106 protein-coding genes and 2 riboswitches (1 of these 108 only partly in view) are annotated in these 114,080 nt (G+C 61.2%); of the genes, 52 read left to right on the top strand and 54 right to left on the bottom strand.

Annotated features, from left to right (window positions below):
* The 5 genes from HX899_RS22660 to HX899_RS22640 all read right to left on the bottom strand — a co-directional run.
* Nucleotides 1-778: the 5' portion of a sensor domain-containing diguanylate cyclase gene (locus HX899_RS22660; RefSeq protein ID WP_181293447.1), read on the bottom strand. The gene continues 476 nt to the left of window position 1, outside the view; the window shows 778 of its 1,254 coding nt (coding positions 1-778); the start codon lies at nt 776-778; the stop codon falls past the left edge of the window.
* Between the two features lie 147 nt (nt 779-925).
* Nucleotides 926-1,537 (bottom strand): ABC-type transport auxiliary lipoprotein family protein, encoded by a 612-nt coding sequence (locus tag HX899_RS22655; RefSeq protein WP_181293446.1) that lies wholly within the window; start codon nt 1,535-1,537, stop codon nt 926-928.
* Between the two features lie 24 nt (nt 1,538-1,561).
* A complete protein-coding gene (locus HX899_RS22650) occupies nt 1,562-2,932 on the bottom strand; it encodes an MlaD family protein (protein WP_029875480.1) in 1,371 nt (456 codons plus the stop codon).
* 9 nt (nt 2,933-2,941) lie between these two features.
* Complete coding sequence (locus HX899_RS22645) at nt 2,942-3,787, bottom strand: ABC transporter ATP-binding protein (protein WP_018445167.1); 846 nt, start codon at nt 3,785-3,787, stop codon at nt 2,942-2,944.
* A gap of 1 nt (nt 3,788) precedes the next feature.
* Complete coding sequence (locus HX899_RS22640) at nt 3,789-4,958, bottom strand: ABC transporter permease (protein ID WP_171598709.1); 1,170 nt, start codon at nt 4,956-4,958, stop codon at nt 3,789-3,791.
* Nucleotides 4,959-5,057: 99 nt separating this feature from the next.
* On the opposite strand from HX899_RS22640, the gene dgcA reads away from it, so the two are divergent.
* Nucleotides 5,058-6,041, top strand: a complete 984-nt coding sequence (gene dgcA / locus HX899_RS22635) for an N-acetyl-D-Glu racemase DgcA (RefSeq protein ID WP_138389048.1) — start codon at nt 5,058-5,060, stop codon at nt 6,039-6,041.
* Here the strand turns inward: dgcA and HX899_RS22630 are convergent.
* Nucleotides 5,993-7,213 (bottom strand): MFS transporter, encoded by a 1,221-nt coding sequence (locus tag HX899_RS22630; protein WP_138389047.1) that lies wholly within the window; start codon nt 7,211-7,213, stop codon nt 5,993-5,995. The two genes, dgcA and HX899_RS22630, sit on opposite strands and share 49 nt — an antisense overlap.
* Before the next feature lie 211 nt (nt 7,214-7,424).
* Nucleotides 7,425-8,267, bottom strand: a complete 843-nt coding sequence (locus HX899_RS22625; RefSeq protein ID WP_024321852.1) for a UDP-2,3-diacylglucosamine diphosphatase — start codon at nt 8,265-8,267, stop codon at nt 7,425-7,427.
* Nucleotides 8,268-8,500: 233 nt separating this feature from the next.
* On the opposite strand from HX899_RS22625, the gene HX899_RS22620 reads away from it, so the two are divergent.
* Nucleotides 8,501-9,250: a histidine phosphatase family protein gene (locus HX899_RS22620; RefSeq protein ID WP_181293445.1), complete on the top strand. Its 750-nt coding sequence runs from the start codon at nt 8,501-8,503 to the stop codon at nt 9,248-9,250.
* Nucleotides 9,251-9,317: 67 nt separating this feature from the next.
* Here the strand turns inward: HX899_RS22620 and HX899_RS22615 are convergent, their stop codons facing one another.
* Both HX899_RS22615 and HX899_RS22610 read right to left on the bottom strand, forming a co-directional pair.
* Complete coding sequence (locus HX899_RS22615) at nt 9,318-12,470, bottom strand: efflux RND transporter permease subunit (RefSeq protein ID WP_181293444.1); 3,153 nt, start codon at nt 12,468-12,470, stop codon at nt 9,318-9,320.
* Between the two features lie 5 nt (nt 12,471-12,475).
* Nucleotides 12,476-13,654, bottom strand: a complete 1,179-nt coding sequence (locus HX899_RS22610; RefSeq protein ID WP_171598708.1) for an efflux RND transporter periplasmic adaptor subunit — start codon at nt 13,652-13,654, stop codon at nt 12,476-12,478.
* Nucleotides 13,655-13,886: 232 nt separating this feature from the next.
* On the opposite strand from HX899_RS22610, the gene HX899_RS22605 reads away from it, so the two are divergent.
* Nucleotides 13,887-14,447, top strand: a complete 561-nt coding sequence (locus HX899_RS22605) for a TetR/AcrR family transcriptional regulator (protein WP_138329274.1) — start codon at nt 13,887-13,889, stop codon at nt 14,445-14,447.
* 60 nt (nt 14,448-14,507) lie between these two features.
* Here HX899_RS22605 and HX899_RS22600 read toward each other — a convergent pair whose 3' ends face one another.
* Entirely contained in the window at nt 14,508-15,947 is a 1,440-nt protein-coding gene (locus tag HX899_RS22600; protein WP_181293443.1) for an FAD-binding oxidoreductase, read from the bottom strand.
* Between the two features lie 428 nt (nt 15,948-16,375).
* On the opposite strand from HX899_RS22600, the gene HX899_RS22595 reads away from it, so the two are divergent.
* The gene (locus HX899_RS22595) at nt 16,376-18,688 is read left to right on the top strand and encodes an NADP-dependent malic enzyme (RefSeq protein ID WP_181293442.1); all 2,313 of its coding nucleotides are present in this window, start codon (nt 16,376-16,378) and stop codon (nt 18,686-18,688) included.
* 143 nt (nt 18,689-18,831) lie between these two features.
* Here HX899_RS22595 and HX899_RS22590 read toward each other — a convergent pair whose 3' ends face one another.
* Complete coding sequence (locus HX899_RS22590) at nt 18,832-19,365, bottom strand: ribonuclease H (RefSeq protein WP_138329270.1); 534 nt, start codon at nt 19,363-19,365, stop codon at nt 18,832-18,834.
* Nucleotides 19,366-19,615: 250 nt separating this feature from the next.
* On the opposite strand from HX899_RS22590, the gene HX899_RS22585 reads away from it, so the two are divergent.
* Nucleotides 19,616-20,710 carry a DUF2865 domain-containing protein gene (locus tag HX899_RS22585; protein ID WP_138389042.1) on the top strand — a complete coding sequence of 365 codons (1,095 nt, stop codon included), beginning with the start codon at nt 19,616-19,618 and terminating at the stop codon, nt 20,708-20,710.
* A 117-nt stretch (nt 20,711-20,827) separates the two neighbouring features.
* On the opposite strand, the gene HX899_RS22580 is transcribed toward HX899_RS22585, so the two are convergent.
* Together HX899_RS22580 and bluB are read right to left on the bottom strand one after the other, a co-directional pair.
* Nucleotides 20,828-21,574 (bottom strand): SDR family NAD(P)-dependent oxidoreductase, encoded by a 747-nt coding sequence (locus HX899_RS22580; RefSeq protein ID WP_138389041.1) that lies wholly within the window; start codon nt 21,572-21,574, stop codon nt 20,828-20,830.
* A 148-nt stretch (nt 21,575-21,722) separates the two neighbouring features.
* On the bottom strand, nt 21,723-22,409 hold the full coding sequence (gene bluB / locus HX899_RS22575) for a 5,6-dimethylbenzimidazole synthase (protein WP_181293441.1): 687 nt from the start codon (nt 22,407-22,409) through the stop codon (nt 21,723-21,725).
* A gap of 41 nt (nt 22,410-22,450) precedes the next feature.
* Nucleotides 22,451-22,639, bottom strand: a riboswitch (cobalamin riboswitch).
* A 488-nt stretch (nt 22,640-23,127) separates the two neighbouring features.
* Between bluB and HX899_RS22570 the strand changes: the two genes are divergently transcribed.
* The 4 genes from HX899_RS22570 (at nt 23,128) to HX899_RS22555 (ending at nt 28,705) form a co-directional block, all read left to right on the top strand.
* Nucleotides 23,128-24,531 (top strand): MFS transporter, encoded by a 1,404-nt coding sequence (locus HX899_RS22570; RefSeq protein WP_181293440.1) that lies wholly within the window; start codon nt 23,128-23,130, stop codon nt 24,529-24,531.
* A gap of 267 nt (nt 24,532-24,798) precedes the next feature.
* On the top strand, nt 24,799-26,673 hold the full coding sequence (locus tag HX899_RS22565; RefSeq protein WP_181293439.1) for a HAMP domain-containing methyl-accepting chemotaxis protein: 1,875 nt from the start codon (nt 24,799-24,801) through the stop codon (nt 26,671-26,673).
* 60 nt (nt 26,674-26,733) lie between these two features.
* Nucleotides 26,734-27,315 carry a hypothetical protein gene (locus tag HX899_RS22560; protein ID WP_181293438.1) on the top strand — a complete coding sequence of 194 codons (582 nt, stop codon included), beginning with the start codon at nt 26,734-26,736 and terminating at the stop codon, nt 27,313-27,315.
* Nucleotides 27,316-27,643: 328 nt separating this feature from the next.
* Nucleotides 27,644-28,705, top strand: a complete 1,062-nt coding sequence (locus tag HX899_RS22555) for a 3-deoxy-7-phosphoheptulonate synthase (RefSeq protein ID WP_181293437.1) — start codon at nt 27,644-27,646, stop codon at nt 28,703-28,705.
* Here HX899_RS22555 and HX899_RS22550 read toward each other — a convergent pair.
* Both HX899_RS22550 and HX899_RS22545 read right to left on the bottom strand, forming a co-directional pair.
* The gene (locus tag HX899_RS22550; protein ID WP_181293436.1) at nt 28,702-29,529 is read right to left on the bottom strand and encodes a PD40 domain-containing protein; all 828 of its coding nucleotides are present in this window, start codon (nt 29,527-29,529) and stop codon (nt 28,702-28,704) included. The two genes, HX899_RS22555 and HX899_RS22550, sit on opposite strands and share 4 nt — an antisense overlap.
* An 80-nt stretch (nt 29,530-29,609) precedes the next feature.
* A complete protein-coding gene (locus HX899_RS22545; RefSeq protein ID WP_181293435.1) occupies nt 29,610-31,289 on the bottom strand; it encodes an NAD+ synthase in 1,680 nt (559 codons plus the stop codon).
* Between the two features lie 192 nt (nt 31,290-31,481).
* Between HX899_RS22545 and HX899_RS22540 the strand changes: the two genes are divergently transcribed.
* Entirely contained in the window at nt 31,482-32,012 is a 531-nt protein-coding gene (locus HX899_RS22540) for a DUF1003 domain-containing protein (RefSeq protein WP_017988514.1), read from the top strand.
* Here HX899_RS22540 and HX899_RS22535 read toward each other — a convergent pair.
* Complete coding sequence (locus HX899_RS22535; RefSeq protein ID WP_181293434.1) at nt 32,009-32,407, bottom strand: GFA family protein; 399 nt, start codon at nt 32,405-32,407, stop codon at nt 32,009-32,011. The two genes, HX899_RS22540 and HX899_RS22535, sit on opposite strands and share 4 nt — an antisense overlap.
* Before the next feature lie 295 nt (nt 32,408-32,702).
* Between HX899_RS22535 and HX899_RS22530 the strand changes: the two genes are divergently transcribed.
* Nucleotides 32,703-34,541 carry an ABC transporter ATP-binding protein gene (locus tag HX899_RS22530; RefSeq protein ID WP_181293433.1) on the top strand — a complete coding sequence of 613 codons (1,839 nt, stop codon included), beginning with the start codon at nt 32,703-32,705 and terminating at the stop codon, nt 34,539-34,541.
* A gap of 212 nt (nt 34,542-34,753) precedes the next feature.
* On the opposite strand, the gene HX899_RS22525 is transcribed toward HX899_RS22530, so the two are convergent.
* Nucleotides 34,754-36,127, bottom strand: a complete 1,374-nt coding sequence (locus HX899_RS22525) for a class II 3-deoxy-7-phosphoheptulonate synthase (protein ID WP_029875504.1) — start codon at nt 36,125-36,127, stop codon at nt 34,754-34,756.
* Between the two features lie 218 nt (nt 36,128-36,345).
* Here HX899_RS22525 and HX899_RS22520 point away from each other — a divergent pair, with 218 nt between their 5' ends.
* Nucleotides 36,346-37,629 carry a pilus assembly protein TadG-related protein gene (locus HX899_RS22520; protein ID WP_181293432.1) on the top strand — a complete coding sequence of 428 codons (1,284 nt, stop codon included), beginning with the start codon at nt 36,346-36,348 and terminating at the stop codon, nt 37,627-37,629.
* Nucleotides 37,630-37,798: 169 nt separating this feature from the next.
* On the opposite strand, the gene gor is transcribed toward HX899_RS22520, so the two are convergent.
* Nucleotides 37,799-39,184 (bottom strand): glutathione-disulfide reductase, encoded by a 1,386-nt coding sequence (gene gor / locus HX899_RS22515; RefSeq protein ID WP_181293431.1) that lies wholly within the window; start codon nt 39,182-39,184, stop codon nt 37,799-37,801.
* A 226-nt stretch (nt 39,185-39,410) separates the two neighbouring features.
* Between gor and HX899_RS22510 the strand changes: the two genes are divergently transcribed.
* Nucleotides 39,411-39,623, top strand: coding sequence for a hypothetical protein (locus HX899_RS22510; RefSeq protein ID WP_064648318.1), 213 nt, complete (start codon nt 39,411-39,413; stop codon nt 39,621-39,623).
* Between the two features lie 89 nt (nt 39,624-39,712).
* Here the strand turns inward: HX899_RS22510 and HX899_RS22505 are convergent, their stop codons facing one another.
* The 3 genes from HX899_RS22505 to rpiA all read right to left on the bottom strand — a co-directional run bounded on the left by HX899_RS22505 (nt 39,713) and on the right by rpiA (nt 41,372).
* The gene (locus HX899_RS22505) at nt 39,713-39,997 is read right to left on the bottom strand and encodes an acylphosphatase (RefSeq protein ID WP_181293430.1); all 285 of its coding nucleotides are present in this window, start codon (nt 39,995-39,997) and stop codon (nt 39,713-39,715) included.
* A 97-nt stretch (nt 39,998-40,094) separates the two neighbouring features.
* A complete protein-coding gene (locus HX899_RS22500) occupies nt 40,095-40,658 on the bottom strand; it encodes a DUF2059 domain-containing protein (RefSeq protein ID WP_181293429.1) in 564 nt (187 codons plus the stop codon).
* 15 nt (nt 40,659-40,673) lie between these two features.
* The gene (gene rpiA / locus HX899_RS22495) at nt 40,674-41,372 is read right to left on the bottom strand and encodes a ribose-5-phosphate isomerase RpiA (RefSeq protein WP_003540249.1); all 699 of its coding nucleotides are present in this window, start codon (nt 41,370-41,372) and stop codon (nt 40,674-40,676) included.
* Between the two features lie 225 nt (nt 41,373-41,597).
* On the opposite strand from rpiA, the gene HX899_RS22490 reads away from it, so the two are divergent.
* Nucleotides 41,598-42,314 (top strand): HAD family hydrolase, encoded by a 717-nt coding sequence (locus HX899_RS22490; RefSeq protein WP_171598701.1) that lies wholly within the window; start codon nt 41,598-41,600, stop codon nt 42,312-42,314.
* 134 nt (nt 42,315-42,448) lie between these two features.
* Here the strand turns inward: HX899_RS22490 and HX899_RS22485 are convergent, their stop codons facing one another.
* Together HX899_RS22485 and HX899_RS22480 are read right to left on the bottom strand one after the other, a co-directional pair.
* Complete coding sequence (locus HX899_RS22485; protein WP_181293428.1) at nt 42,449-44,362, bottom strand: murein L,D-transpeptidase; 1,914 nt, start codon at nt 44,360-44,362, stop codon at nt 42,449-42,451.
* Between the two features lie 94 nt (nt 44,363-44,456).
* Nucleotides 44,457-44,723 carry a hypothetical protein gene (locus HX899_RS22480; protein WP_180193653.1) on the bottom strand — a complete coding sequence of 89 codons (267 nt, stop codon included), beginning with the start codon at nt 44,721-44,723 and terminating at the stop codon, nt 44,457-44,459.
* Between the two features lie 61 nt (nt 44,724-44,784).
* Here HX899_RS22480 and fumC point away from each other — a divergent pair, with 61 nt between their 5' ends.
* Nucleotides 44,785-46,176: a class II fumarate hydratase gene (gene fumC / locus HX899_RS22475; RefSeq protein WP_180194067.1), complete on the top strand. Its 1,392-nt coding sequence runs from the start codon at nt 44,785-44,787 to the stop codon at nt 46,174-46,176.
* Between the two features lie 135 nt (nt 46,177-46,311).
* Here fumC and HX899_RS22470 read toward each other — a convergent pair whose 3' ends face one another.
* Nucleotides 46,312-47,145 (bottom strand): Ig-like domain-containing protein, encoded by an 834-nt coding sequence (locus HX899_RS22470; RefSeq protein WP_138329244.1) that lies wholly within the window; start codon nt 47,143-47,145, stop codon nt 46,312-46,314.
* Nucleotides 47,146-47,401: 256 nt separating this feature from the next.
* Here HX899_RS22470 and HX899_RS22465 point away from each other — a divergent pair, with 256 nt between their 5' ends.
* Nucleotides 47,402-49,009 (top strand): fumarate hydratase, encoded by a 1,608-nt coding sequence (locus HX899_RS22465; protein ID WP_181293427.1) that lies wholly within the window; start codon nt 47,402-47,404, stop codon nt 49,007-49,009.
* A gap of 26 nt (nt 49,010-49,035) precedes the next feature.
* Here the strand turns inward: HX899_RS22465 and HX899_RS22460 are convergent, their stop codons facing one another.
* Nucleotides 49,036-49,242, bottom strand: a complete 207-nt coding sequence (locus HX899_RS22460; protein WP_181293426.1) for a hypothetical protein — start codon at nt 49,240-49,242, stop codon at nt 49,036-49,038.
* A gap of 347 nt (nt 49,243-49,589) precedes the next feature.
* Here HX899_RS22460 and HX899_RS22455 point away from each other — a divergent pair, with 347 nt between their 5' ends.
* The gene (locus tag HX899_RS22455) at nt 49,590-50,657 is read left to right on the top strand and encodes a GGDEF domain-containing protein (RefSeq protein WP_027684452.1); all 1,068 of its coding nucleotides are present in this window, start codon (nt 49,590-49,592) and stop codon (nt 50,655-50,657) included.
* A 297-nt stretch (nt 50,658-50,954) separates the two neighbouring features.
* Here HX899_RS22455 and HX899_RS22450 read toward each other — a convergent pair whose 3' ends face one another.
* The gene (locus tag HX899_RS22450; protein ID WP_181293425.1) at nt 50,955-51,566 is read right to left on the bottom strand and encodes a pyridoxamine 5'-phosphate oxidase family protein; all 612 of its coding nucleotides are present in this window, start codon (nt 51,564-51,566) and stop codon (nt 50,955-50,957) included.
* Between the two features lie 37 nt (nt 51,567-51,603).
* Entirely contained in the window at nt 51,604-52,584 is a 981-nt protein-coding gene (locus HX899_RS22445; protein ID WP_180194064.1) for an alpha/beta hydrolase, read from the bottom strand.
* 47 nt (nt 52,585-52,631) lie between these two features.
* On the opposite strand from HX899_RS22445, the gene HX899_RS22440 reads away from it, so the two are divergent.
* Entirely contained in the window at nt 52,632-53,099 is a 468-nt protein-coding gene (locus HX899_RS22440) for a MarR family winged helix-turn-helix transcriptional regulator (protein WP_138329240.1), read from the top strand.
* A 3-nt stretch (nt 53,100-53,102) separates the two neighbouring features.
* On the opposite strand, the gene HX899_RS22435 is transcribed toward HX899_RS22440, so the two are convergent.
* Nucleotides 53,103-54,293 (bottom strand): low temperature requirement protein A, encoded by a 1,191-nt coding sequence (locus HX899_RS22435; RefSeq protein WP_181293424.1) that lies wholly within the window; start codon nt 54,291-54,293, stop codon nt 53,103-53,105.
* 62 nt (nt 54,294-54,355) lie between these two features.
* Nucleotides 54,356-54,730 carry a gamma-butyrobetaine hydroxylase-like domain-containing protein gene (locus HX899_RS22430; protein WP_043294718.1) on the bottom strand — a complete coding sequence of 125 codons (375 nt, stop codon included), beginning with the start codon at nt 54,728-54,730 and terminating at the stop codon, nt 54,356-54,358.
* A gap of 135 nt (nt 54,731-54,865) precedes the next feature.
* Here HX899_RS22430 and moaA point away from each other — a divergent pair, with 135 nt between their 5' ends.
* Nucleotides 54,866-55,912, top strand: a complete 1,047-nt coding sequence (gene moaA / locus HX899_RS22425) for a GTP 3',8-cyclase MoaA (protein ID WP_181293423.1) — start codon at nt 54,866-54,868, stop codon at nt 55,910-55,912.
* Between the two features lie 416 nt (nt 55,913-56,328).
* Here moaA and HX899_RS22420 read toward each other — a convergent pair whose 3' ends face one another.
* Nucleotides 56,329-57,114 carry a methyltransferase domain-containing protein gene (locus tag HX899_RS22420; protein ID WP_181293422.1) on the bottom strand — a complete coding sequence of 262 codons (786 nt, stop codon included), beginning with the start codon at nt 57,112-57,114 and terminating at the stop codon, nt 56,329-56,331.
* A gap of 115 nt (nt 57,115-57,229) precedes the next feature.
* Between HX899_RS22420 and HX899_RS22415 the strand changes: the two genes are divergently transcribed.
* Genes HX899_RS22415 through HX899_RS22405 form a run of 3 tightly spaced genes read left to right on the top strand, consistent with a single transcriptional unit; the run spans nt 57,230 to nt 60,189 of the window.
* Entirely contained in the window at nt 57,230-58,366 is a 1,137-nt protein-coding gene (locus HX899_RS22415; protein WP_181293421.1) for an ABC transporter substrate-binding protein, read from the top strand.
* Between the two features lie 6 nt (nt 58,367-58,372).
* A complete protein-coding gene (locus tag HX899_RS22410; protein WP_181293420.1) occupies nt 58,373-59,443 on the top strand; it encodes an iron ABC transporter permease in 1,071 nt (356 codons plus the stop codon).
* Entirely contained in the window at nt 59,437-60,189 is a 753-nt protein-coding gene (locus HX899_RS22405) for an ABC transporter ATP-binding protein (RefSeq protein WP_138329233.1), read from the top strand. Before HX899_RS22410 ends, HX899_RS22405 begins: the two co-directional genes overlap by 7 nt.
* A 24-nt stretch (nt 60,190-60,213) precedes the next feature.
* Here the strand turns inward: HX899_RS22405 and HX899_RS22400 are convergent, their stop codons facing one another.
* The 4 genes from HX899_RS22400 to HX899_RS22385 form a co-directional block, all read right to left on the bottom strand.
* Nucleotides 60,214-61,164: a sugar-binding transcriptional regulator gene (locus HX899_RS22400; protein WP_003540269.1), complete on the bottom strand. Its 951-nt coding sequence runs from the start codon at nt 61,162-61,164 to the stop codon at nt 60,214-60,216.
* Nucleotides 61,165-61,185: 21 nt separating this feature from the next.
* Entirely contained in the window at nt 61,186-62,652 is a 1,467-nt protein-coding gene (locus tag HX899_RS22395; RefSeq protein WP_171598691.1) for an FGGY family carbohydrate kinase, read from the bottom strand.
* Between the two features lie 68 nt (nt 62,653-62,720).
* On the bottom strand, nt 62,721-63,677 hold the full coding sequence (locus HX899_RS22390; RefSeq protein ID WP_171598690.1) for a transketolase family protein: 957 nt from the start codon (nt 63,675-63,677) through the stop codon (nt 62,721-62,723).
* Nucleotides 63,677-64,486, bottom strand: coding sequence for a transketolase (locus HX899_RS22385; protein WP_181293419.1), 810 nt, complete (start codon nt 64,484-64,486; stop codon nt 63,677-63,679). Before HX899_RS22385 ends, HX899_RS22390 begins: the two co-directional genes overlap by 1 nt.
* 206 nt (nt 64,487-64,692) lie before the next feature.
* On the opposite strand from HX899_RS22385, the gene HX899_RS22380 reads away from it, so the two are divergent.
* From HX899_RS22380 to ribB, 6 genes are all read left to right on the top strand, one after another.
* A complete protein-coding gene (locus HX899_RS22380) occupies nt 64,693-65,673 on the top strand; it encodes an ABC transporter permease (RefSeq protein WP_180194056.1) in 981 nt (326 codons plus the stop codon).
* Between the two features lie 118 nt (nt 65,674-65,791).
* Nucleotides 65,792-66,721: a sugar ABC transporter substrate-binding protein gene (locus HX899_RS22375; protein ID WP_181293418.1), complete on the top strand. Its 930-nt coding sequence runs from the start codon at nt 65,792-65,794 to the stop codon at nt 66,719-66,721.
* A 28-nt stretch (nt 66,722-66,749) separates the two neighbouring features.
* A complete protein-coding gene (locus HX899_RS22370) occupies nt 66,750-68,228 on the top strand; it encodes a sugar ABC transporter ATP-binding protein (protein ID WP_180194055.1) in 1,479 nt (492 codons plus the stop codon).
* Between the two features lie 22 nt (nt 68,229-68,250).
* On the top strand, nt 68,251-69,039 hold the full coding sequence (locus HX899_RS22365) for an SDR family oxidoreductase (RefSeq protein WP_138389016.1): 789 nt from the start codon (nt 68,251-68,253) through the stop codon (nt 69,037-69,039).
* Between the two features lie 284 nt (nt 69,040-69,323).
* Nucleotides 69,324-70,106 carry a glucose 1-dehydrogenase gene (locus HX899_RS22360; RefSeq protein WP_138389015.1) on the top strand — a complete coding sequence of 261 codons (783 nt, stop codon included), beginning with the start codon at nt 69,324-69,326 and terminating at the stop codon, nt 70,104-70,106.
* Nucleotides 70,107-70,300: 194 nt separating this feature from the next.
* Nucleotides 70,301-70,451, top strand: a riboswitch (FMN riboswitch).
* Nucleotides 70,452-70,577: 126 nt separating this feature from the next.
* The gene (ribB, locus tag HX899_RS22355) at nt 70,578-71,213 is read left to right on the top strand and encodes a 3,4-dihydroxy-2-butanone-4-phosphate synthase (protein ID WP_138329224.1); all 636 of its coding nucleotides are present in this window, start codon (nt 70,578-70,580) and stop codon (nt 71,211-71,213) included.
* A gap of 86 nt (nt 71,214-71,299) precedes the next feature.
* Here ribB and HX899_RS22350 read toward each other — a convergent pair whose 3' ends face one another.
* A complete protein-coding gene (locus HX899_RS22350; protein ID WP_180194054.1) occupies nt 71,300-72,067 on the bottom strand; it encodes an SDR family oxidoreductase in 768 nt (255 codons plus the stop codon).
* A gap of 327 nt (nt 72,068-72,394) precedes the next feature.
* On the opposite strand from HX899_RS22350, the gene HX899_RS22345 reads away from it, so the two are divergent.
* From HX899_RS22345 to mobB, 3 genes are read left to right on the top strand one after another with little or no spacing between them, the layout of a single operon-like run.
* Nucleotides 72,395-73,303, top strand: coding sequence for a DMT family transporter (locus HX899_RS22345; protein WP_138389012.1), 909 nt, complete (start codon nt 72,395-72,397; stop codon nt 73,301-73,303).
* Between the two features lie 9 nt (nt 73,304-73,312).
* A complete protein-coding gene (gene mobA, locus HX899_RS22340; protein ID WP_138389011.1) occupies nt 73,313-73,942 on the top strand; it encodes a molybdenum cofactor guanylyltransferase MobA in 630 nt (209 codons plus the stop codon).
* Nucleotides 73,939-74,448, top strand: coding sequence for a molybdopterin-guanine dinucleotide biosynthesis protein B (mobB, locus tag HX899_RS22335; protein ID WP_180194053.1), 510 nt, complete (start codon nt 73,939-73,941; stop codon nt 74,446-74,448). Before mobA ends, mobB begins: the two co-directional genes overlap by 4 nt.
* On the opposite strand, the gene HX899_RS22330 is transcribed toward mobB, so the two are convergent.
* The 3 genes from HX899_RS22330 to HX899_RS22320 form a co-directional block, all read right to left on the bottom strand.
* Complete coding sequence (locus HX899_RS22330) at nt 74,392-76,554, bottom strand: response regulator (RefSeq protein WP_348647917.1); 2,163 nt, start codon at nt 76,552-76,554, stop codon at nt 74,392-74,394. The genes mobB and HX899_RS22330 overlap by 57 nt on opposite strands.
* On the bottom strand, nt 76,532-78,043 hold the full coding sequence (locus tag HX899_RS22325) for an ATPase domain-containing protein (protein ID WP_180194052.1): 1,512 nt from the start codon (nt 78,041-78,043) through the stop codon (nt 76,532-76,534). The genes HX899_RS22330 and HX899_RS22325 overlap by 23 nt, the downstream gene beginning before the upstream one ends.
* Before the next feature lie 151 nt (nt 78,044-78,194).
* Nucleotides 78,195-79,088: a LysR family transcriptional regulator gene (locus HX899_RS22320; protein ID WP_138329218.1), complete on the bottom strand. Its 894-nt coding sequence runs from the start codon at nt 79,086-79,088 to the stop codon at nt 78,195-78,197.
* 134 nt (nt 79,089-79,222) lie between these two features.
* Between HX899_RS22320 and HX899_RS22315 the strand changes: the two genes are divergently transcribed.
* Nucleotides 79,223-79,618 (top strand): cupin domain-containing protein, encoded by a 396-nt coding sequence (locus HX899_RS22315; RefSeq protein ID WP_138329217.1) that lies wholly within the window; start codon nt 79,223-79,225, stop codon nt 79,616-79,618.
* A 14-nt stretch (nt 79,619-79,632) separates the two neighbouring features.
* Nucleotides 79,633-80,622, top strand: a complete 990-nt coding sequence (locus HX899_RS22310; protein WP_181293417.1) for an aldo/keto reductase — start codon at nt 79,633-79,635, stop codon at nt 80,620-80,622.
* 48 nt (nt 80,623-80,670) lie between these two features.
* Here HX899_RS22310 and maiA read toward each other — a convergent pair whose 3' ends face one another.
* From maiA to HX899_RS22280, 6 genes are all read right to left on the bottom strand, one after another.
* On the bottom strand, nt 80,671-81,306 hold the full coding sequence (gene maiA, locus HX899_RS22305) for a maleylacetoacetate isomerase (RefSeq protein ID WP_181293416.1): 636 nt from the start codon (nt 81,304-81,306) through the stop codon (nt 80,671-80,673).
* On the bottom strand, nt 81,287-81,490 hold the full coding sequence (locus HX899_RS22300; RefSeq protein WP_138329214.1) for a hypothetical protein: 204 nt from the start codon (nt 81,488-81,490) through the stop codon (nt 81,287-81,289). Before HX899_RS22300 ends, maiA begins: the two co-directional genes overlap by 20 nt.
* A 102-nt stretch (nt 81,491-81,592) precedes the next feature.
* On the bottom strand, nt 81,593-82,009 hold the full coding sequence (locus tag HX899_RS22295) for an organic hydroperoxide resistance protein (protein ID WP_138329213.1): 417 nt from the start codon (nt 82,007-82,009) through the stop codon (nt 81,593-81,595).
* A gap of 191 nt (nt 82,010-82,200) precedes the next feature.
* Nucleotides 82,201-83,523: a HAMP domain-containing sensor histidine kinase gene (locus HX899_RS22290; RefSeq protein ID WP_181293415.1), complete on the bottom strand. Its 1,323-nt coding sequence runs from the start codon at nt 83,521-83,523 to the stop codon at nt 82,201-82,203.
* Nucleotides 83,520-84,260 carry a response regulator gene (locus tag HX899_RS22285; protein WP_181293414.1) on the bottom strand — a complete coding sequence of 247 codons (741 nt, stop codon included), beginning with the start codon at nt 84,258-84,260 and terminating at the stop codon, nt 83,520-83,522. Before HX899_RS22285 ends, HX899_RS22290 begins: the two co-directional genes overlap by 4 nt.
* Before the next feature lie 121 nt (nt 84,261-84,381).
* Nucleotides 84,382-85,431 carry an alpha/beta fold hydrolase gene (locus HX899_RS22280; RefSeq protein ID WP_181293413.1) on the bottom strand — a complete coding sequence of 350 codons (1,050 nt, stop codon included), beginning with the start codon at nt 85,429-85,431 and terminating at the stop codon, nt 84,382-84,384.
* A 350-nt stretch (nt 85,432-85,781) separates the two neighbouring features.
* Between HX899_RS22280 and HX899_RS22275 the strand changes: the two genes are divergently transcribed.
* From HX899_RS22275 to HX899_RS22225, 11 genes are all read left to right on the top strand, one after another.
* A complete protein-coding gene (locus HX899_RS22275; RefSeq protein ID WP_181293412.1) occupies nt 85,782-87,557 on the top strand; it encodes a cytochrome c biogenesis protein DipZ in 1,776 nt (591 codons plus the stop codon).
* A gap of 54 nt (nt 87,558-87,611) precedes the next feature.
* Nucleotides 87,612-88,370, top strand: coding sequence for an alpha/beta fold hydrolase (locus tag HX899_RS22270; protein ID WP_181293411.1), 759 nt, complete (start codon nt 87,612-87,614; stop codon nt 88,368-88,370).
* Between the two features lie 390 nt (nt 88,371-88,760).
* Nucleotides 88,761-89,483, top strand: a complete 723-nt coding sequence (locus HX899_RS22265) for a DeoR family transcriptional regulator (RefSeq protein ID WP_130668602.1) — start codon at nt 88,761-88,763, stop codon at nt 89,481-89,483.
* 177 nt (nt 89,484-89,660) lie between these two features.
* Entirely contained in the window at nt 89,661-90,689 is a 1,029-nt protein-coding gene (gene deoC / locus HX899_RS22260) for a deoxyribose-phosphate aldolase (protein WP_246697160.1), read from the top strand.
* 5 nt (nt 90,690-90,694) lie between these two features.
* The gene (locus HX899_RS22255) at nt 90,695-93,082 is read left to right on the top strand and encodes an aldehyde dehydrogenase family protein (RefSeq protein WP_181293410.1); all 2,388 of its coding nucleotides are present in this window, start codon (nt 90,695-90,697) and stop codon (nt 93,080-93,082) included.
* A gap of 160 nt (nt 93,083-93,242) precedes the next feature.
* The gene (locus HX899_RS22250) at nt 93,243-93,698 is read left to right on the top strand and encodes an RbsD/FucU family protein (protein ID WP_171598676.1); all 456 of its coding nucleotides are present in this window, start codon (nt 93,243-93,245) and stop codon (nt 93,696-93,698) included.
* A 12-nt stretch (nt 93,699-93,710) separates the two neighbouring features.
* A complete protein-coding gene (rbsK, locus tag HX899_RS22245) occupies nt 93,711-94,643 on the top strand; it encodes a ribokinase (protein WP_138329206.1) in 933 nt (310 codons plus the stop codon).
* Nucleotides 94,640-95,515, top strand: coding sequence for a carbohydrate ABC transporter permease (locus HX899_RS22240; RefSeq protein WP_138329205.1), 876 nt, complete (start codon nt 94,640-94,642; stop codon nt 95,513-95,515). The genes rbsK and HX899_RS22240 overlap by 4 nt, the downstream gene beginning before the upstream one ends.
* The gene (locus HX899_RS22235; RefSeq protein ID WP_112846370.1) at nt 95,512-96,540 is read left to right on the top strand and encodes a carbohydrate ABC transporter permease; all 1,029 of its coding nucleotides are present in this window, start codon (nt 95,512-95,514) and stop codon (nt 96,538-96,540) included. Before HX899_RS22240 ends, HX899_RS22235 begins: the two co-directional genes overlap by 4 nt.
* A 44-nt stretch (nt 96,541-96,584) precedes the next feature.
* On the top strand, nt 96,585-98,039 hold the full coding sequence (locus tag HX899_RS22230; protein WP_181293409.1) for an extracellular solute-binding protein: 1,455 nt from the start codon (nt 96,585-96,587) through the stop codon (nt 98,037-98,039).
* A gap of 212 nt (nt 98,040-98,251) precedes the next feature.
* Nucleotides 98,252-99,340 (top strand): ABC transporter ATP-binding protein, encoded by a 1,089-nt coding sequence (locus HX899_RS22225; protein ID WP_171598673.1) that lies wholly within the window; start codon nt 98,252-98,254, stop codon nt 99,338-99,340.
* A 275-nt stretch (nt 99,341-99,615) separates the two neighbouring features.
* On the opposite strand, the gene HX899_RS22220 is transcribed toward HX899_RS22225, so the two are convergent.
* Complete coding sequence (locus HX899_RS22220; RefSeq protein WP_138329201.1) at nt 99,616-101,820, bottom strand: OmpA family protein; 2,205 nt, start codon at nt 101,818-101,820, stop codon at nt 99,616-99,618.
* A gap of 331 nt (nt 101,821-102,151) precedes the next feature.
* Between HX899_RS22220 and HX899_RS22215 the strand changes: the two genes are divergently transcribed.
* The 4 genes from HX899_RS22215 (at nt 102,152) to HX899_RS22200 (ending at nt 105,101) form a co-directional block, all read left to right on the top strand.
* On the top strand, nt 102,152-102,925 hold the full coding sequence (locus HX899_RS22215) for a transporter substrate-binding domain-containing protein (RefSeq protein ID WP_003560025.1): 774 nt from the start codon (nt 102,152-102,154) through the stop codon (nt 102,923-102,925).
* Between the two features lie 113 nt (nt 102,926-103,038).
* On the top strand, nt 103,039-103,845 hold the full coding sequence (locus tag HX899_RS22210) for an ABC transporter permease (RefSeq protein WP_138329200.1): 807 nt from the start codon (nt 103,039-103,041) through the stop codon (nt 103,843-103,845).
* The gene (locus HX899_RS22205; RefSeq protein WP_138329199.1) at nt 103,842-104,672 is read left to right on the top strand and encodes an ABC transporter permease; all 831 of its coding nucleotides are present in this window, start codon (nt 103,842-103,844) and stop codon (nt 104,670-104,672) included. Before HX899_RS22210 ends, HX899_RS22205 begins: the two co-directional genes overlap by 4 nt.
* A gap of 162 nt (nt 104,673-104,834) precedes the next feature.
* Entirely contained in the window at nt 104,835-105,101 is a 267-nt protein-coding gene (locus HX899_RS22200; RefSeq protein ID WP_062942183.1) for an usg protein, read from the top strand.
* 64 nt (nt 105,102-105,165) lie between these two features.
* Here the strand turns inward: HX899_RS22200 and HX899_RS22195 are convergent, their stop codons facing one another.
* Nucleotides 105,166-105,891 (bottom strand): DUF2270 domain-containing protein, encoded by a 726-nt coding sequence (locus tag HX899_RS22195; RefSeq protein WP_181293408.1) that lies wholly within the window; start codon nt 105,889-105,891, stop codon nt 105,166-105,168.
* A gap of 114 nt (nt 105,892-106,005) precedes the next feature.
* On the opposite strand from HX899_RS22195, the gene HX899_RS22190 reads away from it, so the two are divergent.
* The 4 genes from HX899_RS22190 to HX899_RS22175 all read left to right on the top strand — a co-directional run bounded on the left by HX899_RS22190 (nt 106,006) and on the right by HX899_RS22175 (nt 108,450).
* Complete coding sequence (locus tag HX899_RS22190; RefSeq protein WP_171598672.1) at nt 106,006-106,824, top strand: class I SAM-dependent methyltransferase; 819 nt, start codon at nt 106,006-106,008, stop codon at nt 106,822-106,824.
* A 128-nt stretch (nt 106,825-106,952) separates the two neighbouring features.
* Complete coding sequence (locus HX899_RS22185; protein WP_181293407.1) at nt 106,953-107,639, top strand: glutathione S-transferase family protein; 687 nt, start codon at nt 106,953-106,955, stop codon at nt 107,637-107,639.
* The gene (locus tag HX899_RS22180; RefSeq protein WP_138329195.1) at nt 107,636-107,977 is read left to right on the top strand and encodes a helix-turn-helix transcriptional regulator; all 342 of its coding nucleotides are present in this window, start codon (nt 107,636-107,638) and stop codon (nt 107,975-107,977) included. The genes HX899_RS22185 and HX899_RS22180 overlap by 4 nt, the downstream gene beginning before the upstream one ends.
* Nucleotides 107,974-108,450 (top strand): SRPBCC family protein, encoded by a 477-nt coding sequence (locus HX899_RS22175; RefSeq protein WP_181293406.1) that lies wholly within the window; start codon nt 107,974-107,976, stop codon nt 108,448-108,450. Before HX899_RS22180 ends, HX899_RS22175 begins: the two co-directional genes overlap by 4 nt.
* A gap of 78 nt (nt 108,451-108,528) precedes the next feature.
* Here the strand turns inward: HX899_RS22175 and HX899_RS22170 are convergent, their stop codons facing one another.
* The 8 genes from HX899_RS22170 to ssuD form a co-directional block, all read right to left on the bottom strand.
* Entirely contained in the window at nt 108,529-108,996 is a 468-nt protein-coding gene (locus HX899_RS22170) for a DUF1801 domain-containing protein (RefSeq protein ID WP_181293405.1), read from the bottom strand.
* Nucleotides 108,997-109,097: 101 nt separating this feature from the next.
* Complete coding sequence (locus HX899_RS22165; protein WP_181293404.1) at nt 109,098-109,568, bottom strand: DUF1801 domain-containing protein; 471 nt, start codon at nt 109,566-109,568, stop codon at nt 109,098-109,100.
* Nucleotides 109,569-109,579: 11 nt separating this feature from the next.
* A complete protein-coding gene (locus HX899_RS22160) occupies nt 109,580-109,801 on the bottom strand; it encodes a hypothetical protein (protein WP_138329191.1) in 222 nt (73 codons plus the stop codon).
* A gap of 57 nt (nt 109,802-109,858) precedes the next feature.
* Nucleotides 109,859-110,269 carry an SRPBCC domain-containing protein gene (locus HX899_RS22155; protein ID WP_003540362.1) on the bottom strand — a complete coding sequence of 137 codons (411 nt, stop codon included), beginning with the start codon at nt 110,267-110,269 and terminating at the stop codon, nt 109,859-109,861.
* Nucleotides 110,266-110,589 (bottom strand): helix-turn-helix transcriptional regulator, encoded by a 324-nt coding sequence (locus tag HX899_RS22150; protein ID WP_181293403.1) that lies wholly within the window; start codon nt 110,587-110,589, stop codon nt 110,266-110,268. Before HX899_RS22150 ends, HX899_RS22155 begins: the two co-directional genes overlap by 4 nt.
* 247 nt (nt 110,590-110,836) lie before the next feature.
* The gene (locus HX899_RS22145; protein WP_181293402.1) at nt 110,837-111,664 is read right to left on the bottom strand and encodes an ATP-binding cassette domain-containing protein; all 828 of its coding nucleotides are present in this window, start codon (nt 111,662-111,664) and stop codon (nt 110,837-110,839) included.
* A gap of 10 nt (nt 111,665-111,674) precedes the next feature.
* Complete coding sequence (ssuC, locus tag HX899_RS22140) at nt 111,675-112,511, bottom strand: aliphatic sulfonate ABC transporter permease SsuC (protein WP_138391000.1); 837 nt, start codon at nt 112,509-112,511, stop codon at nt 111,675-111,677.
* A gap of 78 nt (nt 112,512-112,589) precedes the next feature.
* Nucleotides 112,590-113,780, bottom strand: a complete 1,191-nt coding sequence (gene ssuD, locus HX899_RS22135; protein WP_168349466.1) for an FMNH2-dependent alkanesulfonate monooxygenase — start codon at nt 113,778-113,780, stop codon at nt 112,590-112,592.
* Nucleotides 113,781-114,080 lie beyond the last annotated feature (300 nt).

Genomic DNA, 114,080 nt, shown 5'->3' with positions numbered 1-114,080 from the left:
GCAGGATGACGGCAAATTCCTCGCCGCCAAGGCGGCCGAACAGATCACCGGCTCGAAGGGTCGTCTTGCAGGTCGATGCCACCGCCTTGAGGACCTCGTCTCCGGCGGCATGTCCATGGGTATCATTCACCTTTTTGAAATGGTCGATATCGAAGACGATGCATGAGAGGTCGTGCTTGTGCCGCAGAGCGAGCGAAATGAGCTGATCGGCCTCCTGCTTGAAGGCACGCCGTGTCATCGCCTCGGTCAGGCTGTCGATCGCGGCCGACTGCATCAGCTCGATGCGGTCCATCGCGACCCCTGCCAGTTCCTCGAGAATGCCGAGATCTCTGTTGCCGAACGATCTTGGCCTGCGGTCGATTGCGCATACCGTTCCGATCATGTGCCCGGCTTTTGTTCTCAACGGCACACCGGCATAAAAACGAATATTGTCCTCGCCCGTCACCGAAGGATGCTGTGAAAACCGCGAGTCCTTGGTGGCGTCCTGCACGACAACAGGCCTTTCACAGTCCACGACGTAGCGGCAGAACGTGTCTTCGCGCGACACCTCGTCGGCCGAAAGGCCGGAGCAAGCCTTGTACCATTGCCGATGCGCATCGATCAGTGAGACGATGCCGATGTCGATGGAAAAGATCTCCTTTATCAGGCGTACGATCCGCTCGAAGCCCTCGTCTCTCGGCGTGTCGAGCAGATCGAGCTGTTGCAGCGCAGCCAGGCGATCATTTTCGCGCTGGATCGCCTCCGATGACGATTTCCCGAATACTCGCGCAACCACCATGCAGCATTCCTCCTGAAAGGGACTACATGATGCGTTCCATAAATTCGTGAAGAAATTGAATACGATGACGACCCCTATGCCATGGGATCAAATATTTTTCACAATCGACAACCCCCGATATTCACGGGGCGGCATCGAAATTCAAATTCAAATTGAGCGCAGCGTCCAGCTGACGATCTCGGAGGCGACGTTGGAGAAGGCGCGGTCGAGGCCTTTGACGAAGCCGTCATTGTCGCCGCCGGCCGGCGCCATGGCGCGGAACACCTGCTGGGCGCGCACCGAGCCGTTGCGATCATTGAGGATCTTGGCGGAAATTTCGACCACCGCCTGGTTGCCGTGCGAAGCGTCGATCTCGAAGGCGCGGATATCGGTGACAATCTGGTAGTCGATCGCCAGCCCCTGCCCCGGCATGCCGACGCCGCCGAGCTTGCCCGAGTTCTCGAAGGCTTCCACCAGCTTCGACTGCACTATGCGCGGCAGCTTGTCGCCCCACTGCGCCTTTGAGAGATACTGGATTTCCGAAGGCGAAACACGGATGACGATCTGCTCGCTGTCGAGCGACCTTAGCGCCGTCGGGCTGGCGATCAGGATCTGGCGGGATTTGGCCGCGGGTCCACTGCCGTCGACGGCAGCGGGCAGGTCATAGGTGTCGTTCTTGGCCGCGGTGCCGCACCCCGAAAGGATCAGCGCCGTCAGCGGCAGCGCGATCACCGTTCCCCTGATCCGTGAACGGCGCGACAACAAATGCGATGCGACCATATTAGGCTACCCCTGATTTCCCAGTTAACGCCGCGTCCGGCCGTCATATTGCTTCACCGTGTCCCCGCCGAAGATCAGGCGTTGCGGATTGCGGTCGAAGTTGGTGATCGTATCGTTCAGATTGCTGACGGTTCCGCGCATGTCGTTGACGAGAGTCTGCACGTCGCGCAAGCCGCCGCTCGAGAATTTCTGCAGATTGTCGGCAATCGGTCCAATGCGCGAATTCAGGTTGTCGGCGACCTTCTTGAAGGATTCCAGCGTATTGCGCGCCTCGGTGAACAGCGATTGCGTATTGTCGGTGCCAAGCAGCGCATCGACCTTGATGAGAATGCCGTCGATGCGGGTCGAGGCCGAATTCAGCTTGTTGGAAAGCTGCGATACGTCCTGGATCGTCTGGTCAATATCTTTCTGACGCGCCGAAACCGTGTTGGCGACCTCGCGGATCGAGGCGACGGCGGCGCGCGCATCCTTGGTCGCCTGCGCGATGTCGTCCACGGAACCCTTTACCTTCGCCGGGTCGATCTGGGCAACGAGCGTATCGACGCGGTCGAGTGTCGCCTGCGCCTGCTTGCCGAAATCGTTGAAGGTTGTGGCCGTCTGGTCGAACTTCTGGATCGCGCCCTTGAGGTCGCCGGAGGCATCGGCGACATTAGCGGTAATCTTCTCGGCATTGGAGACGATGTTATCGATCTTTTGCGCATCGACCGCCTTGACCAGCGACTCGACGGCTTGAAGCGTCGAATCGACACGGCCGGAGACCGCCTTCACCGTATTGGAGAGCTCACCCACGCTCTGCAGGAAGGCGTCGATATTGCCGGAATTCTTGGCAAGCGCATCCGAAAACGTCTCGGCATTCTTGAAAGTCTCGGTCAACGGCCCGCGCGAATCTTCGATGAAACCCTGAAGCTCGCCGACCGCGTCGTTGGCGCGATCGAGGATCTTGTCGGCGGTCGCCAGAAGATTGGTGACGCTCGATTGGTCGGCAACGATGACGGCGCGTTTGCCGTTATCGATCGCATGCTGGAGGATGCTTTCCTCGCCCTTGCGGCCGCCCGAGAGTTCGATATAGGCAGCCCCGGTCAAACCCTGGATTTCAAGGGCGGCCTTGGTGGAGGGGTAGATCGGCGCATCGGTGCGCACCTGGGTGAAGGCCAGCGAATATTGCGGATCGTCGGCATCGATCGACAGCGTCTGCACCGAGCCGATCTGGATGCCGTTGAAGCGCACCGGCGAGCCGACGCTGAGACCGTTGGCCGAGCCCGGAATACGAACGATCAGTTCCGTCATCGGGCCGCCGCGGCCATATTCGGCCATCCAGTAGACGAAGCCAAAGGCAGCCGCGATCACCAGCACCGTGAAAAAACCGACAATCGTGTAATTGGCTTTGGTTTCCATCTTATCCGGTCACTTTCCGCTGCTGTCGTGCCGCGCGGCAGCATCGTTCTGCGGCACAATCGACCGCGCGCGTTTGCCCTTGAAATAGGCCTGCACCCACGGATCGTCATAGGCCAGCATGTCGTCGATCGTGCCTTCCACCATTACTCGCTTCTTTCCGAGCACGGCAATACGGTCGCAGACCGAAAACAGGCTGTCGAGGTCGTGCGTCACCATATACACGGTCAATCCCAGACTATCGCGCAGGTTGGCGATCAGTTCGTCGAATTCGGCCGCACCGATCGGGTCGAGGCCGGAGGTCGGCTCGTCCAGGAAGACGAGTTCCGGATCGAGTGACAGTGCGCGGGCAAGGGCTGCGCGCTTGATCATGCCGCCGGACAGTTCGGATGGATATTTGTCGGCGGCATCGGCTGCAAGCCCGACCATACGGATCTTCAAATGCGCCAATTCGTCCATCAGCGAGGTCGGCAGGTCGAGATATTCGCGCATCGGCACCTGGATGTTTTCCTTGACCGTCAGCGACGAGAACAGCGCTCCCTGCTGGAACAGCACGCCGAGCCGCATGTCGAGGGCGTTGCGCTGCGGTTCATCGAGCTCGTCGAAATCCTGGCCGAGGATCTTGATCGTGCCGGAGCGGCGCGGCAGCAGCCGGAGCACCGTGCGCATCAGCACCGATTTACCCGTGCCCGACGCGCCGACGAAGCCGAGGATCTCGCCGCGGTAGATATTGAGGTTCAGATTGTCGAGCACGACCTTGGAGCCGAAGCCGACGGTGACGTCGCGCGCCGACAGCACGATGTCCCTTTCGTCCTTGTCTTCCGTATCGATCGGTTTCTCGTCCACGCGGTCCGCCATCCTAGAAATCGATCGCTGCATAGAACATCGCAAAAAGCCCGTCCATCAGGATGACGACGAAAATCGCCTTCACCACCGCGGCCGTCACGTGCTGGCCGAGCGATTCCGCGCTGCCGCCGACCTTCAGCCCCTCGACGGCGGCGACGATGCCGATGACCAATGCCATGAACGGCGCCTTGATCATGCCTGAGAGCACCGTCGACAGTGTGACCGCCTCGTGCAGGCGCGACAGGAAGTTGGCGAAGGTGATGCCGGAATAGCCCCAGGCGACGGCGGCAGCACCGCCCAGCGAGGCGAAATTTGCCAGCACCGTCAAAAGCGGCAGCGCTATGGTCAGCGCCACTAGCCGCGGAAAGATCAACACGCCGATCGGGTTCAGCCCCATCACCTTCAGCGCGTCGATCTCCTCGCGCATCTTCATCGAACCGATTTCGGCGGTGATCGCGCTGCCCGAGCGGCCGGCAATCATGATCGAGGTCAAGAGCACGCCGATTTCGCGCAATTGCAGGATGCCGACGAGATCGACGACGAAGACCTCAGCACCGAAGTAGCGCAGCTGGAAGGCGCCTTGCTGGGCGATGATCGCCCCGATCAGGAAAGACATCAGCAAGATGATCGGAACGGCGCGAACGCCCATATGGTCGATCTGGTTGACGATCGAGGCAGGCGAAACGCCGCTGCCGCGGCCGAACTTCATCTGCGCGCCGCGCACAGCCGAGCCGAGGATATACATGGCAGCGGCGAAATTGTCCCAGACCTCATAGGTCATTTTGCCGATCGGCGCGAAGATGCGCGTGGCAAGCGAGACTTTCTCCACCTGCTCCGGCTCGGGCTTAGCCGGCTCCTCGGAAAACATCTCCAGCATTTCGTCGATATGCGAGTTGGTGCCTTCGAAGCGAACCGTCCGCCCGCCCGCCTCTTCTTGCTTCTTCAGCCGGCACAGCAGCCAGATGCCGGCGGTGTCAATCTCCGAAATCTCCGAGAGGTCTACCGTCAGATCGCCATTCTTCTTTTGCAGGAGCTTTTCGAAATCGCGCAGCACCAGATGGATGTAAGCGCTGCGCCAATTGCCCTGAAGACGCACACGCTGTCCCGAGCCATCAGCCTGGTCGTCCACTTGCAGTGAGGCGGCGTTGCGATTCTCGGCGTTCAAGATACTTGTGTCTTTCAAGGCTTACAGCGACATTGCCGAATCGCGAAGCAGATCGTTCGCCCGGCGCGTCAATATACAGAAGCACCGTGCAATTTCCATGCTTGCAGGAGAGCAATAATGCCGCGCACCCTCGATATCCAGATGAATTCCTTTCCGATTGCCGGGACCTTCACCATCTCGCGCGGGGCAAAGACCGAGGCCGACGTCATCACCTGCACGCTTATCGAAGAGGGTAAGCAGGGGCTTGGCGAATGCGTGCCCTACCGCCGCTACGGCGAGACCATGGAGAGTGTTTTCGCCCAGATCGAGGCGGCGCGACCGCTGATCGAGGCCGGCATCTCGCGCCGCGACCTGCTGTCGGCGATGCCGCCGGGTGCGGCCCGCAACGCCGTCGATTGCGCCCTCTGGGACCTGGAGGCGAAACAAACCGGTGAAAGCGTCGCGGCCCGTCTCGGCCTTTCCGCTCCGCAGCCGCTCACCACAGCCTACACCATCTCGCTCGGTGAGCCGGAGGTGATGGCCGCCCAGGCCCGCGAACATGCCGGCCGTGCACTGCTCAAGGTCAAGGTCGGAACCGGGGACGATGAAAGCCGCATCCGCGCCGTCCGCGCGGCCGCGCCCGATACCGCCATCATCCTTGATGCCAATGAGGGCTGGCCGGAAGCGGTGTTGGAACACCACCTCAATATCGCGGCGCAAGCGGGTGTGGCCCTCGTCGAACAACCGCTGCCGGCCGGTCGCGACGCGTTGCTCGCCGAAATCCGCCGCCCGCTCCTCGTCTGCGCCGACGAGAGCGTCCACCACACCGGCGATCTCGCAAGCCTTGCCGACCGCTACGACGCGATCAACATCAAGCTCGACAAGACCGGCGGCCTGACGGAGGCGCTGTCGATGAAGGCCGAGGCCGAACGGCTTGGATTCAGCATCATGATCGGCTGCATGGTCGGCACCTCGCTTGCCATGGCGCCCGCCGTTCTGCTCGCCCAGAATGCCGATTTCGTCGATCTCGATGGTCCGCTGCTGCTTGCCCGCGACCGCGAACCCGGCCTGCGTTACGCCGCTTCCCTGGTCTTTCCGCCCGAAACTAACCTTTGGGGCTGAAGATAATAGGCGAAGATCACGAGGCCGAGGCCGGAGAACGCGACTACGGCCATGAGGTAATAGCTGACGACGCCGAGCCAGGCATAGAGATAACCCGACGCCAGGGTCATCAGCGCCATCGCCATGCCGACATAGAAGAAATAGGCGCCCTGCGCCGAGGATTCCTGCGTCTCCTGCACCGTAGCCACGATCCGCCGCTGCACGCCGGTATGCACGAAGGCGTAGGTGAAGCCGTGGAAACACTGCAGCAGGAAGAAACCGGCAAAGCCCGTATTCATCGGAAACAGGATCCAGCGGCAGACGCTGATGGCGCAGCCGAAGCGGATCAGCGTCCAGGCGTCGAAGCGACGGCTGAGGCGCTTCGACAGGAAGAACACCGTCACTTCCGAAGCGACGCCGGCGCTCCAGAGCAGGCCGACCTCGGTGCCGGAAAAGCCGAGGTGATGCCAGTAGATCGAGGAGAAGGCGTTGAGCACCGCATGGCTCGATTGCTGGATGGCGACGCCAATCAAGAGCAGCAGCAGGTGCGGCTTACGCAGGCCGCTGCCGGTGGCGGCCGGAAGATCGATCGGCTGGCCGCGGCGCCGCGTCGGCCCGATGCGCGGACAGAAGATCGCCATGACCACGGTCATGATAAAGCCGAACGCCATGACATCAAGCACCATCCCGCCGCCCCACCGGTTGATCAACTGGCCACCGACCAGCGTCGAGACGATGAAAGCAATCGAGCCCCAGACCCGCATCGATCCGTAATCGAGACCCCAGCGGCGCACGCCCGATATGACGATCGATTCGACGACCGGCACATAGGGCGCGAAGGTGGCGCCCTGCAGCGTAAAGACGATGAAGACAGGCCAGAAAGTCGTCGTCCAGTAGAGTGCCACCGCCGTCAGCAGCGAGAGGCCGCCTGACCAGAGCAGCACGTCGGCGCGCTCCTTCATCCGGTCGGCAATCATGGCGACAACAGGCGCCACCAGCACGCGCACCACCATCGGAACGGCCAGGATCACACCGATTTCGTGGTCGCTGAAGCTGTGGCCCGCAAGCCAGACGGGGAAGAACGGCAGGACGATGCCGTTGACGAGCAGCGGCGCGCAATAGGAAAGCGCGCTGAGCAATCGGAAGCGCGGCGGCGCTCCCTCACCCGTCGGGGAAATTTGAGCGGGAATCATGGATGGACCTGAAGGAAACTCGTCGTTGTCCTAACACACCACCCTGGAAGCGACTATTGCGAGAAATAGCCCTTCTGAAACGTTTTAGAAAATAAATAGGGCCTGTCGCCTGACGGTAACGGCTAAATTCCTACTGCAAAATTTCAAAATGCTACGGTATCCTTTGCGCGTCTCAAAAGACGCGCGGCGCTGTAAAGCGCGGGCGCCAAAATCAGGCGGCCTGCGGGGCCAACTCACCCTCGTCATGCATTTCGATGGCGGCAAGCGCCGGCACACTGCTGGCGAGCGCCCGCCAGGTGATCAGTTCGAACGTGCCATCCTCGTGCTCGGCGACCGCCGTGCAGCTTTCCACCCAATCGCCGGTGTTGATGTAGCGGATGCCGTCCATATCCTGGATGATGGCATGATGGATATGTCCGCAGATCACGCCGTCGGCGCCGTTTTTGCGGGCTTCCTCGGCCACGACGCGCTCGAATTCGCCGATAAAATTGACGGCATGCTTGACCTGCAGCTTCGCCCAGGCCGAGAACGACCAGTAGGGCATGCCCAGCCGGCGGCGCACTGCCGCCAGGATGATGTTGATGCGGATCGCCGTGTCATAGGCCCAGTCGCCGAGATAGGCGAGCAGCCGGGCGTTGCGGACCACGACGTCGAACTCGTCGCCGTGCAGGATCAGGTATTTCTTGCCGTCGGCGCCGTCATGCATCATGCGCTCGACAACCTCGATGCCGCCGAAATGCATGCCCGGGAAGGCGCGCAGGAATTCGTCGTGATTGCCTGGAATATAGACAACGCGCGTGCCCTTGCGCGCCTTGCGCAACAGTTTCTGGACGACGTCGTTGCAGACCTGCGGCCAGTACCAGCTGCGCTTCAGGCGCCAGCCGTCGACGATGTCGCCGACGAGCACGATCGTATCGGCCTCGTGGTGGCGCAGGAAATCCAGCAGGAAGTCAGCCTTCGCGGCCTTCGAGCCGAGATGGACATCGGAAATGAAGAGCGTGCGGAAATGTCTGGGTTCCATCATGTCTTTCACGAGCTGCCGCTCATGTCCCATCTTTCATCTAACCTTCCAAAACCAGACTCGTGTTTCAGGAAGATGACAAGCTGGGGAAAAGCCCTGCAAACCTGTTCATCCCACGTGGGCGGTATGCCCGTCGCCGCGTGGCCGCATGGCCGTCGCCGCGTGGGCAGTATGCCCGTCGCCGCCAGGTCCGCGGACAAGGTTGCCCTGTGCATTCAGGGCGTTCATGATGACGGCGATTCATATCCGACAATGCGGGATGGCTGATGCGTCTCTTTCTCGTTCGCCACGGCGAATCCCTCGGCAACATCAACGAACAGGCCTACCGCCAATTCGGCGATCACAACGTGCCGTTGACGCGATGGGGCCATCGGCAGGCTCTCGAAGCAGGCGGCGTGATCGCGTCCTATCTCAAGGCATTGCCGAGCGCGGATTTCGGCAAGCTGCAGATCTGGTATTCGCCCTTTCTCAGGACCCGGCAGAGCAAGGATGCGCTGCTCGAAGCCCTGCCGGAAAGCGTCGTCGGCGATATCAGGGAGGATTATCTGCTGCGCGAGCAGGATTTCGGTCTCTTCACCGAAATCTATGACCACGCCGAACAGAAGCAGAAGTTTCCCGAGGAGTTCGAAAAATGGGCGAGGCTGCGCAGTAACAGCGGCAAGTTCTACGCCCGGCCGCCGGATGGCGAAAGCCGGGCGGATGTGGCCCAGCGGGTGCGTCTGTTCCTGCAGACAGTTATGCACGACGCCGAAAATAGCGACCACACCGTCGTGATCGTCGGCCATGGCGTCACCAACCGGGCGGTCGAGATGAATTTCCTGCACCGCCCTGTCGAGTGGTTCGAGCGCTCCGACAATCCCGGAAATGCCGATATCACGCTGATCGAGGGGACGCGCTCGCAAGGATACGAGTCGATCCTGCTGCATCAGGCCGCCGACCGGCAGCCGGGACAGGAAGGCGAATTGCGCGATGCCTATGGCGCCGACGTGACGATCACGCCGAAGCCGACTGCATAATTCCTGAAATCGGACCGCCGCAAAGGTCTGCGGCGGGTTGCGCAAGGCAACCCGCCAACTCTTCACCTCAGCTCGGCGACGTGACGGTTGCCGGCTCCTGTCCGGTCGGCGCCTCCTCGTTTACAGTCTCTGGCCGCTTCGTCCTCAAGAGACGCAGCACGAAGACGAAGAAGACGGGAACGAAGAAGATCGCCAGCACCGTCGCCGAGATCATGCCGCCGAGCACGCCCGTGCCGATGGCATTCTGGCTCGCCGCACTTGGCCCCGTGGCGATCGCCAGGGGCACCACGCCCAAAGTGAAGGCGAGCGAGGTCATGATGATCGGCCGGAAGCGCAGACGGGCACCTTCGATCGCGGCATCCATCAGCGATTTCCCCTCGGCAAAACCGTCCTTGGCGAATTCGACGATCAGAATGGCATTCTTCGCCGATAGTCCGATGATCGCGATCAGGCCGACCTTGAAGTAGATGTCGTTGGACATGTCGCGGCTCATCACCGCGAGCACGCAGCCGATGACGCCAAGCGGCACGACCAGCATCACCGACAACGGGATGGACCAACTCTCGTAAAGCCCCGACAGCAGCAGGAAGACGAAAAGGATGCTGAGGCCGAACAGGAACGGCGCCTGCGATCCCGATCTCAGCTCCTCCAGCGACTGGCCGGTCCATTCGAAGCCGAAGCCGTCGGGAAGTTCCGAGGCCAGCCGCTCCATTTCGGCAATCGCCGCCCCCGACGAATATCCAGGCGCCGGAGCGCCAGAGATACGTACGGAAGGGTAACCGTTATAGCCGACGATCTGCGCCGGTCCCTTCTGCCATTCGGCGACGGCGAAGGACGATAGCGGCACCATGCCGCCGCTCGCATTGCGGACATTGAGCTTCATCAGGTCTTCCGCCTGAAGTCTGCTCTTGTCCTGTGCCTGCACGATGACGCGCTGCATGCGGCCCGAATTCGGGAAGTCGTTGACATAGCTCGAGCCGAGATTGGCGGTGATCGTGCTGTTGATGTCGGCGAAGGCGACGCCGAAGGTATTTGCCTTCTCGCGATCGATAACGAGCACGAGCTGGGCTGAGTCAGGCATGCCCTCCGGTCGGATGCCTGATATGATGGGGTTCTGCGATGCCTTGCCGATCAGCATTCCCGCCGCCTCGGTCAGTGCCGCCTGGCCTTTCGCCCCGCGATCCTGAAGGCGGAAGGTGAAGCCGTTGGTCGTGCCGAACCCTTCGATCGGCGGCGGCGACAGCGCGAAGGATGTGGCGTCCTTCAGCCCAAACAGCTGCATATTGGCGCGGTTGGAGATCTCCTGTACCGAATTGCCGGCGCCGCGTTCGGCCCAGTCCTTGAGCGTAACGAACACCAGGGCGGCGTTCGGTCCCTGCCCCGAGAAGCTGAAGCCCTGGATCGCGACGACGTTGGCAACGGCCGGCTCTTTCTTGAAAATCGCCTCGATGCTTTCGAGCGAGGCCACCGTGCGGTTGCGGCTCGCCTCCGGCGGTCCCTGCACGTCGACGATCAGGAAGCCCTGATCCTCATCCGGCACGAAGCTGCTCGGCAGGTTGACGAAGAGGTAGCCAAGGCCGATGAGCAGCGCGACATAGACGGCCATCACCCGCCAGGAGCGCTTGGCCAGTCCCTCGACGGTTCGGGCATAACGGCCGGTCAGCCGGTCGAAGTTGCGGTTGAACCAGCCGGCGATACCCTTCTTCTCGTGATGACCTTTGATCGGCTTCAGGAAGGTGGCGCAAAGCGCCGGGGTCAGCGACAGCGCCAGGAAGGCCGAAAACAGGATGGATACGACCATGGTCAGGCTGAACTGACGGTAGATGATGCCGGTGGAACCCGGGAAGAACGCCATCGGCACGAAGACGCAGGAGAGAACCAGCGTAATCCCGAGGATCGCGCCGGTGATCTGCCGCATCGCCTTCTTGGTCGCTTCCTTCGGTGACAGCCCTTCCACCGCCATCAACCGCTCGACGTTTTCCACCACCACGATGGCGTCGTCGACCAGAATGCCGATGGCAAGCACCATCGCGAACATCGTCAGCACGTTGATCGAGAAGCCGGCGGCAAACATGACAGCAAGCGTCCCGAGCAGCGCGACGGGCACGACGAGCGTCGGAATGATGGTGTAGCGGAAGCTCTGCAGGAAGATGAGCATGACGACGAAGACGAGCGCGACGGCTTCTGCGAGTGTATGCGCCACCTCCTCGATCGATGCCGAGACGAACGGGCTGGTATCATAGGGAACGGAATATTCAACGCCATCAGGGAAGAAGCGTGACAGCTCCTCCATCTTCGCCTTGACCAGGTTGGAGGTATTGACGGCATTGCCCGTCGACGACAGCTGGATGGCGATGGCGGCACTCGGCTGCCCGTTCAAGCGGGTCGAGAAACTGTAGCTCTCGCTGCCCTCTTCGATGCGCGCGACATCGCGCAGCCTGACGTTCGATCCGTCGGCATTGGCGCGCAGCACGATGTCTCCGAACTCCTTGATGTCAGTCAGTTGCCCCTTCACCAGCACCGTCGCCGTCAGGTCCTGCGAGATCGGATTGGGCGCTGCGCCGATCTGGCCAGCTGCGACCTGGGCGTTCTGCGCCGATATCGCCGCGCTGATGTCGGATGCTGTCAGGTTCAGGCCGACCATCTTGTCGGGATCGATCCAGATGCGCATCGCCCGCTGCGACGCAAACAGCTGGGCGCGGCCGACGCCTTCGAGACGGCGCAGCTCGCCGATGACGTTTCGGTTGAGATAGTCGCCGAGCGCCACCTCGTCGGTCTTCCCGTCCGTCGAGGTCAGCGAGATGAACATCAGGAAGCCTGAGGACGCCTCCTCAACGGTGATGCCCTGATCCTTGACGGATTGCGGCAGCCGCGGTTCGACGCGGCGGATGGCGTTCTGAACGTCGACCGAGGCCTGGTCGATATCGGTGCCGGCCGCAAAGGTCGCGGTGATCGTCATTGCGCCTGAGGTATCGGAGGTCGACTCGAAATAGGAAAGGTGCTCGACGCCGTTCAGCTCTTCTTCGATCTGGCGAGTAACGCCCTGATAAATGTCCTGCGGCGACGCGCCGGGATAGCTGGTGGTGATGCTGAGCTGCGGCGGCGCGACCTTTGGATATTGCGCAACCGGCAGGAACGGTAGAGCGATCAGGCCGGCGAGAGAGATGAAGATCGCAAAGACCCAGGCAAGGATCGGGCGATCGATAAAGAAACGTGCCATCGATCTTACTCCGGCTTCTTGGCGTCACCGGACGCGAGCTGGCCATTCCGCCACTCTTCCGGGGCGACCTTTGCGCCCGGCTGCAGCTTCTGGCCGCCGTCGACAACGAGACGCTCACCTGGTGACAGGCCGCTTTCGACCACCCATTCATTGCCGAAGGATTGACCGAGCTCCACGTCACGCGGCTGTGCTACGTCTCCCTCCTGGACGACATAGACCTGCGCCTTGCCGTCGGCCGTGCGGATGACGGCGCGCTGCGGGATAAGGATCGCCTTCTCACGGACGGCCTGTTCGATGCGGACCCTGATGTAAAGACCCGGCAGCAGGTCGCCCTTCGGATTGGGAAATTCACCGCGAAGGGTGACCTGCCCGGTCGTCGCATCGACGCTGGCACTGCTGAAGAGCAGCTTACCGGCTTCGCCATAGACCGTGCCGTCATCAAAGACGAGCTTGATGTCGGCCTTGCCTGGTTCGGTCGACGTGAGGCTGCCGTTCTCGACCGCCCGCTTCAGCGCCAGCAGGTCTCCGGAGGATTGCATGAAGTCGGCATAAACTGGGTCGATCTGCTGGATCATCGCCAGCGCGTCGCCGGCGTCGGCCGTCACCAGCGCGCCTTCCGTCACCAGCGCGCCACCGATGATGCCTGATATAGGCGCGCGAACTTCGGTATAGCCGAGATTAATCTTCGCTTCGTCGAGCGCCGCCTGCGCCAGCGCGATATCGGCATCGGCCTGCGCAAGGGCGACGGCGGCCGCATCATATTCGATACCGCTTGCAACATCGCGGTCGCGCAGCGACTTCTGCCGGTCTAGCTGCTGGCGGGCATTCAGCTGCGTCGCCCTGGCGCGATCGAGGCTTGCTTCCGCACTGGCCACGCGGACCCGGAAAAGCGCCGGATCGATCCGGTAGAGCACATCGCCCTGATGAACGAGGCTGCCCTGCTCGAAGATCCGTTCCTGCAGGATGCCGGAAACCCTGGCCCGCACTTCGGAAACGCGCGTCGCGGCAATGCGGCCGGGCAATTCGCTGATAACGGGAACCGGACGCGCGTTGAGCGTCAGGACGCCGACGGCTGCTGGCGGCATCGCGCCGCCTTCCTGGGCGTAAGCCGGCAGGCCGGCACCGAATATCAGCGCCAGGACAAACGTATAACGCAATGATTTCGTTCGAAAAAGCATGTTCATTAGCCTTCCTGCTGGTCCCGCTGGGGTCCAAAAAAGCACAGCCCGCCGAAATGACGTTCGGCGGGCCTCCTCGGCCGACAGATAGTCGATCTTTTTTTGCTTTGCAAGATACCTACCGGTTGGTATGATAGCATTATCATGATCGGAACTCCCATGGCCCGGCGATCCCAGGAGTGATACTGATCTTCTCAGGCGCCTCGGCGCGTAGCTTATCTCGAACACAGGTCATGCATTGGTAGATAGCCCCCGCAACAGAAAGAAACAGCCGGATGTCGTGCGGCAGGCTCTTCTCGATTGCGCCAGGAAGCTGGCGCTCGAGCATGGCCTGGCCGCCGTCAGCCTGCAGGCAGTCGCCAGCGCAGCCGGCGTGACCAAGGGAGGGCTGTTTCATCACTTCCCCAATAAGCAGGCTCTTATAGAGGCCGTGTTCGACGGCATGATGGAAAGCCTCGACCGCGAGATCGACGAGGAGCTTGAAAAGGATAAGGGCGGCCATGGCACATTCACCCGCGCCTATGTCCGCACCCTGTTTGCCGACCGAGCCCTTGCCAACAGCCCGTGGTCGGCGCAGACGATGACGGTGCTCGCCGACCCCTACTCCAAGAGCCTCTGGCACAGATGGATGAATGACCGGCTGGTCAGGCACGCCGAAACCGACATGGGAATGCGGCTGGAGATCGTTCGCCTGGCGGCGGACGGCGCATGGCTTGCCCATGTTTTACGGCCTGACGACCATGCCGCGTCCGACGACGCGGTTCTACTGCGTGAATTGATCGAACTCACCGAGGGGTGACAAGCAATTGGCGTCTCATCCCGCGCCCGGCTATATCACCCGAGCGCGGGGATGGTCGGGCTAGGCAGCTCGCACTGCCGCCATCGGTTTAACATTCTGGTTCATCCGGAACAGATTGTTCGGATCGTAGCGCCGCTTGATCTCGGCAAGGCGAGCGTAGTTGGCGCCGTAGGCAGTCTCGACGCGATCACCTTCGTCTTCGGGCATGAAGTTGATGTAGGCGGTGCCGACCGAATGCGGCTTGGTAGCCTCGAACAGATCCCGTGCCCAGCCTATGCAGCTTCCATCCATCCCGGTCTCCCGCCAGCGCGCATGCACATTCATGACGAAATGCGAACTGCGTTGCGGAAATGCGGTGGCCTCGGTGGCCACGCGGCCAGCCGCACCGCCGACATGACCGATGAAGATCTCGCATTCCGGGCCGGGCAGCCTGCGCACGGCATTAAGCAGAACCTCGATCGCGACATCGGGGAGAGATGCAAAATCCTGGCTCTTCCAGTAATTGCGTGCGCCGGGCGTGAGCAACGGGTCGAATGCCTGCTGCCAGCCGGTGAACGGCACCGGGCCGACGACGTCGGCAATGGGATTTCCGATCGCGCGCAATCGAGACGTTGCCTTTTCGCCCGCCGCGATGTCTCCGCAATAGCACATGGCGAGCACCACGATCTCCTTGCCGTGCCATTCGGCCGGAAGGAACGGCAGCGGCGGTGCCTGGCGCATCACCACCCAGCAGGTCAGCTCATCGGGTGCAGCATCCAGCGCCTGCCGGTATCCCCTCAGCACCTTTTCCGCATCGGCGAAGGGATGCACGACGAGCCCAGCGAGAACCTCTGTGTTGAGAGGGTTGAGCTGGAATTCGAAAGAAGTGACGACGCCGAAATTGCCGCCGCCGCCGCGCAGCGCCCAGAAGAGGTCCGGCATTTCCTTTTCGCTCGCCTTGACCAGTTCGCCGTCGGCCGTCACTACATCAACCGAAAGCAGATTATCCAGCGTCAGCCCGAATTTGCGGGTCAGCCAGCCGAAGCCGCCGCCGAGCGTCAGGCCGGCAATGCCGGTCGTCGAATTGATGCCGGTCGGCAGCACCAGCCCGAAGGCCAGCGTTTCCTGGTCGACATCGGCAAGCGTGGCGCCCGGCTCGATCCTGGCGCGCCGCGTCTGCGGATCGACCCGCACCGATTTCATCGCCGACAGGTCGATGACCACACCGCCCTCGCAGACCGCATTGCCGGCGATGCCGTGCCCGCCGCCACGCACCGAAACGAGCAGATTGTTGTCGCGTGCAAACCGCACCGCCCGCACGACATCGGCGGCACCCGCGCATCGCGCAATAAGCCCGGGCCGCCGGTCGATCATCGCATTCCAGATCGCCCGCGCCTCGTTGTAATCCATGTCTTTACTGGTCAGGAGACTGCCGCGAAATCCGGCGGCTAAGGCATCGATGGCCACGTCATTGACCATCGTCTGCCCCTTTTGCAGGGTCGTCAGGTTCAAATTGTCCATGATTTCCTCCATGCGACCAGCGCCCCGCACCGTCGCGGCCGGCATTTTGCGCTTGTTGAAGTCGTCAAACAAGTTTCCCAAAGGGATTAGTCCCGTGATGACGATACGTCAGCCCAATCTGAAGTGCCCTGGGGTACCCCCTCTGCCCTGCCGAGCATCTCCCCCACAAGGAGGGAGATCGGATGGGCGCGGCGGCTTCCCCAAACAACTGCCGTAAAGTTATTTCGATGCTGCAGAGAGGAACGGATGATCCAACCGCTTGCCGATCTCCACCCTTGTGGGGGAGATGCCCGGCAGGGCAGAGGGGGGTGCCACACAGTATACCCCCGCCCACCTCGCGAAAACTTCTCCCATCCCCCATTTCCATACTGTCGCCCGTATCCGATTGATGTATGGAGGGAGCTCAAAAGACGTGCACGGAGGCGGCGATGGATCACCCGGAAAAATCGAAGACGGAAAAGAACCTGACGAGCGGCGATCTCGACGAGCAGGCACTTTTCTTCCACCGCTATCCCCGCCCCGGCAAGCTGGAGATCCAGGCGACCAAGCCGCTCGGCAACCAGCGCGACCTGGCGCTCGCCTATTCGCCCGGCGTTGCCGCCCCTTGCCTTGCCATTCGCGACAATCCCGAAATGGCGGCCGAATATACCTCGCGCGCCAATCTCGTCGCCGTCATCTCCAACGGCACCGCCGTGCTTGGCCTCGGCAATATCGGCCCGCTTGCCTCCAAACCGGTCATGGAGGGCAAGGCCGTGCTCTTCAAGAAATTCGCCGGCATCGACGTCTTCGATATCGAGATCGACGCCGCAGGCGTCGACCAGATGGTCTCGACCATCGCCTCGCTGGAGCCGACCTTCGGCGGCATCAATCTCGAAGACATCAAGGCGCCGGAATGTTTCGAGGTCGAGCGGCGCCTGCGCGAAAAGATGAAGATCCCCGTCTTCCACGACGATCAGCACGGCACGGCGATCATCGTCGCCGCTGCGATCCTGAACGGGCTGGAACTCGCCGGCAAGAACATCGCCGACATCAAGATCGTCGCCTCCGGCGCCGGTGCTGCCGCACTTGCCTGTCTCAACCTGCTGGTCATTCTCGGGGCAAAGCGCGAAAACATCTGGGTCCACGACCTCGAAGGCCTCGTCTATGAGGGCCGGGTCGAGCTGATGGACGAATGGAAATCCATCTACGCGCAGAAGAGCGATACGCGCACGCTCGCCGAAAATATCGGTGGCGCCGACGTCTTCCTCGGCCTTTCCGCCGCCGGCGTGCTGAAGCCGGAGCTGCTGGCGCAGATGGCCGACAAGCCGCTGATCATGGCGCTCGCCAATCCGACGCCGGAGATCATGCCCGATCTTGCCCGTGCCGCCCGCCCCGACGCGATGATCTGCACCGGCCGCTCGGATTTCGCCAACCAGGTCAACAACGTCCTCTGCTTCCCCTATATCTTCCGCGGCGCGCTCGATTGCGGCGCCGAGACGATCAACGAGGAAATGAAGATGGCGGCCGTGCGCGCCATCGCCGCCCTTGCCCGCGAAGAGCCATCCGACGTTGCCGCGCGTGCCTATTCCGGTGAGACTCCGGTCTTCGGCCCGGACTACCTCATCCCCTCGCCCTTCGATCCGCGCCTGATCCTGCGCATCGCGCCTGCAGTCGCCAAAGCCGCCGAACAGAGCGGCGTGGCACGCCGCCCGATCCAGGATTTCGACGCCTATCTCGACCAGTTGAACCGCTTCGTCTTCCGCTCCGGCTTCGTCATGAAGCCGATCTTCACCGCGGCCAAGGCCGCCGAGCGCAAGCGCGTCATCTTTTCCGAAGGCGAGGACGAGCGCGTGCTGCGCGCTGCCCAGGTGCTGCTCGAAGAAGGCCTTGCCGAACCGATCCTGATCGGCCGCCCGCAAGTCATCGAGACGCGCCTGAAGCGCTACGGCCTGCGCATCCGCCCGCTGCAGGATTTCGAGGTCATCAATCCGGAAGACGATCCGCGCTTCCGCGAATATGTCGATCTCTATTTCTCCCTCGTCGGCCGGCGTGGCGTCATCCCGGAAGCGGCCCGCACGATCGTGCGCACCAACACCACCGTCATCGGCGCACTGGCGCTGAGGCGCGGAGAGGCCGATGCGCTGATCTGCGGCCTCGAAGGCCGCTACGAAAAGCACCTGCGCGACGTCCGCCAGATCATCGGCAAGCGCAAGAATGTCCGCGATTTCTCCGCACTCAGCCTGATGATCTCGCAGCGCGGCGCCACCTTCTTCACCGACACCTATGTCACCTTCAATCCGACTGCCGAGGAGGTCGCCGAGGCGACGGTGCTGGCGGCCGAGGAAATCCGCCGTTTCGGCCTCACCCCGCGCGCCGCCCTGGTCTCGCATTCCAATTTCGGCTCGCGTGAGTCCGAAAGCGCCACGAAGATGCGCAACGCCCTGCAGCTCGTGCGCGAAGCCGCGCCCGACCTCGAGGTCGACGGTGAGATGCACGGCGAAAGCGCCATCACCGAAGCACTGCGCAAGCGCGTCATGCCGGACACGACATTGCACGATGAGGCGAACCTCCTGGTCTTCCCAAACCTCGATGCCGCCAACATCACCCTCGGCGTGGTCAAGTCGATGACCGACGGCCTGCATGTCGGCCCGATCCTGCTCGGCACCGCCCTGCCCGCCCATATTCTCGCTCCCTCGGTCACCTCCCGCGGCGTCGTCAATATGGCGGCACTGGCGGTTGTGGAGGCATCGCAGCCGGCTTGAGCCAGTTCAGGCTGCTGACAAAGTCGGCCAACTCCCTTTCGTCATGCTCGGGCTTGTCCCGAGCATCTGCAGCCGGTTGATATGCAGCAGATATCAGGCCCGGGATAAAATCCTTTGGCTCCAAGACATGTCCTCATGCCGTATCAGGCACTCCGTATCGACAGGCGCCCTTTATCCGCAAGCGCATCGGCGCGTTCGTTACCGGCAATGCCGGAGTGGCCCTTGCACCAGGCAATGGCGATGAGCGGCTTCTGGGATAATTGAAGATCGACCGCTTTCCAGAGTTCCGCATTGGCGATAGTTCGGTTTCGAGCATTCCCATTGGGGTTGCCTTTCCTCCAGCCGTTGTTCCTCCAGATATGTCGCCGGCTGTTGCAGCCTTTGACGGCGTAGACGGAATCGGACCAGATGGTGACAGGCTCGCCGCTTGCCTCGCTGTTGATCCAGATTGCCGCCCTGAGCACGGCGGTCAATTCCATCGAATTATTGGCGGAATCTTCGGCGCCACCGAAGCCGGACGCGATTTCCGCCGCATCGCGATAAACGACGAATGCCCAGCCTCCGTGCCCAGAACCGGGTTCATAACAACCGTCCACGAAGACGTGGAAGCCGTGCTGGGTTTCCGGCAGCCCGACTGTCGTTGCGGGGGAGCTGAGTTCGTTGGCAATACCTGTCATTTTCGACGTCCGGATATGAGTACGTTCCCCAAGCGACTGAGGAGATTGGAGTGGAGCACGTGGCCTCGTTGATTACCATCGGCAGCCTCTTCATAATCGAACATTGGGTCTCTGGCGGTCCGCTGGATAAAATCGCGAAAATACGGTAGGAATTTATCCCAGCTTATTAAGAGAAATACCCTAAGAGAAACCCGCGGCGATCGAGGCCGCAATCGACCGATCGATTCTTTGCTCATTCCGGGACGACGCCGTGAAACGCCGAAACCTGTCTCTTGCCCTTCTCCTTGCCTTTGCGGCGCCTGCCGCCGCGCAAAGCAGCGCCGTCTGTGAGGACCTGCGCGGCCGCCTCGCCGACTTGCCGCGATCGATCGGCAATGGCAACGGCCCGGAAGCCCGCCAATATTCCAGCGCCATGGCCGAGCAGAACCTCGAGCTGCGCAAAGTTCGCAACGAGCTGCGCAGCAATGGCTGCACCTCAGGCAGCATGGTCGTGATCGGCAGCGAGAATGCCGATTATTGCGCCGAACTCTCGCAGTCCGAAGCCCGCATGATCGACAATATCCGCTATCTCCAGGACCGCCGCAACGAGCTGGCCGGCCAGAATGGCGCCGCTGACGGCACGCGCCGCGAACTGATCGCCGCCCTCGACCACAATGGCTGCAACAGCGAAAACTTCTATGCCCCGAGCGATCGCAGCGCCAACGAGCCGGCTCCGAGCGTCGAGGAACAGGCGATGCGCACCGATACCTTCATTCCGCTCGGCGGTGAAGAGATCGATCCGCGTTACGGCGTGCCACGGGCGGAGATGCTCTCCCCGGTCAGCACCATGTGCGTGCGCAGCTGCGACGGCGGCTTCTTCCCGATCAGCTCGAACGCCACGTCGGTCGATTTCGGCCGCGACGCCCAGACCTGCGCCAAGATGTGCCCAGGCGTCGAGACCGAACTGTTCTATCGTGACGTGACGAGCACCGAAGCCTCGAACATGATCTCGGTCGCAACGGGCACTCCCTACAGCGCCATGAAAAATGCCTTTGCCTACAAGAACCGCACGCCCGGGGAAAAATCCTCCTGCGCCTGCAATCTTACAGCCTATTATGAGGAGATGCGCGGCAAGCAGGCGGTAAGCGAACCGCCGCAGCAGGGCTCGATCACCACCATCCGCACCAATCCCCCGGCGAAGGATGCCGCGGCAGCTGCGCCGCAACCATCCGTCCCCGAGCGCCCCTACGATCCGACGCAGAACCGCGTCCGTCAGGTCGGCCCGCAGTTTCTGGCCGGCGATCAGGGCTCGATCGACCTCGCCAATCCGGCAACACCGGGCCCGCAGCCGCAACAGCAGCAGTGATTGAACAGCTGGAACTGCGGTGGCGGAGCCATAGCGGCGTTGTGCCAGGGTGCATGAGATGACGGCGATGTCACGTGAACGTGCGGCGGGATGTTAATGCGGGTCGCTTGAGCATGGTCAGTAGGTCGTACGACCGCCGCTCAGGTCGAACGTCGATGCGGTCGTGAAGGAGTTCTCCTCGGAGAGCAGCCAGACGACCATCGAAGCGATCTCACCAAGTTCGACGAAACGGTCGCGCGGAATGCGGACGCGCATATATTCGATAAACTCGGATGTCAGCCCGTCCAATATAGGTGTCTTTGCCGTGGTTGGCGTTACCGCGTTCACGGCGATTCCTGTCTTTGCGAGTTCCTTGCCAAGCGACTTGGTGAAGCCCAGCACACCAGCTTTCGCTGCGCTGTAGGCAGCGATGTTCGGATTTCCTTCCTTGCCCGCAACCGAGGAGATGTTCACAATCCGCCCATAGTCGCGCTTTAACATGACCGGAACGACGTGCCGGCAACAATTGAAGGTTCCCGTGAGGCAGACATCGACGACGTCTGTCCACTCACTGACATCGTATTCGATCGTGGGCTTTACCGGACCGGTAATCCCGGCGGAATTAACGAGGCCGTCGATACGGCCAAAAATCTCCTCGGTCGTCGCCGCCGCGTTTTTCACTGATACGGGATCTGCGACGTTGACGCCGAAAGCGACCGTGCCAGATCCGAGAGCGGAAGCGCTGTCCTTGGCCATGTTTTCGTTCAGGTCCCAGATGGCCACCTTGCCACCAGACTGGATGACGCGCTCTGCGATAGCGTAGCCGATGCCGCGCGCACCGCCTGTGATCACGATGATGCGCTCCTTCAAGTCGATCATGTTCATTGGGCCGTTATCCTCCGATTGAGCCGCCGATAGCCGAATATCCAATTCCGGGATTCGCCTTCAGCGTATCGATATGAAGGTCAGGAATAAAGATATCTCGGCCTCGCACGGCGTCGGCGATATTGGCATCGAAAGAACGCGATGCGCTCTAGGTGTTCAGTCCCCATCCATCATGAAAGACGAGTTCCTCGAGCGGTAGCCGCTGCCGCCAGCCTTTGACGGAGAGTTCCGGCTCCTCATAGAGCCGGTCGACGAAACCGGCACAGAGCCAGGCGACCACTTCGATATGCTCGGGTATGCCGAGAATGGTTTTCAGGTCGCCTTCACGAAAAATGCTGACCCAGCCGATGCCGACCCCTTCCGCCCGTGCCGCAAGCCAGAGATTCTGGATGGCGCAGACGGTCGAGTATGAATCCATCTTCGGATTGTGGGTGCGCCCCAGCACCACGCTGCCGCTGCGGGTAGGATCGCAGGTCACGCATATGCCGAGCGGCGCCTCGACGATGCCTTCGAGCTTGAGCGATCGGTAGGCCTGCCGCCGCTCGCCTTCGAACATCAGCGCCGCCTCCTCGTTGGCCCTCGCAAACGCGTCCTGGATGCGCGTCCGGACAGCGGCACTTTTCACCAGAATGAAATTCCACGGCTGCATGAAGCCGACGGATGGTGCGTGGTGAGCGGCCGTCAGCAGCCGCTGCACAACATCATCAGGCAAGGGATCGGGCAGGAACTGGCTGCGAACGTCGCGCCGCGTCATGATCGCGTGATAGACGGCCTCGCGTTCGGCCAAGGAAAAACCGGACGCCGCCGAAAGGGCATCCTCATCAAAGGGTCGCATCGTCAAATCCCCAACAACGCGACCGCCCCGCTGTCCGCGCGGATCGGTCTATCTTGCCAGGCCGGTCTTCTGACTCGGCGTCATCCGTCTGCCGCAGCCTTCCCGGCAAAAGGCCAGTGGCATGATGAAGCGGCAAGCGTCGGCCTTACAGCGTTGGGCACGTTCCGGTCTTGCACCGGATTCCCGATTCTCCCGCCTTATCGGCGGGCACCTGACGGCGCATCTATTTCAGGAAAGCGCGGCAGCGGCAAGCTGGGCCGATGTCGCAGTCAAGCCGGAGGCCGCGCGGTGCCGCCTGTCCCTCTCTTCCGCCGGCAAAAGGGAGCGCTGCGGTGCCACGAATCTCTTCTCCCCAGCGGGGAGAGGTGCCGGCAGGCGGTTGAGGGGGGGTGAGCGGCAAAGCCGCGAATGCGCTGAGCGTAAGCGAAGGGCAATGATGAAGGGGAGCCGTGCAGCCCCCTCATCCGACCCTTCGGGCCACCTTCTCCCCGCTGGGGAGAAGAGAGCGCAAGCCGCAGCCTCAGTTCCTACCTCAAACCCTTGGGAGGACAAAAGGAAACAAGACGTACGATCCCGTTTCGTCACCCACCCGCGTCGGTTTGAAGCGGCTAGGCAAGCCCCTTCACCGACAGTTTCTATGGCCTTATCACCACCGAAGGCGTATGGACTGTGACTGTCCATCGCAGCATCCCGGTTGCCCGTGCCCCGCCTCACACCCATGATCCTTGCGGTCGCCCTGTTCATGGAACAGATGGATTCGACCGTGATCGCCACCAGCCTGCCGGCAATCGCCGCCGATATCGGCACCTCGCCGATCGCGCTGAAGCTCGCCGTCACCAGCTATCTCGTGGCGCTGGCGATCTTCATCCCGATCAGCGGCTGGATGTCCGATCGGTTCGGTGCGCGCAACATCTTCCGCATGGCGATCTTTGTTTTCATGATCGGCTCGATCGCCTGCGCCTTTTCCAACTCGATCACGGCCTTCGTCGTCTCGCGCCTGATCCAGGGCGCCGGCGGCTCGATGATGACGCCGGTCAGCCGCCTGCTGCTGGTCCGGGGAACGCCCCGCCACGAACTCGTCGATGCCATGGCCTGGCTTACCATTCCCGCTTTGATTGGCCCGATCATGGGGCCGCCGATCGGCGGTTTCCTCACCACCTATCTCACCTGGCATTGGATCTTCTGGATCAACGTCCCGATCGGCGTGCTCGGCATCATCCTCGTCACCCGTTTCCTGCCGGCGGTGGAGCCACGCAGTCCGCGGCCGATGGACTTCCCCGGATTCTTCCTTTGCGGCATCGGCTTCTCCGGCTTCGTCTTCGGCGTGTCGGTCATCAGCCTGCCGGCCGTGCCCGTCATCTACGGTTACGTCACGGTTGCGATCGGCATTCTTGCCGGCCTCCTCTACCTCCTGCATGCCCGCCGCGTGCCCTATCCGCTTCTCGATCCGAAGATGTTCCGTTACCCGATGTTCCGGGCGGCGATCCTCGGCGCTTCGAATTTCCGCATGGGGCTCGGCGCCCTGCCGTTCCTGATGCCATTGATGCTGCAGCTCGGCTTCGGCCTGACGCCGCTGCAATCGGGCTCGGTCACCTTCGTCAGCGCGCTCGGCTCCATGGGCTCGAAATTCGCCGCCTCGCGCACCTTCAATGCCTTCGGCTTCCGCACCGTCATATCAATCACCACTTTGCTGGCGGCGATCTTCCTCGGCATCAACGGCCTTTTCACCGCCGAAACGCCGCTGTTCCTGATCATGGCCTGCCTGCTGATCGGCGGCCTGTTCCGCTCCATGGCTTTCTCGGGCGTCAACGCCATGGCCTTTGGCGATGTCGATGACGCCGACAGCAGCCAGGCAACCGCGATCAATGCCGTTGCCCAGCGTATCTCCATGGCGATGGGTGTGGCGATCGCCGGCGGCATTCTCGAAATTTCGAGCAGCTTTCACGACGGCAGGCTGCTGGTCTCTGATTTCCATATCGCCTTCTTCAGCGTCTCGGCGATTTCGGCACTGGCCTGCATCACCTTCCTGCGCCTGCCGCATGATGCCGGCGCGGAACTGACGGCGCGCGGCCGCAAGCGCCGGCACGCCGAGCCCGAAGAGGCCGTGGCGGAAAACAGCTGATCGAGACAGATCTGCTTGGCGCGAAGGAAGCACTCCTCCTCCGATTCGCAAGGTTCGGCGCCGGCGAAAGCTACACGCGTGTGTTCCAGCATCTCATTCCACTTTATGATTTATTCACATATCAAATACACACTGCGTTTGCGCGTTTTGGGTTGCAATCCGGACATGGGCATGAGGGCTCGTGATGTGACCGTCAGCGCGGATGCCCGTATTGAGACGCCGGTCGGGAACATATCCGACTGAGCCGCAATTCTAGGCCGCCGCGGAATGTTCCAATTTTTGAAAACGATGCCTCTGACAGCCAAGCTGGCGGCGATTATCGTTGCCGTCAACCTCTGCGGCATTTCCGCTTTCGCCACCTATACGTGGATGTACGAAACCCGGGCATTGATCGATGGCGCCAAGGCGAATTGGTCCAAGGATGCGGAGCAGTTTGCCTCTCTGGCCGCGGGCGGCGTGAAATGGGGGAAGGCGAACGCCGTTCGCGAGGCTTATTCGCTCTACCGCGACGACCCCTCGCTCGATCTTGTGCAGTTTGCCGCATTCAACGCCGAACCTGCCGCCGTCGATACCTGGGCGCGCGATGGCGTCAGTGGTTTGCCGGCACCAGCCGATCTGGTGAAGAGCCTCGGCGCGAAACCGGAAAAGACGACCATCGATGACGGTAGAATATCTGCCGGCGTGGTGACGATCATCGCGCCGCTCCCGCTGGATAAGTCGGGCAAGGCCACCGGTTACATCGTCACGAACTGGTCCGTCGAAAAAATCGCTTCCGAAGTCAGGAAGAAAGTTCTCATTTCGCTGCTCACGCAGTCCGCGATCACCGCCATGGCCGTCGTTGCCTTCCTTCTCGCCATGCGCAGCCTAGTCGGCCGGCCCATCAGGGTAATCAGCGAACGAATCAGCGCGTTGCAGAAAGGCGATCTGGTCTCTCCCGTCACCTACAGGGAAAATGGCGACGAGATCGGCTTTCTGGCGCGTGCATTGGAGGTTTTCCGTCACGAGGCGATTGCGAAGGTCGAGAGAGAGCAGGCCGCTGCCGAGCAGAGTGCTTCGCTCGACGCCGAACGGGCGCGCAACGCATTGTTGACCGAAGAGGCCAGCAACACGCAACGGCTGGTCATGAACGCTCTCGCAAATGCATTGGAAGAGCTCGCCGCCGGCGACTTCTCGATACACCTGGCCGACGTCGGTCCAGAATTCGATAAATTGCGTCAGGATTTCAACAACATGGTCAATGCGGTCGCGGCCGCTCTAACAGAGATCAAGACCGCTTCCGTGGCGGTTGAAACCGGCTCCAGCGAGCTGGCGACCTCCGCGGATCAACTCGCCAGGCGGACCGAGCAACAGGCAGCAGCATTGGAACAGACCGCGGCGGCACTGGATGAGGTGACCACCACGGTCAGAACATCGTCGCAGCGAGCCGAAAATGCCGGGCAGCTGGTCGAGGAGACAAAGCGCAGCGCCCATGTCTCGGCGACCGTGGTGCGTGATGCGATCGGGGCGATGGACCGGATTCAAACCTCGTCGAGCCAGATCGGCCGCATTATCGGCGTCATCGACGAAATCGCCTTCCAGACGAACCTGCTGGCGCTGAACGCCGGTGTCGAGGCGGCGCGCGCCGGCGAGGCCGGCAAGGGTTTTGCGGTCGTTGCGCAGGAAGTGCGTGAGCTCGCCCAGCGGTCGGCAAATGCTGCCAAGGAAATCAAGAACCTGATCAACGTATCCGGCCAGGAAGTTGCCGCGGGCGTCGGGCTGGTGAACCAGACCGGCGATGCCCTGCTGAAGATCGAGGAGCAGATCAACCGCATCAGCGACAGCATCGCTTCCATCGTCCAATCCTATCGCGAACAGGCGACAGGCCTGCAGGAAATCAACAGCGCGATCAACCAGATGGATCAGACGACACAGCAGAACGCGGCAATGGTCGAGGAAACCAACGCGGCCTGCCACGAACTGCTGTCGCAAGGACGCCTGCTGCAGGACTCGGCCGGCAGGTTCATCGTTGGCGCGTCTGCGGCCAGCCAGCCCAAAGCCGTTCAACCCACCCGCCAATCTCGTCCCGAGCCGAGAGCCTTCGCGCAGCGGCATGCAGGAAATGCTGCCGTTGCCGCTGCTCCCGGTGCCTGGGAGGAGTTCTGACGTCGTCAGCATCCGATAAACCTTAGTTCTCAGCAACCTATAATCAGGAAGGAAACACTTATGAAGAAAATCGTGCCCGCATTTCTTTTGGCCTGCACCGCATTTGCCATGCCCATGGGCGTATCCATGGCACAGGATGCCAAGCTTGCCCCGATCTCCGACTACGTGACGACCGACGTCAAGCCCTGGCTCAACGATCCCGCCATCATCGAGGCTGTCAAGGCGCAGAACGCTGCCAACGCCAATCTCAGCGCAGCCGATGTCGACGCCCTCGACAAGAAGTGGCGTGCCGAAGTCGATGGCTCCGACCACTCGATGATCGACGGCGTGCTTAACAATGCCCTGTCGAAATTCCTTCAGGGAAAGAAGGAAGCTTCCGGCGGCAAGATCACCGAGATCTTCGTCATGGATGCAAAGGGCCTGGACGTCGGTCAAAGCGACATCACATCCGACTATTGGCAGGGCGACGAGGCCAAGTTCCAGAAGTCCTTCGGCGCCGGCAAGGATGCCGTCTTCGTCGATGAGATCGAAAAAGATGAATCGACCCAGACGCTCCAGTCGCAGGCAAGCGTGACGATATCAGACGACACGGGAACACCGATCGGTGCCATCACCGTCGGCGTGAACGTCGACGCCCTCTGATCTCAAAGACCCTGAGCACGTCGCACGAGTGAGATCGAGTGCGACGTGCTTCCTGCCCCGGTGGGTGTAGCTCGCGCAAGAGCAGTTGCTGTCCCCAGGAGCGTCCGGTTTAGGCAGAAAAATCTGCGTGACAATGCGCGGGCGTGACGCTACATCAGCCTCATGTCGATCACGTCAATCAACGCCTCGCGATTTTATTGGTACCGCTGCTCTCAGCGGATGCGGGTCCATGCGTAACTGAATTCGACGCGACGACAACCCGAACAGCCGCTAGTCTACCTGGCGGCTTTTTTTGTTCCGCACGGTATGACCAAACAGGAGCCATACCGTGTCAAATACCATTGATGATCTGCGTATCGTCGAGATCACGCCCCTCACCAAACCCGCCGATATCATTGCGGAAATCCACCGCCATACTGCTGTCACCGAGACCGTGACCAGCAATCGCGATGCGATCCATAAGATCCTCCAGGGCGAGGACGATCGCCTGATCGTCGTCATTGGACCCTGCTCCATCCACGACCCTGTCGCCGCCCGGGAATATGCCGCGCGGCTCGAGGAACAGCGGCGGCGCTTTGCCGGCGATCTCGAGATCGTCATGCGCGTCTATTTCGAAAAGCCCCGCACGACCGTCGGCTGGAAGGGTCTGATCAACGACCCACACCTCGACGGCAGCTACCGCATCGAGGAAGGGTTGAGGATTGCGCGACGGCTGCTACTCGATATCAATGCAATAGGCCTTCCGGCCGGCGTCGAATTCCTCGACACGATCACGCCGCAATACATCGCCGACCTCGTCAGCTGGGGCGCGATCGGCGCACGCACGACCGAAAGCCAGGTCCACAGGCAGCTTGCCTCCGGCCTTTCCTGCCCGATTGGCTTCAAGAACGGCACCGACGGCGGCGTGCGTGTGGCGCTGGACGCGATCCTCGCCGCCTCGCAGCCGCATCACTTCCCGGCCGTGACCAAGGACGGACAGGCGGCCATCGCCTCGACGACGGGCAATGAGGACTGCCACATAATCTTACGCGGCGGCAAGCGGCCGAACTATGAAGCGGCCGACGTTGAAGCCGTCACCGGCGAAGCCGTCAAGCTCGGCGTCGCCCCGCGCATCCTCATCGATGCCAGCCATGCCAACAGCGGCAAGGACCCGATGAACCAGCCGCTCGTCGTCAAATCCGTGGCCGCGCAGATTGCCGCCGGCAACAACGACATCAAGGGCATGATGATCGAAAGCAACCTCGTCGCCGGCCGTCAGGACCTCGTTCCCGGCAAGCCGCTGGTTTACGGCCAGTCCATCACCGACGGTTGCATCGACTGGGACATGTCGGTCGCGGTGCTGGAAGACCTGGCAAAATCCGCCCGCGAGCGCCGCCAGACCCGCACTTAAGCCGCCGGGAAATAGCGGACATAGGCGAACTCTTCGCCGTCAGGAGACCAGCAGGGCACGTTGATCGTGCCCTGCCCCCCGAAAAGCTCGAACAGCGTCTTCAGATTGCCGCCGTCCATGTCCATCAGCCGCAGCCGTACGTCGAGGTCGCGCGGATGGTCGAAAACGGACGGGTCGTAAGACAGGAGCAGCACCATGTCGTTGTTGGGCGACGGATGGGCGAACCAGTTGCCCTGATTGTCCGAGGTCACCTGTTCGAGCCCGGTGCCATCGGGATGGATGCGCCAGATCTGCATCAGCCCGGTGCGGCTGGAATTGAAATAGATCCATTGGCCGTCGGAGGAATAGTCCGGTCCGTCATTGCGGCCCTCGCCATGCGTCAGCCGCGTCTCGGTGCCGCCGTCGACGGAAATGGTGTAGATATCGAAGAGGTCGTCGCGGATGCCGCAATAGGCGAGCTGGCGCCCGTCCGGCGACCAGCCATGCCAGTAGGACGGCAGGTTCTCGGTGATCAGCCGCGGCGTGCCGCCTTCGATCGGCAGGATATAGATCGCCGACTTGCCGAATTCGGTCTTGTCGGAAATGACGATCTCAGTGCCATCGGGCGAAATGCCGTGATCATTGTTGCAGTTGACGGCAAAGCCGGTATCGACCGTGACCACCTCGCCGCCGTCGAGCGGCAACCGGTAAAGCAGCCCGTCGCCGTTCAAGAGCAGGGTGGAACCATCAGGCGAGAAGTTCGGTGCCTCCACCAGCCTGTCCGTCTGCCAGACCTCGCGGGCCCTGCCCGTCCTGACATTGTAGATCTCAACCGAGCTGCGCATGTTTCCTCCCGAAAAGCTTGATGCCGTCAGCGATCTCGATTGCGTCAGCGATCTCGATTGCGTCAGCGATCTCGATTGCGTCAGCGATCCCTGAACCGGTTGGTGATGGGATAGCGTCGGTCGCGGCCGAAATTCTTTTTGGTGATCTTCACGCCGGGCGCCGATTGCCGGCGCTTATATTCGGCGAGATAGAGCAGATGCTCGACCCGGTGAACGGTCGCAACGTCATGGCCGCGCCCGACGATCTCCTCGACCGCCATTTCCTTTTCCACCAGGCATTCGAGAATATCGTCGAGAACGGGATAGGGCGGCAGCGAATCCTGGTCCTTCTGGTCGGGACGAAGCTCGGCCGACGGCGCCTTGTCGATGATATTCTGCGGGATCACCTCGCCCGACGGTCCCAGCGCACCCGGCGGCACGTTTTCGTTACGCCAGCGGGAAATCGCATAGACCTGCATCTTGTAGAGGTCCTTGATCGGATTGAAGCCGCCGTTCATGTCGCCGTAGAGCGTGGCGTAGCCGACCGACATTTCCGACTTGTTGCCCGTCGTCACCACCATTGAGCCAAACTTGTTGGAGATCGCCATCAGGATGACGCCGCGCGCCCGGCTCTGCAGGTTCTCCTCGGTGATGCCGCTATCCGTGCCTTCGAAAAGGCTGGCGAGCGCGCTGCTGAAACCCGTCACCGGCTGCTCGATCGGCACGATGTCGTAGCGGCAGCCGAGCGCCCTCGCGCAATCGGCCGCATCCTTCAGCGAATCCTCGGAGGTATAGCGGTAGGGCAGCATCACGGTGCGCACCCGCTCCTCACCGAGCGCATCGACAGCGATTGCCGCACAGATCGCAGAATCGATGCCGCCGGAAAGGCCGAGCACCACAGTTTTAAAGCCGTTCTTGTTGACGTAGTCGCGAAAGCCGAGCAAGCAGGCGCGGTAATCGGCCTCCTCGCTTTCAGGGATATGCGCCATCGGCCCTTCGGCGCAGTGCCAGCCGCTGTCGCCGCGCTTCCACGTCGTCACCGCCAGCGCGGTCTCGAACTGGCTCATCTGGAAGGCGAGTGACTTGTCGGCGTTGAAGGCGAAGCTCGCGCCGTCGAAGACGAGTTCGTCCTGGCCGCCGAGCTGGGCGGCATAGATCAGCGGCAGGCCGGTCTCGATCACCTGCCTCAGCACCACCTGATGGCGGATATCGACCTTGCCGCGATAATAGGGCGAACCGTTCGGCGACAGCAGGATTTCCGCCCCGCTTTCGGCCAGCGTCTCGCAGACGCCGAGATCGCCCCAGATATCCTCGCAGATCGGAATGCCGATGCGCACGCCACGAAAATTCACCGGCCCCGGCATGGCGCCCTGGTCGAAGACGCGCTTCTCGTCGAACTCGCCATAGTTCGGCAGATCGATCTTGTCGCGCACGGCGATCACTTTGCCGCCGTCGAGCACGGCGACGGAATTATAGCGCCCGGTTTCGTCCTGCCGGGGAAAGCCGATGATGACACCCGGCCCGCCATCGGCGGTATCGGCTGCCAAGCTCTCGACCGCCTTCCAGCAGGCGCGGATGAAGGCTGGCTTCAACACCAGGTCCTCCGGCGGATAGCCGGAGATGAAAAGCTCGGTCAGGACGAGCAGATGCGCGCCCTCCCGTCCCGCGTCAATACGCGCCTCGCGCGCCTTGGCGAGATTGCCGGCGACATCGCCGACCGTCGGGTTGAGCTGGCCGATGGCGATGCGGAAGATATCAGAAAGGGCGTTTTCCTGTGTCATGTCATTTATTTAGCCTGCACCTTTCACGACCGCAACACGTTCGGGCCGAAAGCGGCACCTCGCGACGACGAAATTTTTATGAACGGATCGCGCGTGGCTCCGCGCGGCACCGATACGCATTGCAATTTGCCTCCGGAGCGGAATACTGGCGCCGAAAGCGACCGCATCGATAACCGGCATCGGAAACAGGCAATGTCTAATCTTTCGAATTTCGTGCATCATCACTTCGACAAGCCGGCCGATGAACTCGGCGACATCGAGAAGCGCGTGCTGGCGAAAACGCACGCGCGCAAGATCATCTCGACCGACGTCAATGCAGCCTTATCCGCCGAGTCATCCTTCGGCGAGCGTATCGCCGATGGCATCGCCCGCGTCGGCGGCTCCTGGTCCTTCATACTCGCCTTCCTCGCCTTTCTCGCCGTCTGGACACTGATGAACACCATCGGTCTGGTGGCGAATCCCTTCGACCCATACCCCTTCATTTTTCTGAATCTGATCCTGTCGATGATCGCCGCCATCCAGGCGCCGATCATCATGATGTCCCAGAACCGGCAGGCCGAGCGCGACCGCTTCGAGGCCGCCAAGGATTACGAGGTCAATCTCAAGGCCGAGCTTGAGGTGCTCTCCCTGCACCAGAAGATCGATATGAGCGTGCTGACCGAGCTGACGGCGCTGCGCGAGGATGTGGCCCGCCTCACAGCTGCGCTTGCCGCCAAGGGCTAAACCGGATTCACCGCGTATTGCGGCAGGCCGTCCGATATCTCGTAGAAATCGCCCTTGTCGGCGCAGTAGATATGATGGCCGAAGGCAAGGCCACTCGGCGTGTCGAAGGCTCCGGCCATGACCGAAATCTCCGCCGATCCGTCCGCCTGCCAGAACAGCGCGGAGCCGCAATTCGAGCAGAAGCCGCGCTGCGCCTCTTCGCTTGACCGGTACCAGCGGACCGCCTCAGTGCCATCAACCGAAAGAGCCGCGCGGGCCACGTTGACCGCGGCGTAATAAAACCCCGTCTGCCGGCGGCACTGCGAGCAATGGCAGCCGACGACAGGTCCTGGCTTCGCCGTCGTTGAAAATCGCACGGCGCCGCAAAGGCAGCCGCCTGTATGCCGTTCGGTCATGATCGCTCTCCCGCTTATGACGGAACGTTGCCGCCGATCACCCGCGGCGTCAAATCCATTCCTTTCAACGAAATCATCAGAAATCTTGAAAATCGCCGGCCTTATCCATGCTTGGTCGGCTCAAGCACCTGTTGCTCGACGACAACAGCCCCCAACCTCATCTCATCCCGGCATTGAATCGCCGGCTGTTGTCGGCGATACTTAAGGTCTAATTTATTCAACCCCCGGGAGACTGACATGAGAGCGACCCTGTCCGAACAGAAAGGAAACATCCCCCACAAGGACATTCAGCTTCATGAACATTCGGTTCTCCCGCGCGAGGAAAAGCTCGCGACGCCATAACTCCTTCCCGAGATTCTTCCGCGACGATGCGAATGCCGCCGACCGCGAGCGGCGCTGGTCGCGCATGCGCAAATTCCTCTCCTACTACCGTCCGCACCTGCCGTTGCTGCTGGCGGATCTGCTTTGCGCCATCCTGGTTGCCGGCACGGCGGTCGCCCTGCCGCTCTGCGCCAACATCGTCACGAGCCGCCTTCTGGCTCTGCCCGACGCGCCGCAGGCCTTTGGAAATATCCTTGCGATGGGCGGCGTCATGCTGGCCGTGCTGGCGGTCCAGATCGTCGCCATCTTCTTCGTCGATTATCGCGGCCATGTGATGGGCGCGCGCATCGAAGCGACGGTGCGGCAGGAACTCTTCGAGCACTGCCAGAAGCTCTCGTTCAGCTTCTACGACCGCCAGCGCACCGGTCAGTTGATGAGCCGCATCACCAATGACAGCCTGTGGCTGGGTGAGCTCTTTCATCATGGCCCCGAGGATCTTTCTATCGCCGTACTCAAATACGGCGGCGCCATGCTGGTGCTGTTCTTCATCGATCCGCCATTGGCGGCTCTCATACTGCTGCTCACCCCGGTGGCGGTGGCCTACGCGCTCTATTTCAACCGCCGCATGAACCGCGCGCTCGAAGCCAGCAAACGGCAGATCGCCGCCGTCAACGAACGCGTCGAGGATGCGCTTGCAGGCATCCGCGTGGTCCAGTCCTTCGCCAACGAGGCGCTGGAGAAGGAACGCTTCGCCGAACAGAACCGGCGCTTCCTGCAAAGCCGCGCCGAGGGCTACCGCAGCGAGGCCTGGTTTTCGGTCGGCACCGAAACCTTCGCCCAGCTCGTCACCATATTGGTGATCATCGTCGGCGGCCTGCGCATCCTGGCGGCGGAGCTGACCGTGCCGGATATGCTGACCTTCCTGCTCTGCGTCGCCGTGCTGGTCGATCCCGTGCAGCGGCTGGCGAATTTCGTGCGCCTCTGGCAGGAGGGTTATACCGGCTTCGTCAGGGCCATGGAGATCCTGGAAATTGCCCCTGACATCACCGACCGGCCGGCGGCGCGGCCGATGCCGGCGCCACGGGGCGAGATCAGTTTTTCTAACGTCGCCTTCGGTTACGAGGCCGATGGCCCGCGCGTGCTCGAGCAGCTGTCGCTCACCATCGCTCCCGGGGAGTTCGTCGCCCTGGTCGGCCCGTCAGGGGTCGGCAAGAGCACGCTTTGCGCGCTGATACCGCGTTTCTACGATGTCGAGGCCGGGGCAATCCAGATCGATGGCATCGACATCCGCGATGTGACGCTGGCCTCGCTGCGGCGCCATGTTGGGGTGGTGCAGCAGGATGTCTACCTGTTTGCCGGTACGGTGGCGGAAAACCTGCGTTATGGCCGGCCCGACGCCAGCGATGCCGAGCTGGAAGCCGCCGCGCGCGCCGCCAATGCGCACGACTTCATCGTCGCCCTGCCCCATGGCTATGACACCGATATCGGCCAACGTGGCGTCAAGCTCTCGGGCGGCCAGCGCCAGCGTATCACCATCGCCCGCGCCTTCCTCAAGAATCCGGAGATCCTGATCTTCGACGAAGCGACCAGCGCGCTCGACAACGAGAGCGAACGGGCGGTGCAGCAGGCGTTGCTCAGCCTGGCAAACGGCCGAACCACTCTGGTCATCGCCCACCGTCTGTCGACCGTCCGCCATGCCGACCGCATCCTGGTCCTGACGGCTGATGGTATCGTCGAACAGGGCACGCATGACGAGCTGATGGCGCAAGACGGCGTCTACTCCAATCTGCACAGCGTCCAGGCCAGCATTTGAGTGCAGCAACAAAAAGCCCGGATCGCCCCGCGATCGGACAGCCGGCAAAACCGGCCAACCCCTCTTTCGTCATGCTCGGGCTTGTCCCGAGCATCTGCCGACGACTCAGCAGATCCTCGGCACAAGGCCGAGGATGACGCCGAGTGAAGGGCAAGGCCAGTCAACAAAAAGCCCGGCGGAACCGGGCTTTTATCATTTGTTTTGGCCTAATCTCAGCCGTTGGCGACCATCCGCTTTTCGTCGCGGCCACCCTTCATGCGCTCGGCAAGCAGGAAGGCGAGTTCGAGCGCCTGGTCGGCGTTGAGGCGTGGATCGCAATGGGTGTGGTAGCGGTCCTGCAGGTCTTCTGCGGAGACCGCGCGGGCGCCGCCGGTGCACTCGGTCACGTCCTTGCCGGTCATCTCGATATGGATGCCACCCGGATGCGAGCCTTCGGCGCGGTGGATCTGGAAGAAGCTTTCGACTTCCGACAGGATCCGCTCGAAGGGACGGGTCTTGTAGTTGTTGAGCGTGATCGTGTTGCCGTGCATCGGATCGCAGGACCAGACGACCTTGCGGCCCTCGCGCTCGACGGCGCGAATGAGCTTCGGCAGGCTATCGGCGACCTTCTCATGGCCGAAGCGGCAGATCAGCGTCAGGCGCCCGGCCTCGTTGGCAGGATTCAGGATGTCGATCAGTTGCAGCAGGTCGTCGGCCTGCAGCGACGGGCCGCATTTCAGGCCGATCGGGTTCTTGATGCCGCGGCAATATTCGACATGCGCATGGTCGGCCTGGCGCGTACGGTCGCCGATCCAGATCATGTGGCCTGACGTTGCATACCAGTCGCCCGACGTGGAATCGACGCGGGTCAGCGCCTCCTCGTAACCGAGCAGCAGCGCCTCATGGCTGGTGAAGAAATCGGTCTCGCGCAGGCTCGGATGGTTTTCCGAGGTGATGCCGATCGCCTTCATGAAATCCATGGTTTCGCTGATCCGGTCGGCAAGCTTGCGGTAGCGCTCGCCCTGCGGGCTGTCCTTGACGAAGCCAAGCATCCACTGATGCACGTTTTCGAGATTGGCGTAACCGCCCATCGCAAAGGCGCGCAGCAGGTTCAGCGTCGCAGCCGACTGGCGATAGGCCATGGCCTGGCGTTCCGGATTCGGAATGCGCGACTCCTCGGTGAACTCGATGCCGTTGATGATGTCGCCGCGATAGGCCGGCAGCGTCACGTCGCCCTGCTTCTCGACATTCGACGAACGCGGCTTGGCGAACTGGCCGGCGATGCGGCCGACCTTGACGACCGGCAGCTGCGCACCGAAGGTCAGCACCACGGCCATCTGCAGGAAGGCGCGGAAGAAGTCGCGGATATTGTCGGCGCCGTGTTCGGCGAAGCTCTCGGCGCAGTCGCCGCCCTGCAGCAGGAAGCCGTTGCCTTCGGCGACATTGGCGAGATGTTTCTTCAGGCGGCGCGCTTCACCTGCAAAGACAAGCGGCGGATAGCTGGCGAGCGTGGCTTCCGTTGCCGCCAAAGCGGCTGCGTCGGGATATTCGGGAACCTGCAGGATCGGTTTTTGCCGCCAGCTGCTCGGGGTCCAATTGTCTGCCATCTCACTCACCTGTTCTCACATCCATACCTCAGGATGCCCTCAATATGCGGCGGCTTATAGACCTTTAGACCCGGCTTGCAAAGACCATTCGCCGACAGTTGTCGCCTTGCCGCCGCCGCCCGCCCTGCTCTGGTTAAACCAGCATATACCATGTCGATTTTCCCATATTTTAGACTTTCAATGTAGAACCGGAGAGAGTTTCAATTCGGGGACATGGCATGGCAATCCTTCCGCCCGGTTTCATATCGGACCGCTCGGGCAATTTCGGCATCATGACGGCACTGCTGGTGGTGCCGCTCTTCGGTGCGGCCGGCATGGCGGTGGATTTTGCCCATGCGCTCAGCCTGAGGACACAGCTCTACGCCGCTGCCGATGCCGCCGCCGTCGGTTCGATCGCGGAAAAATCCGGCGCGGTCGCAGCCGCCATGACCATGAGCGGCAACGGCACGATCTCGCTCGGCAAGGACGACGCCCGCAATATTTTCATGTCTCAAATGTCCGGGGAGCTGACCGACGTTCATATCGATCTCGGCATTAATGTCACCAAGACCGCCAACAAGCTGAATTCGCAGGTTTCCTTCAGCGCGACCGTGCCCACCACCTTCATGCGCATCCTGGGCCGGGACTCGATCACGATATCGGGCGCGGCAACTGCCGAATATCAAACCGCCGCCTTCATGGATTTCTACATCCTGCTCGACAACACGCCTTCCATGGGCGTCGGCGCAACCGCGAATGATGTTTCCAAGCTGCAGGCCAAAACAGGCTGCGCCTTCGCCTGCCATCAGATGGACCAGAGCACCAACAACTACACCATCGCCAAGAGCCTCGGCGTCGCTATGCGCATCGACGTGGTGCGCCAGGCAACCCAGGCGCTGACCGATACGGCCAAGACCGAGCGCGTCAGCAGCGACCAGTTCCGCATGGGCGTCTATACTTTCGGCACCAAAGCCGAGGACGCAAAGCTGACGACGATCTCCAGCCCCACCTCCGACCTGACGAAGGTGAAGAATTACACCGACACGGTCGACCTGATGACCATTCCCTACCAGAATTACAACCAGGATCAGCTCACGAGCTTCGATAGCGCCCTGACGCAGATGAATACCATCATCGATCCGGCCGGCGACGGCACGTCGAATATCAGCCCCGAAAAGATCCTGTTCTTCGTTTCCGATGGCGTCGGCGACAGCTACAAGCCGTCGACATGCACCAAGAAGACGACCGGCGGCCGCTGTCAGGAACCGATCGACACCTCCTTCTGCAAGCCGCTGAAGGATCGCGGTGTCAAGATCGCCGTGCTCTACACAACCTACCTGCCGCTGCCGAGCAACGATTGGTACAACAAATGGATCAGCCCCTTCCAGAGCGAGATTCCGACGAAGATGCAGGCATGCGCTTCGCCCGGCCTCTATTTCGAGGTGACGCCGACCCAAGGTATCGCCGATGCGATGAAAGCACTTTTCCTGAAGGTCATCCGCTCGCCGCGCATCACCAGCTAGCGCATCGGCCCGAAAATCGGAATCGATTTTCGGAAAGCACGATACGTCGTTCAAAGAGTTAGAGCGTCCTTTGTGCGTCCGAAAGGACGCACGGCGTTCTAATGCATGTCGCCCGGAAGTGTGCAGCGGTTCCGGGTCAACGACATGCAGGGCAAAAGCACGTCGTGGCTCAAATCCGCTTGCCGTCGCGGATCCGATAGCTCGGCGCATACATGGTGACGAGCTCTTCGGCCGCCGTCGGGTGCAGCGCCATCGTCCGGTCGAAATCGTCCTTGGTGCAGCCGGCCCTCAAAGTGATGCCGAGCAGTTGCGCCATCTCGCCGGCATCGTGGCCGAGGATATGGGCGCCGACGACCTTGCGGCTCGCCGCATCGACGATCAGCTTCATGATCATCCGCTCGGCCCGCCCGGAAAGCGTCGCCTTCAGCGGTCGAAACTGGGCGCGGTAAACCTCGAGTTCGGAATAACGCTTGCCCGCCTCCTCTTCTGAAAGCCCGACAGTGCCGATCTCGGGCTGCGAGAAGACGGCGGTCGGGATCAGTTCGTAGTCCGGCCGGGTCGGATTGTTCTTGTACTCGGTCTCGATGAAGCACATCGCCTCGTGGATCGCCACCGGCGTCAGTTGTACCCGGTTGGTGACATCGCCAAGCGCATAGATGTTTTCGACATTGGTGCGGGAATATTCGTCGACAATAACGGCGCCGCGCTCGTCGACGGCGACACCGGCTGCCTCGAGGCCGAGGCCTTCGGTGTTCGGATCGCGCCCGAGCGCCAGCATGACGACGCCGGCTTGCAGCGTGCCGTTGTTCAGCGTCTCCAGAATGAGCCCGTCCTCACCCTTCGAAATCTTCTGCAGCGTGTCGTGGCAAAGGATGCGGATGCCCTTGGCGGCCATCGCCTCATGCAGCCCCCGCCTCAGATCCTCGTCGAAGCGCGACAGGATCTCGGCGCCGCGATAGATCAGCGTCGTCTCGACTCCGAGACCATGGAAGATATTGGCGAACTCGACGGCGATATAGCCGCCGCCTGATATCACGATCGATTTCGGCAGCTCTTCGAGATGAAAGGCCTCGTTGGAGGAGATGCAGAGGTCGTGACCGGGAAGGGCTGCATGCGGGTTCGGCCGTCCGCCGGTGGCGATGACGATCGTCTTGGCCGTCACCGTCTGTCCAGTCTTCAGCAGCCGGACTGTATGAGCATCGACGAGCTCTGCGCGCGTTTCCAGGATTTCGGCATTGGCGCCGGCGAGACCTTTCTTATAGAGGCCTTCCAGACGGGCGATTTCAACATCCTTGGCCGCCACCAGCTTCTTCCAGTCGAAGCTGCTTTCGCCGACCGTCCAGCCGAAGCCCGCCGCATCCTCGAAATGCTCATGAAACTGCGAGGCGTAGACGAAGAGCTTTTTTGGCACGCAGCCGCGGATGACGCAGGTGCCGCCGTAGCGATACTCCTCGGCGATCGCCACTTTCTTGCCGAGCGAGGCCGCGACACGGGCGCCGCGCACACCTCCGGAACCGCCACCGATGACGAAGAGGTCGTAGTCGTAGGAAGACATGAGGAGCTCCGGAAGGGAATCGCAGGAAGGATGTTCCTGATATAGGGGCGATCGTCATGAAAACAAAAGCCCGCTCCTGCGTCATCCGGTTCCCATCGCCGAATCTTCATTGTAAACGGCTCAACCCAGTCACCGTCTTCGGTTGACCAGTTACCGTTTACGGTTGACCCGGTCGGCCGAGGCTGGCAGGCAATCCATGGGATGGAAAAGAATGGCGGAGCAAAAGATGGATCAAACTCTCTTCAGCAACCTGTGCAAGGCTGGCAAGTTTAAGGAAGCGCTCGGCCTCGCCATTCAGGGCCATGAGAATGAAAAATATACCCCGAGCCGCTTCTCGATCGACAAAAAGACGAGATTGCCGATCTTCTATCGTGGCAACAAGCGCGTTGAGCCGGATGAGACCGGTGAGTGGCAACTTGCGAAGAACCCAAACCCATAGAGGCTGAGTCACGGCGCACATGCGTTGCCAACTGCATCTGACTAGATCGGGATGAATTTAGGCCCGATCGGCCCTAGCGATTGCTGCTGTCAGCGGGTAATGCGGAAATCCGTCGGGTTCTTCTCAATCTGGGCCGTTTCCGTCTGGACGCCCGAAACCGACGCCCCCGGAGGCCCGCGCCTGAGACGCTCGATCATTGTCGTGACGGCGGCGTCGGGTCCTGCGATCACAGCGACGACCGCCCCGTCCTCTTCATTGCGAACCCAGCCCGTCAACCCGAGCCGCACCGCCTCATCGCGCGTCCACATGCGAAAACCGATACCCTGGACCTTGCCGGATATCCGCACTCGGACGGCCTTATCATGATCGGACATGTCTGCAGTCACCTGAAGCCTCGCCAGCGGCATTTGCTGCATCATAACAAAAAAGCCCGGACGATGCCGGGCTTTCGCAAGTTTGATGGGGCAGGCCTTACTGCTGGGCAGCCGGTGCCGGAGCCGGAGCGGTCGGGCTGTCGGTTGCCGGTGGCGGCGCCTTGATGACCTTGGAAAGCTCGGCGTTGCTCTGCTTTTCCAGGTCGCGGGAAATGCCCTGCGCCCAGATGTCGGCAGCCTTCGCCGTCTCGCGCGAGGCGACCGGGCCATCGCGCAGCAGCTTCTTGCCGACGTCGGAATTATAGAAGTCGGCGATCGCCTTCAGCTCTTCGACGGTGAAGGTCTTGGCATAGGTCAGTGCCGCCTCCTTCTCCAGATCGCCGCGGCGCGGCGCCAGCGCCAGCGCCTGCGCGTCGACCGTCGACGAAATGATGTCCTGGTAGTTCGGCGAATCCTGGATCAGGCCGGCCTTAAGACGCTCGGCGAGACCGGGAAGGATGTTGTCGAACTGGGCAGTGGCGCCAATGGCGTCGATCGCCGCGCGAGACGCCTTCAGCTGGTCCTCGGAGACTTCCTGCGCCTTGACGGCGGAGCCGAAAGCAAGCCCGGAAAGAACGACGGTCGCAGCGGCGAGACGGCCAAGACCTGCAATGTTCATCATGAGTATATGCTCCTGTTATCTGTTTGCCTGCAGCGTGCGCGCACCCGCAGGACCGGCAATGATCGCAAGTGCCGCCATATTGATAAAGAGCCCGTGTTCGACGACGCCGGGTATGGAATTCAGCTCGCTCGAAAGCGCCTCTGCATCAGGAATGCGGCCAAAAGATGCATCGATGATGTGATGGCCGCCATCCGTGGTAAACTCTCCGTCACCCGACTGGCGCAGGTCGAGTTCACCGGAAAGACCAAGCCGGGCCGCGACCTTTTCGATCGCGATCCGCGTCGAGACGAGCCCGAACGGATTGACCTCGATCGGCAGCGCGAAGGCGCCGAGCGTTTCGACCAGCTTGCTCTCGTCGGCAATGACGATCATTCGCTCGGAGGCCGCCGCGACGATCTTTTCGCGCAACAGCGCGCCGCCGCCGCCCTTGATCAGCCTGAGCGCCTGATCGACCTCGTCGGCGCCATCGATCGTCAGGTCGAGTGCCGGCAGTTCGTCGAGCGACTTCAGCGGGACGCCGAGTTCGACGCAGAGCCGCGCGGTTCGTTCGGACGTCGGAACGCCTTCGACCCTGAAGCCGCCCGCGACCTTCTCCGCCAGCAGGCGAACGAATTCTTCCGCCGTGCTGCCGGTGCCGATCCCGAGACGCATCCCGCTTTCCACATGGGCGAGTGCGGCCTCGGCGGCTTTGATCTTCATTTCGCGGGCATCCATGCGCCGCCAGCTCCTGATATTGCGTTGGATGTGCTGTTTACACGGCTCGCCTGGCAAACGAAAGTCAAAATCATCACGGAAAATGAAAAGCCGAAACAGAGGCCTGCAGCCTTCCCGGCCATCGTCGGACGTTGCTTTCCGCCGCATGATCGCCTACCTCAGGGACGATCCATCGTTCCCTTGGACGATCCATCGCTCCTCAAGACGACCATCGCTCAAAGAGACATGCCCTTGACCCCTGTTCCCGCTCGCCCGGCGCTCGTCGTCTTCGATCTCGACGGCACCCTTCTCGATACCCATGTGGATCTGGTCGAGAGCCTGAACCATACGATCGCCGCCCTCGACCTCGAACCGGTCAGCTACGACGACCTCACCCACCTCGTCGGCCAGGGTGCGCGCGTCATGATCGAGCGCGCCTGCCGGCTGCGCGGCCATCCGCTCGAAAGCGACGCCCTGCCGCTGCTGGTCGAGCGTTTCGTTGCCCACTATGCCGGCAACATGCCCGGCCGTACCGAACCCTATCCGGGTCTGGTCGCCGCGATGGACCGGCTGAAATCTCAGGGTTACCGCCTCGCCGTCTGCACCAACAAGATGGAGAGCCTGGCACTCGGCCTGCTCGACAAGCTCCACCTCACCCGATATTTCGACGCCATCACCGGCGGCGACAGCTTCGAATACCGCAAGCCCGACGCCCGCCACCTCACCGGCACCATCGAACGCGCCGGCGGCGACATCGCCCGCACCGTGATGATTGGCGACAGCATCAACGACATCGCCGTGGCGAGGAACGCCGGCGTACCGTCGATCGCCGTGCCTTTCGGTTATTCCGATGTGCCGGTTTCGAGCCTCGATCCGGATGTTATCATCACCCATTTCGATGAGTTGACACCGGAGCTGGTGGAGAGGCTGATCCGCGACTTCGCGGAGAAGGTTGCGGTCTGAGTCCCAGCCGTCCCCGACTTCCGCTGGGTGCCACGCGGCAAGCCCTCTCCACTTTGTTCCCATTCCGTGCTCGCTGCAAAAACAAACCGGGCGGCCCGAAGACCGCCCGTTCGCATAAACCATCAAATCCGATATCAGATCTGCGCCCCACGCGCCTTGCTCGTCGCATCAAAAGCCTTGTCGACGTAGGCGTCGCGGCCATAGACGTCGTCGAAATACTCCACCACGCCGTCCTTGTTCGGCCAGGCGGTGAAGTAGGAGACGTAGACCGGGATCTTCTGCGGCACGCGCACCGCATGGTTCTGCCCGCTGGCGATCTGCTTGGCGACGTCGTCGACCGTCGTGCCAAGCACGGCGGCCGCCATCGCCCGCGGATCGGCAAGGCGTACGCAACCGTGGCTCAGCGCCCGCATGTCGCGCTTGAAGAAGCTCTTCGACGGCGTGTCGTGCATGTAGATCGCGTGGCTGTTCGGGAACAGGATCTTCAGTTCGCCGAGCGCATTGTCGCTGCTTGGCGGCTGGCGCACCGAAACATTATTGGTCGAGCCGTACCAGTCGACGCTCGACGAGGCGACGGCGTGGCCGTTCACTTCGACCTCATAACCGAGCTGATCGAGATAGTTCGGATCCGAGCGCAGCTTCGGCAGCATCTCATTGATGATGATCGACTGCGGCACGCCCCAGAAAGGGTTGAACTCGACCGTCTCGATTTCGTCGTCGAAGAAATAGGTCTGGTTGTTCTTGCCGCCGACCACCACGCGCATCGACAGCTGTTCCTTGCCGTCATTGTGGTAGTAGACCATGTAGGCCGGCTGGTTGATCATGACGTAGCGGGAACCGAGATCCTCCGGCAGCCAGCGCGCCTGCTCCATGGCAACGACGAGCTTGTCGATCTTCGAGGCATTGGTATCGCCGCCGGTCATGGCGCGCACGGTCGCCTGGCCGATGACGCCATCGGCCTTCAGCCCACGCTCTTTCTGGAAATCCTCGACCAGCGAAACGATGTCGGGCGAATAGTCGATGCTGCCGGCGTAAGCAGCAAGCGTTGCCGCATGATCGGTCTTCAGCGTTTCGGAACCGTGCTTGCCGATCGCCTTGACGATATTGGCGATCTCCGGCGAGCTGTCGCCAGGCCTCAGCAGCCTGTCGAGCGAAACGACGATTCGCTCCTCATTGCCGCCGTCGGCGGCCCGAAGCTTGGCAAGCTCCGCCTTCAGCGCCTGGAATTGCGGACTATCGGGCGAGCGGCTGGCGATGTAGGCGCCGACATCGGGGCTTAGGCGAGCAAGCTTCAGCACCGGGGCCAGATTGACCACCTTGCGCTGGAAGTCGTGATAGCCGGAGATCTTGTTCGGATCGATGCGGCCGCGCACCGTGTCCTGCACGAAGGCGAGCACCTTGGCGGAGAGATCGAGCTCGAACTGTGTCAGCGCCCGGTCGCGGAAGGCGGGATCGGGATTGGCCGGGTCGATATCAGGCGTCTGGACGGCGTAATCCGCCGGGTCGAGACCAACGAAGGACGCATCGGCAAGTACCAGCATCGCCGACTTGGCGCGGTCGTTGATCTGATTGCCCTCGACCCAGACGAGCGGATTGCGGCTGTCGCCGTAATAGGCTTCGAGCGCCTTTGCGACGTCGGCATTGGAGCGCACCTTGGCCTGCGCCAGGAAACGGCGCTGCACGGCCGGCTCGGCGCTGGCATCACCGCCGCCCGAAACATCGGCGACCGCGCCGGTGACGACGGGATCGGCAAACCTGCCGGTGTCGACGAACTGCAGCGTCTCGGTTTTGTAGGTATAATAACGCGGACCGCTCACCTTCGGTAGCGGCGCTTCCGGATCGAGCCCGCCGAGCGAGCCACCGACGCCACCGCGCGAACCCACGCGGCCGGGCGGCATCTGGTCCATGAAGATGGTGCTCTGCGTCCGCTGCCTGTCGCCGCGCAGCATGTCCATCAGTGTATAAGCATGCGCGGGTGCGGCACTCATCATAGCCACGCCGCAGGAAAGTGCCAATGCGGATGCCGCGCTTTTCAAAACGAACGTCATATATCTTCCAGTCCCGGTGTCATGCTGTTCTTGTCACGAGCGCAAGGCTCAAGCTCAAATCCCGCGAAACTCAAGCAGCGTAGGGCCTCATTGATCAGAAACCGGCCTGCGCCGCCAGCGCCGGCGGACTCAATTTTGTGTGACGGAGATCCTGCACGGCGCCGGCCAGCAGTTCACACAAAATTATGAAATTATTAGTTAATTTTTTACCGAATTTTCGCCGCCAGACCAGTCCGGCGAAAACGCCCGAACGCATAAAATTTCCAAAGTGGCTTAAAAGGCACGCCGAAAAGCCAGCGCAAACATGACTGGCGATTTCAATATTTCGCGCGGCGTCCAGTTTTCTTGTCGGACTTTCCAACCTATAAGACCTCATCTTTCGAAAATGCCCGAAAACAGCATGTAAAGGGAAGGCAAGGCCGATGACCGCAACCCGCACCGAAACAGATACTTTTGGCCCGATCGAGGTCGTCGCCGACCGATATTGGGGCGCCCAGGCCGAGCGTTCGCTCGGCAATTTCAAGATCGGCTGGGAAAAGCAGCCGCTGTCGATCGTGCGTGCGCTCGGCATCGTCAAGCAGGCCGCCGCCCGCGCCAACATGTCGCTCGACCAGCTCGATCCTGCCCTCGGCAAAGCGATCGTCGACGCCGCCCAGGAGGTTATCGACGGCAAGCTGAACGACCACTTTCCACTGGTCGTCTGGCAGACCGGTTCAGGCACGCAGTCCAATATGAATGCCAACGAGGTGATCTCCAATCGTGCGATAGAAATGCTCGGCGGCGTCATGGGTTCCAAGAAGCCGGTGCATCCGAACGATCACGTCAACATGAGCCAGTCGTCGAACGACACCTATCCGACGGCCATGCACATCGCCTGCGCCGAGCAGATCGCCCATCACCTGCTCCCGGCCCTCAAGCACCTGCATGCCGCGCTTGACATGAAGGTCACCGAATTCAGCCACATCATCAAGATCGGCCGCACCCACACCCAGGATGCGACGCCGCTGACCCTCGGCCAGGAATTTTCGGGTTACGCGGCCCAGGTCGGCTCCGCCATCAAGCGCATCGAAATGACCCTGCCCGGCCTTTGCGAGCTCGCCCAGGGCGGCACTGCCGTCGGCACCGGCCTCAATGCGCCGGTGGGTTTTGCCGAAAAGGTCGCCGAAGAGATCGCCGCCATCACAGGCATGCCTTTCGTCACCGCGCCGAACAAGTTCGAGGCGCTCGCCTCGCATGACAGTATGGTTTTTTCCCATGGCGCCATCAATGCGGCCGCCGCCGCCCTCTTCAAGATTGCCAACGACATCCGCCTGCTCGGTTCCGGCCCGCGCGCCGGCCTTGGCGAACTGGCGCTGCCGGAAAACGAGCCCGGCTCCTCGATCATGCCCGGCAAGGTCAATCCGACCCAGTGCGAGGCGCTGACGCAGGTCTGCATCCATATCTTCGGCAACAACGCGGCGCTGACCTTCGCAGACAGCCAGGGCCATTTCGAGCTGAACGTCTACAATCCGATGATGGCCTATAATTTCCTGCAGTCGGTGCAACTGCTCGCCGACGCCGCCGTCTCCTTCACCGACAATTGCGTCGTTGGCATCGAGGCGCGCGAGGACAATATCAAGGCCGGCCTCGAACGCTCGCTGATGCTGGTCACCGCGCTTGCCCCGAAGATCGGATACGACGCCGCCGCCAAGATCGCCAAGACGGCGCACAAGAACGGCACGACGCTGAAGGAAGAGGCCCTCGCCAGCGGCCTGGTGACATCGGAAGAGTACGACGAGATCGTGCGCCCGGAAACGATGATCGGGCCGAAGTAAGAAGGTCGCATAGGCCACAGCCCCTCATCCGGCTGCCGCCACCAACCGGGGTCGAGCCACAGGTCTCGACCCGTCCTTCGGACCCCCGCTCGGGGGGAGAAGGGGATATGCCGCAACGCCTCGACTCCCTCCAGCCTATAACAAGGCAAACAGCGAAAAATTGTCCATCACGACGGAATTGCCCATGAAATCGAAACGGATTTCTTCAATGTCTTCGAGATTGACCTCGAGAGTGGGGCCGGTGACTTCAAGCTCCTGCTGATAGACGATCTGGCCATCGTTCAGGGCGGTGAGCGTCAGGTGAAAGGGCGCTGCCGACAATTCGGCAATCGAAACGCTCTGAAAGGTGAACTCCCCGCCATCGAGCATTTTCAAGCTTACGGGCGCGGAACCTGGAAATAGGACCGTATCGCTGAAACCGTCCTCGGTGATGGCGTCGACGCCCGGGATGGTATCATAGACATACCCGTTCAGAAGCGTCAGGTCGTGGCTGCCGTTCACCGAAAGTGCAAAGTTGCGGTAGTCAGGCAGAGAGAAATTATCCGCCCTCGAGGTGACGCCCATATCGTCGAAATCCAGGACTTCGTGGTATTTTTCGCCTACGTCGACGCCGTCGATCGCAAGGGTCAGCACGCCGAGGTCCGTGCCCCCTGAGCCATCGGACATCTTGTAGCTCAGCGTCTCGATGAGCTGATCGTATTTCCCTAAATTCTTCACGACGTCGAGCGTGTAGTCCAGCTCATATTCGAAGTGGCCGTCCGGCTTCACTCTGAAGGTTCCGTACTCGCCCTTGATGATCGTTTCATGGTCAGGCCCATGTTTGGCGTCGATACGCACGCCATTGACGAAGCGAGCATACATGTCCGCTCCCTCGGGATCACTGGCGAGGCGCAGCAGATCCCCACGGATCCAATTGTCTTCGAAAAAAACGAGAAGGTCGTCGACAGCAGTTGGCTTTGCATTTGTCATTGGAAGCCCCGGCAGGTTAACGCTGCCGGGAATATGAACTGGCCTCGACCGGAAGGCAACCTGAAGTCGTCTGCTTCGCGAAAAATGTCGACTTCCCCTTTACTTTCACTCGCTTACCGTGTGTGACGTGCCGACTGCAAAACGCGACACGACATGGCCGCCAACTCCAGAGTCCGCCGCATCCTGATTGCATTTGCCCCGCGGCGGATTTAGACCGGTTCCAATCTAGCGACGCCCTACCAGAAAGGTCACTTCGATGGCTGACGATCTCTTCCCCCTCGGCAAGGATGCCACCCCCTATCGCAAGCTCAGCGGCGACCATGTCTCGGTCGACACGTTCAAGGGCCAGGAGATCCTCACCGTCGAGCCGGAAGGCATCCGCCTGCTGGCCGAAACCGCCTTTGCCGACATCAACCATCTGCTGCGCCCCGGCCACCTGAAACAGCTCGCCTCGATCCTCGACGATCCCGAAGCGACCGACAATGACCGTTTCGTCGCCTACGATCTTTTGAAGAACGCCAATATCGCCGCCGGCGGCGTGCTGCCCATGTGCCAGGATACCGGCACCGCGATCATCATGGGCAAGAAGGGCCGCAGGGTCTGGACCGAGGGCGAGGATACGGCGGCGCTAGCGCGCGGCGTCATGGATGCCTATGAGAAGAAGAACCTGCGTTACTCGCAGCTCGCGCCGGTCAAAATGTTCGAGGAAAAGAACACCAGAAACAATCTGCCGGCCCAGATCGACATCTACGAGGAAGGCACCGACGCCTACGAATTCCTCTTCGTCGCCAAGGGCGGCGGCTCGGCCAACAAGACCTTCCTTTACCAGGGCACGCCCTCGCTCCTGACCCACGACCGGATGATCGACTTCCTTAAGGAGAAGATCCTGACGTTAGGGACGGCAGCCTGTCCTCCCTACCATCTGGCGATCGTCATCGGCGGCACCTCGGCCGAGATGAACCTCAAAACCGTCAAGCTTGCCTCTACCCGCTATCTCGACGAGCTGCCGACCGAAGGGTCCGAGAGCGGCCACGCATTTCGCGATATCGAGATGGAGAAGGAAATCCACAAGCTGACCCAGCAGATGGGCGTCGGCGCCCAGTTCGGCGGCAAGTATTTCTGTCATGACGTGCGTGTCATCCGCCTGCCCCGCCACGGCGCCTCGCTGCCGATCGGCCTCGGCGTCTCCTGTTCCGCCGACCGTCAGGCCAAGGGTAAGATCACCCGCGACGGCATCTTCGTCGAGCAGCTCGAAACAGATCCGTCGAAATACATGCCCGAGATCGACGAGGCGAAACTGTCGGAATCGACGGTGCGCATTGATCTCAACCGGCCAATGGCCGAGGTGCTCGCCGAACTCTCCAGGCATCCCGTCAAGACCCGCCTGTCCTTGACCGGCACCATCATCGTTGCCCGCGACCTCGCCCATGCCAAGATCCGCGAACGGCTTGAAAAGGGCGAAGGCATGCCCGATTACCTGAAGAACCACCCGGTCTATTACGCTGGCCCCGCCAAGACGCCGGTCGGCTACGCCTCCGGCTCCTTCGGCCCCACGACGGCCGGGCGCATGGACAGTTACGTCGACCAGTTCCAGTCCTTCGGCGGCTCCCTGGTGATGCTTGCCAAGGGCAACCGTTCGCGCGCCGTGCGCGAGGCCTGCAAGAAACACGGCGGCTTCTATCTCGGCTCGATCGGCGGCCCCGCCGCCCGTCTTGCCCAGGACTGTATCCGCAAGGTTGAAGTATTCGAATATCCCGAACTCGGCATGGAAGCGGTCTGGAAGATCGAAGTCGAAGACTTCCCCGCCTTCATCGTCATCGACGACAAGGGGAATGATTTTTTCCAGGAACTGAATTTGGGGTGATTGGGCAGGTTGCGTTGCCGCCTGCTCTACCGCGGCGAGGCCTTATCCGAGGCGCCTGTGTTCTGCGCCGTGACTGCCTCGCCCACGATCACCAGATCCCCGGCATCGACCCTTGCCAGGATCTCCGTGCGGAAAGCGCCGGCGAAGAAGCCTGTGTGCTCCAGCAGCAAGGCGCCGGCGGCGAGGACGGTGAAGGTCAGGATGGCGAAAGAAATATGACGGGAGGTTTCCATGATCTCACGCCGTGATTTGTGGGCTAAGATCGGGTCCGTTGCAGAAAATACGATCCCAAAAATGTCGAGACTGCAATACGAAACGGCCAAAACCAACTGTCGACAAGATGAATACGGTCTCCAGCAGAGAAGAACTGTAAGTTTTTCAGACACTGTACCCGCTCAGCGAGTATGCACTGTCTCACTAAAGATACGTTTTTCCATGGAGAATCATAGGCCTGATCGAAGTATTACCCCACGGGGCATTTGTCGTATGTAATCTTTGGTATATATCGCTTTAATCTTTTCCCAAGAAATTTAAGCTAACAAATAGAATATTGCCTTTGAATATATGAGGAGTTCGCCGGATGAATACGGCTGTCGCGCCCAAGGTGCCGGTTCCCGACGTTGCGGGTCAGATCACCTATGCCATGCGCTCCATGGGCGTCGCGCCGATACCGCGCAATTACCAACTCTTCTACGAGGCCTATATCGGCTCCAATCCGGCCCTCACCCGCGAGCTTGCGGCCCTCGGCGGCCAGGTGACCCAGGCCGAACTCGATGCGCTCGGCGCGCAGCACTTCACCCACAGCCCGGCCCGTGTCTTCGATGATGCCCATACGCGCATTGCCGGCGAACTCGATGGCCTGCTGCGCATTCTCAGGCAGGAGCAGAGTTCGCTCGAAAGCTACACCAGACTGCTCGGCGAGACCCACAAGCGCATCACCTCCAAGAGCAACGCCAGCGTCGAACTGATCGAAAACGCCATCGATCTCCTGAGCCAGGCGACCGGCGACACCATGGCGCACGGCGAACGCACGGTCGAGGACGTCGTCCAGCGCTCGCAGGAGATGGATCAGGTCCGCAAGGAACTCGACGAATACAAGCGTATCGCCAACACCGACTCGCTGACGCGCCTTTCCAACCGCCGCGCCTTCGACGATCGCCTCGCCGCCATTTTCGACAATTCGAGCATGCGGCCGGTGACGGCGCTGCTGCTCTGCGACATCGACAATTTCAAGAAGATCAACGACACCTACGGCCATCCGGTCGGCGACAAGGTGCTCGCCACCGTCGCCTCCGTCATCCGCAGCAATGTCCGCCGTGACATCTTCGTTGCCCGCACCGGCGGCGAGGAGTTCGCCCTCATCGTCGATGGCAACACGCCCGAGGAAGTGACCGCCATCGCCGAGCGCATTCGTCGCACGCTGGAGACGACGCCCTTCAAAAACTCCCGTACACGGGTGAATTACGGTCCGGTCACCGTCTCGATCGGCATCTGCATGGCCTCCAGCGCCGGGGATGCCGGCGAACTCTATAGCAAGACCGACATCGCCCTTTACGGCGCAAAGAATGCCGGCCGCAACTGCACCATCCTCTATCAGGACGGCATGCAAAAGGATTTCACCAAGAGCTGGCTGATCTATAAGACGTGAGGGTAATCGGTCGCCGTGCGCACGCTGTCACCACAAGGTGACGGCTTAGACTGTTGTCCGGTTCACGCCGATGGCTCCCTCGTCCGCCAGGAGTCCGAGGGAACGGACGAGGTAGCCGCTTGCTCCCTCATTCCTGTGCCTGTCACAGGAATCCAGCCACCGCGCGTCTGCGCGGTGAATAACTCTTTGCGACCGTGAAAATGTCTTCCGCACCCAAGGACTTGGGCGCACTGGATTCCTGTGACAAGCACAGGAATGAGGGAAGAGAGGTGGGTGTCCGCTTCTCGGCACCACACCCTACCACATCGTCTTCGCCGCCCTGCCCGGCCATTCCCGGTCATAGGTCTCCTGGTCGAAATCACCCACCGCAGCCTTCAGCATCTGTCCCGGCGTCGGTAGCTTCGCCGAATCGGCGAAGTGTTCTCCGTTCCAGAGTTCGGCCCGCATCACGGCACGCGCGCATTGGAAATAGACCTCGTCGATCGAAATGACGACGACGGTACGCGGATGTTTGCCGTCCATCTCGAAGCTCGAAAGCAGCGCCTCGTCGTTGGAGACGACGCCACGGCCGTTGATGCGCATCGTCGTGTTCGAGCCGGGGATCAGGAACATCAGCGCCAGGCGCGGATCGCGCACGATGTTGGAGAGCGAATCAACGCGGTTGTTGCCGCGCCAATCCGGCAGATGCAGCGTCTCGTCGTCGGCGACGCGCACCACGCCGCCAAGATCGCCGCGCGGCGAACAGTCGAGCCCTTCCGGCCCGACGGTCGCAAGCGCCGCAAACGGTGAGATCTCGATCATCTCACGATAGAGGGGTGTCAATTGCTTCGTCACCTTGGTGACGGAGGCCGGCGACAGGCCGGCGCCATAAATCGTATTGAGCTCTTCGATGCTGCTGATGATTTTCATGAGGCGTCCCGCCGCGGCTTGATCTTCGCGACGGACGCTACAATGCCGCGCGCCTTGCCGGAAGCTCAAAAAACGGAATGATCTCCGCATCTTTTTTGATGCTTTCATCAGGCACTTCACCCACGCCCCGATCGCCGTCGAGAAACGCCGCGATCGCGGCAAGAACCGGTGCGGCGCCGATGATGCGCCGGTGGCCGAAGCCGTTCGCCCAGAACAGCCGAACGCCCTTCCCCGCCGCGCCATAGCGCCTGGCATGGAGAGACGACACCTCCTTGTCTTCCTCGGCATGGATGACGAGCACCGGCCGGCCGATGACGCCCGCCGCCGCGCCGGCGTCGAAATCCTCAAGTCTCCGGCCGGTGACGCGATGGACCTCATTCTCCAGTGTGGCTTGCGCCGCAGGGCGAAGACCGACCATCCGGCCGAAATCGGTAAACAGCCAGCCCATCTCGCTCGGCGCGCCGATCAGCACTAGGCGGTCGCCGCCAACAGGCGCAACGCTGGGCAGCAGGCCCGCCGCCGAGACCATCAACGCCGCGCCGCCAAAGGAATGGCCGATCGCCGCATCGAATGCGCCGAAGCGCGCCTCGGCCGCCGCGATCGTCTCGACCGCAAGCCCCATATGCAGGAAGCGCCCGCCGGAACGGCCGTGGCCGGGAAAATCGAGCGCCACGACCTCCGCGCCCGTTGCCGCAAGCATCGAGACGAGTTCGGCCATATATGTCGCGCTCGATCCCCAGCCATGCGTCACCAGATAGCGCTTGCGTTTGCCCCTCGCCCCGCCGTTCAGCCGATAGGCATGCGCTTGGCGCCCGCCGGCAAGCCGGAGGGTAAAGCGTTCGGCGCCGGCAAGCCGGGCCGCACCCGCCGCATGCGCCAGCTTTGACTTTGTGCCCTTGGGTCTTGCTGATGGCGTCCGGCAGAACAGCTGGAACGCCGCTCTGGCCGCCAGATCAGGAGAAACCGCCTGCAGCAGCGAAAACCCGAGGCGGGTGACGTTAAGCGCAAAGTTTGCCATAGTGGGATTCCAAAATACTGTTCAACACTGAACAATAAAGTACAACGATGAACAAAAATCAATCCCTTCCCTGGGATCATCCGCGTTTTCGCAGCTGGATCGCGGTGGCTCGCGCCTGCCAGCTCATGCAACAATCCCTGGCCCGCTCGCTTGCCGATCTCCACATCAAGCCGCCCCACCTCGATATCCTGGTCAATCTCTATCGTTTCGAAGGCATCTCGCAGCAGGAACTGGCGCGCAAGCTGCTGGTCGGCCGCTCCAATATGAGCATGCTGCTGCCGCAGATGGAAAAGCGCGGTCTAATCCTTCGCCGCGATGACGAACGCGACAAGCGTGTGCTGCGCCTCTATTTGACGCCAGAGGGTCGAAAGCTGAGTGAGGAAGCCATGGCCATCCAGACCGGCCTCATCGATCGCGTGCTGTCGGACGAGCCGATAGAGCAATGCATGGCGACCGCCGATTCGATGGAGCGGATCATCACCATGCTGCTGAAAGATCTGCGCGACGAGGACTGATGTTCAATGCAGCGTCGGCGCCGCCTCCGTACCGGTCAGCGAGCGGTATTCCCAGGCGGCCACGACGATCAGCACCAGCGTCGCCAGAATACCCATCAGATAAACCTCGATGAAGGGCGCGACAAAGGCAAGCAGGATCAAAAACACCAGGCCGGCAAGATGCGAGAGCGGCATCCGCCCGCTGGTCGCGCCCTTGAACCAGAGATTGCCGATCAGGAACAGGCCGGAGCCGCCGAGCACGGCTGCGGCGATGCCGAGATCACCGGTTTCGTGCGGATGCGAGAACATGAACTCGACCGCGACAGCATGGACGATGATGCCGGCAAGAATTGGGATATGCCCATAGGTGAAGGCCTGCCGCGCCAGGCTGCCCGGCGTCTCTTCATGCTCGATGCGGTGGGCGGCGCGCCCGTGTCCGAAGCGGAAATAGAGCCACCACATGGCGACCGTGCCGATGAAGGCGGTGACGAAGACGACGCTGGTCAGTCCTGAGAACGGCAGCTCCGCAAATGTGCGGCCGGAAACGAGGATCGCTTCGCCGAGGCAGATGATGACGAAGAGCGCGCAGCGCTCCGCCATGTGCGCGCCGGAAACGTCCCAGTCCCGCGCCGTCGAGCGGCCGAGCCCCGGCACGGCAAAGCCCGCGGCCGGCCCGGCATATTCGATCGCAAGCGCTATCACCCAGGCGATCAGCCGGGCTTCATGCTCGAGCAGCCCGCCGGCAATCCAGAAGACGCCTGCTGCCACGAGCCAGGCGGTGATGCGGACGAAATTCAGCGTATTGGCGCGGTCGACGCGCGTCATCGCATAGGTCGTAAACAGCGAGCGCCCGACCTGCATCGCCACATAGGCGCCGGCAAACAGCAGGCCCTTATCGCCGAAAGCCTCGGGGATGGAGGCAGACAGCAGCAGCCCGAGCATCATCAGCGCCACCAGCATGCCGCGCACCGGCATCCTGTCCGGATCGAGCCAGTTCGTCACCCAGGCGGTGAAGATCCACACCCACCAGACGGCGAAGGTCATCAGCGCCGCTTCGGCGGCACCGAGCGGCGTGTAGTGGGCGGCGAGCGCATGCGAGAGCTGCGAGATCGAAAAGACGAAGACCAGGTCGAAGAACAGTTCGAGGAAGGTCACCTTGTTGCTGCTGGCGCTGCCCTTGGCGCGCAGCCAGTTCTTTCCGTTCGTTTTCGCCATATGGCCCCCCGATGGCTGGAATTGTGGGTCTCTTGAAAGTGATAGCGGCGCTCTCGTGAGCGTCAGCGCGGCTTCTCCGCCGTATCGCGGTTCATGCCCTTTTCGCTGAGCTCGTTCTCGTAGGCCGAAAACAGCTCCGCGCCCCGTTCGCCGAGCTCGCGCAGATAGGTCCAGGTGTAGATGCCGGTATCGTGCATGTCGTCGAAGCCGATCCGGACCGCGTAATTGCCGGTCGGCATCATCGAGATGATCGCAACATTGCGTTTGCCGGGCACCGTCACCTTCTGCCCGGGCCCATGGCCTTGCACCTCGGCCGAGGGCGACAGCACACGCAAGAGCTCGGCCGACAGGTCGAAGCTCTGGCCGTCGTTGAAAGTCACCGCCAGCCGCTGCCTGTCTTTCGAAACGCGAAGTTCGCTCGGCCAGATATCGCTCATCATTTTGTCCTCTTCTCATGCGAGGAGTAGGCGTTGATCTTTTTCAGCGCAAGCTGAAATTGGCATGCTCGCGCGGCTGTTTCCCTTGACGCGACAATAGCATATGCCCACATTGATGAGAGTACGGAGATACAGGTGAACACCAGAGTCGGAACGATAGGCAATGCATCGCCGCTGGTGGCGGATGCACACCCGATGATCGACCCCTTCGGGCGGGCGGTCACCTATCTCCGTGTCTCCGTCACGGACCGCTGCGATTTCCGCTGCACCTATTGCATGGCGGAGAATATGACCTTCCTGCCGAAGAAGGATCTCTTGACGCTGGAAGAGCTCGACCGGCTCTGTTCCGCCTTCATCGCCAAGGGTGTCAGCAAGATCAGGTTGACCGGCGGCGAGCCCTTGGTGCGCAAGAACATCATGTATCTGGTGCGCCAGCTCGGCCAGAAGATCGGTTCCGGCCTCGACGAGCTGACGCTGACGACCAATGGCTCGCAGCTTTCCCGCCATGCCGAGGAGCTTTATGATTGCGGCGTCCGCCGCATCAATGTTTCACTCGATACGCTCAACCCCGACAAGTTCCGCAAGATCACCCGCTGGGGCGATTTCGCCAAAGTCATGGAAGGCATCGACGCGGCTCAGAAAGCCGGGTTGAAGATCAAGCTCAACGCCGTGGCGCTGAAGGATTTCAACGATGCCGAGATGCCGGAGCTGCTGCGCTTCGCCCATGGCCGCGGCATGGATCTCACCGTCATCGAAACCATGCCGATGGGCGAGATCGAAGAAGACCGCACCGACCAGTATCTACCGCTCTCGAAACTGCGCGCCGACCTCGAAGACCAGTTCACCCTTGCTGACATCGATTACCAGACCGGCGGCCCGGCGCGTTATGTCAGGGTTGAAGAAACCGGCGGCCGCCTCGGCTTCATCACACCGATGACCCATAATTTCTGCGAGAGCTGCAACCGCGTGCGTCTCACCTGCACCGGCACGCTCTACATGTGCCTCGGCCAAAACGACGCCGCCGATCTCCGCGCCGCACTCCGCGCCACCGAAGACGACGCCCTCCTTCACACCGCCATCGACGAAGCCATCACCCGCAAACCCAAAGGCCACGACTTCATCATCGACCGCACGCATAACCGTCCGGCCGTGGCAAGGCATATGAGTGTTACGGGTGGGTGAGGCCCGGTCCCCGCAAAGCGGGAGCGATTGATCCAGTGAATCGATCGCAGCGCCGAACGCCCTGAGCCCCGCGAAGGGCCGGGATACGGTGCGGCAGACTCCCTAAACACAGCCAGCCCCGAGAGAGCCTCATCCTGAGGTGCGTTGGAGGATGCCGCGCCCCAGTAAGAGGCGTTGGCGGATGCCACCCCCCTCTGCCCTGCCGGGCATCTCCCCCACAAGGAGGGAGATTGGCAGGAGGTTGGACCATCGATCTCCCTCTACCGATGCACGGCATACCAATCCGTCATTGTTTGGGGAAGCCGTTGCGCCCATCCGATCTCCCCCCTTGTGGGGGAGATGCCCGGCAGGGCAGAGGGGGGTACCCCACGGCGAACCCCTGAACTAAGCGGAGCCGCCGGCGGGCGCCAACCCCATCACCCAGGCTTGCGCGCACAAATCGCAAACCGGTCCTGTACCATGCGCTCCAGCCCGCGCAGGAACGGCATCTTGCGCGCCTGCGCCCAATGAATGTCGGCGAGTTTGCGGTCGACGACAATATCCGTAAAACCGGCTTGGCGCAGAAGATCGACGACTGCTTCGGCTGGCATCTGGTTGGAGAAATGCACGCGTGAGCGGATCTTCTGGTGCCGCGCCATCATCTCCGGCGACATGTGGCTCGCCGGCGGCCTGCCGGTCACCTTCGTCCAGAGCTTCTGCAGGCCCTTGACCCAGGTTTCCTTGCCCATATTGCCGTCGAGGATCAGCACCTTGCCGCCCGGTTTCAATACCGAGAACCATTCCTTAAACGCCGAAGCCGGGTCGACCAGCGTCCAGACGAGATGGCGGTTGGTGATGACGTCGTAGCTGTCCTTGGGCTCCATGGTGTTTTCGGCATCGCCGGAAACGAAACGGATATCGGTGCCGCGCTTCTTCGCCTTGGCGCGCGCCTGCGCCAGCATCGCATCCGACCAGTCGAGGCCGGTGACCGCAAAGCCGACATCATGCATGAGATGCGAGATGACGGCGGTGCCGCAGGCGAGATCGAGTGCCGCGCGCCCCTGCCCCTCGCCCAGATGTTTTTTGATCAGCCGCTGCCAGCCTTTCCGCTCCGCTTCCGAAAAGATTTCATGGCCGACGCTCTGGTCGAAGGTCGCCGCCCGTTCCGACCAGAAATCGCGGATTTCATCGCGGATGGAGTAGTTCGTATTCATGGAATTCATCTGAGGCACCTCGGCATCGGATCAGTTTGGAAACGCTCTAAAACATAGAACTTGATTCATAAAGTCATATTTCTTATGCCTGCGGACATTATTCAGACCTCGGGGGAATTTCCAGATGAATTTCGTGAAAATACTCGCAGTCTCCGCAGCGGCGATTGCGAGCCTGATGCCGCTTTCGGCCTGGGCGCAGTCCTTCACTGTCAAGGATGTCGCGGGTCGCGAAGTGACCTTCGACAAGCCGGTCGAGCGTGTGATCCTTGGGGAAGGCCGCATGCTCTATGCCGTAGCCCCGATCGAGAAGGAAGATCCCTTCGCCAAGATCGTCGGCTGGCGCAACGATCTCTGGACCACCGACAAGGATGGCTTCAACGCTTATGTCGAGAAGTTTCCGAAGGGCAAGGACCTGCCCTTTTTGGGCAACCTGACCGACGGCACGCTGCAGACCGAGACGGTCGTCAAGCTTCATCCCGATGTGCTGCTGCTGCCGATCGGCAACAAGGCGGCCGCCGACGAGGTGAAGCTCGAGGAGATGCTCAGCGGCATCGGCGTGAAGATCGTTTACATCGATTTCCGCGAGCACATTCTCGCCAATACCGGGCCGAGCCTGAAGATCCTCGGGCAGATCTTCGGCCATGAGGACCGCGCCGAAGCTGTGGCCCTCTTCTGGAAAGAGCAGATGGCGCGCGTCACCGACAAATTGAAGGCCGCCAATCCACCGAAGCCCAATGTCTTCATGTATCGCGCCGCAGGCCTCGTCGAATGCTGCGGCACCTTCGGTCCCGATAATTTCGGCCTGATGGTCGATTGGGCCGGCGGCCACAATCTCGGCTCCGATTTCCTGCCAGGCTATACCGGCTCGATCAATGCCGAGCAGGTCGTCGCCTCCAATCCTGACGTCATCGTCGTCACCGGCTCCAACTGGAGCCAGACCAAGAATGCCAAGGATTATGTGAATGTCGGCCCGAATGCCGCCGCCACCTTTGACGACAGCCGCAAGGCGCTGAACACGCTGGTGGAAAACCCTGCCTTCACCGGCTCCAGAGCGGTTGCCGGCGGCAATGTCCATGCGATCTGGCACCAGTTCTATACCAGCCCCTACCAGTTCGTCGCCGTGCAGCAGCTGGCCAAGTGGTTCCATCCGAACCTCTTTGCCGATCTCGATCCCGATGCCACCTTCAGGGAATTCCACGAAAAATTCCTGCCTGTCGCCTACCAGCCGGGTTACTGGGTCGACGCCAAGGCGGGTCAGTAATCCGAAATGGCCGAGATCGCCGCCATATCGATCGAAGCCGAGGCCGGGAGGGAGCGCTACCGCGCCCTCGCCCGGCGCAAGCTGCTGATCCTTATCGCCATGACGGCAGCACTCTGCCTGTCCTTTGCCGTCGATCTCGCCTGGGGGCCGGCCCGCTATAGTCTTACCGAGGTTGTCTCGGCCCTCCTCGACCCCTCCTCCGTTTCGGATCAGGTGCGGGCCGTCGTTTGGGACATCCGCATGCCGGTTGCGGTGATGGCGATCGTCGTCGGCGCATCGCTCTCCGTCGCCGGCGCGCAGATGCAGACGATCCTCGCCAATCCGCTCGCCAGCCCCTTCACACTCGGCATTTCAGCGGCGGCAAGCTTCGGCGCCGCCCTTGCCATCGTCACCAGCGTTCCGCTTCTGCCGGTTGCAGCCGGCCTGCTCGTGCCGGTCAATGCCTTCATCATGGCGTTGATCGCCACGCTCTTCATCCATTTCGTCTCGCAGGCCCGTGGCGTCTCGGTGCAGACAGTGGTGTTGCTCGGCATCGCGCTGGTCTTCACCTTCAATGCGGCTCTCGCCTTCCTGCAATATCTCGCCTCCGAACAGGCGCTATCGGCTGTCGTCTTCTGGACGATGGGCAGCCTCACCAAGGCCACCTGGCCAAAGATCTGGGCGACGCTCGCCGTGTTGCTGATCGCCCTGCCGCTCTTTGCTCGCAATGCCTGGGCGCTGACCGCGATTCGCCTCGGCGAGGACAAGGCCGCAAGCTTTGGTGTCAATGTCCGCCGCATCCGGCTGGAAACTATGCTCGTGGTCTCGCTGCTTGCCGCAGTCCCCGTCAGCTTCGTCGGCACGATCGGTTTCGTCGGCCTCGTCGGGCCGCATATCGCGCGCATGATCCTCGGCGAGGATCAGCGCTTCTTCCTGCCGGGCTCGATCCTGTCAGGCGCACTGCTGCTCTCGCTGACTTCGATCGTCTCGAAGTCGATCATACCAGGTGTCGTCTTCCCGATCGGCATCATCACCGCTCTGGTTGGCGTGCCCTTCTTCTTCTCGCTCATCCTCTCTAACAGGAGCCGGTCGTGGTAGCGCTTCAGTTGCAATCGGTCGGCGCCTATCACGGCCGCAAGCTCTTCGTCGAAGACGTGACGACGCCGGTGATGACATCAGGCGAGGTCGTGGCGGTGATCGGCCCGAACGCCGCCGGAAAGTCGACCCTCTTCAAGCGCATCACCGGCCTCCTCAAAGGGCCGGGCCATGTCGTCGTCGAAGGGTCGAAGGCGAAAAACGCCATCAGCTACATGCCGCAGGATACCTCGGCAAACGCCGTGCTGACGGTCTACGAATCCATCCTGCTTGCCCGCAAGCAGGGCCAGTCCTGGGCCGTAAGCGACAGCGACCTGCGCTTCATCGACGAGATCATGAAGGCGCTCGATATGTCAGCCATCGCCTTTCGCGATCTGGGCGCGCTTTCCGGCGGCCAGCGCCAGCTCGTCTCGATCGCCCAAGCCCTGGTGCGCGAACCTGAAATCATGCTGATGGACGAGCCGACCAGCGCGCTCGACCTCCACCGCCAGGTCGAGGTCCTCGACTTCATGCGCCGCCAGGCCCGCACCAAGGGCATGATCGTGCTGATCGCCATCCACGACCTCAACCAGGCGCTCCGCTTCGCCGATAAGGTCCTCGTCATCGCCAACGGCCGCATGCACGCCTGCGGCACCCCAAGGGATGTCGTCACCACCGAAATGCTGCGGGAGATCTACAGGGTCGAGGCCCGGGTGGAGAAATGCTCTATGGAGTACGACCACGTGATTGTGGATGGGACAGCCCATTGAGGCTGCCAAAATCAGCCTGCCTCATCAGTTGATCAATCGCTGCGCGGTAAACTTGTCCGTAACAAGCATGTGGATGACCCCCACGCGGAGCGCCCCTGCGATTGCGTCGGTCTTTTTGGACCCGCCGGCAAGAGCAATGACCCGGTCCACCCGTTCGAGATCCTCGAGTGGAAGCCCTATGACCCGGTCGTCCAGAGGTGTCTTGACCGGCTTGCCGTTTTTATCGAAGAAGCGAAGCGAGATATCGCCGACGGCTCCCGCTTCCGCGAGATCAGACAGTTCGCGGGATGAAAAGATGTTGCCTGACCGTGCGAGAAGTTCGGACGGTTCGACTGCTCCGATTCCGACAATCGCAAGCGTTATGCTGCCGAACAAGTCCATCGTCTCCCGAACGTATGGATCGGCCTGCATAAGAAATTTTGCCTCTCTAGACGTCGTAACGCCTTGCACGGCGAGCAGTTTTGGCTCAGCGCCGGTCAGCCGAGCAAGCCGCGTGGTAAGCTGCGTCGCATGCGTCTGCACTGAAGGATCGCCCATGCCTCCAAGGGTTTGGACGACGTATTTCGCCTGAGCGCTCTTCAGGGGATGAATGTTCTCGACCATCTTGGAAATGGTCTGGCTCCAACTCGAAACGCCGATGATCTCCCCTGGCGCAAGCGTCACCTCCAAGAGATGAGCCGCTGCCTCTCCGATACGGGCCATGATGGCTCCGTCCCGATCTTCCGTGCACTCAACGACGATCGCCTCCGGCAAATCATATTTCTCGCGAAGCGCGCTCTCAAGCTCGCTGTAGGTGCCAACGGGGGGGGTCACGCTGGTTCGTACAATATCTTCGGCCTCGGCACGCTTGAGCATGCGCGACACAGTCGCCTGCGACAGGCGAAGGTGCTGTGCGATCTCCGCCTGTCGCCGTCCCTCCAAGTGGTACATCTGGGCGACCCTCGAGATGAGGCGGAGTTCATTGAGGCGAGTCATCGCTAATCCTAGAGTGAATTTTTATTCATCATTAGCTGTTGTTTCGCGTGCCGTCGAGCGGGCAAGTGCATCATTCCAGGTATCCAGAAGCACCGCTCGATCCACGGGTTCCGGGTCAATGATATGTGAGCTCCGGGGCAACTCTGCGATAACCTGGAGATCGCTCCACAGGCCAAGTGAGAGACCCGCGAGATATGCGGCCCCCAAAGCCGACGCCTCGGGTGCTTCGCATTGAATCACGGGATGTTCGATGAGATTCGAGACACACTGCATCAGGAAGCGGTTCTGGCTCGGTCCGCCGTCCACATAGAGCGCCCCGAGCTCGCCGCCGCTTTGTGCTCGCATGGCGGCGATCACGTCGTGCACCTGGAAGGCGATCGAGTCGGTTACCGACCGCGCCATTTGTGCACGTGTCGTATTGAAGTTGATCTGCGAAAACAGGGCACGGGCGTCGGATTTCCAATAGGGTGCGCCCAGTCCCACGAATGCCGGCACGAAGCCCGGTCCGCCCGGTTCGGCGCTCGCCGCAAGTTCGACAAGGGCCGCCACGTCCGAAAGGCCGAGAATGCCTGCCATCCAGGGGAGACTGGCGGCGCAAACGAGAATATTGCCTTCGAAAGCGAAAGTCGGCTTTCCATGGAGACGCCATGCGACAGTCGTTGTGACGCCGTTGCGTGGGGGAATAAATCGCGGAAGCGTCGTCATCACCGACGAGCCGGTTCCGAAGGTTACCTTGCCATCACCCGGCTTGAATGCTCCATGACCGAACAGCGCAGCATGACTGTCTCCGATCACGGCCATTATCGGAGTTCCATCCGGCACGCCTGGCAACCCTTGCGTCCTGCCGAAGTCGGCAGAGCTGTCGAGTACCTCGGGGAGGAGCGCGATATCCACGCCGAAAATCTCGCCAAGTTCCTCGCTCCATCTCTGCTCCTGGAGATCGAACAACTGGCTCCTGGCGGCATTCGAAGCATCGCAAACATGCCGGCGCCCGCCCGTCAGGCAATGGACGAGCCAACTGTCGACCGTTCCCAGCCGCACCGATCGCCCGGCCGGAATACGGTCGAGCAGCCATCGGAATTTCGAACCCGGGAACATCGGATCCAGTGGCAGGCCTGTGAGCGCCTGCACGCGGTCAAGGCGGCCTTCAGCAATGAGACGTTCGCAATCCTGTGCCGTTCGACGGCACTGCCAGCTCACCACCGGTCCAAGTGCTTCTCCCGTTTCGGCGTCCCAGGCAGTGACTGACTCGCGCTGATTGGAAATCGCCACGGCCTCGACAGCCACATCGGGGGCGCCCTTCAGGCAGGCGTCGATCGCCTCGCAGACGGATGCGTAGAGCCGGCGTGGGTCTTGTTCGACCCAGCCTGATTTCGGATAGGTGATGCCGACCGGAGCCGAACCCCTGCCAACAATTTCTCCCTTTTCGGAAACGAGAACTGCCTTCGAATTGGTCGTGCCCTGGTCAATTGCCAGAATTGCCCGCATTCCATCCTCCCCAGATCAGACGGCAGCCGGGACGACAAAAAGCGTCCCGGCTGATCACGTGATCCCAGTTACTTGCGCCTGATCAGCGACTGCGCCGCGTCGGCGATTGCGGACGGCGCCATCCCGAATTCGTCGAGCAGGAACTCTGCCGAACCGGTCGGAGCGTAGACGCCGGGAACGCCGAGACGTTTCATCGGGACTGGAGCATTGTCGACCACCACTTCGGCGACTGCGGAACCGAGCCCGCCAAAAATCGAATGCTCTTCGGCTGTGACGATCGCTCCGGTTTCCTTCGCCGCGGCGATGATGGCGTCCTCGTCGATCGGACGAACCGTTGCAAGGTTGAGCACTCTGGCGTTGATACCGCGTTCTGCGAGGATTTCGGCAGCCCTTAATATGCGATGAGTCAAAGTGCCGTTTGCGATAAGGGTGACGTCGGAACCCTGGCGAAGGAGGTTTGCCTTGCCAAGTTCGAACTTGTGACCCTCCGGAAGGAGATCAGGCACACCGACGCGAGACAGACGCAGGAAACAGGGGCCGTTGTAGGCCGCGGCCCACTCAACCGCAGCAGCTGTTTCGATGCGGTCACAAGGCGCAATGACCGGAAGATTAGGCAGAACCCGCGTCCAGGCGAAGTCTTCGATCGAGTGATGGGTCGGGCCGAGTTCGCCATACGCCATTCCAGAAGAAATGCCGACCAGCTTGACGTTGGCATTCGAATACGAAATATCGGCTTTGATCTGCTCCAGCGACCGTCCCGTTAGAAACGGAGCGGCAGCGCACACGAACGGAAGGCGTCCGCCATTGGCGAGGCCTGCTGCAACCCCCACCATGTTCTGCTCAGCGATACCGACATTGACGAGGCGCTCTCCAAACTTCGCCTTGAAGCCGCCGAGCTTGGAGGACCCCACGGAGTCGTTGCAGACGGCAACGATCGTTTCGTTTTCGGCTGCCAGCCGCTCAAGCGTAGTGGCGAATGCGTCGCGGCAATCGTAGAGCTTGGGTGCGTTTATTGGCGCGTTCATCACAGTGCCTCCGACAATTCTGCCAATGCGATTTCGTATTGTTCCTTGCTCGGTACCTTGTGGTGCCAGTCGACTCGGTCTTGCATGAACGAGATTCCATGCCCCTTGTTGGTGTGGGCCACGATACAATGCGGTCTCGATCCCCGGTATTCGAGGGCTGAAACGACTTCGCTCATATTGTTCCCGTTGATCTCGGTGACTTCCCAATCGAAAGCTTCAAGCTTCGGACGAAGCGGGGCGAGATCGTTGGTTTCCGCCAGGGCGGCGCCCTGCTGGAACCTGTTGTGGTCGATGACCAGCGTTAAGTTATCGAGCTTGAACTGCGCGGCCGCCATGATCGCTTCCCAGTTGGAGCCCTCCTGCATCTCACCGTCGCCGGTGACGACGTAGGTGTGATACTTCGCGCCTGAGAGCTTGGCGGCTTTTGCCATTCCTATTGCGACTGGAAGACCGTGGCCGAGCGGCCCGGTATTCGTTTCAACGCCAGGGACCTTGTTGCAATTTGGATGCCCGTTCAGCCTCGAATGCGGCTGCAAGAAGGTGGAAATCTCTTCCTCCGGGATGAAGCCGCGTTTTGCGAGCGTCACATACAGAGCGCATGCAGTATGTCCCTTCGAAAGAACGAACCTGTCGCGGTCCGAGTGCTTTGGCTGATCGGGCCAAACATTCAGCACACGAAAATAGAGGGCAGTCAAAATGTCGATGACCGACATTTCCCCGCCAATATGGCCGGCGCCCGCTTCAAAGACCGCCTGGAGATCGCGCAATCGGATCTCGCGAGCGACCCGCTCGAGTTCTGTCGTATTCATGGGTTCCTCTCATGCATAAATATTCAGTTATCAATATTTTTGCACAAGACACCGATTAGTCAAGCCCTTTAAGCAACGCGCCGGCAGTTGCAAGTCCGGAAAATCCTATTGACAGCTCGGAAGCAACTTGTTAATGAATTTTCCAGCATCAGTGAATATTTATTCGTAGAGTGAATTAGCGAATAGCCTAGGCATAGGGAGGAACAATGGTGGCGCTCGATATCAATGAACACGGGCTTTCGTCCGGCGCCTGGTTGAGCAAGCTCAAGGGCGCCACCGGCCCGCTCGTGGGGCTGCTCTTGCTTTGCGTCTTCCTGAGCCTCAGCACCGACACGTTTCTTTCGGTTCGGAACGGCCTCAACATCCTCGATCAGATCACTGTCCTCGGCATCATGGCCGTCGGAATGACCTTTGTCATTCTGATCGGCGGCATCGATCTTTCCGTCGGCTCGGCGCTCGCTCTTGCGATGATGGTCATGGGCTGGACTGCGAATGTCGCCGGCCTACCGCTGCCGGTCGGGATCGTTTTTGCTCTGGTCGCATCGGGCGTTTCGGGCCTGATCGTCGGACTTCTGGTGACACAGTTCAGGGTTCCAGCGTTTATTGCCACTCTTGCGATGATGTCCGCGGCTCGCGGCGTCGCAAATATGATCACGGACGGCCAGCAGATCGTCGGATTCCCCGACTGGTTCATGATGCTGGCAATCGATCGTCATTTCGGCGTGTTGACAGCCACTGTGTTTCTCATGCTTGCGGTTGTTCTTGCGGCGTGGCTTTTCCTGCACTTCCGGTCTGAAGGTCGCATGCTCTACGCGGTGGGAGGAAATCCGGAAGTCGCTCGGCTGGCGGGTATCAACGTCCCGCTCGTGACGATTGGCGTCTACGTCGCAAGTTCAGTCCTTGCGGGGCTCGCAGGCATCGTGCTCGCCGCGCGGCTGGATTCCGTCCAGCCGTCCAGTGGTCTGGGCTATGAACTGGACACCATTGCCGCGGTCGTCATTGGCGGGACTTCGCTCTCCGGCGGCGCGGGCGGCATCGGTGGAACGCTGATCGGCGTTCTTATCATCGGCGTCCTTCGCAACGGGCTCAATCTTCTCAACGTCTCGCCATTCCTGCAGCAGGTGATCATCGGCATCGTCATTGTGCTCGCGGTCGGCGCGGAGACCATTCGTCGGCGTCGCGCCTGACGAGCGGGGGTCCGCTGCGTTGGCGGACCCGGAATTCCGCCCCAAAAATTTGGGGCGGATCAATACCCCGAGGGGGAGGACATACCCGAGGGTTCCATCAAACAACGGAGGAAATACAATGAAAATAGCGCGCACCATGCTCGCGTCTGCTGCACTGCTCGGCCTCATGCTCGGCCCCGTACACGCGGCGGAACTGAAGAAGCTCGGCCTGGCCGTAGCCAACCTTCAGGCAAACTTCTTCAACCAGATCAAGCAATCGGTCGAAGCCGAAGCCAAGAAGCGCGGCATCGAAGTCATCACGGTCGACGCAAAGGGCGACGGGCCGACACAGGTCAATCAGATCCAGGACCTTCTGACCCAGAAAATCGACGCGCTGATCTACATTCCGGCCGGCGCGGCGGCTGCGACCGTTCCGGTCAAGCTCGCAAAGAGCGCTGGTATTCCGGTCGTGAACGTTGACCGCAACGCCGAGGGCGCACCCGGCGATACCTTCCTTGCAACGGATTCCGTCGCGTCTGCCAAGGCCGTGTGCGACTACATCCTGAAGGAAGCCGGCGGCAAGGGGAAGATGGTCATCATCCACGGCCAGAAGGGCACGACGCCGGAAGTCGATCGTTCGAAGGGCTGCGGTGAATCTCTCAAGGCATATCCTGACGTCAAGGTTGTCGCCGAGCAGTTCTCGAACATCTGGAGCCAGGACGAAGGATTCCAGATCATGCAGAATATGCTCCAGGCAAATCCGGACGTTTCGATCGTGTTCGCCCAGGCCGACGGCCTCGCCCTTGGCGCCGCGCAGGCGATCAAGGTCGCCAATCCTTCCCAGAAGATCGTAGTTGGCGGCTTCGATGGTGACACCGCAGCTCTCGAAGCGCTCAGCAAGGGTGTCTTCAACGTAACGGCGACCCAGCAGACGCAGAAGATGGGCCGCGACGCGGTTGAAAACGCCGCCAAGCTTGTCGCCGGGGAAAAGGTGCCGCCGGTCCAGCTCCTGGATGCCACGCTGACAACCAAGGAAAACGTCGCAGGCTTCATCGCCAACCATCCGTAATGAAGTTGAGGTCTTGAGGAGGTGTGCCGTGACTGATCCAGTTCTTTCCCTGAGGGGCATATCCAAATGGTATGGGCCGCTCCAGGTTCTGAAGAATGTCAGCCTGGACGTTTATCCGGGCGAAGTGGTTGCACTTCTCGGTGAAAACGGAGCGGGCAAGTCAACGCTATCCGGCATCATCGCCGGGTCACGCACACCGTCCGAAGGATCAATGACATGGCTGGGGCAGCCTTATGCCCCGGCCACCCCAAGGGAAGCGATCGACAAGGGCGTTGTCCTGATCCATCAGGAGCTGCAGCTTCTGCCGCAGCTGTCGATCGCGGAAAACGTCTTCATCGGACGTTGGCCGATGAAGAACGGCGTCGTCGACCGCGCCCAGATGGTTCGCCGGGCCCAGGACCAGCTCGCTCGCTTGAACCTTCACATCCCCGCAACGCGGACGGTCGCCGGCCTTTCCACGGCAAATCAGCAACTTATCGAGATCGCCAAGGCGCTGGCTCTCAACGCAAAGCTCTTGATCCTCGATGAGCCGACAGCCGCCCTTGGCGGCGCGGAGACGGAAGCTCTTTTCGAACAGGTTCGGAAGCTTCGCTCAGAAGGCGTCGGCATCGTCTACATTTCCCACCGCATGGAAGAGATCAAGCGAATAACCGACCGGATCGTCGTTCTTCGCGATGGCGAGCGCGTGCAGGAATTCTCAGACAGCGCGACCCCGGTGCGAACGATCGTCGAAAGCATGGTCGGACGCCCGCTTGACCGCTTGTTCCCTGCCCTGCCAGTTCCGACAGACCATCCGGTACTCCAGGTGTCCGGACTGAGCTCGCCGGACAACTCGTTCCGTGACGTTACCTTCGAAGTGCGCGCCGGGGAAATTCTCGGAATCGCCGGATTGGTCGGCGCCGGCCGTACGGAACTTGTCCGCGCGATTTCGGGCGCGGACCCAATCAGTGCAGGTTCGATCAAGCTGGAAGGCGAAGAACTCAGGCTGCGCGATCCGGCGGACGCGATCGCCAAGGGTATCGTGATGGTTCCGGAAGACCGCAAGGAGCAGGGCCTGATTGTCGGGCACCGGATCGGCGAGAACATTATCTACGCCAATCTCGACAAGCTGGGCGGGCGTTGGATTACGCCGAGCGTCAAGCGCTCGTTTGCGGAGAAGGCAGTTGCCAAGTTCGGCGTAAAGGGCCGTGCGGAGCAATATGCCTCGGACCTGTCCGGCGGCAACCAGCAGAAGGTGGTCATCGCGAAATGGCTGATGCGCGATCCTAAGGTCGTCGTGCTCGACGAACCGACGAGAGGCATCGACGTCGGCGCCCGAGCGGGCATCTACGACATCATCGTCAATCTTGCAAAACGGGGCGTGGCGGTCATCGTCGTAAGCTCGGACCTTGAGGAAGTTCTCGGAGTCTCCAATCGCATTCTCGTGCTTGCGCAAGGCAAACAGGCAGGCATTCTCAATCGTGACCAGGCAAATGACGTTTCGGTCATGGAGCTAGCTACCATCTAAACAGACAGAGAAAGGAAGAGCGGTGTCCGACATCACTCTGAACGCCCCGAAGCTTTTCGATCTCAGCGGCCAGGTTGCCATCGTTACCGGAGCCGGAAGCGGCATTGGGCAGCGCATTGCCATCGGCCTTGCGCAATGCGGGGCGGACGTGGCGTTGCTCGACCGTCGAACCGACGACGGGCTGGCCAAGACGGCTGAACATATTCGCGCCGCCGGCCGCCGCTCGATCCAGATCGCGGCGGATGTCACGAGCAAATCTTCCCTTGGAGATGCCGTAGCACGGACCGAAGCCGATCTCGGCCCATTGACACTTGCAGTCAACGCTGCAGGCATCGCTAACGCGAACGCAGCGGAAGAAATGGAGGAGGACCAATATCAGACGTTGATGGATATCAACCTGAAAGGCGTCTTTCTTTCCTGCCAGGCAGAGGCTCGCGCCATGCTGAAGAATGGGCGCGGCTCCATCGTCAACATCGCTTCCATGTCGGGTGTGATCGTAAACCGGGGGCTGAGCCAAGCGCACTATAACGCCTCCAAGGCGGGCGTGATCCATATGTCGAAGTCCATGGCGATGGAATGGGTCGACCGCGGCATTCGCGTCAACACCATCTCCCCCGGATACACGGCAACGCCCATGAACACCCGTCCGGAGATGGTCCACCAGACCAAGCTCTTCGAAGAGCAGACGCCGATGCAGCGCATGGCAGCGGTGGACGAGATGGTAGGCCCGGCGGTGTTTCTGCTGTCGAATGCAGCAAGTTTCGTGACCGGCGTCGATCTTCTTGTCGATGGCGGTTTCTGCTGCTGGTGATGCGATGAGAAAGCTCATTGCCGCCGCTGGAAAGTGACCGGTCTCGCTTCCTCCCTGGCTGAGATCGAGGCGCTGAAGGGACTAACGGGCAAGACGGCGTGCGATATCGCCGTCTGCCCGCCCTTCACGCCGATCGAACGGGCTGTCTAACGGACGGAGGGCTCGGGCGTCGTCATCGGCGCTAAAGGCTGCCTGAATTTGCGACAACCGGTTGAGATCCAATAATGATCGCATGGTAGGTCGCACCCAGATTTGCTGTTTATCGAGTGACACAAGGAAAGAGCATGAAACGCTTTGAGCAGAAGACTGTCGTCATTACCGGGGGCAGTCGCGGCATCGGCGCCGCCATCGCCAGACGCTTTGCGCGCGAAGGCGCCAATCTCGTCGTCTCGGCCAATGAGGAGCTGGTCCACGGCGTTGCCGAACAGATCCGAACCGAAGGCGGCAAGGCGATCTCCTTCATCGGCGATGTCACCGACAAGGCAAGCGTCACCGCCCTCTATGATGCCGCCGAGAAGGAATTCGGCTCGGTCGACGTTTCGATCCAGAATGCCGGCGTCATCACCATCGCCCGCGTCGAGGACCTGACCGAAAACGAGTGGGACAAGGTCATGGCCGTCAACACCAAGGGCGTCTTCCTCTGCGCCCAGGAGGCAATATCAAGAATGCGCAAGCACAAGCGCGGCGGCCGCATCATCAACACCGCTTCCGGCCAAGCCCGCGACGGCTTCATCTACACCCCGCATTATGCCGCCTCGAAAATGGGCGTCGTCGGAATCACCCAGAGCCTGGCCAAGGAAGTCGCGACCGAGAAGATCACCGTCAACGCCTTCTGCCCCGGCATCATCGAGACCGACATGTGGGCCTATAACGACCAGGCCTGGGGCAAGCTGCTCGGCAACTACGCCCCCGGCGAACTGATGAAGGAATGGGTCGAAGGCATCCCGATGAAACGGGCCGGCTCCGGCGAAGATGTCGCCGGCCTGGTGACCTTCCTCGCCAGCGATGACGCTGCCTATATCACCGGCCAGACGATCAATGTCGACGGCGGCCTGATCATGTCCTGATGCAGGCGCCCAAATTGCGTAGCGGTTTTGGGACAACGACATGCATCGAACAAAGAGCAAACCACGAGCGAAGTGCGGAAGGCGACACGGTCGTCGCCTCTGTGTGAACAGTGTGTCCATCGGCGTTAGGGCAGCTTTGCATTTTTGCCTGGTCGAGTGACCTTGCCATCCGCCTGTTTTTGGTCCTATCTTTGAAGTGTTCTCAGGGCGGGGTGTAATTCCCCACCGGCGGTATCAGGAGCAATCCTGGAGCCCGCGAGCGCTTCCGGCACCTCCTGTCGGAAGGTCAGCAGATCCGGTGAGATGCCGGAGCCGACGGTATAGTCCGGATGGAAGAGGACAACACGGGCAGTCGCACTCCATCCTGGAGGCGGCTGACGTTTGTTCGCCCAAGGGCAGAAGGCTCGCTCACGGATTGAGCCGAGCAGACCATGTCAGTCCGCTGACATAACCCTTGAAAGGCCAGACAGCATGACTATCGCAACAATTGAAGATGCCATATCAGCCATTGCCAGCGGCAAGATGGTCGTCGTCGTCGACGACCAGAACCGGGAAAACGAGGGCGATATCGTGGTCGCGGCCGATGCCGTCACCCCGGAAACAATCGCCTTCATGATGACCCACGCCCGTGGTCTCGTCTGCATCGCCATGGAAGGCGAGCGTCTCGATGCGCTCGACATTCCGCTGATGGTGCCCAACAACACGGAATCGCACAAAACTGCCTTCACGGTCTCGGTTGATTATCTCAAGGGCACGACGACGGGCATTTCTGCGGCGGACCGCGCCGCCACCGTCCGCGCCCTGGTCGATGATCGCGCAAAGCCCGCCGATTTCGCCCGCCCCGGCCATATCTTTCCGCTGCGCGCCAATCCCCGCGGCGTGCTCGGCCGCCCTGGCCATACCGAAGCCGCCATCGATCTCGCCCGCCTTGCCGGAAGGGTCCCCGCCGGCGTCATCTGCGAAGTCGCCAACGACGACGGAACCATGTCTCGCCTGCCCGAACTCACGCTCTTCGCCGAACGCCACAACCTACCCCTCGTCACCATCGAGGATCTGATCGCCTATCTCGACCGCCAGGTAGTAAAAGACATACGCGAAGTCGCTTGATCGATGCCTTTGTTGCGGTGGCACAGCCCGCCGCAACTAAGAACGTGCCGAAGCGATGACCCTGAGGGCACCTTCCCTTGCCCACCCTATGTCCGGCTGATTGAAACGCCGCCATCGGCCAGCATCGCCGTGCCGGTCACGAAGCTCGACATGTCGGAGGCGAGGAAAAGCGCCGCATTGGCGATCTCTTCGGGTTGCGCCATGCGTTTCAGCGCATGCAGCCCCTCCACGAAGGCGAGCACCTCCGGCGTGGCATCAGGCGCGTTGGTAATGCTGGCGGGCGTGTCGGTGCCACCAGGAAGCAGTGCGTTGACGCGGATCTTCTGCGCTCCGAGTTCAGCGGCGAGCACCTGCACGAAGCCGATCAGCCCCGCCTTGCTCGCCGCATAGGCGGCCATGCCAGGCATACCGACGGTGTGGCCGACGAAAGTCGAGGTGAAGATCAGCGATCCGCCGCCTTTTCCCATCGCCGCCGACTGGTGTTTGGCGCCGAGGAAGGCGGCGGTGAGATTGGTCTCGATCGTCTCGCGCCAGCCCTCGAGCGACAGCCCGGCAACCGGCCCCATCTCACCGAGGATGCCGGCATTGTTGAAGGCGATGTCGAGCCGGCCAAAACGCGAGACCGCCGTTTCGACGAGCCTTGCCTGCAGCGCCTCGTTCCTGACATCGCCTGATATGGCGACGGCTTGACCACCCTCCGCCTCGATTTCCGCGATGACATCATCGAGCGCGTCCTGCCGCCGGCCGGTGACCACGAGCTTGGCGCCTTGCCGCGCAAAGAGTTTCGCCGCCGCGCGGCCGATGCCGGAGCTTGCGCCGGTGATGATGGCGATCTTGTCGTTGAGAAGTGTCATATCGGTCTCTCCTGGGTTGTTGCGAGATGTGAGATGCTCAAATATCAGGCGATGCAGCCACCCGATTCCCGCGCAAGAAGAGAAAAACGCCTATGGCCGAACCGGAAGGAGCGATGGCGCGTCCCCATCGCCGCCTTGATGGCCGTGCGGAAGTATCGGGATTCGCCTTATAAAACGGTGATTTGCGGCGATCTCACTCACACGCCTGCGTTGACGTCAGCGTTATTGTGCACCGCATCATCGATTTATGCTTTGTGTGACATTCATCCGATTCCCTTGATGCATCTTCGCGATTAAAAGGAGCGCACAGGTAACGGGAATCTCTTCATGCCGCGGTCACGCAATACTGAGGGCGCCATCTATATGAGTATGGCGATGGCCGGCTTTTCCGCGAGCGACGCTCTGTCCAAATCGGTGATCGGCTATATGAACGCTGGCGAAATCATGTTCCTGCGCGGCCTCTTCACCAGCCTGCTCGTCTATCTGATCGCCTGGAAAATGGGCGCGCTGCGTTCCTGGCGCATCATGCTGCAGCCGATGATCATTTTCAGGATCATCTGCGAGACGCTCTCCGCCGTCACCTATATCACCGCGCTCGGCATGATGCCGATCGCCAATGCCTCGGCGATCCTGCAATCGCTGCCACTGGTCGTCACCTTCGGCGCGGCGCTCTTCTTTGGCGAGCCGGTCGGCTGGCGGCGCTGGTCGGCGATCCTCGTCGGCCTCGTCGGCGTGATGATCATCATTCGTCCCGGCCCTGAGGGATTCACCGCCGCCGCCCTCCTCTGCGTCGCCGCGGTGCTGACGACGGCCGGCCGCGATCTCGCCACCCGGAGCATCAGTCCGGAGATTCCCTCGCTGATGATAACCGTCATCACCGCCATATCAGCCTCCTTCTTCGGTGCGCTGCTCATTCCGGTGCTTGGCGGCTGGCAGCCGGTCAGCGCCACCGCGCTTGGTCATCTCGTGCTCGCATCGGTGCTGGTGCTCGTTGGCTATCAGTCGGTCATCCTCGCCATGCGCACTGGCGAAATCTCTTTCGTCGCGCCGTTCCGCTATACCAGCCTGATCTTCTCTTCTGTGCTCGGCTTCTTTTTCTTCGCCGAAGTGCCTGACAGCTGGACGCTCGTGGGGGCTGCGATCGTCATCGCCTCCGGCCTCTATACGTTCTATCGTGAGGCCAAGCGCCGCGTGTCGCCGATCGCGCAGGAATCCGCGCCGCGCGCGCCGGTTTGAGGAAGGATGATGGCTGAATTCTCATTGGATAAATCTCAAATAGCGGGCGTCGTGCTGGCCGGCGGCCGCTCACAGCGCATGGGCCGCGACAAGGCGGGCGTGATGCTCGGGGCCGAGAGCCTGCTCCACCATGTGCTGACCCGCCTCTCGCAGCAGGCCCCGCTCGTTGCCGTCAACGCCGATGCCGCCGCCGAGAGCGTGCCTGTCGTTCCCGACCGTTTTCGCGGCAAGGCCGGGCCGATGGCCGGTATCCATGCGGCCATGGTCTATGCCGCCGGCCTGCCGTCGACCACCCATGTCGTCACCGTCTCGGTGGATTGCCCGTTCTTCCCGGCCGATCTCGTCGCCCGGCTGGCGGCAGCGGTCGACCACCCCTCGCAGGTCGCCATTGCAGCCTCCGAGGGCCGCAGCCATCCTGTCTTCGGGCTTTGGCCGGTGACGCTGGCCGCCGATCTCGAAGCCTGGATCGCCACCGACGAGAAGCGCCGAGTACGCGACTTCCTGTTACGACATGACGTTACGGAAGTGGCGTTTCCGCTGCATCCGACCCGTGCCAGCCTGCTGGATCCCTTCTTCAACATCAATACGCCCGACGATCTCGTCGAGGCGGAACGCTGGCTGGAGGCCCTTCGCGGATGACCGCACCGAAAATCTTCGGCATCGCCGGCTGGAAGAACTCAGGCAAGACGGGGCTCGCCGTCCGGCTGGTGACGGAGTTCACCCGCCGCGGCTACAAGATCTCGACGATCAAGCACGCCCATCATGATTTCGACATCGACAAGGTCGGGGCCGACAGCTACCGCCACCGTCAGGCCGGCGCCCACGAGGTCACCATCGTCTCCGGCACGCGCTACGCCATCATGCACGAGCTGCGCGGCGCGCCAGAACCTGAATTCGAGGAGATCCTCGCCCGTCTCGCCCCCTGCGATCTCGTGCTGATCGAAGGTTACAAGCGCGAGCCGATCCCGAAGATCGAGGCCCGCCGCCTGGAGGCCGCCAATCGCGAACCGCTGGCGCCAAGCGATCCCCATATCTGCGCCATCGCCGCCGATCATGCCGTCACGGACACGGCCTTGCCGGTCTTCGATCTAGACGACACAGGCGCCATCGCCGATTTTATCGCTGACATCGTCGGCCTTGGATAGGCGAGGCTTTGAACCACCTGCGTCACCGCCGGACCTGAGAAGCGGGACCGTTTCGCTTGCCATCGCCTTGGCAATTTCCTTGGCAAGCTGAGCCTGATCATAGGGCTTTGCCAATCTCGGAAGATCGATATCGGTGCCGGCAGGAAGATCGGCGTAACCTGTCGCCAGCACGATCGGCAATGCCGGATGAATGTCCCGTGCGGCCTGAGCAAGCTGTGCGCCGGTCATACCAGGCATCGAATAGTCGGTTATGACAAGGTCGAAATACTGACCGCTGCTGATCAGTTCCAGCGCCTGCGCGCCGGAGTTTGCTTCGACGACCTCGTGGCCGAGATCTTCAAGCATGTCGACCGAACTCATGGCGATCAAGGCATCGTCATCGACCAGAAGGATCTTCAGTCTGGATGCAGCTTGCGGAACGGGCAGTTCCGCTTCGATCGCCCGCTCGGGGCGCCGTTCGGTCGCCGGAAGCCACAGTTCGGCAATCGTTCCCACTCCAAGCTCGCTGGTCAGAAGAAGTGCGCCATTGAGCTGAACGGCAAGTCCGTGGATCATCGACAAGCCTAGGCCCGTGCCCTTTCCGAGTTCCTTGGTAGAGAAAAACGGATCGACTGCCTTCTTCAGCGTCTCCGCGTCCATGCCGGTGCCGCTGTCGGCCACTGCCAGCACAAGATATGCCCCCTTGCCGAGAGCGCCGTCATCGCCGGCCACCTGCTCCTCACGCAGCGATATCAACAGCGTCCCGCCATCCGGCATCGCATCGCGGGCATTGACCGCGAGGTTGAGCAGCGCCAATTCGAGCTGGTTCGCATCGACTAGCGCCGGCGGCAGCGTCGCCGGCAGGCTGGTTTCGATGCTGATCGACGATCCGACCGAGCGCCGCAGCAAGTCGTTCATGCCGGAGACCAACTCGGCCAGATCGACGGGCTTGACCTGCAGATCCTGCTGTCTGGCAAAAGCCAGCAGCCGCTGCGTCAGCGCCGCCCCGCGTCGCGCGCCCTGAACCGCGCCATCGACCAGACGCGTCGCCTTCGCATCTCCAGCCACGTGCTTGCCGAGCAGCTCCAGATTTCCGAGAACAACCATCAGCAGATTGTTGAAATCATGGGCGACGCCACCGGTCAGTTGGCCAATCGCTTCCATTTTCTGCGATTGGCGAAGCTGCTCCTCGGCCCTTTCGCGCTGGGCGACCTCCTCAAGCAGGGTCTGGTGGGCAGCGTTGACCTCCCTGGTCCGTTCCCTCACACGCTCTTCGAGGTTCTCATTGAGCCGTCTCAGATTTTCTTCGATGGTCTTGCGGGCGGTGGTATCGGAGCAGACGCCGACCAGTTTGCTGGCGGACCCATATCTGTCGGCGTAGAGCTGCGCATGGACTTCGGTCCAATGCAGTGATCCATCCGGCCAGATCGTCCTGTGCTCGATCGAATAGTCTTCTCCGGTATCAATCGTCCGGCGCAGGCGTGCCAGCACAAGGTCCCGGTCATCGGGGTGGATGCTGGCGATCAGATCGTCGCGGGTGACATCATCATCCGGTTCTCGGCCGAAGACTGCCTTGCAGGTCGCCGAGGCCATCAACGCCATCGTGGAAAGTTCCAGCTCCCACGCCCCGAGACGACCGGCGGCGAGTGCCGTCTGCAACCGGCGTTCTCCCTCGCTCAGAGCCTCGAGCCGGGCGCGCGCTTCGTATTGGCGCAGACGTCCCTTCAAAGCTGTGCGGACAACGCTGATGAAGGAGGTCGCATGGAACGGCCTCTCCAGAAAGGCGACGTTGCCTAGAACCTCGGAAAGCCTGGCAGCGGCTGGATTTCGTTCAGGTCCGCCACCGCGGCGGGTGAGGACGATGAACGGCAGGTCGGACCAGCTTGGCTGGGCGGCAACCCAGGCAGCGATCGGTTTCAGGTCACTGCCGCGGACGGCCTCTTCCGTCAACACGCCAACCGCGATGTCGTCATCCAGCGATGACGCGAAGAGATTCAAATCGGCAACTGCGATCGATGATAGTCCGGCCTCATCGGTCAAGGATGCCGCAACCTGGGCATCGCGTCCGGCCGGGGCATAGATCAGTGCCTTCGGGTTACTGGAATTAGGAATTGCCGCCGTCCTCACTGTCGGTTGGCAAAAGCGCAGCGGACTTTGCAACGAAGTCCGGGACGCCACGAAGCACCCCCTGAAAACCGACGATGGGATCTCCGATCGTCAGGCCGTCCGCATCGATCCGATACTCCCGGATGGTGTCCTCGTGGTGGCCGGTCCTCTTCTTGATGACGGAGACCGCCCGCCGCACACGTCCCACGGCCTCGAAGTAACGCAGGAGGATGACCGTATCGGCGAGGTAGGTCACGTCAACAGGCGATTTCATATCGCCCACCAGTCCATGCTGGGCGACCGTAAGGAAGGTGTTCGCGCCTTGTCTGTTCAGATATTGCAGCAGCTCGTGCATATGCAATATCAGCGAATTTTCATCCGGCATCGAAGCCTGGTAGCCATTGATGCTGTCGATGATGACGGTCCTCGCGCCCGACCTGTCGACACAGGTCCGCACGCGGTGGGCGAATTCGCCGGGTGATAGTTCCGCGGCATCGAGCTGCTCGATATGCACCAAACCCTCATCCCTCAGTCCCTCGAGATCTATCCCGAGCTGTTTCAGGCGGGCGAAAAGCAAACCGAGCTCCTCATCGAAAATAAAGGCAGCCGTCTTTTCTCCGCGCGCGATGGCCGCCATCAAGAATTGAAACGAGAAAGTGCTCTTGCCGGTGCCGGCGGGACCGAGGATCAGTGTACTGGACCCTCGCTCGAGCCCTCCGCCCAGAAGAAGGTCCAGCTCTGCAATATTGCTGGGAAGCTGATCGCGAACATATTTCAACCTGTGTTCTGCGGCGACGAGACGCGGAAACACGACGACACCGCCGGTCTGGATGGTGAAGTCGTGGTAGCCGCCGCGAAAAGCCTGCCCGCGGTATTTCATCACCCTCAGGCGTCGCCGTTCGGAGCCGTAATTCGGCGCCAGCTCGTCGAGATGGATAACCCCGTGCACGACGCTGTGTACCGTCTTGTCGAGCGTGTCGGAGGTCAGATCGTCGAGGAGAAGCACGGTCGCCCCTTGTCGGGCAAAATAATGTTTGAGCGCAAGAATCTGCCGGCGGTAGCGCAGCGAGCTTTGTGCGAGAAGCCTTATCTCGGACAGGCTGTCGAGAACCACCCGGCTCGGCTTGATCCGCTCGAAGGCGGCGAAAATTTCTCTTGTCGTCTCACCGAGTTCAAGATCCGACGAATAAAGCAGGCTCTGCTGTTGGTCGGCATCCAGCAGGCTTTCCGGAGGCACGACCTCGAAGACCTCGATATTGCCCTCGATCACCATGCCGTGCGATGCGGCACCGGCCCGAAGTTCGCTCTCGGTTTCCGAAAGGGTGATGTAGAGCCCCTGCTCGCCGAGCCGTGCACCTTCGATCAGGAACTGCAGCGCAATCGTCGTTTTGCCAGCTCCCGGATTTCCCTCCAGGAGAAACACGTGCCCCGGCGAAAGGCCCCCCGCCAAAACTGTATCCAAACCGGACACGCCGGTCCGAGCTTTCGTGGCAGACGCCGCAGTATTCATTCACTGTTTCCTTCAATTTCAAGTGTGAATTAGCGGCGAGCGATGGAATGTCAAATTGCCGGCGGCATGATTTCACCTCCAGCAAGAACCAATCATTGAACGTCAGGTAGCTCGGATCCATGCCTGTCCGGACAGCTCGAAACGGCGAGACCTATCCCCGATAGCGCAGCGCATCGACGACGAGGGCGAATGCCGGCGATGTATGCCTGCGGCTCGGATAGTAGAGATGGTAGCCGGAAAACGGCAGGCACCAATCCTCAAGGACCCGCACCAGCCGCCCCTCGGCAAGATGCGTCTCGACCAAGTTCTCCGGCATATAGGCAAGGCCCAGACCGGCCAGCACGGCATTCAGCCGGAGCGCTATATTGTTGAAGACCAACTGTCCTTCGACGCGAACCCTGAGTTCGCGCCCGTCCTTTTCGAACTCCCAGGCATAGACACTGCCATAGGTCGGCAGGCGCAGGTTGATGCAATTGTGATCCGTAAGGTCCTGCGGCGTCAGCGGCTTCGGCCTGGTGTCGAAATAGGCGGGAGCGCCGACCACGGCCATGCGCATGTCGGGGCCGATGCGCACCGCGATCATGTCCTTCGCTACCTGTTCTCCCAGCCGCACCCCCGCATCGTAGCGCTCCGCGACGATGTCGGTCAGACCGTAGTCAACGATGATCTCGACATTGATATCGGGATAATCAGGCAGCAGCTTTTGCAAGGCGGGCCAGAGGACGGCATCGGCCGCATGCTCGCCGGCATTGATGCGGATCGTGCCTGCCGGCTTCTCCCGGAACGCGCTCAAGGCAGCCAGCTCGCTCTCGATCTCGTCGAGCCGCGGTCCGATGGAGACCAGCAGGCGTTCGCCGGCTTCCGTCGGCGAAACGCTACGGGTCGTGCGTGTCAGCAATCGCAGTCCAAGCCGTTCCTCGAGCCCTCGGATGGTGTGGCTGAGCGCCGACTGCGACACACCGAGCTTGCCCGCCGCCTTGGTGAAGCTTTGAGCGCGCGCGACGGCGATGAAGGCGATGAGGTCGTTGACGGCGGGGCGCGGCATTTATGAAACTTTCTCATGGGTTCTTGCCGTTTATACCATCTAATCGCGGCCAGGCGCACGCCCTAAATACCTTGTTACTCGAGTGGACATGTCCACCCCGCCATCGAAAGCCCGGCATCGAAAGGAAGACAAAGATGGATATCAAGCGAAGCGGTTCGCAGCCATCGGCCAAGGGACCGACCGATTGGTTTACCGGCAGCGTGCGTGTCGACCCGCTGTTTGCCGTGACCAGCCCCGCACGCGCGGCTGGCGCCAGCGTCACCTTCGAGCCCGGCGCCCGAACCGCCTGGCACACCCATCCGCTCGGCCAGACGTTGATCGTCACATTGGGCTGCGGTCGCGTGCAGCGCGACGGCGGCCCCGTCGAGGAGATCCGCGCCGGCGACGTCGTCTGCTTCGCACCGGGTGAACGCCATTGGCACGGCGCATCGCCGACGACGGCAGTGACCCATATCGCCATCCAGGAACAGCTCGACGGCAAGGTCGTCGACTGGATGGAGCATGTCACCGACACGCAATACCAAGGTTAGAAAAGGAAACTTCTATGCAGAAGCGTGAACTTGGAAAGAGCGGACTTCAAGTCTCGGCCATCGGTCTCGGCTGCATGGGGCTGAGTTACGGGTATGGCCCGGCGACAGATATTCAGGAAGCGACCGTACTGATCCGGCGGGCATTTGAACGCGGCGTGACCTTCTTCGACACAGCCGAGGCCTATGGCCCCTATAAGAACGAAGAGCTTCTGGGCGAGGCGCTCGCCCCATTCCGCGAAGAGGTGGTGATCGCCACGAAATTCGGTTTCAACTTCGATGCCAATGGCGGTCAGAGCGGCATGAACAGCCGTCCGGAGCGGATCTGCGCGGTGGCCGACCAGGCGCTGAAGCGTTTGAAGACCGATGTCATCGATCTCTTCTACCAGCATCGCGTCGATCCCGATGTTCCGATCGAGGATGTCGCCGGCACGGTCAAGGCGCTGATCGCGGAAGGCAAGGTCAGGCATTTCGGCCTCTCGGAAGCGGGCGCCCAGACGATCCGCCGCGCCCATGCCGTCCAGCCGGTGGCGGCACTGCAGAGCGAATATTCGCTGTGGTGGCGCGAGCCCGAGCAGGAAATCCTGCCGACGCTGGAAGAGCTCGGCATCGGTTTCGTTCCTTTCAGCCCGCTCGGCAAGGGCTTTCTGACTGGCGCGATCAGCGAAACGACCACCTTCGACAGCAAGGATTTCCGCAACGTCGTGCCGCGCTTTTCTCAGGAGGCGCGAAAGGCCAACCAGGCGCTCGTCGATCGTCTCGGAGAAATCGCCGCCCGCAAGAAGGCCACCTCCGCCCAGGTCGCTCTCGCATGGCTGCAGGCGCAGAAGCCCTGGATCGTGCCGATCCCCGGCACCACCAAGCTGCATCGCCTCGAGGAGAACATCCGGGCCGCCGAGGTCGAACTGACGGCCGAGGATCTCGGCAATATCGAAAGCGCGCTCGCCACCATCAAGGTGGAAGGCGATCGATATCCCGCGCATCTGCAGGCAAGGGTCAACCGCTGAGAAAAGAAACGGCCGCCATCGTTTGCGGTCGCTTCTTCATTGATCGCATCATCGTCTCGGCGCCGGTGCATTCTCCTGGAAAGCCGGGATCGCCTCGAGCCTGCCGACAATCTCCGCGATATTGGGCCACAGGGCGAGATCGAAGCCCATGCGCCGGGCGCTGATCGCCTGCGGGAAGAGAAAGATATCGGCGATACCAGGCCGGTCGCCGATGGCGAAGGCGCCTTGCCTGCGGCCGGCGATCATCGACTCTACAGCGGCCATTCCCTCGCCGACCCAGTGACGGCTCCAGGCTGCAACGGCATCGGCATCCGCCTGGAAGGCCGTTTTGAGGTGCAGGCCGATGCGTGGCGGCAGCAGCGCATGGATCTCGGCTGCGATTGCAAGCGCGATCGACCGCGCCAGCGCCCTGCCCTCCGCCGTGTCGGGCAGCAGCGGCGGTTCGGGGTGAAACTCGTCGAGATATTCGACGATCGCCAGTGACTGGGTGATGAGGACGCCGCTATCCGTCAGCAAGGCCGGCACCAGCCCTTGCGGATTGACGCTGCGATATCCGGCCTGCCGGCTCTCGGCATCTTCGCCGAGGATGGTCACCGGCAGTGTTTCCGCCGTCAATCCCTTCAGGGCGAGCGCGATGCGGACTCGCGACGTCGCCGAGGAAATTTCATTCTGATAGAGCTTCACGGTCTTTCTCTCCCTGGTGACTTAAATAGAGGGGCTGGAACGGCCGCTGCTCCCCGGAAGACGACGCTGCGGATGCCGCCGTCACGAGGCCCGCTAGCGGCGAAGGCTCCTGCGAGCTTACGTCGTAGATGCAGGGCGCGGCGAAGACCGCCGCTCCCAGAATGCAGATGATCATCAATCTCATCAGATCCTCCATCGGCGAGGCCCGGTCGGCCTCGTCCTGTTTGCTTTCGGCTCCTGTCCTTTGCCCGCCGCAGCCAATGGCCTTCGGCGGGCAATGTATTCGTCAGGCAACGCTCAATTCGACATGGATATTGCCGCGTGTAGCCTTCGAGTAAGGGCAGGTCTGGTGAGCCTCTTCAATGAGGGCTCGTGCCACATCCGCTTCGATCCCGGGCAGGCTGACCTTGAGACGGGCCTGCAGGAAATAGCCGCCATCGGCTGTTCCGAGATCAACCTCGGTGTCAACGGCAAGATCGGCTGGAAGCTTGACCTTTTGATTAGCCGCGGCAAAGCCGATCGCGCCGATGAAGCACGCAGACCAGCCGGCGGCGAAAAGCTGTTCGGGATTGGTGCCGGCGCGGTTGCTGCCCGGAGGCGAAAGCTTGATCTCCAACTGGCCGTCGTCGCTGTGCGAAGCGCCATCGCGCCCGCCCGTCGTATGGGTCTTGCCGGTATAGAGAACCTTATCGATCTTTGTCATGGAACACTCCTTGTGTTGCGTCGCTCCAGGCGACTGGCCGCGCTGCGCGGCCGGGTTGACGGAGTGTGGTTTGACCGACGGATATATCCGCCATGTTTCCGAAATCGCCCGAAATGTCACAAAGCGTAGCATCCGGTATCGAGGACATCTTCACATACAAAACGTCTCGAAATTTTGCAGCGCCTCTGATGTCAACGGATAGTGATTTCCGCTGCCAGCCCGCCGCCAGCGCGATTGTGGAGCCGGAGCGACCCACCAATCTTGGCCGTCAGTTGCTGGGCGATAGCAAGACCGAGACCGGTGCCGCCGGTCTCCCTGTTGCGGGATTGTTCCAGCCGGAAGAAAGGCTGCATGGCGGCTTCCAGCATATCGTCCGGAATTCCCGGCCCGCGATCCATGACTGTGATCACGATATCGTTCTCGGCGCTGCGCTCGACACTAATCTCGGCAGCACCAGCGAACTTCAGCGCATTGTCGATGAAGTTCGACAGGATTCGGCGAAGTGCATGCGGCTTGGTGAAGGCGGCGCCCTGAACCAGCCCGACGACGGTGACGGCCTTTCCGGTATCCTGGTAGTCATAGGCTATGCTGTCGATGAACGAAGCGAGATCGATCCGGGCGCTCTTCTCGCCGTTGCCATGCGCGCTGCGCGCATAGGCAATCCCGTCCTGGACGAGACGCTGAATCTCGCCGAGATCATGCACCAGCTTGTCTTTCTCCGGCGACTCCTCCGCCATGTCGGCGCGCAGCCGCATGCGGGTGATCGGCGTCTGCAGGTCATGCGAGATTGCCGCCAGGATCTGGACGCGCTCTTCGAGGTAATGGGCAATCCTCTCCCGCATCGCGTTAAACGCCTTTGCCGCATGCGCGACCTCGCTCGGCCCCGCCTCGCTCAAGGCCGGACCGTCCTTGTTCGGGTCGAGGGCATCGGCGGCGGCGGCAAGCTCGCCAAGCGGCCGGATCGCCTGGCGAACCGCAAACCAGGTACAGAGGATGAGCAGCGCCATCTGGATGACGAAGACATAAGGCAGCCATGCGGCGATCGGCATGACGCCCTTCGGCGTGACGTCGATCGTCAACGGGCTTCCGTCGCTCAGCGTCAGATGCGCCTGCAGCCGGTTCACATCGCCTGGAATCCGTTCGATCCGGATTGGAAAGCGGTGCCCGATAGCCTCCTCGATCTTTCCTGAGATTTCCGCCCCTTTGCTTGACGTGTCAGGCACGCCGGGAAGGCCGGGCCCGAGCACGAAACGGTAATTGCCGCGGCTCAGCCGGTCGAGCAGGTCGCCGCGCTCGCCGGGCGAAAGCCGATCGAGAACCGCAATCGATGTTGCCACGTCATTTTCCAGCGTGCCGAGCATCACCGCCTTGGCCGACATGTACCGCTCCATATAGAGCACACTGAAGGACAGACCGTAGGCGAAGGCCAGTCCGATCAGCAGGATCAGGAAGATCCGCGACCGCAATGTGCTCGGCCACGTCAGGCCCGAACGCAGGGGCAATGCAGCCTTCATTGGCGCAGCTCCGAGATTTCGACCGGAACCGCAAACACATAACCTTCGCTGCGCACCGTCTTGATATAGGTCGGTTCGCGCGCATCGTCCCCCAGCCGCTGGCGCAGGCGGCTGACCAGGAGATCGATCGAACGATCGAAAAGATCGGCGTCCCGGCCCTGCGTCAGGCTCAGAAGCTGGTCGCGATTGAGCACCCGTTGCGGGTGGTCGATGAAGACGCGAAGCAGTCGGTATTCGGCGCCGCTCAGCGCAATCGCGGTTCCTTCCCTGTCGAGAAGGTGACGGGCGACCGTATCGAGCCGCCAGTCGCCGAAGGTCAGCAATTGCCCGGCCTCGCTGATCTGCAGGTTCGGCGGCAACATCCGCGTGCGCCGCAGCACCGCCTTGATGCGGGCGAGCAGCTCACGCGCAGCAAAGGGCTTGGGAAGATAATCGTCGGCGCCCATCTCCAGCCCGAGGATCCTGTCCATCTCGTCGGTGCGGGCCGTCAGCATCAGGATCGGGATCGCCTTGTGCCGGCCGGCGCGCAGTTCGCGGCACAGCACCAGCCCATCGTCACCGGGCATCATCACATCGAGCACGATCAGGTCGACCGCATTGGCCTCGATAAAGCTGCGCATCTGGCGCCCGTCCGCAGCCACGCTTGTCCTCAAACCGTTCTTCTGCAGATAGCCCGAGACCAGCTCGCGGATTTCGCGATCGTCATCGACGATCAGGATGTGATCGACATGATCCATATTTCCCGGTTCCTTACCCATAGAAGCGGCCGCGCCCTCCACCCCATACGAGGCGGTTGACACGACCTACACATATTCCGCCGGCCGGAGCAACGAGGCCCTGCAACCGGATATCGTCGGTTTAAAAGCGATCGACGTCTATGACAGCCTGCGCGAAGGCCTGAGGCGCCTCCTGAGGCAAATTGTGGCCGATGCCGCCGCCGATGGTGCGATGCTCGTATTTGCCGGAGAATTTTCCGGCGTAGGCGGAAGGCTGCGGATGCGGCGCACCGTTTGCATCGCCTTCCATGGTGATGGTCGGCACCGAAATGACAGGCGTTGCGGCGAGCGTCGTCTCGTAGGCATCGTACTTTGCCTCGCCTTCGACAAGCCCCAGGCGCCAGCGATAATTGTGAATGACGATGGCGACGTGGTCGGGATTGTCGAAGGCAGCGGCCGACCTGTCGAATGTCGCATCGTCGAAGTTCCACTTCGGCGATGCCGTCTGCCAGATGAGCTTTGCGAAATCATGCGTGTTGCTCTCGTATCCCTGACGACCGCGTTCGGTGGCGAAATAGAACTGATACCACCAGGCGAGTTCGGCTTTCGGCGGAAGCGGCTTCTTGTTGGCCTCCTGGCTGCCGATCAGGTAGCCGCTCACCGATACCATCGCCTTGCAGCGCTCGGGCCAGAGCGCCGCCATGATATTGGCGGTCCGCCCGCCCCAGTCGTAGCCAGCAATCACAGCCTTCTCGATATCAAGCGCATCGAGCAGCGCGATCATATCGGCGGCGAGCGCTGACGGCTGGCCGTTGCGCGGCGTCTGGTCGTCCAGGAAGCGGGTCGTCCCGTAGCCGCGCAGATAAGGCACAATCACCCTGTAGCCCGCCGTGGCAAGCAGCGGTGCGACATCGACGAAACTATAGATGTCATAGGGCCAGCCATGCAGGAGCAATACGACGGGGGCATCCGCCTTTCCCGCCTCGGCATAACCGATGTCGAGCACGCCTGCCTTGACCTGCTTCAGCGCTTCGAAGGACGTGTTGGTTCCGGGCTTTATAGCTGGCACCGAACCGGCCGCCGCAGACGACTGGGCGGCGGCCGTGCCGGCCACGCCGAATTCGACGGCCGCAAGGGCGATTGCCGTCATGCCGAAGAAACGGCGGCGGTGATGGTTGATTTGCTCTGACATCAGTCTCTCCTGTCGAATGGATCACGGTCGCGAAAAGGCGCTCTACTTGTATCCCTGATATGTCGCAAGCAACCGTTTTTTGAATGCGGATGTAGCTTCCGGCCGCCTGGATACATTCCGATACAATCGCGCGGCCTCGGCAAGTGGTCGCCTTGGCTGCAGTCGTCTCCTCGCGGCTGCGGCAGTTTGTATCGCTTTGTATCGCTGCCGCCCTACCCCGACACTTCGGTACATTTTCCCGCAAAGCCGGACACATCGGGGATACCTCACACCGGCCATATCCCCGCCGTTGCTGGTTCAGGCCCCATCGCCGCCCAGAGCCCGATCAATCGGTTTCAAAGGAAACGATGATGACACTTCTGATCATTGCCTATCTCGGAGGCGCGCTGACGATCCTCAGCCCGTGTATCCTCCCCATCCTCCCCTTCGTCTTTGCCCGCGCCGGACAGCCCTTCGTCAGAAGCACGCTGCCGATGCTGGCGGGCATGGCCGCCACCTTCGCGCTGGTCGCTACACTTGCCGCAGTCGGCGGCAGCTGGGCCATTCGCGCCAATGAATATGGCCGCCTTGCCGCCATCGTCCTGCTTGCCCTCTTTGGCGCGAGCCTGCTTTCGCCGCGTTTCGCAAGCACGCTTGCCCGGCCGGTCGTCGATCTTGGCAACAATCTTCTGAACGCCACCGGCGGCGGGCGCGGCACCACGACAGTGAAGAGCGCGCTTCTTCTCGGCGTTGCCACCGGAATGCTCTGGGCGCCTTGCGCCGGTCCGATTCTCGGCCTTGTGCTGACCGGAGCTGCATTGCAGGGCGCCAATCTGCAAACGACCTTCCTGCTGATCGCTTATGCCGCTGGTGCTGCAAGTTCGCTTGCGGTAGCCCTGCTGGTCGGTGGCCGGATATTCGCCGCCATGAAGCGTTCGCTCGGCGTTGGCGACAGGATTCGTCAGGGGCTCGGCGCTGCCGTCCTGGCGGGTGTCGCCGTCATCGCGCTTGGCCTCGACACCAGCCTGCTCGCCCGGCTCTCCTATGCCAGCACCACATCGCTGGAACAGGCCGTGCTCGACAGGCTGCATGCAAAGCCGCTCAGTAGCGCATCTTCCGAGCTGGCGAGCAACGAGGTGATGATCGCCGCAGCTGATGCGAAGAAGCCCTTCCGCAGCGACTTGCCCGTCGAAGGCCGCGCCCCCTCGCTCGACGGCGCGGTCGAATGGCTGAACTCTGAGCCTCTGACATCAGAGCAATTGCGGGGCAAAGTCGTGCTCGTCGACTTCTGGACCTATTCCTGCATCAACTGCATTCGCACGATCCCCTATGTCAGGGCCTGGGCGGAAAAATACGCCGATCAAGGCCTTGTCGTCATCGGCGTCCACGCCCCGGAATTTGCCTTCGAGAAGAAGATCGACAACGTCAAAAGCGCAATCGACGATTTCAAGATCGGCTATCCCGTTGCGATCGACAATGATTACAAAATCTGGCGCGCTTTCGAAAACAGCTACTGGCCTGCCGCCTATCTGATCGATGCCAAGGGTCAGATTCGCTACCACCATTTCGGCGAAGGCAATTACGACAGGACCGAAAAGGCCATTCAGGACCTGTTGCGCGAGGCCGGCAGCCAGACGACGGCAAGCGCGCCGGTCGCGCCGGATGCCAAGGGCGTGGAAGCAGGCCCAGATCTCCGCAATATCCGCTCCGGCGAGACCTATCTCGGCTACGAACAGGCGGCGAATTTCGCCTCTCCGGAAGGGCTGCAGGCTGACCTGGCACAAAATTATACAATCGGCGAACCGGGCCTCAATGGCTGGGGCCTGTCCGGAACCTGGATCGTCGGCCGGGATCAGGCGACGCTTGATCAGTCGGGCGGTGGCATCACCTATCGCTTCAGCGCCCGCGATCTGCATCTCGTTCTTGGGCCGGGTGCCGGCGACAAGCCGATCCGCTTCCAGGTGAAGATCGACGGCAAGGCGCCAGGGCCCGACCATGGGTCAGACATCGATGCCGACGGCAATGGCACGGTGACCGCGACGAGGCTTTATCAGCTCGTCCGCCAGTCCGGCACGGTCGCCGCCCGCAACTTCGAGATCCGCTTCCTCGATCCCGGCGTGCAGGCTTACGCCTTCACGTTCGGCTGAACCTGAAACGCATCAATATCCCGATCATCAACAATGACCAAAGGAGTGATAGTCATGAACAAACGTCTTCTTTTCACGGCAGCGCTTGCATTTGCCGCCACCGCCATCGCGTTCGCAGCAGAGGCTGCCGCGGTCAAGAACATCGTGATCGTCCACGGCGCGCTGGCCGACGGCTCGGGATGGCGCAAGGCGACGGACATTCTCGCGAAGCGCGGCTTCAACGTCACCATCGTCCAGCAGCCCATTACCTCGCTCGACGACGATGTGGCGGCGACCAAGCGGGTTCTCGACCTTCAGGACGGACCGGTCCTGCTCGTCGGCCACAGCTACGGCGGCATCGTCATCACCGAAGCCGGCAACGATCCCGCGGTCGCGGGCCTGGTCTATGTCGCGGCATTCCAGCCCGACAAGGGAGAAAGCCTGCTGAGCCTCGCCAGCTCGAAACCCGCAGGCAGCATGGATATAAAGGAAACGAAGGACGGCAAATATCTCTATCTCGATCCGGGCGCCTTCGCCGCGGCTTTCGCAGCCGACCTTCCGCAAGCCGAAGCCGATTTCATGGCAAAGTCACAGGTCTTTGCCGCAAAGCAGGCATTCTCCGCCAAGATCACTCAGCCGGCATGGCGGACGAAGAAAAGCTGGTCGATCGTCGCCACCGAGGATCGTTCTATCAACCCCGAGCTGGAACGCGACATGGCAAAACGTGCCGGCAGCGAAGTGACCGAGATCAAGGCCAGCCACGCCGTCTTCGCCTCCCAACCGGAAAAGGTTGCCGATGCGATCGAAACGGCAGCAAGGAAAGCCGGCGAGTAGCGCGCGCAGGAAGGTCCTCAGCAGTCGCGGATGAAGCCTCTGGTCGGAAGGCCACCCGACCAGAGGCGTGAGAAGTCGCGGCCGGCCAAGAATGTCGATCTCGTCGTCACCCGCTTCCCCGCAGCCGAAGTCGGGCAGCATCCATGCAGATTGTGACTATTCCATCACAAAAATGGAAGATTGGTCACAAATTCTCATTTCAAATTGCGGGGTTTCCCTGTAAAATTGAGACGATATGCCATGTTGCGCGCAACCGGCTGGTGCAGAAGCTGAGCTCGGCGCAAATGCCGAATCGTAGCTCGAGGGACAAACAAGATGAGAATGGCAGTCCCTTGTTAAATTTTCATCAGAACACTATTCCAAGTGTAAACGATAAGGGAGAGATGCGATATGGATAGTCGCAAGGGCCGGCGCATCGCAGTCTTATCCGAGGCCCTTTCACAACATCGCATTCTGCACATCAAGAATGCTGCGGAGATCCTGGGCGTCTCAGAGATGACGGTGCGGCGTGATGTCAGCGCCAATGCAGACCAATTCGCGTTTCTCGGCGGCCATATCGTTGCAGCTGTCGAAGCGGAAAACGATCCCTATGAAATTTCCAAGGCAGCCGACAGTCATGCCGCTGCAAAACGGCAAGTTTGCACACAAGCTATTGATTACATTCACCATGATGATACGGTGTTTTTCGATTGCGGCACCACCTTACCCTATCTGGTCGATCTCCTCCCAGACCAGATTCACATAACGGCGATCTGTTACGCCATGAATGTCGCTGATCGTCTGACGCGAAAACCCAACGTTCGCCTTGTTATGCTCGGTGGTCTTTACCACCCAGCATCGGCGAGCTTTTCCGGTGCCACGGGGCTGGAAATGCTCGATCAGCTTGTGATCAACGTGGCATTTCTATCGGCAGCCGGTGTCGATGCCCGGCGTGGCGCAACCTGCGCGCATTTTCACGAAGCGGAGATCAAGAAAAAGGCGATGTCCCGGGCACGAAAGAATATTCTTCTCGCCGACAGCAGCAAAATTGGCAAGCTCAAGCCAGCCTTTTTCAGCGACATGAAGTCGTTCGACGTGGTCATCACCGAAAACGGCATGAACGATTTCGATTGAGAAATCCCGCATTTTTTCTGCGTCTGGCGAAATCTAAACTTGACGCAGCGGCGCGGTGATGCAAACCTCACAAACAGTGAAAAAAAAATCACATTTGAGCCAGTCGTGAAGCTTCCTCTGCGTGCCTCTGCACTTGATGGCAACAGGATCTTCACGCTCGGATCGGGAGGATTCTAGTTGGAAACCGTTGCTGTTCACAATGCGGCAAACGCGGCGCATCATGGAGGCCCTTCGCGATTGCCGGGCGGCACCCATAACCGGCCGCGCAATACCGGGATGGAACTCGATCTGTCTTGGGTGCTTGACACCCGGGTCAACCTGTCTGCCACCGAGCGCCGCGTAGCCTCGCTTCCCGGACGCCGGACCGTCAAAAAGGACGCACAGGCGGCTTGGCTCCTGAAGGCGGTGACCTGCATCGACCTGACGACATTGAACGGCGACGATACCCCCGAACGCGTCAAGCGGTTGTGCGCGAAGGCGATGAATCCGATACGCGCCGACATTCTGGATTCGCTTGGCATGAGCGGCCGTTCGATCACCACCGGCGCCATCTGCGTCTACCATCGTTTTGTTGCAACGGCCGTCGAGGCGCTCGGAGATTCCGGCATTCCGGTCGCCGCGGTTTCGACCGGTTTCCCTGCCGGCCTCAGCCCGCACCACCTCAAGGTCAAGGAAATCGAGGCGTCAGTTGCCGATGGCGCGAAGGAAATCGACATCGTCATCACCCGCGAGCATGTACTGACCGGCAACTGGACAGCACTCTACGAGGAAATGAAAGAATATCGCGCCGCCTGCGGTGATGCGCATGTCAAGGCCATTCTGGCGACCGGCGACCTGAAGACGCTCCGCAACGTCACCAGGGCCTCGCTGGTCTGCATGATGGCGGGAGCCGATTTCATCAAGACCTCGACCGGCAAGGAAGGCATCAATGCGACGCTGGCCGTGACATTGACCATGCTGCGGGCGATCCGCGCCTATCAGGAACGCACCGGTATCAAGATCGGCTACAAGCCGGCCGGAGGCATTTCAGCGGCGAAGGACGTGTTGAACTACCAGTTCCTGATGAAGGACGAACTGGGGCGCGAGTGGCTGGAGTCCGATCTCTTCCGTATCGGTGCATCAAGCTTGCTTGCTGATATCGAGCGGCAGTTGGAGCATCACGTCACCGGTGCCTATTCAGCCCTCAACAGACACCCGATTGGATGATCCAGATGACTGTTGCAAAGTATTTCGACGAGATGTCCTACGGCCCCGCCCCCGAATCCGATACCGAAGCTCGCGGCTGGCTGGCGCGCCACGCTTCCGGTTTCGGTCACTTCATCAATGGCGCATTCGTGCCCTCCGCATCGGGCAAGAACTTCGACACGTTCGAGCCAGCCACCGGCAAGGTCCTGGCGAAGCTCGCAAACGGCGGCGCGGCGGATGTGGACAACGCGGTTGCTGCGGCCCGCAAGGCACAGGCGTCATGGGCGCGACTGCCGGGCCACGCGCGGTCGCGCCATCTCTATGCACTTGCCCGGATGATCCAGCGCCATGCGCGTCTGATTGCTGTGGTCGAGGCAATCGACAATGGCAAGCCGATCCGCGAAACCCGCGATCTCGACGTGCCCCTGGCAGCCCGTCATTTCTATCATCACGCCGGATGGGCGCAAATCCAGGACACGGAATTTGCCGATCATGTGCCGGTGGGCGTCGTCGGCCAGATTATCCCGTGGAATTTCCCGTTCCTGATGCTGGCCTGGAAAGTGGCGCCGGCTTTGGCGCTCGGCAACACCGTCATCCTGAAGCCTGCCGAATTCACCTCGCTGACGGCCCTTCTCTTTGCCGAACTGGCATCCGCGGCTGGCCTTCCGCCGGGCGTACTCAATATCGTGACCGGCGAAGGTGAAACAGGCGCGCTGCTCGTCGGGCATGAGGATATCGACAAAATTGCCTTTACCGGATCGACCGAAGTCGGGCGCGTTATTCGCGAGCGTACCGCGGGTAGCGGCAAATCCTTGACGCTGGAACTCGGCGGCAAGTCCCCTTTCGTCGTTTTTGACGACGCCGATATCGACGGCGCCGTGGAAGGCGTGGTCGACGCGATCTGGTTCAACCAGGGACAGGTCTGCTGCGCCGGTTCGCGGCTTCTGGTCCAGGAAGGCATTGCCGATCTTTTCCATGAGCGGCTGAAGCGCCGGATGGAGACATTGCGGGTCGGTCAGCCTTTGGACAAGTGCATCGATATGGGTGCGATCATAGCGCCCGTGCAATTGACGCGTATCGAAGCGCTGGTGAAAAAGGGAGTTTCAGAAGGCGCGACACTGCATCAGGCCAAGATCGACCTGCCGAAGGGCGGCAGCTTTTACCCGCCGACGCTTCTCAGCGGCGTGCAGCCGACATCGATCGTCGCGACCGAGGAAATTTTCGGGCCGGTTGCGGTCTCCATGACTTTCCGCACACCGGAAGAGGCTATCCAGCTTGCCAATCACACCCGCTACGGCCTCGCCGCCAGCGTCTGGAGCGAGACGATCGGCTTGGCGCTGAACGTTGCGGCAAAGCTTGCAGCCGGCGTGGTCTGGGTGAATGCCACCAATCTTTTCGATGCCGCCGTCGGTTTTGGCGGCAAGCGCGAATCCGGATTCGGCCGCGAAGGCGGACGCGAAGGTTGCTACGAATATCTGAAGCCGAAGGCTTGGGTCGGTCGCAAGGCGCGCGCAGCTATGCCCGCACTTTCGCAACTAAAGCCGGTTGCCGGCGATTTTGCCCTGCCAAGCATCGACCGGACGGCAAAGCTCTTCATCGGCGGCAAGCAGGCACGCCCGGACGGCAATTATTCCCGTGTCATCGCCTCGCCCAAGGGCAAGGCGATCGGGGAGGTCGGCGAAGGCAACCGCAAGGACATCCGCAATGCGGTGGTTGCCGCACAGGCCGCCTCCGCCTGGTCGAATGCGACCACTCATAGCCGCGCCCAGATTCTCTATTACATCGCCGAAAACCTCAGTGGCCGCGCCGACGAGTTCGCCTCGCGGATAACAGCGATGACCGGAGCTTCCGCAGCCAATGCAAACGCCGAGGTCGACGCCGCGATTTCCCGTCTCTTCACCTACGCAGCCTGGGCGGACAAATATGAAGGCGGCATTCACCAGCCGCCGCTTCGCGGCGTTGCCTTGGCCATGCCGGAAGCCATCGGCGTCGTTGGCGTCATTTGCCCGCCGGAAGCGCCGCTGCTCGGCTTTATCAGTCTGATTGCGCCGTTGATTGCCACCGGCAATCGTGTCGTCGCCGTGCCAAGTGAGGCCTTCCCGCTTTCGGCCACGGATTTCTATTCCGTTCTGGAAACGTCGGATGCGCCTGCCGGCGTCGTGAATATCGTCACCGGGTCGGCGATCGAACTGGCAAAGATCCTTGCCGCGCACAATGACGTTGATGCGTTGTGGGCCTTCGGCTCGGCGGAACTTTCGACGACGGTGGAGAAGCTGTCTTCGGGCAATCTCAAGCGAACCTTCGTGGACAATGGCAAGGCGACGGACTGGATGGACAGAGCCGCTGCCGAAGGCGCGCTATACCTTCGCCGCGCTGTGGATGTGAAGAATATCTGGATCCCCTACGGAGAATAAGGGCTCCAACTCTGGTCATCCGGGCGGGAGGAGAACCGCACCGGCAGGCGAGAACAACGGAATTTGAGGGAATCGCAGAGCTGTAACGGAGCTGCGGTTATTGGGCTCTGTTTTGCGGGCACGAGGTGCTGCGAAATGGTGCAACTAAGGGAGGATTTTCATGCTGAAGAATATCGATCCGGCTCTGAATGCGGATGTGCTGCATGCGCTCCGGTCCATGGGGCATGGCGACACGGTCGTCGTTTCCGACACCAATTTTCCTTCGGATGCCATTGCCCGGCAAACGGTGCTCGGCAAGCTGCTGCGCATAGACAATGTGTCTGCTGCCCGCGCCATCAAAGCTATTCTTTCGGTAATGCCGCTGGATACGCCGCTGCAGCCGTCCGCCGGACGAATGGAAATCATGGGCGCACCGGACGAGATCCCTCCAGTGCAGCAAGAAGTCCAGGCCGTTATCGACGGCGCCGAGGGCAAGCCGGCGCCGATGTATGGCATCGAGCGTTTCGCCTTCTATGAGGAGGCCAAAAAGGCCTATTGCGTCATCACTACGGGCGAAAACCGCTTCTACGGCTGCTTCCTCTTCACCAAAGGCGTGATTCCGCCGGAAACCGTTTGAGGGGAAACGATAATGAAGGTGGGTGTTTCGATCCTCGGGATTTTCGTCGCCGACACGGCCTATCTGGCCAAGCGCATGCCAAACGTTGGCGAGACCATCACCGGGACCGGTTTTGCAGTAGGCCCGGGCGGCAAGGGATCCAACCAGGCTGTCGCTGCTGCCCGCGCCGGTGGAACGGTCTCCTTCATCTCGAAGATCGGCCGCGACACGTTCGGCGACATGGCGCTGAAGACCTATGCGGAAGCAGGCGTGACGCCGAAGGTTGTACAGATGGACGATATGCCGACCGGCGCTGCCTTCATCTACGTGAATGACGGTAACGGCGACAATGCGATTATCGTCTATCCAGGTGCCGCAGGCACCATCGGCGTTGGTGATGTCGAAGCGGCACGCGAAACCATCGAACAATCGGCTGTTTTCGTGACCCAGCTCGAACAACCGGCTGAAGCGGCGCAACGCGCCCTCGAAATCGCCCATGCGGCCGGCGTTACCACTGTTTTCAATCCCGCGCCGGCCGAGCCGTTTCCAGACACGATCTATCCGCTCTGCGACTATATCGTGCCAAACGAAACCGAGGCGGCGGCCATCGTCGGTTTTCCGCTCGACACGCTCGACGACGCCAGACGGGCTGGCGACGCCTTTCTTGCCAAGGGCGTGAAAGCCGCGCTGATCACCCTGGGTGGTCGCGGTGTGCTCTATCATACGGCCGGGCAATCGGTTCATGTTCCGGCGGTCTCGTCGGGAGCAGTCATCGATACCACCGGCGCCGGCGACGCATTTGTCGGTGGCTTCTCGGCAGCGCTCTCGCGGGGCGCTAGTCCGGTCGAGGCCGTGCGTTTCGGCTGCGCGACCGCCGGTATTGCGGTGACGCGGCGGGGTACCGCGCCTGCAATGCCGAAGATCGAGGAAATCGAGGCGCTTCTCCAGAAGGGAGACGCAGCATGACCCGCAACGATCCAGTCAAACACTTCTTCATCTGGCCGGCGTTGCTGATCGTGCTGGTGATTTCGATCTTCCCGCTGATCTATTCGCTGACCACCAGCTTCATGAGCCTGCGGCTCGTGCCGCCGATCCCCGCGCGTTTCGTCGGCTTCGGCAACTATACGGAACTGCTTCAGAATCCGCGCTTCTGGAGTGTCACCTGGACGACGACGATCATCGCCTCTGTCGCGGTGACGCTGCAATATGTCATCGGTTTTTCCGTGGCGCTGGCGCTCAGCCGTCGTGTGCCCGGCGAAGGCTTGTTCCGGGTCAGCTTCCTGGTGCCGATGCTGGTGGCGCCCGTTGCCGTTGCACTGATTGCCCGCCAGATCCTCAATCCCACGATGGGCCCGCTCAATGAGCTGATGACCGTCTTCGGTTTTCCCAACCTGCCGTTTCTGACGCAGACCAGATGGGCTATCGGCGCCATCATTTCCGTCGAAGTGTGGCAGTGGACACCCTTCGTCATCCTCATGCTTCTTGCCGGCTTGCAAACCCTACCGGAGGACGTCTACGAGGCTGCCGCGCTTGAAAATGCCAGCCCCTGGCAGCAGTTCTGGGGGATCACTTTCCCGATGATGCTGCCAATTTCGGTGGCGGTGGTCTTCATCCGCCTCATCGAGAGCTACAAGATCATCGACACGGTGTTCGTCATGACAGGCGGAGGGCCCGGCATTTCGACCGAAACGCTCACCTTGTTCGCGTATCAGGAGGGCTTCAAGAAGTTCAACCTCGGCTACACCTCCGCCCTGTCCTTCCTGTTTCTGATCGTCATTACCGTGATCGGGCTCGTCTATCTCGCCATCCTGAAGCCTTATCTGGAGAAGCACAAATGAGCGTGCGTGACCTCAAAGGATCCGGCCGCTGGTGGGCGCTCGCAGGCTGCCTGCTCTGGCTGGCCTTCACCTTCTTTCCGCTTTACTGGGTGGCGATCACCTCGTTCAAGTCGCCGCTCGGCGTCGTCGGCGGGCCAACCTATATTCCATTTGTCGACTTCGACCCGACGCTGACAGCCTGGAGCGAGCTTCTGTCGGGCGCGCGCGGCCAGTTCTACAACACCTTCATCGCCTCGACGATCATCGGGCTTTCCGCATCGGTGCTGGCCACCTTCATCGGATCGATGGCAGCCTATGCGCTGGTGCGCTTCACCTTCGAGGTCAAGCTGCTGTCCGGGGTGATTTTCGTCGTTGTTGCCTTCGGCGGATATCTTCTCGGCCGTCATGTGCTGGGCTACGGGCAGGCTATTTCGCTGATCTTTGCCTTTGTTGCAGCGCTTGCGCTCGCCATCGGCTCCAGCCGAATGAAGCTTCCAGGGCCGCTCCTCGGCAATGATGATATCGTCTTCTGGTTTGTGAGCCAGCGCATGTTTCCGCCGATCGTCGCCGCCTTTGCCTTGTTCCTGATGTACACGGAAATGGGCAAGTTGGGGTTCAAGCTGGTGGACACCTATACAGGGCTCACCTTCGCCTATGTCGCCTTCTCGCTGCCGATCGTGATCTGGCTGATGCGCGATTTCTTTGCGGCACTGCCGGTTGAAGTCGAAGAGGCGGCGATGGTCGACAATGTGCCGTCGTGGAGAATTTTCTTCGGTATCGTCCTGCCCATGTCCAAGCCGGGCCTGATCGCGACATTCATGATCACGCTCGCCTTCGTCTGGAACGAGTTCCTGTTCGCACTCTTCCTGACCAGTTCCAAATGGCAGACCCTTCCCATTCTCGTCGCAGGGCAAAACAGCCAGCGCGGCGACGAGTGGTGGTCGATATCGGCAGCCGCCCTGGTCGCGATCATACCCATGGTCGTCATGGCGGGCATTTTGAGCAGGCTGATGCGGTCTGGCCTGCTTTTAGGAGCAATAAAGTGACCGTTCGACAAGCCTAGTCATTGTTCAATTCCGGGGAGGAAAACATGGGAAGATTGCTACTGAGTTCAACGGCCGCGGTACTGTTTGCGGCGGCGGGCACCGCACCGGCGCTCGCGTGCGAACCGGACTACACCGGTGTCACACTCACGGCCACGACGCAGACTGGGCCCTATATCGCCTCTGCACTGCAACTCGCGGCCAAGGGCTGGGAAGAAAAGACCTGCGGCAAGGTGAATGTCGTCGAATTTCCGTGGTCGGAACTCTATCCGAAAATCGTAACCTCGTTGACTTCGGGCGAAGACACGTTCGACGTGGTCGCCTTTGCGCCGGCCTGGGCACCGGACTTCACCGACTTTCTCTCAGAAATGCCGAAGAATATGCAATCAGGTGCCGACTGGGAGGACATCGCGCCGGTTTACCGCGAGCAACTGATGGTCTGGAACGGCAAGGTCCTGTCGCAGACCATGGACGGTGATGCCCATACCTATACCTACCGCATTGATCTGTTTGAAAACGCGGAAAACCAGAGCGCCTTCAAGGCGAAGTATGGCTACGATCTGGCCCCGCCGAAGACATGGAAGCACTATCTCGACATCGCCGAATTCTTCCAGCAGCCCGACAAGGGCCTCTGGGGCACGGCGGAAGCCTTCCGCCGTGGTGGCCAGCAATTCTGGTTCCTGTTCAGTCACGTAGCGGGATACACCAGCCATCCCGACAATCCCGGCGGCATGTTCTTCGATCCGGATACGATGGATGCACAGGTCAACAATCCGGGCTGGGTGCGCGGCCTTGAGGAATATATCCGCGCCTCCAAGCTCGCACCGCCGAACGCTCTCAACTTCTCGTTCGGCGAAGTGAACGCGGCCTTTGCCGGTGGCCAGGTCGCGGAATCGATCGGCTGGGGCGATACCGGCGTCATCGCCGCCGACCCGAAGCAGTCGAAGGTTGCCGGCAATGTCGGTTCGGCATCGCTGCCGGGCTCCGACGAGATCTGGAACTACAAGACCAAAAAGTGGGACAAGCAGCCCGAGGTCGTCCAGACTTCCTTCATGGCCTTCGGCGGTTGGCAGGCGGCTGTTCCGTCGTCCTCCAAGAACCAGGAGGCGGCCTGGAACTATATCCAGTTCCTGACTAGCCCGGCGGTTTCTGGTCAGGCGGCCATCACCGGCGGCACAGGCGTCAATCCTTACCGTCTTTCGCACACGACAAATACGGCGTTGTGGTCGAAGATCTTTTCCGAGCGTGAGGCCAAGGAATATCTTGGAAGCCAGAAGGACGCGGTGACCGCCAAGAACACGGCGCTCGACATGCGCCTGCCGGGCTATTTCTCCTATACGGAAATTCTCGAAATCGAGCTTTCCAAGGCATTGGCTGGAGAGGTGACGCCGCAGCAGGCGCTGGATACCGTGGCTGCCGGATGGAACAAGCTGACGGACGAGTTCGGCCGCGACAAGCAACTGGCAGCCTATCGTTCGTCGATGGGCCTGCCTGCGAAGTAAGCCCATCCTCAACATCTCATCCCGGCGGTGCCGGGATGAGATCAGACATCGTTGAAAGAAGAAGCAAACCATCGCCGCTTAGAGCGCCGTGCGTCCTTTCGGACGAAGGACGCTCTAACTCTTTCTCGCATCGTGCTTTCCGAAAATCGATTCCGATTTTCGGGCCGATGCGCTGGGGCCAGGCGATGGAATTCTCATGAAAAGGTTACAGCATGTCCCAGGTGCGTTTGGATCAGGTCACCAAATCCTTTGGTAGCGTTGAGGTCATTCCTCCGCTCGATTTGGCAATTGCCGACAAGGAATTCGTGGTTCTTGTCGGGCCTTCCGGCTGCGGGAAGACAACCACCCTGCGGATGATCGCGGGGCTGGAACAGACGACGTCAGGGGAAATCCGTATCGGCGAGCGGGACGTTACTGCGCTGCGCCCGGGTCTGCGCAATTGCTCGATGGTGTTTCAGAATTACGCGCTCTATCCGCATATGACAGTCGCCGAAAACATCGGCTACGGCATGAAGGTGCGCGGAACTCCGAAGCAGGACATCGATGCCGCCGTTGCAAATGCGGCGCGCATTCTCAATCTCGGTGCCTATTTGAAACGCAAGCCGAACGCGCTCTCAGGTGGCCAACGCCAACGTGTGGCGATTGGCCGAGCGATCGTTCGCCAGCCGGATGTGTTCCTGTTCGACGAACCACTGTCCAACCTCGACGCTAAATTGCGCATTGAAATGCGGACAGAAATCAAGCTCTTACACCGCAGGCTCAAAACCACGATCGTGTACGTTACACACGATCAGGTAGAGGCGATGACGATGGCAGATCGGGTCGTGGTTATGAATCAAGGGCGGATCGAGCAGGCCGCTGACCCGATCACCCTTTATGAATCCCCGAAGAACCTCTTTGTCGCTGCCTTCATCGGTTCGCCAAGCATGAATTTCATCGAGGGGCGACTTGTGCAAAACTCCGGTGAAATTGCCTTCCAAGCCGAAGGTGGGGTCGACATTCCGGTTCCTACACAAAGAGCCGAGAGCCTTTCGGCGGCAGTGGAACAGTCAGTGGTTCTCGGAATCCGACCGGAACATACTATGGTTGGGGATCCCAACGTTCCAACTGTGAGCCTTCATGTCGCCGATATCGAGCCTCTCGGTCCATACACACTGGCGATTGGCAAGGTCGGGTCAGCGGCCTTTACTGCCCAGATCCACGCGTCATCGCGCGTTGGCCCGGATGACAGGATTAGCGTTCCAATTGATACCCAAAAAATGCACTTTTTCCTTAAAAGTACCGGAGATACGGTCGGCTAAGAAAGCACAGTGAGCTTATCCGGCAATCCACCAAAAGGGCATGCGGCCATCGCGATTTGCGCCGTATGAATTCAAAGATACGTGGCGTCGGCAGCCCCGCATAGGCGCTAAAGGCGTCGCAATGCCTCCGATGATCGACGACAATCCGCTCTCCTGCCGGCACCGCCCCGGTGGGGGGAAGAAGCCGCACGTCTCAACCATCCATCAAGCCGCTTGGAAAGCAGAAGAAAGAACGGAATGCCCCTCCCCAAGAATGGAGAGGGGCATCCACATCATCACTTGTTGGCAGCGACCGGGCGGACCAGTGCCGTGACGCGGCGGATAGTGACGCGGCGGTTTTCCTGCTCAGGGGCCGACGTGTTGACCTTCAGGTAGTTCTCACCATAGCCCTGCGTCGCGAGGTTCTCCGGCGCGATGCCGTAGACGTCGGAGAGCACGTTGGCGACCGATTCCGCCCGCTGGTCGGAGAGGATCAGGTTGCTCTGGTCTGAGCCGACAGCATCAGTATGACCCTCGATCAGGAAGGTTTCGCTCGGATCTTTCTCGAGCACCTGGCTGATCGCGTCGGCGACCTTGCGCAACGTGCGCGCCTGGGTCATCGGGATATCGGCGCTGCCGGTCGCGAAGGTGATCGTGTCGAGATCGATGCGACGCACCTTGTCGCGGATACGGGCCGAATACTTCACCTCATCCAGCGAATAGACGCGCTCGACCGGCTCGACGGGCGGCTCGCTCAGGAACTCGTAATAGTCCCGGTTCGGGTCGCTGCGGGTGTCGATGATGTAGTCGCTGAGCGGCACACGCAGCCGCATCGGCGGCAGGTCGGCGCCCGGATCCTCGAAATAGTCGCGGTCCGGATCGTCATAGAGATCCTGCGAATAATAGAGCACGTTCTCGCGTCCGCGGGCATCGACGCGCGAGCGCTGGATGATGTCGCCGTAGCGGTTGCGGATCGTCACGATGCGATAGCCTTCCGGCCGCGTGATCGTCTCGCGGTAGCGGTCGCCGGAGAGCTCTTCGTAGCTCGGTCGTTCGCCGTCGCGCAGGAAGCGCCTGTCATCGTCGCCGCGCACGATCGTCCTGTTGTCGTATTGGATGATCACACGGCTGTCGTCGCCGCGGTCGTCGAAGCGCGCGCCGTCGGGACGGACGAATCGTGGCCGCTCATCGAGCTTCCTGCCCTTCTCGCGCGTCACCGCCTCGAGTTTGACTGGCGCCGGCGCCTTGCCGCCGGTGGCGGCCTGTGCATCGGCATCGGAGGTCGGCACCTTCACCTCCTGGCTGTCGGCGCGCTGCCTGTCGCGGTCGCGGCGGCCTTCCCGGCCCTTGCTGCGGTCGGCATCCTTGTCGCTGTCGAGCACGGCCGCGCCGTTCTCCACCGGCAGCACGACGGTCTCGCTGCTCTTGGCCGGATCTGCGGCGATCTTCTTGCGGCGCTCCAGTTCCTCGGGCGAAGCCTTTTCCGGCGCCGGAATAGCCTGCTCAACCTGCTGGCCGCCGCTGGCATCCGGCAGCGGCTGGGCAGTGTCAGTTGCGGGCACGGCCGGCTGTGCGCCGGCGGGCTGCTCACCGGCGGGCTTTGCCGCCGTGCCGTCCTTGGGCTTTTCGACGGGTGCGGCTTCCGGTGCCGCCGCCTTGTCCTCCGTCGCCTTGCCTTCGGTTGCCTTGCCTTCAGTTGCTTTGTCTGTGGGTGCTTTGTCTGCTGGTGCTGCAGTCTCACCCTTTGTCGGCTTTTTCTCGGCCGGCGCCTCGGCTGCGGGTTTTGCCTCAGGCGTGGCTTCGGGCTTGGCCGTTTCTGCAGTCGGTGTCACGGCTTCGGGAGCGGCAGGCTGAGCTTCTTTCTCGGCCTTACCCTTGCCTTTATCCCTGCCCTGGGCCTTGTCCTGTCCTTTATCCCGTTTGCCACCTTCCGGCTTGGCTTCGGGCTGTGCTTGCTCCGCTTCCGGCTGAGCTTCCTTTGCTGCCGGCTGCTGTTCGGGTTCGGCCTGCTGCGCCTCCGTCTTCTTCGGCTTTTTCGGCTTTTCCTGGGTTACCGGCTGCTCGGCCTCGGGCTTTGCCTCGGGCTGCGCTTCCGATTTGGCTTTCCGCGCGGGCTTGCTTTCCGGCTGCTGAGCAGGCTCTTCTTTCGGCGCTGCTTCGGCCTTGGGCGCCTCAGGCTCTGCCTTGGGTTCAGGTGCCGGAGCTTCCTTGCGCTCAGCCTTCGGCTTTTCCGCGGGCGCTTCCTGCTGCGCCGGCTTCTCGGCGGCGGGCGCCTGTTCGGCCGGGGCTTCCTCCTTCTGCTTGCGCTTCTTCTTCAGCAACTCCTCTTCGGAAGGCGCATCCTGCGCCACCTGGAAGCTGCCCTGCTCGGCCTGCCGCACGGGCGAAGCCTGCGTCGCGACGTCGCGCACGGCCGCCATCGCCGCTGCCGGCTGCAAAGCCAGCGAAAAAGAAAGCAACGGAAAAGCCGCGCTTGCGAACAATCTTGATTTCATGCCCATCGGGTTTCCTCGATCCTGTTTGAGCTTCTTGAGGCCGCCAGGCCCTGGTTCCGCCCCTAGCCTCGCATTGAGGCGAAACGGCGGAATGGCAATTGCCGAGCCGCCGATTTGTTCCGGTTCTAAGAAGTTGGGGATTAACCTCGCGTGAATGTTGCAGTCTGCCGGCGTTCATCTCGCCTGCTATTTGCACCGCACAATTGCGATGGGATTTGTGTTGCAATTCCATGAAAAAAAGTCTGATTATCGCCGCAAGGCGGTCTCAGCACCGTTGAACTGCGGCCGTCAGCCCAACAGAAATAAGGAGCGACGGCCACCAACAGAGAGGATCCTCATGCTTAATTCTACCCGTATTTTCGCGGCAGCCTCGATCGCGGCGATGTCCCTTTTTGCCGGATCGGCCATGGCCGATGGCGAGAAATATGTGATCGGCACCGATTCGACCTATCCGCCCTTCGAATTCGTCGATGCCAGCGGCACCATCCAAGGCTTCGACATCGACATCACCAAGGCGCTCTGCGCCGAGATGAAGGCTGAATGCACCTTCGTCAGCACCGACTGGGATGGCATCATCCCGGCGCTCAACGCCAAGAAGTTCGACATGATCGTCTCCTCCATGTCGATCACGCCGGAGCGTCTGAAGCTCGTCGACTTCTCAAACAAGTACTACAACACCCCGCCGGCCATTGCCGTGCCGAAGGATTCGACGATATCGGACGTCGCCGGCCTCAAGGGCAAGGTGATCGGCGCGCAGACCTCCACGACACACGCCAACTATGCCGAGAAGCATCTCGCCGACACCGAGCTCAAGCTCTATCCGACCGCTGACGAATACAAGCTCGACGTTGCCAGCGGCCGTGTTGACGCCGTCATCGACGACGTCGTCGTTCTCTCCGAATGGGTAAAGTCCGACGCCGGCGCTTGCTGCAAGATCCTGACGACCCTGCCGGTCGACAAGGAAATCAATGGCAACGGCGCAGGCATTGCTATCCGCCAGGGCGATCCGCTCAGGGAAAAGCTGAACACGGCGATCGCCGCGATCCGCGCCAGCGGTGAATACAAGAAGATCCAGGACAAGTACTTCGACTTCGACGTTTACGGCCAATAAGAAATTCGTTATCTGGCCGACGAAGGTAATGGCGGAAGGCTTGCTCTTCCGCCATTTTTGTTTGACAAGGATTGCAAGATTAAAACGGCAAAAGCCGTGAGGGGAATTCTCGCATGGGCGGATTATTTTCCGCGCTGAGCTCCTTCTGGAGCTGGATTGTGCACATATTCGATCCGCTGTGCGGACCCGTTGGCATCTTCACGTGGTTAGGTCAGTCGACGATCCTTGCCTGTGGCGATACCGGCTGGGGCGACGAGATTGCGCTTGGCCTGCAGGTCACCATTTCGGTGGCGATCGTCACCCTACCGATCGGCCTCGCCATCGGCTTCCTGGTGGCGCTCGGCCAGCAGTCGGAGGAAAAGCCGCTGCGGCTGGCGGCTGGTATCTACACCACGATCTTCCGCGGCCTGCCGGAGCTTTTGACGCTCTTCATCATCTATTACGGCATGCAGATGCTGATCCAGTCTCTGCTGACCTTCGTCGGTTATGACGGACCGCCGATCGAGATCAACGCCTTCCTCGCCGGCGTCATCGCGCTTTCGGTCGTCTTCTCCGCCTACTGTTCGGAAGTGCTGCTCTCGGCCTTCCACGCCATTCCCAAAGGACAATATGAGGCGGGAGACGCGCTTGGGCTGCATCGCGGCCGCACGCTGCGCCTGATCATCCTGCCGCAACTCGTACGCATCGCGCTGCCGGGCCTGACGAACCTCTGGATGGTGCTGCTGAAGGATACCTCCTATGTCTCGATCATCAGCCTTGCCGATATCCTGCGCCAGACGAGTGTCGCCGTGCGCGTGACCAAGGAACCCTTCTTCTTTTATGGTCTGGCCTGTTGCCTCTATCTGGTGCTCGCCATCCTCTCCTCCTTTCTGCTCGTCTATGTCGAGCGTTGGGCCAAGCGTTCGGAGGTCCGCCGATGAGTTACGCCGAAACGCTGATTCCGCCGCAGCCCGCCCCCCGCAAGGTGATGAAGCCGATGACGCCGGCGCGCATGGCCGGCTATATCCTCGTCGCTCTCTGGGCTCTGCTTGGGGTGCTCCTGGTGATCTCCGTCATCAATGGCTGGGATCCGGAAAAATTCACCCGCTACGGGCCGCGTTATCTCCATGGCCTCTGGATAACGCTGAGCCTCGTCTTCATTTCCGTTATCTGCGGCGCCATCCTGTCCCTGCCGCTTGCCATGGCGCGCATGTCAAGGAACCGGGTGCTGAATGCGCTGGCCTACGGCTACATCTATTTCTTCCGCGGCACGCCGCTGCTTGCCCAGCTGTTCCTGGTCTATTACGGCCTCGGCATATTCCGGCCGCAGCTTGAGGCCGTCGGCATCTGGTGGTTCTTCCGCGATGCCTGGTATTGCGGCCTCTTTGCCATGACCATCAATACCGCGGCCTACCAGGCGGAAATCCTGCGCGGCGCCGTCGAAAGTGTGCCGCATGGCCAGCACGAGGCGGCCGCAGCACTTGGCATCCACAAGTTCATCGCCTTCCGCAAGATCATCATGCCGCAGGCTCTCATCGTCGCACTTCGGCCTTATGGCAACGAGATCATCCTGCTGATCAAGGGCTCGGCGGTCGTCGCCATCATCACCGTGCTCGACCTGATGGGTGAAACCCGCTACGCCTTCTCCCGCACTTTCGACTACCAGACCTATCTCTGGGCGGCGATCTTCTACCTCACCATCGTCGAGGCCTTGCGCCATCTCTGGGCCTGGTTCGAGCGCCGCCTGACCCGGCATCTCAAGCGCTGAGCCTTTGGCAGCACTCTCGGGACGATGCTGCCAAACCATTGATATTAAAAATAAATTGCCCTTTTACGAAGTATCTGTAAAGCTTCCGTTAACCACTCGCATGTTTCCATATCATGCAGCGCTAATAAGCGCGCGAGTGGGAACAAGAAGAAGCGGAATACGATGCATAAGGACATGGAAAAACAACTGAAGGGCTATGGTCTGACGACCGCCCAGATCCTCTACCGCCTGCCGGACCACCCGGTGATCCTACAGACCTATGTCTGGCAGGATTACGACCTCGCCCCTGATTTTCCCGAAATGCGCGGCTTCCTGAAATTCTGGGAAGAGAAGCTCGACGGGCCGCTGCATTCGGTGCGCTACATCCACCGCCAGCTGATCTCGGCAACCGAGTGGCGGGCACTGAAGGGCGAGTTCATCCTGCACTGATCGGCTCTGCAGCATGATGCCGAAAAGTGTGAACGGCTTTTCGCAGAACATCATGCTCACCAGATCAGACATGTGCTTCGCCATGGCCGAATTCGCCTTCGTCGCGATCCGGGCGCAGGGCGAAACCGAGCATGCCGACATAGAAGGCGATGACGACTGCAATGACCGCAAGGCCGGGAACCGGCCCGAGCACGGCATTGTCGATGACATAGGCCCACGACTGCGCCTGCAGCGCCGGCATCCCCTCCGTCTGCAGTTTCGGCGTCGAGATCTTCAGGCACCAAGCGAGCAACAGGATGAAATACATCCAGCCATAATTGCGTTTGAGCCGGCGGTGCATCGCCTCTTGATAGCTGAGCAGAAAGCGCGGCTTGCGCAGGCTGCGGGCGACCACCACCGCCCATTCGCTGCCGGCATTGGCGTCGGGCGCCAGAATCTGTGCGAAATAGCAGCGCTCGATCTGGCGAATGCGCGCGCGATAGATATCGAAGAAGCGGTAGCGCCGCGCCTCGATCATCAGAAGCAGCGTCACCAGCATCATCCCGAACAACAGCACCCCGTGATGCGAGGTCGGCGTCGACAGCGACACCGAGAGGAATGCTGCGACCACGGTGATCGCCCAGTTGGAGGTCCGGTCGATGCGGTCGCGCCAACTCGTCATCCGCCCGAGTTCGCCGCGGTAATAATGGCTGAGCGTGTTGGTGACCTCGTTTGGTGTCGTAGGTAGCAGTAGTGCCCGGCCGGCCTCTCCTTCCCTCGCCGATAATGTCCTTTCTGGCTCCGTTTTCATGGTCTTTCCTCCCTGGGTCTTCTTTTCGGCCATTCTGCGCCCGCAATCGCGCCATTGCAAAACATCGAAAGCCGTCTTAGACGCATGCCTGAAACAAAAGGACGATGGACTGTGATGGCAAAGAAGATCGACGAAGATGCCCTTGGCGAGGCCTACAACCGCGCGCTGGAGCTGGAAAAGGCCGGAGATGTCGATGCGGCCGTTGCAGCCTATGAGGAGGTCCTGGCACTCGATCCCGACGATCACGGCGGTGCGGCCGTACGCATCGCCGCGATGGGCCGCGGCGAAACGCCGGTCAAGGCGCCCGACGCCTATGTCGAGACCTTGTTCGACCAGCATGCCGAGGTTTTCGAGGACGTGCTCGTCGAGCAACTCGGCTATCACGTGCCGATGCTGGTGCGCCAACGCCTGCAGGCTTTAAAGCTCGGACCGTTCAAGCGGTTGCTCGATCTCGGCTGCGGCACGGGCCTCACCGGCGGCGCGCTGCGCGACCTCTGCGCTGACATGACCGGCATCGACATATCGGAGAAGATGGTCGAGATCGCCCATGAGAAGGATCTCTACGAGACGCTCTTCGTCGCCGAGGTCGAGGATTTCCTCGACGACAACGACGAGGAAGCCTTCGACATCATCGCCGCCACCGACGTGCTGCCCTATCTCGGCGCGCTTGAACCGCTGTTCTTCGGCGCCGCCGAGAACCTGATGCCGGGCGGATTGTTCATCTTCTCCTCGGAAACCCTGCCTCAGGAAATTCTCGCCGGCCGCGCCTATATGGTCGGCCCGCACCAGCGCTTCGCTCATGCCGACGCCTATGTCAGAGAACGCCTGACGGCCACCGGTTTCGAACTCGTCGAGATATCGGATATCAACGTGCGCATGGAAGAAGGCCAGCCGACACCAGGCCATTTGGTGATCTCCCGGTATAATGGCTGACGCCAACACTTGATAGATCAGCTGCCGGAATACTTGCACGGTTGGCGAAGTATCTATTGCGTAATGTGTTATGACCTGATAGTTAGTCGATCGGTAAAGTTTACCGCAACGATAGGAAAGGTCGCCGCATGTCGCTCGTGCTCCATGGGCATCCGCTCGCATCCTTCTGTCATAAAGTGCTGATCGCGCTTTATGAAAACGGCACTCCCTTCGAGAATCGCATCGTCGATCTTTCCGACGAAAGCTCGCGCGCCGATCTCTTTCGCTTCTGGCCGATCGGCAAGATGCCGCTGTTGCGGGACGAGGCGCGCGACAGCACCATTCCCGAGACATCGATCATCATCGAATATCTCGAGCAATATTATCCCGGCCCCGTTCGCCTGCTGCCGCTGGAGATCGACCGGGCGCTGCAGGTTCGCCTCTGGGACCGCTTTTTCGACCACTATGTCCAGGCGCCGATGCAGACCATCGTCAGCAATCGCCGGCGCCCCGACGACACGGCGGATGAGATCGAGGTAGCCGCCGCCAATGCGACACTCGCGACCGCCTATGCGATGATCGAAAAGCAGCTCGCCGACAAGCAATGGATATCAGGCGACGACTTCACCATGGCCGATTGCGCCGCCGCCCCTGCCCTCTTCTATGCCGAGACACTGATCCCGTTTTCAGCGGAACAGCCGAGTCTTCGCGCCTATTACGACCGGCTGCTGGCGCGCCCGTCCTTTGCAAGGGTGCTGGAAGAGGCCCGCCCCTACTTCAAATTCTATCCCTACAAAGAGCGGTTGCCGGCTCGCTTCCGGGATGCGACGGAATGATGGACGGCCAGGCGGATCTCGACCGCATGTTCCATGCACTTTCCGATCGCAGCCGCCGCGGCATGATCGATCGTCTCGGCCGCGGCCCGGCCTCCGTCACCGAGCTGGCCGCGCCGCTCGCGGTTGCCCTGCCGACGGTCATGAAACATCTGCAGGTGCTGGAGGAGAGCGGCCTCGTGCTCTCCCAAAAATCCGGCCGGGTGCGAACCTACCGCCTGCAGCAGGATGCGCTTGCCGCCGTCGAGCGCTGGGTGGAGCAGCGGAAGATCCGCTGGACGACTACCTTCGACAGGCTGGATCACTTTCTCGCCAATGAAACGGAGACCCTTCCCGAATGACGACACGATCCGCCGAACACGCCACTCTCGTCATCGAGCGTCACCTGAAGGCGCCGGTCGCCCGCGCCTTCCGCGCCTGGTCGGCGCCGGAAGCCAAGCGCCAATGGTTCGCCTGCCACGGCGAGTGGGTGCCGCTGGACTACGGGCTCGATTTCCGCCCCGGTGGCGCGGAAAGGAACTACGTCGCCGATACCGACGGCCTTCTGCACGCCTATGATGCCCATTACATCGACATCGTGCTCAATACCCGCATCATCTATGCCTATGAGATGAAGCTCGGGGAAAGCCGCATCTCTGCCTCGCTCGCCACCGTCGCCTTCGAAGCCGAACCCGGCGGCACCAAAATGGTCTTCACCGAACAGGTGGTCTTCCTCGACGGCTACGCCGATAACGGCGCCCGCCTTCAGGGCACCGAGATCGGCCTCGACAATCTGGAACTCTTCCTCGAACGCGAGGAAAGCCCCATCCACTGATCGCATGTCACGCAAAACCAAATCGCCTCGCATGAATCAGGTTTGACGCGATGCGTTTCAGGCGAAATAAGCCAAGCCTCAAGCGCTGCTTGGTTTCTTCCGCGAGCCGGCAGGACGAGCCGCGGCCCGCTTTGAAGTGTTAAGTGTGACAGCACCACGAATGAGCGCCTTCAACGCCTCCTCGTCAACCTCATCGCCCTCATGGAAATCGATGGCGCGCCTGGTATTGCCGTCAAGGCTGGAGTTGAAGAGGCTTGAAGGGTCCTCCAGCGAGGCCCCCTTGGCGAAGGTCAGTTTCACCACGCTCTTGTAAGTCTCGCCGGTGCAGATGATCCCGGCGTGCTCCCACACCGGAACGCCTCTCCACTTCCATTCCTCGACCACGTCGGGCTCGGCCTGCCTGATGAGAGTTCGGACCCGAGCGAGCATCTCGCCGCGCCAATCGCTCAACTCCTCGATTCTCGCATCGATCAAACGAGAAGGAGAGTCTCCGTCTTTCTCTTCGCTGGAGCCGCTCTTCTTCGGGGTTGCCGTGGCTTTCTTCATCGATATCTCCCCTTCATCCCTTAAATGCTGATGGCCTAAGCGCGCAGTGCGTCTTTTCGGACGCACAAAGGACGCTCTAACGCTTAAATCTACGCGTCCGCTCACATTCGTTCGCCGGGCAATTGGCTTGCCTGTTCCACCCAGGCGGCGAGCTGGGCCTCGTCGAGTCGGTCTTCCTCATGAATGTGGAAGTAACGCACTTCCTTTTGTTTGGACTCGCCGGGCGGAACGGGACTGAGCGACGTGCCGCGGAAGAAAGCAACCTTGATGTATTTTGCGAAGCAATGGACACCGAGAAACCAGCCCTGCCCTTCCATGCCATAGAGCGGCGAGTTCCATTTCACGGCCTTGTACACCCCGGGCACCGTGCGGGTGATGAGCGCGTCGAGGCGATGCCCGACGTCGCTTTTCCAGCCGGTCATGGCGGCGATGTAGGCTTGCACGGGAGCGTCGCCGTAACCCTTGGCGATCTGAGGGTTGCCGCCCGAGAGAAGGGTCGGCTCCGCGGTATCAGGCTTGGCGGCTGTCTTCTTCGTGACCTTTGCCGCAGTCTTGAGTGTCTTCCCGGACATTGCCTTCACTCCTACCCTCCCCTGCGTCCCGCGCCGCGCCACTTTGTGGCATATGGCAGCGCGAACAGGTAGAGACCGGTGAGCAGCAGCAAGGTCAGCGGCAGCAGCGCCATGAGGCCCACCCAGACCGACGATTTCTCCTGCACCATCGCGATGATATTAATTATGACGGCCAGCGTAAAGGCAATGGACAGCCAACGGTGGATCTGCCGAAGCCAGTTATTCCAATTCAAGGGAACCTCCTGCGAAAACGAGCGAAGCGGATGGCGTGATCCGTTTTGGCAGCGGTCTCACTCGATGCGCGTCAGCACCTGCTCCAGCTTTGCGAAGAACTGCTGCCAACCGCTTTTGGCGCCCCCGTAAGCCTGCCGCTGATCCGGCCGGAAGCCCGACTGCTCCATGCGCAACTGCGTGCCCGCGCCCTTGGGTGTGAGAGTCCAGGTGACGACACTTTCGAGATCATAGGCAGCCCAGGTGTAAGACAGAGTTTTGTTCGGCTCGACTTCCAGGACCTGGCAGTCGACCGAGCCCCAATCCGCGCTCAGCTTGAAACGGTGATCCACGACCGGCACGAAGTCGTTCTTCATTAGCCAGTCCGCAATCAGATGCGGCTGCGTGAGCGCGCGCCAGATCTTTTCCGGCGGAAAAGGGATCTCTCGTTCGACGATGACGGAACGGGTTTCGTTTGAAATTTCGGTCATTGGTCCATCCTTTTCAATAGATCTTCCAGCTGGTCGAACCGATTTTGCCAAAAGCCCGCCATCTCACTTGTCCAGTCGATAAGCGGCGCCAGCGCACCGAGCTGGGCGCGATAGTGGGTCTGGCGACCTTCATGGCGGTCGCGCACCAATCCGGCCTGCTTGAGGATTCCGAGATGTTTCGAGACGACCGGTTGCGAGACCCCGGCCCGAGCCGTCAGAGCCCCGACCGTCTTCTCTCCTTCGCGGCACAGCCTTTCGAAAAGAGCCCTCCGGGTCGGATCGGCGAGCGTTCTGAAGAGCACATCCTGGGTGTCTGACATCTACAATCCATACCTCGTTGGCTATGGATTTACGTATAGCCGTGGAGGTATGAATGAGTCAAGCTGGACATAAAACAACTTGAGGAAAGTAGTATTGCTGAATTTGGTGTTCGTGGCAGCGCGCGTGACAGAGGTGGGTGAATTCACATACCCAAGCGGCTATACATATTCGCCATTAGACATGCATGCTCGCGCGGACACGCCTCGCCTATGCCGAGGTCATGTAGCGTCGCGAACAGCCTTGGGATCAATGGCCGCCGTCGGTGCCGAGAATCGCGGCAAGCAGCCGGCCTTCCAGCTCGGCGAGGCCAGGATGCCCGTGCCGGCGCGGACGCGGATAGGGAATGGGAAGATCGAGTGCGATCCGCCCCTCGTCGAGCACGATGACTCGGTCGGCGAGATGCACCGCCTCGCTGACATCATGGGTGACGAGCACTGCGGTGAAGCCGAGTTCGCGCCAGACACGGTTGATGAGTTCCTGCATGCTGATCCGCGTCAGAGCATCGAGTGCGCCGAGCGGTTCGTCGAGTGCCAGCACGCCGGGCCGGCTGACCAGCGCCCGCGCAAGCGCCACGCGCTGCCGCTGCCCGCCGGAAAGCCGCGCCGGCCATTCTCTGGTCTTTTCGCTAAGCTGGACTTCGGCAAGCACAGCATCGGCCGCCTTTGCCGCCGCCCGACTGTCGATGCCGTCGCCGAGCCCGACGACGACATTGTCTGCGACACTGAGCCAGGGCAGCAGCCGCGGCTCTTGAAAGACGATGCGCGCGTTCGGGCTCGCCTGCGCCCCGTCGGCATCCTCGAAATGCAGCTCGCCGGCACTCGGCTCGTCGAGGCCCATCAGGATGCGCAGCAGCGTGCTCTTGCCGCAACCGCTCTTGCCGATTACGGCGACGAACTGGCCGGCCGGAATATGCAGGTTGATGCCGCGCAGCACGCGGTTGGCCCCAAAACTCTTTTCAAGCCCCGTCAGGCTGATCGCCGCAGGCGCACTGCGGCCCACCGCGGGCGCGTTTTCACGCGCATAAGCTGGCTCTTCGGCGACGGCGTGAAAACGCTCATGCGCGATCGATGTCATGGCATCTCTCCTATTTCTGATAGACCGGGTTCCAGGCGAGCAACCGCCTCTCCAGAACCCGGGCGATGACATCGGCAAGCTTGCCGAGCACGGCATAAATGACGAGGGCGAGCACGACGACGTCAGTCATCATGAATTCGCGGGCATTGTTGGCCATATGGCCGATGCCCGAGGATGCGGCAATCGATTCCGATACGATCAGCGTCAGCCACATGATGCCGAGCGCATATCTGAGACCGACGAAGATCGACGGCAGCGCACCTGGAAAGATCACCTTGCGGAAAAGCGTCCAGTTGCCCATGCCATAGACCTTGCCCATCTCGATCAGATCGCGATCGACATTGCGCACCCCGTGATAGGTGTTGAGATAAACCGGGAAGAGCACCCCGAGCGAGGTCAGAAACAGCTTCGATTCCTCACCGATCCCGAACCACAGGATGACGAGCGGGATCATCGCCAGATGCGGAATGGTGCGCAGCATCTGCAGCGTCGTATCGGTCAATTGCTCGGAAATGCGTGATACGCCATTGGCAATGCCGAGCAGGAAGCCGATCGAGCCGCCGACGAGAAGGCCGGCAAAGGCGCGGCCGGCGCTCACCAGCACGTCATTCGGCAACTGGCCGGAAACCGTCGTCGACCAGAAGGCGAGGCCGACATCGGCTGGCGACGGCATGATGCGCGACGAGATCCAGCCGACAGAGGAGGCAAGCTGCCAGAACGCCACGATCGCCACCGGCACCAGGTAAGGCGTCAGCTTCTCCAGGCCGGGCAGCGGCAGGCGCAGACCCGCCTTCCCGGCCTTTTCGGAAGCGACCGACCGTACGAACGGAGTATCGAAAGTCGACATGCTTTGTCCTCGCGCTTATCGAAAGCAGGGTGTCGCAAGCCGTAAGCGACTTGCGACGGTGTCACGCTCTGTTCGAGCTCAGGAGCCGGAGACGACTTTCAGATTGCCGCCATGGCTGCCGCCTGCGAAGACCTGCTTGCGGCCGAACTCGTTGTTGAAGCCCAGACGCTGCTGCTCGCGGGTGATGCCGAGTTCGGGGAAAAGCAGTTCGGCGACGCGATAGGCCTCTTCCAGATGCGGATAGCCGGAGCCGATCACCGTATCGATGCCGATCTCCTGATACTCGCGAAGGCGCGCGGCCACCGTCTTCGGCGAGCCGACCAGCGCCGTGCCCGCACCGGCGCGCACCAGGCCGACGCCGGCCCAGAGGTTCGGCGAGACTTCGAGCTTGTCGCGCCGGCCGCCGTGAAGGGCGGCCATGCGCTTCTGGCCAACCGAATCGGACTCGTGAACGAAGCGCTCCTGCGCCTCGCGGATCGTATCGTCGTCGAGATGGCGGATCAGCCGCTCAGCAGCCTCCCATGCCTCATCATCGGTTTCGCGCACGATGAAGTGCAGGCGAATGCCGAAGCTCACCTCTCGGCCGCGCTCGCCTGCGGCCTTGCGCACCTTGGTAATTTTCTCGGCAACCTGTGCCGGCGGCTCGCCCCAGGTCAGGTACTTGTCGACGCGTCCGACGGAGAAATCGATGCCGGCATCCGACGAGCCGCCGAAATAGAGCGGCGGGCGCGGGTTCTGCACCGAGGGAAAGCCGAGGCGCGCATTGGTCGCCTTGATGTATTTGCCGTCGAAGCTTGCCGTTCCCTTTTCCAGCAGTTCCTCGAACACGGTGAAAAACTCTTCCGCATGGGCGTAGCGCTCGTCATGCTCGAGATGGATGCCATCGCCGGCAAGCTCCGCAGGGCTACCGCCGACGACGATGTTGAGCAGCAGGCGGCCGTTGGAGATCCGGTCGAGCGTCGTCGCAAGACGCGCGTAATAGGCAGGCGATGCCGTGCCGGGACGGATCGCCACCAGGAACTGCAGCTTCTCGGTCTTGGCGGCAAGGGCTGCTGCCGTCACGAAGGATTCTTCGCAAGCAACCCCGGTCGGCAGCAGCACGCCGGAATAGCCGAGCCGGTCGACGGCTTGGGCGATCTGCGTGAGATAGCCGATCTCGGGCGCACGGTTGAGCTCGGAGGAGCCGAGATAAGTGCCGTCGCCCGATGTCGGAATGAACCAGAGGAAATTGATGGGCTCGGATGTGCCTGTATGGGAGATGGTGGTCATTGGAAGACGGTCCTTTAGCTGCGGAATTCGAAAATCAACTCGCGTGGTCGAGATGGCTCTCTGCAAGCGGCGACACGCAGACCGTCTGCCTTGCGCAGAGCCGCCGCCGCACAGATGCTTGGGAGGATCGTAGTGGCGGCGGAGGCGGCAAGAAGGCCGGCTGTCTGTCTATGCGCGAGCATCTGAAATATCCCTGTCGATCGGATTGGCAGTAGGCAGATGCCTTTCGGTGTCTCTCGATCGTGAGGATAGTGACATAGACCACCAATTAGATCGACAATATCAATTTGCTATTCTAAT

Origin of the sequence: Rhizobium sp. WYCCWR 11146, from assembly GCF_013591995.1 — a bacterium.
In the GTDB taxonomy this organism is placed as follows: domain Bacteria; phylum Pseudomonadota; class Alphaproteobacteria; order Rhizobiales; family Rhizobiaceae; genus Rhizobium; species Rhizobium indicum.
The sequence above is the reverse complement of the archived record's forward strand: the minus strand, read 5'-3'. Positions and strand labels throughout refer to the sequence as shown.

Bases quoted from the DNA above. Each gene is read 5' to 3' on its own strand.
- HX899_RS22655 (WP_181293446.1), bottom strand. From the start codon at position 1,537: ATGGTCGCATCGCATTTGTTGTCGCGCCGTTCACGGATCAGGGGAACG.
- HX899_RS22650 (WP_029875480.1), bottom strand. From the start codon at position 2,932: ATGGAAACCAAAGCCAATTACACGATTGTCGGTTTTTTCACGGTGCTG.
- HX899_RS22645 (WP_018445167.1), bottom strand. From the start codon at position 3,787: ATGGCGGACCGCGTGGACGAGAAACCGATCGATACGGAAGACAAGGAC.
- dgcA (WP_138389048.1), top strand. From the start codon at position 5,058: ATGCCGCGCACCCTCGATATCCAGATGAATTCCTTTCCGATTGCCGGG.
- HX899_RS22630 (WP_138389047.1), bottom strand. From the start codon at position 7,213: ATGATTCCCGCTCAAATTTCCCCGACGGGTGAGGGAGCGCCGCCGCGC.
- HX899_RS22625 (WP_024321852.1), bottom strand. From the start codon at position 8,267: ATGGGACATGAGCGGCAGCTCGTGAAAGACATGATGGAACCCAGACAT.
- HX899_RS22620 (WP_181293445.1), top strand. From the start codon at position 8,501: ATGCGTCTCTTTCTCGTTCGCCACGGCGAATCCCTCGGCAACATCAAC.
- HX899_RS22615 (WP_181293444.1), bottom strand. From the start codon at position 12,470: ATGGCACGTTTCTTTATCGATCGCCCGATCCTTGCCTGGGTCTTTGCG.
- HX899_RS22610 (WP_171598708.1), bottom strand. From the start codon at position 13,654: ATGAACATGCTTTTTCGAACGAAATCATTGCGTTATACGTTTGTCCTG.
- HX899_RS22600 (WP_181293443.1), bottom strand. From the start codon at position 15,947: ATGGACAATTTGAACCTGACGACCCTGCAAAAGGGGCAGACGATGGTC.
- HX899_RS22595 (WP_181293442.1), top strand. From the start codon at position 16,376: ATGGATCACCCGGAAAAATCGAAGACGGAAAAGAACCTGACGAGCGGC.
- HX899_RS22590 (WP_138329270.1), bottom strand. From the start codon at position 19,365: ATGACAGGTATTGCCAACGAACTCAGCTCCCCCGCAACGACAGTCGGG.
- HX899_RS22580 (WP_138389041.1), bottom strand. From the start codon at position 21,574: ATGAACATGATCGACTTGAAGGAGCGCATCATCGTGATCACAGGCGGT.
- bluB (WP_181293441.1), bottom strand. From the start codon at position 22,409: ATGCGACCCTTTGATGAGGATGCCCTTTCGGCGGCGTCCGGTTTTTCC.
- HX899_RS22570 (WP_181293440.1), top strand. From the start codon at position 23,128: ATGATCCTTGCGGTCGCCCTGTTCATGGAACAGATGGATTCGACCGTG.
- HX899_RS22565 (WP_181293439.1), top strand. From the start codon at position 24,799: ATGTTCCAATTTTTGAAAACGATGCCTCTGACAGCCAAGCTGGCGGCG.
- HX899_RS22560 (WP_181293438.1), top strand. From the start codon at position 26,734: ATGAAGAAAATCGTGCCCGCATTTCTTTTGGCCTGCACCGCATTTGCC.
- HX899_RS22550 (WP_181293436.1), bottom strand. From the start codon at position 29,529: ATGCGCAGCTCGGTTGAGATCTACAATGTCAGGACGGGCAGGGCCCGC.
- HX899_RS22545 (WP_181293435.1), bottom strand. From the start codon at position 31,289: ATGACACAGGAAAACGCCCTTTCTGATATCTTCCGCATCGCCATCGGC.
- HX899_RS22540 (WP_017988514.1), top strand. From the start codon at position 31,482: ATGTCTAATCTTTCGAATTTCGTGCATCATCACTTCGACAAGCCGGCC.
- HX899_RS22535 (WP_181293434.1), bottom strand. From the start codon at position 32,407: ATGACCGAACGGCATACAGGCGGCTGCCTTTGCGGCGCCGTGCGATTT.
- HX899_RS22530 (WP_181293433.1), top strand. From the start codon at position 32,703: ATGAACATTCGGTTCTCCCGCGCGAGGAAAAGCTCGCGACGCCATAAC.
- HX899_RS22525 (WP_029875504.1), bottom strand. From the start codon at position 36,127: ATGGCAGACAATTGGACCCCGAGCAGCTGGCGGCAAAAACCGATCCTG.
- HX899_RS22520 (WP_181293432.1), top strand. From the start codon at position 36,346: ATGGCAATCCTTCCGCCCGGTTTCATATCGGACCGCTCGGGCAATTTC.
- gor (WP_181293431.1), bottom strand. From the start codon at position 39,184: ATGTCTTCCTACGACTACGACCTCTTCGTCATCGGTGGCGGTTCCGGA.
- HX899_RS22510 (WP_064648318.1), top strand. From the start codon at position 39,411: ATGGATCAAACTCTCTTCAGCAACCTGTGCAAGGCTGGCAAGTTTAAG.
- HX899_RS22505 (WP_181293430.1), bottom strand. From the start codon at position 39,997: ATGTCCGATCATGATAAGGCCGTCCGAGTGCGGATATCCGGCAAGGTC.
- HX899_RS22500 (WP_181293429.1), bottom strand. From the start codon at position 40,658: ATGATGAACATTGCAGGTCTTGGCCGTCTCGCCGCTGCGACCGTCGTT.
- rpiA (WP_003540249.1), bottom strand. From the start codon at position 41,372: ATGGATGCCCGCGAAATGAAGATCAAAGCCGCCGAGGCCGCACTCGCC.
- HX899_RS22490 (WP_171598701.1), top strand. From the start codon at position 41,598: ATGCCCTTGACCCCTGTTCCCGCTCGCCCGGCGCTCGTCGTCTTCGAT.
- HX899_RS22485 (WP_181293428.1), bottom strand. From the start codon at position 44,362: ATGACGTTCGTTTTGAAAAGCGCGGCATCCGCATTGGCACTTTCCTGC.
- fumC (WP_180194067.1), top strand. From the start codon at position 44,785: ATGACCGCAACCCGCACCGAAACAGATACTTTTGGCCCGATCGAGGTC.
- HX899_RS22470 (WP_138329244.1), bottom strand. From the start codon at position 47,145: ATGACAAATGCAAAGCCAACTGCTGTCGACGACCTTCTCGTTTTTTTC.
- HX899_RS22465 (WP_181293427.1), top strand. From the start codon at position 47,402: ATGGCTGACGATCTCTTCCCCCTCGGCAAGGATGCCACCCCCTATCGC.
- HX899_RS22460 (WP_181293426.1), bottom strand. From the start codon at position 49,242: ATGGAAACCTCCCGTCATATTTCTTTCGCCATCCTGACCTTCACCGTC.
- HX899_RS22455 (WP_027684452.1), top strand. From the start codon at position 49,590: ATGAATACGGCTGTCGCGCCCAAGGTGCCGGTTCCCGACGTTGCGGGT.
- HX899_RS22450 (WP_181293425.1), bottom strand. From the start codon at position 51,566: ATGAAAATCATCAGCAGCATCGAAGAGCTCAATACGATTTATGGCGCC.
- HX899_RS22445 (WP_180194064.1), bottom strand. From the start codon at position 52,584: ATGGCAAACTTTGCGCTTAACGTCACCCGCCTCGGGTTTTCGCTGCTG.
- HX899_RS22440 (WP_138329240.1), top strand. From the start codon at position 52,632: ATGAACAAAAATCAATCCCTTCCCTGGGATCATCCGCGTTTTCGCAGC.
- HX899_RS22435 (WP_181293424.1), bottom strand. From the start codon at position 54,293: ATGGCGAAAACGAACGGAAAGAACTGGCTGCGCGCCAAGGGCAGCGCC.
- HX899_RS22430 (WP_043294718.1), bottom strand. From the start codon at position 54,730: ATGAGCGATATCTGGCCGAGCGAACTTCGCGTTTCGAAAGACAGGCAG.
- HX899_RS22420 (WP_181293422.1), bottom strand. From the start codon at position 57,114: ATGAATTCCATGAATACGAACTACTCCATCCGCGATGAAATCCGCGAT.
- HX899_RS22415 (WP_181293421.1), top strand. From the start codon at position 57,230: ATGAATTTCGTGAAAATACTCGCAGTCTCCGCAGCGGCGATTGCGAGC.
- HX899_RS22410 (WP_181293420.1), top strand. From the start codon at position 58,373: ATGGCCGAGATCGCCGCCATATCGATCGAAGCCGAGGCCGGGAGGGAG.
- HX899_RS22400 (WP_003540269.1), bottom strand. From the start codon at position 61,164: ATGACTCGCCTCAATGAACTCCGCCTCATCTCGAGGGTCGCCCAGATG.
- HX899_RS22395 (WP_171598691.1), bottom strand. From the start codon at position 62,652: ATGCGGGCAATTCTGGCAATTGACCAGGGCACGACCAATTCGAAGGCA.
- HX899_RS22390 (WP_171598690.1), bottom strand. From the start codon at position 63,677: ATGAACGCGCCAATAAACGCACCCAAGCTCTACGATTGCCGCGACGCA.
- HX899_RS22385 (WP_181293419.1), bottom strand. From the start codon at position 64,486: ATGAATACGACAGAACTCGAGCGGGTCGCTCGCGAGATCCGATTGCGC.
- HX899_RS22380 (WP_180194056.1), top strand. From the start codon at position 64,693: ATGGTGGCGCTCGATATCAATGAACACGGGCTTTCGTCCGGCGCCTGG.
- HX899_RS22375 (WP_181293418.1), top strand. From the start codon at position 65,792: ATGAAAATAGCGCGCACCATGCTCGCGTCTGCTGCACTGCTCGGCCTC.
- HX899_RS22360 (WP_138389015.1), top strand. From the start codon at position 69,324: ATGAAACGCTTTGAGCAGAAGACTGTCGTCATTACCGGGGGCAGTCGC.
- ribB (WP_138329224.1), top strand. From the start codon at position 70,578: ATGACTATCGCAACAATTGAAGATGCCATATCAGCCATTGCCAGCGGC.
- HX899_RS22350 (WP_180194054.1), bottom strand. From the start codon at position 72,067: ATGACACTTCTCAACGACAAGATCGCCATCATCACCGGCGCAAGCTCC.
- HX899_RS22345 (WP_138389012.1), top strand. From the start codon at position 72,395: ATGCCGCGGTCACGCAATACTGAGGGCGCCATCTATATGAGTATGGCG.
- mobA (WP_138389011.1), top strand. From the start codon at position 73,313: ATGGCTGAATTCTCATTGGATAAATCTCAAATAGCGGGCGTCGTGCTG.
- mobB (WP_180194053.1), top strand. From the start codon at position 73,939: ATGACCGCACCGAAAATCTTCGGCATCGCCGGCTGGAAGAACTCAGGC.
- HX899_RS22325 (WP_180194052.1), bottom strand. From the start codon at position 78,043: ATGAATACTGCGGCGTCTGCCACGAAAGCTCGGACCGGCGTGTCCGGT.
- HX899_RS22320 (WP_138329218.1), bottom strand. From the start codon at position 79,088: ATGCCGCGCCCCGCCGTCAACGACCTCATCGCCTTCATCGCCGTCGCG.
- HX899_RS22315 (WP_138329217.1), top strand. From the start codon at position 79,223: ATGGATATCAAGCGAAGCGGTTCGCAGCCATCGGCCAAGGGACCGACC.
- HX899_RS22310 (WP_181293417.1), top strand. From the start codon at position 79,633: ATGCAGAAGCGTGAACTTGGAAAGAGCGGACTTCAAGTCTCGGCCATC.
- HX899_RS22300 (WP_138329214.1), bottom strand. From the start codon at position 81,490: ATGAGATTGATGATCATCTGCATTCTGGGAGCGGCGGTCTTCGCCGCG.
- HX899_RS22295 (WP_138329213.1), bottom strand. From the start codon at position 82,009: ATGACAAAGATCGATAAGGTTCTCTATACCGGCAAGACCCATACGACG.
- HX899_RS22290 (WP_181293415.1), bottom strand. From the start codon at position 83,523: ATGAAGGCTGCATTGCCCCTGCGTTCGGGCCTGACGTGGCCGAGCACA.
- HX899_RS22285 (WP_181293414.1), bottom strand. From the start codon at position 84,260: ATGGATCATGTCGATCACATCCTGATCGTCGATGACGATCGCGAAATC.
- HX899_RS22280 (WP_181293413.1), bottom strand. From the start codon at position 85,431: ATGTCAGAGCAAATCAACCATCACCGCCGCCGTTTCTTCGGCATGACG.
- HX899_RS22275 (WP_181293412.1), top strand. From the start codon at position 85,782: ATGACACTTCTGATCATTGCCTATCTCGGAGGCGCGCTGACGATCCTC.
- HX899_RS22270 (WP_181293411.1), top strand. From the start codon at position 87,612: ATGAACAAACGTCTTCTTTTCACGGCAGCGCTTGCATTTGCCGCCACC.
- HX899_RS22265 (WP_130668602.1), top strand. From the start codon at position 88,761: ATGGATAGTCGCAAGGGCCGGCGCATCGCAGTCTTATCCGAGGCCCTT.
- HX899_RS22255 (WP_181293410.1), top strand. From the start codon at position 90,695: ATGACTGTTGCAAAGTATTTCGACGAGATGTCCTACGGCCCCGCCCCC.
- HX899_RS22250 (WP_171598676.1), top strand. From the start codon at position 93,243: ATGCTGAAGAATATCGATCCGGCTCTGAATGCGGATGTGCTGCATGCG.
- rbsK (WP_138329206.1), top strand. From the start codon at position 93,711: ATGAAGGTGGGTGTTTCGATCCTCGGGATTTTCGTCGCCGACACGGCC.
- HX899_RS22240 (WP_138329205.1), top strand. From the start codon at position 94,640: ATGACCCGCAACGATCCAGTCAAACACTTCTTCATCTGGCCGGCGTTG.
- HX899_RS22235 (WP_112846370.1), top strand. From the start codon at position 95,512: ATGAGCGTGCGTGACCTCAAAGGATCCGGCCGCTGGTGGGCGCTCGCA.
- HX899_RS22230 (WP_181293409.1), top strand. From the start codon at position 96,585: ATGGGAAGATTGCTACTGAGTTCAACGGCCGCGGTACTGTTTGCGGCG.
- HX899_RS22225 (WP_171598673.1), top strand. From the start codon at position 98,252: ATGTCCCAGGTGCGTTTGGATCAGGTCACCAAATCCTTTGGTAGCGTT.
- HX899_RS22220 (WP_138329201.1), bottom strand. From the start codon at position 101,820: ATGGGCATGAAATCAAGATTGTTCGCAAGCGCGGCTTTTCCGTTGCTT.
- HX899_RS22215 (WP_003560025.1), top strand. From the start codon at position 102,152: ATGCTTAATTCTACCCGTATTTTCGCGGCAGCCTCGATCGCGGCGATG.
- HX899_RS22210 (WP_138329200.1), top strand. From the start codon at position 103,039: ATGGGCGGATTATTTTCCGCGCTGAGCTCCTTCTGGAGCTGGATTGTG.
- HX899_RS22205 (WP_138329199.1), top strand. From the start codon at position 103,842: ATGAGTTACGCCGAAACGCTGATTCCGCCGCAGCCCGCCCCCCGCAAG.
- HX899_RS22200 (WP_062942183.1), top strand. From the start codon at position 104,835: ATGCATAAGGACATGGAAAAACAACTGAAGGGCTATGGTCTGACGACC.
- HX899_RS22195 (WP_181293408.1), bottom strand. From the start codon at position 105,891: ATGAAAACGGAGCCAGAAAGGACATTATCGGCGAGGGAAGGAGAGGCC.
- HX899_RS22190 (WP_171598672.1), top strand. From the start codon at position 106,006: ATGGCAAAGAAGATCGACGAAGATGCCCTTGGCGAGGCCTACAACCGC.
- HX899_RS22185 (WP_181293407.1), top strand. From the start codon at position 106,953: ATGTCGCTCGTGCTCCATGGGCATCCGCTCGCATCCTTCTGTCATAAA.
- HX899_RS22180 (WP_138329195.1), top strand. From the start codon at position 107,636: ATGATGGACGGCCAGGCGGATCTCGACCGCATGTTCCATGCACTTTCC.
- HX899_RS22175 (WP_181293406.1), top strand. From the start codon at position 107,974: ATGACGACACGATCCGCCGAACACGCCACTCTCGTCATCGAGCGTCAC.
- HX899_RS22170 (WP_181293405.1), bottom strand. From the start codon at position 108,996: ATGAAGAAAGCCACGGCAACCCCGAAGAAGAGCGGCTCCAGCGAAGAG.
- HX899_RS22165 (WP_181293404.1), bottom strand. From the start codon at position 109,568: ATGTCCGGGAAGACACTCAAGACTGCGGCAAAGGTCACGAAGAAGACA.
- HX899_RS22155 (WP_003540362.1), bottom strand. From the start codon at position 110,269: ATGACCGAAATTTCAAACGAAACCCGTTCCGTCATCGTCGAACGAGAG.
- HX899_RS22150 (WP_181293403.1), bottom strand. From the start codon at position 110,589: ATGTCAGACACCCAGGATGTGCTCTTCAGAACGCTCGCCGATCCGACC.
- HX899_RS22145 (WP_181293402.1), bottom strand. From the start codon at position 111,664: ATGACATCGATCGCGCATGAGCGTTTTCACGCCGTCGCCGAAGAGCCA.
- ssuC (WP_138391000.1), bottom strand. From the start codon at position 112,511: ATGTCGACTTTCGATACTCCGTTCGTACGGTCGGTCGCTTCCGAAAAG.
- ssuD (WP_168349466.1), bottom strand. From the start codon at position 113,780: ATGACCACCATCTCCCATACAGGCACATCCGAGCCCATCAATTTCCTC.